The sequence below is a fragment of the uncultured Veillonella sp. genome (assembly GCF_934230905.1).
In the GTDB taxonomy this organism is placed as follows: domain Bacteria; phylum Bacillota; class Negativicutes; order Veillonellales; family Veillonellaceae; genus Veillonella.
Window position 1 is genome coordinate 1 of record NZ_CAKQFJ010000005.1, and the last position, 97,933, is coordinate 97,933.

Annotated in this window: 85 protein-coding genes, 2 tRNA genes, 4 pseudogenes and 1 riboswitch; of the genes and pseudogenes, 18 read left to right on the forward strand and 73 right to left on the reverse strand. The window is 39.2% G+C overall.

All coding sequences use genetic code 11. The features are described from left to right. The 4 genes from Q0E20_RS01930 to crcB form a co-directional block, all read right to left on the reverse strand. The coding region (locus Q0E20_RS01930; RefSeq protein ID WP_295995485.1) for a filamentous hemagglutinin N-terminal domain-containing protein at positions 1 to 1,412 on the reverse strand (1,412 nt) is incomplete at its 3' end. A gap of 70 nt (positions 1,413 to 1,482) precedes the next feature. Continuing rightward, a complete protein-coding gene (locus tag Q0E20_RS01935) occupies positions 1,483 to 3,180 on the reverse strand; it encodes a ShlB/FhaC/HecB family hemolysin secretion/activation protein (protein WP_295995487.1) in 1,698 nt (565 codons plus the stop codon). A 318-nt stretch (positions 3,181 to 3,498) separates the two neighbouring features. After that, positions 3,499 to 4,473, reverse strand: a complete 975-nt coding sequence (locus Q0E20_RS01940; protein ID WP_295995490.1) for a molybdopterin-binding protein — start codon at positions 4,471 to 4,473, stop codon at positions 3,499 to 3,501. 96 nt (positions 4,474 to 4,569) lie between these two features. Continuing rightward, a complete protein-coding gene (gene crcB, locus Q0E20_RS01945; protein ID WP_295995493.1) occupies positions 4,570 to 4,947 on the reverse strand; it encodes a fluoride efflux transporter CrcB in 378 nt (125 codons plus the stop codon). Positions 4,948 to 5,081: 134 nt separating this feature from the next. On the opposite strand from crcB, the gene Q0E20_RS01950 reads away from it, so the two are divergent. After that, positions 5,082 to 5,465, forward strand: a complete 384-nt coding sequence (locus Q0E20_RS01950) for a helix-turn-helix domain-containing protein (RefSeq protein WP_295995496.1) — start codon at positions 5,082 to 5,084, stop codon at positions 5,463 to 5,465. A 217-nt stretch (positions 5,466 to 5,682) separates the two neighbouring features. Here the strand turns inward: Q0E20_RS01950 and Q0E20_RS01955 are convergent, their stop codons facing one another. Further along, entirely contained in the window at positions 5,683 to 6,405 is a 723-nt protein-coding gene (locus Q0E20_RS01955; protein ID WP_295995499.1) for a GntR family transcriptional regulator, read from the reverse strand. Positions 6,406 to 6,603: 198 nt separating this feature from the next. On the opposite strand from Q0E20_RS01955, the gene Q0E20_RS01960 reads away from it, so the two are divergent. Next, positions 6,604 to 7,524 (forward strand): diacylglycerol kinase family protein, encoded by a 921-nt coding sequence (locus Q0E20_RS01960; RefSeq protein ID WP_295995502.1) that lies wholly within the window; start codon positions 6,604 to 6,606, stop codon positions 7,522 to 7,524. Between the two features lie 120 nt (positions 7,525 to 7,644). Here Q0E20_RS01960 and addA read toward each other — a convergent pair whose 3' ends face one another. Continuing rightward, positions 7,645 to 11,466, reverse strand: coding sequence for a helicase-exonuclease AddAB subunit AddA (addA, locus tag Q0E20_RS01965; protein ID WP_295995506.1), 3,822 nt, complete (start codon positions 11,464 to 11,466; stop codon positions 7,645 to 7,647). Then, entirely contained in the window at positions 11,456 to 15,022 is a 3,567-nt protein-coding gene (locus Q0E20_RS01970) for a PD-(D/E)XK nuclease family protein (RefSeq protein ID WP_295995508.1), read from the reverse strand. Before Q0E20_RS01970 ends, addA begins: the two co-directional genes overlap by 11 nt. Positions 15,023 to 15,297: 275 nt before the next feature. On the opposite strand from Q0E20_RS01970, the gene Q0E20_RS01975 reads away from it, so the two are divergent. Beyond that, positions 15,298 to 16,296, forward strand: coding sequence for a hypothetical protein (locus tag Q0E20_RS01975; RefSeq protein ID WP_295995511.1), 999 nt, complete (start codon positions 15,298 to 15,300; stop codon positions 16,294 to 16,296). Between the two features lie 87 nt (positions 16,297 to 16,383). Here Q0E20_RS01975 and Q0E20_RS01980 read toward each other — a convergent pair whose 3' ends face one another. After that, a complete protein-coding gene (locus Q0E20_RS01980) occupies positions 16,384 to 16,932 on the reverse strand; it encodes a GDSL-type esterase/lipase family protein (protein WP_295995516.1) in 549 nt (182 codons plus the stop codon). Between the two features lie 130 nt (positions 16,933 to 17,062). Here Q0E20_RS01980 and Q0E20_RS01985 point away from each other — a divergent pair, with 130 nt between their 5' ends. After that, entirely contained in the window at positions 17,063 to 18,037 is a 975-nt protein-coding gene (locus Q0E20_RS01985; RefSeq protein WP_295995519.1) for a hypothetical protein, read from the forward strand. Positions 18,038 to 18,123: 86 nt separating this feature from the next. Here Q0E20_RS01985 and Q0E20_RS01990 read toward each other — a convergent pair whose 3' ends face one another. Beyond that, on the reverse strand, positions 18,124 to 19,350 hold the full coding sequence (locus Q0E20_RS01990) for an MFS transporter (RefSeq protein WP_295995522.1): 1,227 nt from the start codon (positions 19,348 to 19,350) through the stop codon (positions 18,124 to 18,126). A gap of 1,085 nt (positions 19,351 to 20,435) precedes the next feature. Here Q0E20_RS01990 and Q0E20_RS01995 point away from each other — a divergent pair. Next, positions 20,436 to 20,729, forward strand: a pseudogene (locus tag Q0E20_RS01995) (IS3 family transposase); the annotation flags it as partial. 127 nt (positions 20,730 to 20,856) lie between these two features. Here the strand turns inward: Q0E20_RS01995 and Q0E20_RS02000 are convergent. After that, positions 20,857 to 21,018, reverse strand: a pseudogene (locus tag Q0E20_RS02000) (IS630 transposase-related protein); the annotation flags it as partial. A gap of 86 nt (positions 21,019 to 21,104) precedes the next feature. Then, positions 21,105 to 21,977, reverse strand: coding sequence for a carboxylating nicotinate-nucleotide diphosphorylase (gene nadC, locus Q0E20_RS02005; RefSeq protein ID WP_295995525.1), 873 nt, complete (start codon positions 21,975 to 21,977; stop codon positions 21,105 to 21,107). A 334-nt stretch (positions 21,978 to 22,311) separates the two neighbouring features. Here nadC and Q0E20_RS02010 point away from each other — a divergent pair, with 334 nt between their 5' ends. Beyond that, positions 22,312 to 22,548, forward strand: coding sequence for a hypothetical protein (locus Q0E20_RS02010; RefSeq protein WP_295995528.1), 237 nt, complete (start codon positions 22,312 to 22,314; stop codon positions 22,546 to 22,548). A gap of 551 nt (positions 22,549 to 23,099) precedes the next feature. Here the strand turns inward: Q0E20_RS02010 and Q0E20_RS02015 are convergent. The 20 genes from Q0E20_RS02015 to Q0E20_RS02110 all read right to left on the reverse strand — a co-directional run bounded on the left by Q0E20_RS02015 (position 23,100) and on the right by Q0E20_RS02110 (position 46,967). Next, positions 23,100 to 23,188 (reverse strand) — tRNA-Ser (locus Q0E20_RS02015). Between the two features lie 142 nt (positions 23,189 to 23,330). Next, complete coding sequence (locus tag Q0E20_RS02020) at positions 23,331 to 24,284, reverse strand: magnesium transporter CorA family protein (protein WP_295260298.1); 954 nt, start codon at positions 24,282 to 24,284, stop codon at positions 23,331 to 23,333. A 152-nt stretch (positions 24,285 to 24,436) separates the two neighbouring features. After that, positions 24,437 to 26,566: a heavy metal translocating P-type ATPase gene (locus Q0E20_RS02025; protein ID WP_295995534.1), complete on the reverse strand. Its 2,130-nt coding sequence runs from the start codon at positions 26,564 to 26,566 to the stop codon at positions 24,437 to 24,439. A gap of 229 nt (positions 26,567 to 26,795) precedes the next feature. Then, positions 26,796 to 27,119, reverse strand: a complete 324-nt coding sequence (locus Q0E20_RS02030; RefSeq protein ID WP_295995537.1) for a YolD-like family protein — start codon at positions 27,117 to 27,119, stop codon at positions 26,796 to 26,798. 47 nt (positions 27,120 to 27,166) lie between these two features. Further along, positions 27,167 to 28,450, reverse strand: a complete 1,284-nt coding sequence (locus Q0E20_RS02035) for a DNA repair protein (RefSeq protein WP_295995540.1) — start codon at positions 28,448 to 28,450, stop codon at positions 27,167 to 27,169. A 256-nt stretch (positions 28,451 to 28,706) separates the two neighbouring features. Further along, complete coding sequence (gene dnaB, locus Q0E20_RS02040; protein ID WP_295995544.1) at positions 28,707 to 30,068, reverse strand: replicative DNA helicase; 1,362 nt, start codon at positions 30,066 to 30,068, stop codon at positions 28,707 to 28,709. A gap of 111 nt (positions 30,069 to 30,179) precedes the next feature. After that, the gene (gene rplI, locus Q0E20_RS02045; protein WP_295995549.1) at positions 30,180 to 30,626 is read right to left on the reverse strand and encodes a 50S ribosomal protein L9; all 447 of its coding nucleotides are present in this window, start codon (positions 30,624 to 30,626) and stop codon (positions 30,180 to 30,182) included. Continuing rightward, positions 30,623 to 32,650 carry a DHH family phosphoesterase gene (locus tag Q0E20_RS02050; RefSeq protein WP_295995554.1) on the reverse strand — a complete coding sequence of 676 codons (2,028 nt, stop codon included), beginning with the start codon at positions 32,648 to 32,650 and terminating at the stop codon, positions 30,623 to 30,625. Before Q0E20_RS02050 ends, rplI begins: the two co-directional genes overlap by 4 nt. Before the next feature lie 19 nt (positions 32,651 to 32,669). Beyond that, positions 32,670 to 33,626, reverse strand: a complete 957-nt coding sequence (locus Q0E20_RS02055; protein ID WP_295995556.1) for a DUF2232 domain-containing protein — start codon at positions 33,624 to 33,626, stop codon at positions 32,670 to 32,672. Between the two features lie 195 nt (positions 33,627 to 33,821). After that, positions 33,822 to 36,002 carry a ribonuclease J gene (locus Q0E20_RS02060; protein ID WP_295995559.1) on the reverse strand — a complete coding sequence of 727 codons (2,181 nt, stop codon included), beginning with the start codon at positions 36,000 to 36,002 and terminating at the stop codon, positions 33,822 to 33,824. A gap of 367 nt (positions 36,003 to 36,369) precedes the next feature. Then, a complete protein-coding gene (locus Q0E20_RS02065) occupies positions 36,370 to 37,164 on the reverse strand; it encodes a uracil-DNA glycosylase (protein ID WP_295995561.1) in 795 nt (264 codons plus the stop codon). Between the two features lie 138 nt (positions 37,165 to 37,302). Beyond that, on the reverse strand, positions 37,303 to 38,076 hold the full coding sequence (locus tag Q0E20_RS02070) for an ABC transporter ATP-binding protein (RefSeq protein ID WP_295995564.1): 774 nt from the start codon (positions 38,074 to 38,076) through the stop codon (positions 37,303 to 37,305). Positions 38,077 to 38,087: 11 nt separating this feature from the next. Beyond that, complete coding sequence (locus Q0E20_RS02075; RefSeq protein ID WP_295995567.1) at positions 38,088 to 38,840, reverse strand: ABC transporter permease; 753 nt, start codon at positions 38,838 to 38,840, stop codon at positions 38,088 to 38,090. Between the two features lie 10 nt (positions 38,841 to 38,850). Then, the gene (locus tag Q0E20_RS02080; protein ID WP_295995571.1) at positions 38,851 to 39,804 is read right to left on the reverse strand and encodes an ABC transporter substrate-binding protein; all 954 of its coding nucleotides are present in this window, start codon (positions 39,802 to 39,804) and stop codon (positions 38,851 to 38,853) included. A gap of 251 nt (positions 39,805 to 40,055) precedes the next feature. Next, positions 40,056 to 41,693 (reverse strand): glycosyltransferase family 39 protein, encoded by a 1,638-nt coding sequence (locus Q0E20_RS02085; RefSeq protein WP_295995574.1) that lies wholly within the window; start codon positions 41,691 to 41,693, stop codon positions 40,056 to 40,058. Positions 41,694 to 41,703: 10 nt separating this feature from the next. Beyond that, a complete protein-coding gene (locus Q0E20_RS02090) occupies positions 41,704 to 42,297 on the reverse strand; it encodes a DedA family protein (protein WP_295995577.1) in 594 nt (197 codons plus the stop codon). A gap of 198 nt (positions 42,298 to 42,495) precedes the next feature. Then, the gene (locus Q0E20_RS02095; protein ID WP_295995580.1) at positions 42,496 to 43,242 is read right to left on the reverse strand and encodes a hypothetical protein; all 747 of its coding nucleotides are present in this window, start codon (positions 43,240 to 43,242) and stop codon (positions 42,496 to 42,498) included. 167 nt (positions 43,243 to 43,409) lie between these two features. Further along, positions 43,410 to 44,285 carry a CoB--CoM heterodisulfide reductase iron-sulfur subunit B family protein gene (locus tag Q0E20_RS02100; RefSeq protein ID WP_005378080.1) on the reverse strand — a complete coding sequence of 292 codons (876 nt, stop codon included), beginning with the start codon at positions 44,283 to 44,285 and terminating at the stop codon, positions 43,410 to 43,412. Continuing rightward, a complete protein-coding gene (locus Q0E20_RS02105) occupies positions 44,285 to 45,247 on the reverse strand; it encodes a succinate dehydrogenase/fumarate reductase iron-sulfur subunit (protein ID WP_295995585.1) in 963 nt (320 codons plus the stop codon). Before Q0E20_RS02105 ends, Q0E20_RS02100 begins: the two co-directional genes overlap by 1 nt. Before the next feature lies 1 nt (position 45,248). Then, positions 45,249 to 46,967 (reverse strand): FAD-binding protein, encoded by a 1,719-nt coding sequence (locus Q0E20_RS02110; protein WP_295995588.1) that lies wholly within the window; start codon positions 46,965 to 46,967, stop codon positions 45,249 to 45,251. An 888-nt stretch (positions 46,968 to 47,855) separates the two neighbouring features. Between Q0E20_RS02110 and Q0E20_RS02115 the strand changes: the two genes are divergently transcribed. Together Q0E20_RS02115 and Q0E20_RS02120 are read left to right on the forward strand one after the other, a co-directional pair. Then, positions 47,856 to 48,530, forward strand: a complete 675-nt coding sequence (locus tag Q0E20_RS02115; RefSeq protein WP_059364265.1) for a response regulator transcription factor — start codon at positions 47,856 to 47,858, stop codon at positions 48,528 to 48,530. Continuing rightward, positions 48,508 to 49,911: a HAMP domain-containing sensor histidine kinase gene (locus Q0E20_RS02120; RefSeq protein ID WP_295995591.1), complete on the forward strand. Its 1,404-nt coding sequence runs from the start codon at positions 48,508 to 48,510 to the stop codon at positions 49,909 to 49,911. The genes Q0E20_RS02115 and Q0E20_RS02120 overlap by 23 nt, the downstream gene beginning before the upstream one ends. A 123-nt stretch (positions 49,912 to 50,034) precedes the next feature. Here the strand turns inward: Q0E20_RS02120 and Q0E20_RS02125 are convergent, their stop codons facing one another. The 4 genes from Q0E20_RS02125 to Q0E20_RS02140 all read right to left on the reverse strand — a co-directional run bounded on the left by Q0E20_RS02125 (position 50,035) and on the right by Q0E20_RS02140 (position 53,998). Next, complete coding sequence (locus Q0E20_RS02125; RefSeq protein WP_295995593.1) at positions 50,035 to 51,345, reverse strand: DUF445 domain-containing protein; 1,311 nt, start codon at positions 51,343 to 51,345, stop codon at positions 50,035 to 50,037. Then, positions 51,342 to 52,577 (reverse strand): DUF445 domain-containing protein, encoded by a 1,236-nt coding sequence (locus tag Q0E20_RS02130; RefSeq protein WP_295995595.1) that lies wholly within the window; start codon positions 52,575 to 52,577, stop codon positions 51,342 to 51,344. The genes Q0E20_RS02125 and Q0E20_RS02130 overlap by 4 nt, the downstream gene beginning before the upstream one ends. A gap of 104 nt (positions 52,578 to 52,681) precedes the next feature. Next, positions 52,682 to 53,383, reverse strand: coding sequence for an MBL fold metallo-hydrolase (locus tag Q0E20_RS02135; RefSeq protein ID WP_295995598.1), 702 nt, complete (start codon positions 53,381 to 53,383; stop codon positions 52,682 to 52,684). A 258-nt stretch (positions 53,384 to 53,641) separates the two neighbouring features. Beyond that, complete coding sequence (locus Q0E20_RS02140) at positions 53,642 to 53,998, reverse strand: helix-turn-helix domain-containing protein (RefSeq protein WP_295995601.1); 357 nt, start codon at positions 53,996 to 53,998, stop codon at positions 53,642 to 53,644. A 353-nt stretch (positions 53,999 to 54,351) separates the two neighbouring features. Between Q0E20_RS02140 and Q0E20_RS02145 the strand changes: the two genes are divergently transcribed. After that, positions 54,352 to 54,981: an NAD(P)-dependent oxidoreductase gene (locus Q0E20_RS02145; protein ID WP_295995604.1), complete on the forward strand. Its 630-nt coding sequence runs from the start codon at positions 54,352 to 54,354 to the stop codon at positions 54,979 to 54,981. 114 nt (positions 54,982 to 55,095) lie between these two features. Next, positions 55,096 to 55,890: a 4,5-DOPA dioxygenase extradiol gene (ygiD, locus tag Q0E20_RS02150; RefSeq protein WP_295995606.1), complete on the forward strand. Its 795-nt coding sequence runs from the start codon at positions 55,096 to 55,098 to the stop codon at positions 55,888 to 55,890. A 211-nt stretch (positions 55,891 to 56,101) separates the two neighbouring features. On the opposite strand, the gene Q0E20_RS02155 is transcribed toward ygiD, so the two are convergent. The 3 genes and pseudogenes from Q0E20_RS02155 to Q0E20_RS02165 form a co-directional block, all read right to left on the reverse strand. Further along, on the reverse strand, positions 56,102 to 56,896 hold the full coding sequence (locus Q0E20_RS02155; protein WP_295995609.1) for an HAD hydrolase family protein: 795 nt from the start codon (positions 56,894 to 56,896) through the stop codon (positions 56,102 to 56,104). A 167-nt stretch (positions 56,897 to 57,063) separates the two neighbouring features. Beyond that, positions 57,064 to 58,062 (reverse strand): phosphate acetyltransferase, encoded by a 999-nt coding sequence (gene pta, locus Q0E20_RS02160; protein WP_295995613.1) that lies wholly within the window; start codon positions 58,060 to 58,062, stop codon positions 57,064 to 57,066. 57 nt (positions 58,063 to 58,119) lie between these two features. After that, positions 58,120 to 58,272, reverse strand: a pseudogene (locus Q0E20_RS02165) (ATPase); the annotation flags it as partial. A 307-nt stretch (positions 58,273 to 58,579) separates the two neighbouring features. On the opposite strand from Q0E20_RS02165, the gene Q0E20_RS02170 reads away from it, so the two are divergent. Then, the gene (locus tag Q0E20_RS02170) at positions 58,580 to 59,257 is read left to right on the forward strand and encodes a lactate utilization protein (RefSeq protein ID WP_295995615.1); all 678 of its coding nucleotides are present in this window, start codon (positions 58,580 to 58,582) and stop codon (positions 59,255 to 59,257) included. A 3-nt stretch (positions 59,258 to 59,260) separates the two neighbouring features. Here the strand turns inward: Q0E20_RS02170 and Q0E20_RS02175 are convergent, their stop codons facing one another. Continuing rightward, positions 59,261 to 59,563: a helix-turn-helix domain-containing protein gene (locus Q0E20_RS02175; RefSeq protein ID WP_295995617.1), complete on the reverse strand. Its 303-nt coding sequence runs from the start codon at positions 59,561 to 59,563 to the stop codon at positions 59,261 to 59,263. Positions 59,564 to 59,772: 209 nt separating this feature from the next. Then, positions 59,773 to 61,131, reverse strand: a complete 1,359-nt coding sequence (locus Q0E20_RS02180; RefSeq protein ID WP_295995620.1) for an NAD(P)-dependent oxidoreductase — start codon at positions 61,129 to 61,131, stop codon at positions 59,773 to 59,775. Between the two features lie 293 nt (positions 61,132 to 61,424). Here Q0E20_RS02180 and Q0E20_RS02185 point away from each other — a divergent pair, with 293 nt between their 5' ends. Further along, the gene (locus tag Q0E20_RS02185) at positions 61,425 to 62,618 is read left to right on the forward strand and encodes a MalY/PatB family protein (protein WP_295995623.1); all 1,194 of its coding nucleotides are present in this window, start codon (positions 61,425 to 61,427) and stop codon (positions 62,616 to 62,618) included. Between the two features lie 95 nt (positions 62,619 to 62,713). Here Q0E20_RS02185 and Q0E20_RS02190 read toward each other — a convergent pair whose 3' ends face one another. The 5 genes and pseudogenes from Q0E20_RS02190 to Q0E20_RS02205 all read right to left on the reverse strand — a co-directional run bounded on the left by Q0E20_RS02190 (position 62,714) and on the right by Q0E20_RS02205 (position 66,063). Then, complete coding sequence (locus Q0E20_RS02190) at positions 62,714 to 64,288, reverse strand: DUF438 domain-containing protein (protein WP_295995626.1); 1,575 nt, start codon at positions 64,286 to 64,288, stop codon at positions 62,714 to 62,716. A gap of 118 nt (positions 64,289 to 64,406) precedes the next feature. Next, the gene (locus Q0E20_RS02195) at positions 64,407 to 64,943 is read right to left on the reverse strand and encodes a cysteine hydrolase family protein (protein WP_295995629.1); all 537 of its coding nucleotides are present in this window, start codon (positions 64,941 to 64,943) and stop codon (positions 64,407 to 64,409) included. Between the two features lie 3 nt (positions 64,944 to 64,946). Further along, the gene (locus Q0E20_RS02200; RefSeq protein ID WP_295995633.1) at positions 64,947 to 65,459 is read right to left on the reverse strand and encodes a phosphatidylglycerophosphatase A; all 513 of its coding nucleotides are present in this window, start codon (positions 65,457 to 65,459) and stop codon (positions 64,947 to 64,949) included. A gap of 79 nt (positions 65,460 to 65,538) precedes the next feature. Beyond that, positions 65,539 to 65,703 (reverse strand): annotated as a pseudogene (locus tag Q0E20_RS09435) (alkylphosphonate utilization protein); the annotation flags it as partial. Continuing rightward, positions 65,704 to 66,063, reverse strand: a complete 360-nt coding sequence (locus Q0E20_RS02205; RefSeq protein ID WP_295995637.1) for a MerR family transcriptional regulator — start codon at positions 66,061 to 66,063, stop codon at positions 65,704 to 65,706. It abuts the pseudogene before it with no gap. Positions 66,064 to 66,129: 66 nt separating this feature from the next. On the opposite strand from Q0E20_RS02205, the gene Q0E20_RS02210 reads away from it, so the two are divergent. Continuing rightward, on the forward strand, positions 66,130 to 66,507 hold the full coding sequence (locus Q0E20_RS02210; RefSeq protein ID WP_295995640.1) for a carboxymuconolactone decarboxylase family protein: 378 nt from the start codon (positions 66,130 to 66,132) through the stop codon (positions 66,505 to 66,507). 105 nt (positions 66,508 to 66,612) lie between these two features. Here the strand turns inward: Q0E20_RS02210 and Q0E20_RS02215 are convergent, their stop codons facing one another. Both Q0E20_RS02215 and Q0E20_RS02220 read right to left on the reverse strand, forming a co-directional pair. Beyond that, positions 66,613 to 66,894: a type II toxin-antitoxin system Phd/YefM family antitoxin gene (locus Q0E20_RS02215; protein WP_119208752.1), complete on the reverse strand. Its 282-nt coding sequence runs from the start codon at positions 66,892 to 66,894 to the stop codon at positions 66,613 to 66,615. Positions 66,895 to 66,956: 62 nt separating this feature from the next. Next, positions 66,957 to 67,454 (reverse strand): ECF transporter S component, encoded by a 498-nt coding sequence (locus Q0E20_RS02220; protein ID WP_295995643.1) that lies wholly within the window; start codon positions 67,452 to 67,454, stop codon positions 66,957 to 66,959. A gap of 233 nt (positions 67,455 to 67,687) precedes the next feature. On the opposite strand from Q0E20_RS02220, the gene Q0E20_RS02225 reads away from it, so the two are divergent. Beyond that, positions 67,688 to 68,254 (forward strand): NAD(P)H-dependent oxidoreductase, encoded by a 567-nt coding sequence (locus tag Q0E20_RS02225; protein WP_118353888.1) that lies wholly within the window; start codon positions 67,688 to 67,690, stop codon positions 68,252 to 68,254. Between the two features lie 137 nt (positions 68,255 to 68,391). Here Q0E20_RS02225 and Q0E20_RS02230 read toward each other — a convergent pair whose 3' ends face one another. From Q0E20_RS02230 to Q0E20_RS02270, 9 genes are all read right to left on the reverse strand, one after another. Continuing rightward, positions 68,392 to 68,679: a DUF2695 domain-containing protein gene (locus Q0E20_RS02230; protein WP_295995648.1), complete on the reverse strand. Its 288-nt coding sequence runs from the start codon at positions 68,677 to 68,679 to the stop codon at positions 68,392 to 68,394. A gap of 57 nt (positions 68,680 to 68,736) precedes the next feature. Next, entirely contained in the window at positions 68,737 to 69,501 is a 765-nt protein-coding gene (locus tag Q0E20_RS02235) for a leucine-rich repeat domain-containing protein (RefSeq protein WP_295995651.1), read from the reverse strand. 78 nt (positions 69,502 to 69,579) lie between these two features. Further along, positions 69,580 to 70,086, reverse strand: coding sequence for a YfbM family protein (locus Q0E20_RS02240; RefSeq protein WP_295995653.1), 507 nt, complete (start codon positions 70,084 to 70,086; stop codon positions 69,580 to 69,582). A 31-nt stretch (positions 70,087 to 70,117) separates the two neighbouring features. Beyond that, a complete protein-coding gene (locus Q0E20_RS02245) occupies positions 70,118 to 70,660 on the reverse strand; it encodes a hypothetical protein (protein WP_295995655.1) in 543 nt (180 codons plus the stop codon). A 12-nt stretch (positions 70,661 to 70,672) separates the two neighbouring features. Beyond that, positions 70,673 to 71,221: a hypothetical protein gene (locus Q0E20_RS02250; RefSeq protein ID WP_295995658.1), complete on the reverse strand. Its 549-nt coding sequence runs from the start codon at positions 71,219 to 71,221 to the stop codon at positions 70,673 to 70,675. Between the two features lie 20 nt (positions 71,222 to 71,241). Beyond that, complete coding sequence (locus Q0E20_RS02255; protein WP_295995660.1) at positions 71,242 to 72,057, reverse strand: DUF2262 domain-containing protein; 816 nt, start codon at positions 72,055 to 72,057, stop codon at positions 71,242 to 71,244. A 51-nt stretch (positions 72,058 to 72,108) separates the two neighbouring features. Beyond that, on the reverse strand, positions 72,109 to 72,939 hold the full coding sequence (locus tag Q0E20_RS02260; RefSeq protein WP_295995664.1) for a DUF6630 family protein: 831 nt from the start codon (positions 72,937 to 72,939) through the stop codon (positions 72,109 to 72,111). A 137-nt stretch (positions 72,940 to 73,076) separates the two neighbouring features. Continuing rightward, on the reverse strand, positions 73,077 to 74,288 hold the full coding sequence (locus tag Q0E20_RS02265; protein ID WP_295995667.1) for an ATP-binding protein: 1,212 nt from the start codon (positions 74,286 to 74,288) through the stop codon (positions 73,077 to 73,079). Between the two features lie 203 nt (positions 74,289 to 74,491). Further along, positions 74,492 to 74,568 (reverse strand) — tRNA-Arg (locus tag Q0E20_RS02270). Positions 74,569 to 74,672: 104 nt separating this feature from the next. Between Q0E20_RS02270 and Q0E20_RS02275 the strand changes: the two genes are divergently transcribed. Continuing rightward, positions 74,673 to 75,557, forward strand: a complete 885-nt coding sequence (locus Q0E20_RS02275) for a hypothetical protein (RefSeq protein WP_295995670.1) — start codon at positions 74,673 to 74,675, stop codon at positions 75,555 to 75,557. Positions 75,558 to 75,670: 113 nt separating this feature from the next. On the opposite strand, the gene Q0E20_RS02280 is transcribed toward Q0E20_RS02275, so the two are convergent. The 10 genes from Q0E20_RS02280 to purB form a co-directional block, all read right to left on the reverse strand. Next, positions 75,671 to 77,134: a catalase gene (locus Q0E20_RS02280; RefSeq protein ID WP_295995674.1), complete on the reverse strand. Its 1,464-nt coding sequence runs from the start codon at positions 77,132 to 77,134 to the stop codon at positions 75,671 to 75,673. A 276-nt stretch (positions 77,135 to 77,410) separates the two neighbouring features. After that, complete coding sequence (locus Q0E20_RS02285) at positions 77,411 to 78,682, reverse strand: polysaccharide lyase family 1 protein (RefSeq protein WP_295995678.1); 1,272 nt, start codon at positions 78,680 to 78,682, stop codon at positions 77,411 to 77,413. A 120-nt stretch (positions 78,683 to 78,802) separates the two neighbouring features. Beyond that, complete coding sequence (locus tag Q0E20_RS02290) at positions 78,803 to 79,087, reverse strand: hypothetical protein (protein ID WP_295995681.1); 285 nt, start codon at positions 79,085 to 79,087, stop codon at positions 78,803 to 78,805. Positions 79,088 to 79,164: 77 nt separating this feature from the next. After that, on the reverse strand, positions 79,165 to 80,463 hold the full coding sequence (dinB, locus tag Q0E20_RS02295; protein WP_295995684.1) for a DNA polymerase IV: 1,299 nt from the start codon (positions 80,461 to 80,463) through the stop codon (positions 79,165 to 79,167). Between the two features lie 2 nt (positions 80,464 to 80,465). Further along, positions 80,466 to 80,810 carry a helix-turn-helix transcriptional regulator gene (locus tag Q0E20_RS02300; RefSeq protein WP_156931794.1) on the reverse strand — a complete coding sequence of 115 codons (345 nt, stop codon included), beginning with the start codon at positions 80,808 to 80,810 and terminating at the stop codon, positions 80,466 to 80,468. Positions 80,811 to 81,053: 243 nt separating this feature from the next. Beyond that, positions 81,054 to 82,337 (reverse strand): adenylosuccinate synthase, encoded by a 1,284-nt coding sequence (locus Q0E20_RS02305; RefSeq protein ID WP_295995687.1) that lies wholly within the window; start codon positions 82,335 to 82,337, stop codon positions 81,054 to 81,056. 85 nt (positions 82,338 to 82,422) lie between these two features. After that, positions 82,423 to 82,695, reverse strand: a complete 273-nt coding sequence (locus Q0E20_RS02310) for a helix-turn-helix domain-containing protein (RefSeq protein WP_295995690.1) — start codon at positions 82,693 to 82,695, stop codon at positions 82,423 to 82,425. Between the two features lies 1 nt (position 82,696). Further along, positions 82,697 to 83,047 (reverse strand): type II toxin-antitoxin system RelE/ParE family toxin, encoded by a 351-nt coding sequence (locus Q0E20_RS02315; RefSeq protein WP_295995694.1) that lies wholly within the window; start codon positions 83,045 to 83,047, stop codon positions 82,697 to 82,699. Between the two features lie 369 nt (positions 83,048 to 83,416). Next, positions 83,417 to 84,568, reverse strand: coding sequence for an MFS transporter (locus Q0E20_RS02320; RefSeq protein ID WP_295995697.1), 1,152 nt, complete (start codon positions 84,566 to 84,568; stop codon positions 83,417 to 83,419). A gap of 563 nt (positions 84,569 to 85,131) precedes the next feature. Further along, positions 85,132 to 86,427: an adenylosuccinate lyase gene (purB, locus tag Q0E20_RS02325; RefSeq protein ID WP_295995700.1), complete on the reverse strand. Its 1,296-nt coding sequence runs from the start codon at positions 86,425 to 86,427 to the stop codon at positions 85,132 to 85,134. Between the two features lie 303 nt (positions 86,428 to 86,730). On the opposite strand from purB, the gene Q0E20_RS02330 reads away from it, so the two are divergent. Continuing rightward, positions 86,731 to 87,135: a CAAX protease gene (locus Q0E20_RS02330; RefSeq protein WP_295995703.1), complete on the forward strand. Its 405-nt coding sequence runs from the start codon at positions 86,731 to 86,733 to the stop codon at positions 87,133 to 87,135. Positions 87,136 to 87,274: 139 nt separating this feature from the next. Here Q0E20_RS02330 and Q0E20_RS02335 read toward each other — a convergent pair whose 3' ends face one another. The 7 genes from Q0E20_RS02335 to Q0E20_RS02365 form a co-directional block, all read right to left on the reverse strand. Continuing rightward, positions 87,275 to 88,030: a hypothetical protein gene (locus tag Q0E20_RS02335; RefSeq protein WP_295995706.1), complete on the reverse strand. Its 756-nt coding sequence runs from the start codon at positions 88,028 to 88,030 to the stop codon at positions 87,275 to 87,277. Positions 88,031 to 88,091: 61 nt separating this feature from the next. Further along, positions 88,092 to 88,496: a biopolymer transporter ExbD gene (locus tag Q0E20_RS02340; RefSeq protein ID WP_295995709.1), complete on the reverse strand. Its 405-nt coding sequence runs from the start codon at positions 88,494 to 88,496 to the stop codon at positions 88,092 to 88,094. Continuing rightward, entirely contained in the window at positions 88,493 to 89,098 is a 606-nt protein-coding gene (locus Q0E20_RS02345) for a MotA/TolQ/ExbB proton channel family protein (RefSeq protein ID WP_295995712.1), read from the reverse strand. The genes Q0E20_RS02340 and Q0E20_RS02345 overlap by 4 nt, the downstream gene beginning before the upstream one ends. A gap of 316 nt (positions 89,099 to 89,414) precedes the next feature. Then, positions 89,415 to 90,305, reverse strand: coding sequence for a DUF3829 domain-containing protein (locus Q0E20_RS02350; protein ID WP_295995715.1), 891 nt, complete (start codon positions 90,303 to 90,305; stop codon positions 89,415 to 89,417). A 250-nt stretch (positions 90,306 to 90,555) separates the two neighbouring features. Then, complete coding sequence (gene meaB / locus Q0E20_RS02355; protein ID WP_295995718.1) at positions 90,556 to 91,698, reverse strand: methylmalonyl Co-A mutase-associated GTPase MeaB; 1,143 nt, start codon at positions 91,696 to 91,698, stop codon at positions 90,556 to 90,558. Further along, a complete protein-coding gene (scpA, locus tag Q0E20_RS02360) occupies positions 91,691 to 93,883 on the reverse strand; it encodes a methylmalonyl-CoA mutase (protein WP_295995721.1) in 2,193 nt (730 codons plus the stop codon). Before scpA ends, meaB begins: the two co-directional genes overlap by 8 nt. Before the next feature lie 4 nt (positions 93,884 to 93,887). After that, positions 93,888 to 96,050 (reverse strand): methylmalonyl-CoA mutase family protein, encoded by a 2,163-nt coding sequence (locus Q0E20_RS02365; protein WP_295995724.1) that lies wholly within the window; start codon positions 96,048 to 96,050, stop codon positions 93,888 to 93,890. A gap of 192 nt (positions 96,051 to 96,242) precedes the next feature. Continuing rightward, positions 96,243 to 96,419: riboswitch (cobalamin riboswitch) on the reverse strand. A 202-nt stretch (positions 96,420 to 96,621) separates the two neighbouring features. Here Q0E20_RS02365 and rarD point away from each other — a divergent pair. Together rarD and Q0E20_RS02375 are read left to right on the forward strand one after the other, a co-directional pair. Beyond that, the gene (gene rarD / locus Q0E20_RS02370) at positions 96,622 to 97,518 is read left to right on the forward strand and encodes an EamA family transporter RarD (RefSeq protein WP_295995727.1); all 897 of its coding nucleotides are present in this window, start codon (positions 96,622 to 96,624) and stop codon (positions 97,516 to 97,518) included. Positions 97,519 to 97,736: 218 nt separating this feature from the next. Beyond that, the gene (locus Q0E20_RS02375) at positions 97,737 to 97,898 is read left to right on the forward strand and encodes a type II toxin-antitoxin system HicA family toxin (protein ID WP_295995731.1); all 162 of its coding nucleotides are present in this window, start codon (positions 97,737 to 97,739) and stop codon (positions 97,896 to 97,898) included. The last annotated feature ends 35 nt before the right edge of the window (positions 97,899 to 97,933 follow it).

Consider the following 97,933-nt stretch of genomic DNA (forward strand, 5'->3'; position numbering starts at 1 on the left):
CCATTTATAGAAAGTTGAAGATTCTCACGAGTATGAATAACAACCTTATCTTTTGGAATTTGCTCATGATCTAAATAGATTCGTTCTTCCGATAATTGGTATCGCTTAATGCTACCAGATGGTGCTACTTCGTTTTTAATATGCTCTTTTCCACCTACCGCTACACGTTTAAGGGTAATCCCACCATTTTTATTGTCTACAGATTTAGCATATAATGCACCACCTTGACCAAATTCAATGGTAGATGCTGTATTTACAATACGATCTATCTTACCAGACACAGTTCCTGTAGAATCCATCGTTTTACCAAGTTGTAGTTTTCCTTCGGCTTTAATCACACTACCATCTGTATTGACAATCGAATTGGTTGCTATAGATAAATCTTTTTGGGCAATCATAACAGGGGCATCTTTAGTCTCTGTGTTCCCCTTTTGAATGACAGAATCAGTGTTAATCTTAGCTGTATCCACATACAATTTACCACGATTCATCTGTTCGAAACTTTTTGTAGTAACATCTGCATCTGTAGCAGCGATAGTACCTGTATTTTGCAATTTGCCAGTACTATCTATGGTTAACTTATTTTGTGCAGATAATACGCCTTGGTTATTCACACCAAAACCATCATTGGTGCCAACTAAATACATACTATTGGCATACATGCCACCAATAGTCGCCACATCAAGACCAACTTGACTAGATTCACCAGTTTTATGAGCATTCGTAACTTTACCAGAAGAATCTACGGAAATGTCATTCTTACCCGTTACAACTTGAGAATCTTGTGCCCAAACTTTACCATTAAGCTGAACAGCCTCAGCTAACATATCTGTACGTGCTGTTTTCGATGCATTAAGGCCTTTTTCACCTACTGTGATACTACCTCGTTGGACTTGATAGCCTGTAACACTACCGTTATTAATAATTGGATTCCCCGTTGTTAATGTAGCACTATTAGCATTGATAAAGGTTCCATTATTAACAGAAATCCCATTCGGGTTGGCAATAATAACATGGGCCTTATTGCCGGCCACTTCAAGGGCACCATTCATAGATGTTGCACCCGTACCCGTTACTTCATTTAAAATTGTATTCGCTGTAGGTCCGACTAGATTCGGATTTCCCATAATATAACCTGCCAGCTCCGTATTCACAGGACGATTGGCATTATTTAAAATAAGCCCTTTAGTATCTACATTAAATGCATCATATTGGTTATGGGATAGTCCTTTATCATTAGGCGTATTGATATTGACTACAGTCATACCATTACGCGCCTCTTCTGTTTTAGGCCCCAATGCACCTTGAGCAGGTACAACAGGATTGGCTAACGCCATCGGAATCCATGGCGCAGAATTTGTGGCAAGCAACGCAGCAAAGATTGCCATTGTCGTATGTTTTCTAATATTCATATTACGTATCTCTCCTAAGTATATAAAACAATATGTATTATGTATCTATATCACTCTCTATGTACAACACTTAAAACTGATAACTCCCTCTAAACGCCCAAACACGGTTATCTGTATTAAAGCCTTCTGGTTTCTTAATTGGCGTCCCTAGTGATACATCATAATTAACAGCTTCACCAACAGTGCCTCGTACACCAATGACACCGCCAATCAAGGTAGTACCTAGTTGAGTTTCTGTAGATGGTCCCCATACATGACCAATATCTATTCCTATATAAGGTGTAATCTGTTGTTTTCTAAATGGTAATGACCATTCACTTTGTACATAGTACCCAGAATCACCTCGTAGTGTTTCTTCCCCACTAAATCCACGTACCGAATACCGTCCACCAATACTAAACTGGTCCGTAGTAAATAAGCGCTGATTCGTAAATTGACTTCTAAAGCGCATCGAGAATATACCTTGCTTATGACCGATTCGTACTCCCGTTTGAATCTGTCCTTCAACCCCAGCCATTTTATATAGTGTAGTTGGATTATCTGCTAAACCTTCCCAACTTCGTACCTTAGCACCTAATCCTTTAATACCTTGACGATAAAATACATACATATCACTCACTGTATTGCCTCTATATTGGCGATGAGATAATCCTAATTCTACCGATGTGGTATGTTGTTCTTGAACACCGATTTCTACATCATCCAGATAATTATGACGAGACTTATGATTAACTTTAGCAACAACTGATGTTTTCGAACGACTAGTCCTATTTAGAACCTGCTCTACTGATACCTCTGTACCTTGTGTGGTACCAGCCGAACGAAATGCATTTGGCATAAATACCAATTGATTATAGCTATACTTATACGTAGATAATCTATACGTACGATTGCCATCGGGAATTGTATAATTAACCGCATATTGCTTTGATCCATGACCATCATCATGGCGGCTTATATCTTTAGTGAAATTAGCTGTAAACGTATCATTAAGGCCCAGCAATTGACTAAATGATAAAAATACAGTGCCTTGATACTCTCCTGTAGCTTTATATCCAGAATTATCTAAGATAAATGAGCCATGCACAAATCCTTTTTGTTCTACCGTAAGCTTAACGATAGAGTGTAACGGCTTGGTACCTGGTTCAATGGTCATCTTTATATCTTGACCAGGTACGCTACGCATCTGATCAATCCCTTGTTCTAACGCTTGACGTCGTAATACATAGCCAGGTCGTACAGGGAATACACTCCGCCAATTTGTTCGTGCATTTGGATTTGTAAGAACAACATCTTCAACATAACCCGGTAAAATCTCAAAGGTTAATGACCCTGAATGTAAATCTTGATTGGGTACAACTACTTGGCTTGTTACATATCCATCTGCTAATAATTGTTCTTGTAATTGCTTTTGAAGGAATGTGACCCCATCCGACCCGATTCGATTATGCTCATACGCCTCTAACCGGTTCTTATATTTACGAAATACGGGCTCTGTCGATGTAATAACAATATGATCTATAGGAAATGAAATCGCTTCCTTTGGTAATGCCTTCATAGGAGCACTACTAAGACCAACATAGGCTGATTCTGAACGCAACGAAGCGGCCCCAGTCATTGGTGCTTCTGCGCGTTGACGCAACGAAGCATCGGCTCGGGCCGCTTCTTGTTGTATAAAAGGGGTAGATACATCGGCTGCCATGCTAGGCAATGTGCCACATGTGGTCAGCAAGCCAATACAACTTGCTGCAATACGTACAACTCTCATAAATTCCTCTCCTTTCTCTATGTAAATTATATATTAAACTTAACTTTTTTTTGCAACAAAATATTAAATATTATTTATTATTTTTTTAAATATTATATCTATATTAGATAACTTAACCTTGCAAAAATCTTCTACGTTTTATAATTCTCAGAAACACTATATATAATAAAATTAAGAAATTGTATAATAACACAAAAGGACTGTAGCGAAATACGGTTTTACCGCATTTCGCTACAGTCCCTATTTTAGGTATATTTCTTATTTTATTTAGGTATACACACTTCTATTACATAGATAAGATATATCTTTAAATCTATCTTATCCCAAGAATCCACCATGACCTAGTGCAATACAATCTTCTTTTGTAATCTCATCGTCTGCGATGAGGCGTGGCACGATTTCATCAAAGGCTGTTGGTTTGCTAAACAATACACCGCCTGGTACACCTAGAATTGGCGTGCCATCAGCACAGTACGCAATGCACACCATGGAACCTGGCAAGACAGGAAGGCCATAGGTTACAACGCGGTCAGCGTAGCGTTTAATGGCGCCTGGTGTCAAATCATCTGGATCTACGCTCATGCCGCCGGTACAGAATATGATGTCTGCGCCCGCCTCTTTCACCTTGTTGATAGCTGCCACAATATCGTCTGTGTTATCTGTGACGATTTCATGGGCGATTTTTTTGACCCCAAATTCTGCGCAACGCTCTTCAATGATAGGGGTGAAAGCATCTTTAATGCGCCCTTCAAATACTTCGGAACCTGTTGTAACGATGCCCATTGTTTTGCGTACAAATGGTTTTATGTTTAAAATAGGACCACCAATTTTTTGAGCCTCTGTTATTTGTTGTTCTTCTAGCAATAATGGAATACAACGCATACCAGCAATTTTATCGCCCGCTTTCACAGGCGTATTATTCAATTTTGTAACGATAGTCAATTCACCGATGCTATTGATAGCGTATAGTTTATCTACATCGACCTTGAGTAAGCCATCAACATCGGCAATAGCCTCAATTTTACCTTGTGCCATGGGACCCTCATGCATATAGTTTCCCTTAGCAATAGCATACAAAGCTCTTGCCACATCTTCTTCGTGTAAGAACCCTTCATCTTCTGGTTCCATTACATAAATATGTTCTTTTCCTAAATCGAGCAGTTTAGGAATGTCCTCTTCTGTAATTACATGACCGCGGCGGAATGGTGTATCTTTTACCTCACCGATGACGATGCGTACAATATCGTGTACCAAGGCATGTCCTACGGCATCTTGCACTCTTATGTCTTTCATAATCTAACCTTTCAACATATATATTCCATGTATATCAACCGTAATATGTAGCAATATATTTACTATATCATATGAATGATAGCGATTAATATGCAATTATGCACATACGAGTTTAGCAATCCACATACCGATGGCACAAAGAGCTAGACCACCAAGAATTTGTACCACCCCATAGAATAGAACATCAGTAAAATCACCCGCTGTCAACAGCTGCAATAGTTCAAAAGCAAATGTGGAGAACGTCGTAAAAGCCCCAAGTCCACCAACAACTAAAAAGAACCGAACCCATTGAGGCCAATCCGGTCTACACACATAGGCTCCTAAAATAATGCCTATGATCAAACAACCGATTAAATTGACCGTTATCGTACCAAAAGGATAAGGCCCCAATCGTGCCATTACCCATTCACCTACCACCGTTCGCGCTAGTGCGCCTAAAGCACCGCCACAGGCGATAGCTATATATTTTTCCATAAAAGGCCTCCATAAAATTAACATTTCGTGTAATTATCATATATACATAATAATTATCATATATTACGTATTAGTCAACACTGTATTTACTAAGTATACTAAAAGCACAAGGTAGGAATCAGAAAGGAGGTCCTATGAAAGATCCTACTCTTACAATGCCTGCCTACCGGCGGAATCATTATCAGGACCCAAAATTTCAGCAACAGTATATGTGCTTGGGTCACAAAATATCTACGCTACGAACGTCGATGGGCATTTCACAACGACAACTGGCCGATGTCGTAGGCATTAGTCGTAGCTATTTAAGTAAATTAGAATGTGGACACGGTATTTCAGGCGCGTCCATCGAGGTGGTTTTTAAAATCGCCTATTGCCTCAATATTTCTACAAGTCAATTGCTACATCTTCGTATGCAAGACTATAAATCCTGTAATAAGCATCTTTCAAAACACTATGAAAGAGCGAAAATGTCCCAACTAGCACATCAGCGCTTTTTGGAATTAAAAAAACATCTCTAATTCATAAGACGAGTATATGAATAGAGATAATACTAAATGTTAATCATTTTACTATGCATCAAAATAACCTTTTTTATAAAATGAAGTAATAAAATTATAGTAATTCCTACTAACACATACGACATATATAAAATATAACCCCTTACAATATCTTATATATGACTTTGCAAAACAAAGGACCCTAAATAGGGTCCTTTTTATATATCTATGTAGTTTATTATACTTCATTTAAATTCTTATCTTGTAACTCTGCATTGGCACGTTTAAAGATAAATGCATTATTGATGTGTTGACGCATTGCATTTTCTGCGGCTACTTCGTCATGACGTTCAATGGCATCTACGATATGATCATGTTCATCGTCACAATCGTGCGTACGCACCTCATTGAAAGAACTTAAATACATATCGCGATTTACCCGTTCACGGAAATCAGCTAAGTAATCAACAACACGATCATTGCCAGAGAATCGAGCAATCATACTATGGAATCGGCTATTAACCTCTACACGTGCCGTTGCATCTTCGATTGCATGCATTTCACGACATAAGGACTTAAGCTCTTCCACTTGTTCTGCTGTGGCATGACGAGCACATAAACGGGCTCCCAACCCTTCCATAACCTCACGACATTGATAAAGTGCCACAATTTCTTCCGGTGTATCCGCCTTAACGGTAACACCTTTCCACGGCACAATAACAACAAGATTATCTTTTGCTAATTTTCTGAAAGCTTCGCGAACTGGCGTTGCACTAACTTTAAGCTGTTCTGCAATTTTAACTTCATTTAATTTTTCTTGTGGTAATAACTCGCCTGTTAAAATAGCCTGCTTCAAAGTTACATAAACTTGTTCACTTAGTGGCAATCGTTCAATTGAATCTACAGCGGAAAAATGATACACATCTTTCGGTTCTTTTGTACCCTTCACGTCTTTTGTCATACTTTTAGCCTAGGTCCCCTCTAACGTTTACATACTTTCATACTTTCAATGAACGTTTAAAATGAGTATAATAGAATGTAAGTATCTTTATATACGAATATATGTATATAATAGTTATATTCACTATAATTATAAGTCCCGCACATATGACTGTCAATTTCCAGATAGTCTCAGTTTGAAAGTAAGGAAGTTACCCCTATGAGTCGTTGTTTGGTTATCATTAACCCTATATCTGGCGGTGGTGCCGCACGCCGATACGCACTTGATTTACAGTGGAAATTAAGCACTTTTTTTGACACAATCGAAGTAAAATTTACAACAGGCGCTAATGATGCAACCCGTTTTGCAAAAGCCGCTTGTGAAGATGGTTTCGATGCTGTTTTTTGCATGGGTGGCGACGGCACTGTCAATGAAACTGTCAATGGTATCGCTCAAGGTGGTTTTAAAGTAACCTTTGGTTTTATCCCCGTAGGGACGGTCAATGATATGTCTCGTGCTTTAGGTATTCCTCAAAGACCATTAGAGGCAATTCGTCGACTCGATATCAACCAAGTTCGTTCCATCGATATTGGTCGCTGTAATGAAAAATACTTCTGTAATAATATAGCGGCTGGCGTCATTCCAAAGGTTATCGAAGAAGTGACACCAAAAGAAAAATGCATCCTAGGTCCACTAGCCTACTTCTTACGTGCTGGTCAAGCTCTATTTACTACAAAAGACTATACATATCGTATTCAAACAGAAGAGGATGATTTCATTTGCAAATCACCACTTGTATTGGCCCTACTCACCAACGTGGTATCTAGCTTTGAACGTTTTATGCCAGAAGCTTCCGTAGATGACGGCTATATGCGTCTCGTCATCTTTAAAGAATACTTTATTCTTGATATCTTCAAGGTGTTACCGCTCATCTTAAGTGGTGCTATCTACAACTCTAGCAATACCACTACATTGACAGTCAAGAAAGCTCATATTGAATTATTGAGCAATACAGATAATCTACCAACCAACATGGATGGTGATGCAGGTCCTTACATGCCTGTAGACCTCGAAGTATTACCTCGCATCCTAAAGGTATTTGCACCTACCAAACACAAAAAGAAAAAACCACTTCTTTAAATCATAAGAAGCCCCTTTACCGATACTCCAGTATGATATGTACCCCCTTTACTGGACAACCAGTAAAGGGGCTTTTTCATGATTCTAAACGACTATATCTTACTAAGCAGCTTTTTTCTGTTATAACAGAACGGCTTCATGTAAGTAGAAACTATAAATATAACTTGCTTTAACAGGCATATTAGTTAATGTCTCTAGAGCCTCCTTATAAAGGTCCATTTGTATTTTATATCGTCGAATAAGCTCATCGCCACTCTTAACGCGATCTGTCTTATAGTCTACAAGAACCCATTGATCATCTTCTACAAAGGCCGTATCAATAATACCTTGTAAAAATAATCGTTCTCCAGATTCTACATCAGGATATACCCGATTGCCATCAAAGAGCATACTAAATGGCAATTCCCGTTCTATCCGTTTTGATGTAATGAGACGCTTACCAATATCCGAATTAAAAAATGTATATAAGCTTCGATCACTTAAGACACTACGCTCATCATCGCTAAACTTACCTTCTGCTTGCAAAGAATCGAGCATATCTGTCATGGATTGTTGTGTATACGTTTTCACTGGCAACCACTGCATCGCTTCATGCATCAATGTCCCCCATTGCGCACCCGTTACAATTTCCTCTGCATCAGCAATGGCCATAGGTTTACGGCCAAATACGGAGTCGGCTATCTCTGTTTCACTAATAGCAGGAATTCTGCTATCTACTATGGCAGCCTCATCAGTAGTATCATCAGCGATCCCACAGGATGGTACCGGTTTCTGCTGTATTGATACATCTGTAGCCGACACTGCCTCCGCATCACGTTCAGCAAATCGCCGTTTCAACTCGCTAACAGAAATCTTAGCCGTCGTCTTGGCGGCTACAAGATTTGGATAAGTGAAAGCAAAGCGCTGTACGATTTCCTCTGGCAATGCTACATCATTCACCTTACCTAAGGCACGTACAGTATTAATAGTTGTTTCATCCACATCAGCCTTATAGTCTAAATCTCCATAAAGAGATCCATCATGAATTTCTACCTTCACCTGACATTGACGGTCTAACAAATCAAAATTTGTAGCGCCCTCAAGCTCAATGATATTGCGGAGTGGGGCTCCTCCAGTTAAATGACGGGAGAAGGCAATAAGTAGCCAATGTAAATATGAATTACCGGCTTTAATTAGATCGGCACCTAATGCTTGGGTCTGCGTCAAGGCCGCATGTTTTATATGAGCGCCAACGCCCTTTTCCTTTTTGATTTCCTTGTTAATATATCCGGTCAAGAATAGTTTATCCCGTGCCCGTGTCAATGCAACGTAAAGGATACGCTGTTCTTCGGCTTTCATGGCATCTGATTTGATGGATTTACAATAGAGCCACGGCATGGAGGGATAGGATACACGAATGTCTGGGTAATAGCCCTTTAATCCGATACCGCCATTTTTATCGACTAATAACGGAGAATTAAAGTCCATAGTATTGAATTTCTTTTGTACGCCAGACAAGAATACAACAGGGAATTCAAGGCCTTTACTCTTGTGAATAGTCATAAGGCGCACCACGTCATCTGCTTCGGTAACTACATTGGCAACGGCCATGTCTTGGTTGCTATCGCGTAAACTTTCCACAAAACGAAGGAATCTAAAGAGACCTCGGAACCCAGAGGATTCAAAGCCCTTAGCCCGTTCATAGAGGGCCATTACATTGGCGCGTCGCACGAGGCCATTCGGCATGGCGCCAACGTAGTTCACGTAGTCCAAGGTTTCGTAAATATCCCACAACAGATCTGCTACACCATGACGGCGAGACAATGTACGCCAATGCTCGATACGAGCGATGAATTGAAGCAATCGTTCATCTTGCGCCTGATTTGCGTAGAGAGGCATAACAGACCACAAAGAGCCATCACCGGTAAGGCGCAATACCCCTAGTTCATTTGCATCGAGACCTACAAGTCCTGAATGCAATACGGCGGCCATCGGCAAATCCTGCTCAGGATTGTCGATAATTTGTAACAAGGACAAGAGCAATTGGATTTCTTGTGCCTCAAAGTAGCCATCTCGTTCATTCACAACGGCCGGAATACCTGCTTGACGCATGGCCGCAACAGCTCGCGTGCCCCATCCTGCGAGAGAACGGCGCAATACGGCAAAGTCACGCCATTGAATGTGACGGAACGAGCCATCCGCATTTTGCACCTGTTTCTTTGAGGCGTGCAATTCCTTGATTTTTTGAATGATGAAATCTAGTTCTCGTTCATTATTCTCCGGTTCATCGCCTACTGCTTCGGAATCACTATCTGTTTCGTCAGAATGATTTGTATCACTCGTGTCCAACAGATGTAATTCTACAGCACCACCCACCCAATCGGAAGGTGCATCTTCTACGATACGGCCCGGTATAAGCGATTCTTTTTCACCATAATCAAGCTCTGCGGCCTCTTGGGTCATGATTTGGTAGAAAATAAAATTCGTTGTGGTCAAAATATTTTCGTGAGACCGGAAATTCTTTGCCAAATCGATACGGCGCTCTACGGCGTCATTCATGAGCCCGTATGTATTATACTTATTCATAAATAACGAACTATCCGCCATACGGAAACTATAAATCGCTTGTTTCACATCACCTACATAAAAGCGATTATCTTTTTTAGAAATTAGGTTGATAATGGTTTCTTGTACACCATTCGTGTCTTGATATTCGTCCACCATGATTTCTTTGAACGTATCTTGTAACTCAAGGGCTACTTCGGATGGTTTTGGATCATCTTCGGTACTAGGTTCCACAAGGAGTGCCAAACAAAGATGTTCCAAATCGCTAAAATCCATAATACCTTGCTCTTTTTTAGCCTCGTCATAAGCTTTGTGAAAGGCGATAGTCAATTCTACAAGATTATGAATGAGCGGATATTGGTCTTTAAATTGCTGTTGCAAAACGGATTCATCAATATGGAATAGACCGTTTTTCATACCCTTTAAGCTATCCTTGTTTTGAGAGCCTAGCGATTTAAATTCGTCTGCTAACGCACCATCGACTTCGCCCTTTTCTAAGGCTTTGCCAAGGCTTGTAAAACTTGCTTTTGTAAAGGTATCTAAGTTACGGCATACGTCGACCATATCGGACCAGGTCTGCGCCCCTTTTAATTGGGCTAATGCGGCTAATTGTTCTTGGTACACCTTGTCCCATTTCTTAGGGCCTACAGGGCTTTCAAGCAAAGGTTCCATCAATTCGATACGGTCTGCAATGCGATTGATTTCAGCCTGTTGATCATCCCACATAGCCCTTCCCCATAAGGTATCTCGTAAATCTTGCTGTTGAGCAGCCTCATACGGTTCTACGGCATAGCGCATCCATCCATCAGGATTCGATTGAGACATAGCGAATTCATAGAGACTGAGCACCTTATCTTGCAATCCTGCATCTGATTTATCATCGCTAAAGAAATCGGATAAATCAAAGATGCCATACGCATTATGTTCATAAGCCTCTTTCAACAGATTCTCTAATACCTCTTGTTTTAAAAGGGCCATTTCCGCTTCATTGCCGATGCGGGCCGTCGGAGGTATATCGAGTTTATAAAAATAAGAGCGAATCACCCACTGACAGAAGGAGTGCAATGTCGAAATATGCGCCGACGGCAATAAATTGAGTTGTCGCTCTAGGCGCGCTTGCAACACTTTGTCATCGGTAGACTCCATAGCTTTAGCCAAGGCCACACCAATACGAGCACTCATTTCAGCAGCAGCTGCTTTTGTAAAGGTAACAACCATCAACTCTTGTACAGACAAAGGGTTTTCCATATCTTTTAACCGCGTAATAATGCGTTCTACAAGAACTGCCGTTTTACCAGAACCAGCAGCAGCGGCAACGAGCAATGTTTGAGCCCCTAAATTGCTATCTTTTGGAGACATAATGGCAGATTCCTGCTCCGATGTCCATTTAACGCCCATTGTCGTCACCTCCACTTATAGAACTATCCTTATTAACACTTTCACCTAGCAACTGAGCATCACTCGTCACCATAGATTTAGAAGTAGCATTCGATGCTACATTTTCAGAGGTGCCATTAAGAACTTCATGCATCTTTTCCAGTGCAGTTACCTCATTTAGAGAACTTAAATAATTGTATTGATTACGTTCATTATCAAAGCGACACACTGTCTTATAATCACAGTATGAACACGGAATCGCCTTATTCAACTGATAGGGAGCAATAGGGAATTGGCCTTTGCCGATGGCAGAACCGGTGTCCGCCATAATTGATTCGGTATAACGACACATGATATCAAAATCTCCGGCGGATTTAACAATTTTCATATCCCCAGAATGAATGGTTCCTTTTCCGGTAATGCGAACAGGCACATATGGCCCCTTGCTCTTATAGGTAAGCAATTTTTCATCCATTTTTTCTAGCATATCAATATCATCTGTAAAATAGCCTTTATTGTTAAGGGCCCCATTTATATCTGCTAAAGCCTTAGCTTCATCATAGGACACAGGTTCGCTGGCTGGGGTTCGTGGATTTTTCACATACGTGTACACAACGGCTGCAGGTATCATCGGCTGATTATGATGTTTTTTATAAGCTGATTCCAATGCCAATAAATAGGTCATTAACTGTAATTTCAAACCATAATAAATTTCCTGTGCATTCACCGATGTACTACCCGATTTATAGTCGATAACCATGCCGTACGTATGACCATCACGTTTGTATTCATCAATGCGGTCAATTTGCCCGACTAGCCGTAAATAGCGGTCATCTCCAAGGGATACCTTAATGGAGTCCCATCCATTGGGGCGTCCAAAATCTTGTTCTAAATACATCGTATCAAAGGATGATCGACTAGACCAATCTACAAGGCGCGATACCGTTTTCTGCAACGTTCTAACAATACGCTCTTCAATAGCCTTATCATAGGCAGTTTTTTCATCCTCATCATAGCGATTTTCTTCTAATATATCCGATGCTACACGAGCACATAATTCATGTTGTGCTGTTTCGTCTAAATCACGCCATTGCTTATGCTCGGATAATAATTGTGTTCCTAAGCGCTCCAAATTGGCATGTAAAAAGGTACCAATTTCAGGCGCTCCAAAGGAACGAACCTTTCTTGGTTCTAATTGTAATCCATATTGTGCATAAAACTTGAATGGACATTGACGATATTTTTCAAGGCGCGTTACGGATCCAGACATATACCCCTTCTTTAAGAATAGACCATTCACTAAGTCCGGAGAAATAATAGGAACATCATTATTATCTCGAATACCACGGCTCACAGCCTCTAAACGAGGTCTATAAGCTACATCATTACGAGCCCAGTTATAAAGGCCCCACCATAATGGTGATACCGCTACGCCGCTAAATAAGGCCCCCCAACGCTCAGATAAAAGGGATAGACTTTGGTATGGACGCCATAGGTATTCGTCCTCTGTGCCCTCTTGAATGGTGAAAGGAACCTCTATAGGTGCCGTACAGAAACCGAGAGATTGTAATCGTTTAATGACGAGGGAACTTTCAAGTCCTTCCCCTTCATCATTAGAACCCGCATAAGATATGGTTAAATGCTGCTCGGCCCGCGTCATCGCTAAATAGAGAAGGAAATTCTCATTAAAAGCCTTTGGCAAAGCACCTTCTGCAAGAACGATGCCAGCCTCAGCAAGGGCCTCCCGTTCTCTATCCTTGATTAAACCTTCATCACCCATATTTTGTGGGAATACGCCTTGATTAAGCCCCATCACATAAACCCGAGGCCAAGATTGGCTATACGCCCGTTCTATGGTTGTAATCGCTACATGATCAAGGGATGGAGGAATCATAGAATAATGCACATTATCAAGAGCCTCTTCTAAGAGGGCTATCATTTCATCCAACGTCAAGGTTTCTGTATCAGTGAGGATCATCATCTCATCAAGGAATCCGATGACAGCATTATACATTTGCTCATGACTAGCCTTAGACTCTAAATCACCATCTCGCTCAGCCTCTAATGACCATTCATAGAGACGCTTAGGCACTTGTAATTTATCAAGAACTGCATAGATGTGTTGACACCACTCTGCACCTGTATGAGCTTCGCTAGACGTAGCAAAATCGAACCATGGTATAAAAATATCCATAATGGTCTGTCTCGATGCATTCACACGCTCACGTCTCGATGCATCCGGTTGTTCCTCTTCTGAAAGCCCCGCTACACGGCGCATATAGGACCAAGTATCCCGTTCCCACTGTAAATGATCGATACCAAATTCGAGCACGTAGTTTTCTAATTCATCCACGGCCTCGCGAGTAAGAGGTGTTAAATCCGTTTTCAATAAACGGAACATGATGTCACGACTATAACTATGCTTAACAATACCAAGCAATTCCGTCATCAATTCTCCGAGCGGATGATTGTTCATAGGTCGTTGACGGTCTCCAAAATGAGGAATCCCATAGCGGGTAAATACCTTCTCTAATGTGTCCCCATAGGTCTCCGACTCACGGAGCATAATACATACATCGCGGTAACGTGCATTAGGACTACTTTCAATATAAGAAAGAATATCACGAGCCACCCAATCGGCTTCACGTTCCCGATTATAGGCACTCACAAGAGGTATATATGCATCTGTAGTATTTTGTTTGCCATGAAAGAAATGCTCCTCTAAGCATTGCAATACAGGAGTCCCTCTGTGCCCATTAAAGCACTGAAAGGATAGTTTTGAACCATATTCTTTATATAGATTTTCTAAAATTTCAACGGAGCGATTAAAGATACCATGATGTCCTGTATTAGCAACCAATATACGTTTTGGATCAGCTGGCAAATCAACGGTGATGACCGATTCCACAGCAAGATCAAATAGCATGTATAATAGTTCAAAATGAACCGGTGTAAACCAGTGGAACCCATCTACAAAGACATGACAATTTTGCATCAATGGAGATTGTGGTAGTGCATGAACTAAATCCATAATAGGATCTCCATCAATTTGGCCATGAAGCTGCAATTCCTCTTCATAGGCAGACATACATAGTGCTAATTCTCGTAGTTTTTTCTGTAATACCCCATTCGATACGTGTTGTGCACCTGATTCTAATTCATCAGGGCCAATGCGGAATGAACGAAACTCGGAAAATAAGCTTTGCAAAACCGATGAAAATTCTGGTCGTTTGGCAGCTTGTGATAATAGACCTAATTCAGCGCCCTTTCGCTTCATTACAAGACTCAATAGCATAGAGCGTCCCAATTGGGATATACTCTGTTGCTGTGCCTTTATGTTACCTATCGATTGATATACCTGATAGGCTAAACGACCAAAACCGACAACTCGAACTGCTGTAAAACCTCCTTGGGGCATAAATTCTGCAAGTTCTCGCTCAACACGATAGGTGGCTGGCTCTGGTACTAACAAAATAATGGTATCACCAGGACATTCGGTTATGACCTGCTGAATACGCTCATATACAGCACGAGTTTTTCCCGATCCAGCGCGACCATAATACATGGTAATGCTCATACTACCTCCCATAATTGCGTCTGTATTTAGTCATCCCTAGGACCAAATATATAGCAGTATTAACTTAATTTCATATAAATTATAGATATATATACTATTGTACACTATGAAAAATTAAAATTGTATTTTACAAATTTTGATTTTTCCCTTATTCTGTTTACAAAAATTAAAAAAGTTAAATTTATTTATATTTTATTTACAAATTAACACTTATCATGTATAATGAAACTTAAATGAAGTGTTATTTGTAAAATGTAAGTTTAGGAGTCTTTATTATGAATAAAAAACAAATTGCAACGGCATTTGCCGTATTGGCAACAACAACATTATCTTTTTCTGCTTTTGCAGCATCTATGGACGCTAATGCACGTGCTTATGAACGCGCTGCCGCAGAACAATCACAATATCAATATGCACCTGTAAACAGTGCACCTGTTCCACAAGCAAGTTATGTGGCAATGCCTCCACGTCCTAACTATACCCCATTACCAGCTGTTCCTTATACTGCAGGTGATATGAGTCAACAAATGCCTGTTTCTAAAGAATTAGGTGACCCAGTTTTTGTGGCTCCTCAAACAACAGCTGTAGGTATGCAAATTATGGATCCAATTCCAAGTCCTAATGCTCCTCTACAACAACCTGTAGATGCTCCTGCTACTCTTACTTTCAGCAAAAGTGGTAGTGGCTATATATCCTCTTACAGAAATAACCAATTAAATGCATTTGATGTGTTATTAAATGGCCATTCTTACACATTTGATTTACCAGCTTATACAAATGGTTACCAAGTAAAAACTGCAAGTTCTTATAACCGTGCAGGCAATGGTCTTGCCAATGTATTTACAACAAATGTAATTACGGAAGCAATCGTAAACAACACATCTTTACGTGTCACTGTTAACATGACACAACCTACATCCGTAGCAGCTTCTAAATTACGTGCCATGCAACAATCTGGTCAAATCTCTGTAGGCGAAGTTTCTACATTGTTTGCTTATAATGAAAGCTATGATGGTGTAAAACAAGCTGCTAATTACGATGTATACAACAATAATGGTCGTTTCATCGTTGTAAAATCTGGTGCAGTAACAGTGCCAAATGGTGCACAACACCCATATGCAACAGCTATGTTTGCAATTACTGATGATACAGTAGCCGCTGTAACCGTTTCCGGTAATAGCAGTGAAACTTATGAACTTGTTAAAGGCACTGCTTACGCTATCGCTGCTTCTGCAAGATCTGCTAACGACAAAGTATCTAGACAAAGTAAATAATTGACCTCCAGTGTATGACGACTATTAAATAGTATGTCAAGCACTCTATATAATAAAAGGCACTTTCATGATGAAAGTGCTTTTTTATTATAATCGTGTAAATGTTTCTAATGCTTTATATGCCATCAAACGATAGCCTCGTTCATTAGGATGAACTTCACCAGCAAATACAATTTGACCGATTTGATCAGCTTCATTAAGAACAGAGTAAAAATCAATGGTTTTTAAATTATACTCTGTAGCATAGGCTTGTAAACGACGGTTTACGTCTACTACAACGTGATTAAGGCCATCCATTTCACTATCAATTTGTGTCTCAAGGCCAATGATAACATGACCCTTCTCACTAGCTATTATAATTGCTTTTATAAGCTTACTATATACATAATCACTATCTCTATTTTGCAAAATATCATTCGTGCCACACATAATGCATATATAACGATCATCTTGATAGAGCTTATCGATACACCAAGTTTCTAAATAGTTAATCAAACCTTGTACCGATAATCCATCTATACCGTGATTTTCCATGTGATACGTAGGTAATGCAGCATGACAGAGTTCAACCCAGCCAAGGCCTTGTCGTACATCATACCCACGGGTGATACTATCACCAAAACATATTATTTCCATCAATTCCTCCCTGTACATTAATTCATCTACATTGTAAAATATATATGTATAAAGTACAATATGTTACTTATTTTCATGTATTCTTAAGTACACTATGGTACACTTTCTTCACATGGAGAGGAGAATTATAATGAAATATTTATTAGCTCTCGTGGGAACCCTATTGTGTACCTCGCAATTGGGCTTCGCCATATCACAATACGAAATAGAGCAAAAACCAAATCAATATCAATTAGCTTATTCTAGTGACACAGAACGTATGTATATTGACCTTAGCTCAATTCATACAAAACAAACTGCTTCCAATTATAAAACGGTACAAGCACGTCTATTGAGTGTATACCAAAAAAATAATGTAATTGCAGACTACGATACGAGTTTTACATTTTATAGCCAACAGCCTAATGCACCAGTAACAATGACCGCTTGGAAAATCTCAAAGCCTGCATTCTATGCTGAGAATGGTTATCCTATCGATACATTTCCACAACAACGCTTAGCCAAGGATTATGGCCAACATGTGGCAGCACCTAATAGTCCTTCACAACGAATTGGGGAATATATTTATAACACATCCAAAGAAATGGAAAAAATTACCTATACTTACGACAACCCATATATTCCACCTCAAGTATTTCCACCTGTAGTTGATCAACAAATACAGACCGCATTATTTGGTCTTATGCCACCTACAGAGGCTGTTATATCTACACCTATGGATCGTGTTATCCCTGCACCTCCATCACCTCCAACAAGAATGCAACCTAGCTTACAACCGGGACATGTAGGAGGCCCAGAACTTGATAGTTTAGGTGATCGCGGACGTTTTTCACCTAAATTTAATGCATTCCAACCTAACAAATTCCAACAAGTTCACACTATCGCACTATCTGATAAGCAAAGTGCCCCTACACCACAGGGATTTAGAGACAATAAAAATCGTGATATTAAAAATCGTAACAGCAATAGTCAAACGGGCATCAGTCGTGATAAATATTCTTCAAATGGAATGAATCACGATAGTGGTAATCGTACTGGTGGCAGTCGTAATAACGGCGGTCATGGTAATGGAAACCATGGTGGCAATGGTCAAGGACCTCATTAATGTCAATTTGATAAAAACTTCTAACGTACAAAAATCCTCCTCATCTATAACGATGAGGAGGATTTTTTGACTTTCATAAAGGCAATTTATTTTTTTAGTCTTACAAAAAATAAAGCAATAGAACCGATAACAGGAGCAATAGCCAATGTCATCAATGCCGATTGGTAACTACCTGTTGCTGTTAGCATACTACCTAAAATCATAGGTGCTAACATAACACCAATTTGATTAAATAGATTTACAAATCCTGCAGTAGTACCTCTCAAATGAGGTTCTGCAGATTGCACAACTAGAGCATTCGTCAGCGCACTGTGCATAAATGCACCAATGCCAAGAATTGGACCTGTAATAAAGAGCATATCAGGATTTGTCGTACTAGCAAATAGTAATAATGCCGGTGCAAATAAGAACATAACTAGCGCCGTTAAATGATTTTTCTTAATTGGCAAGATATCAGATAAAATACCGATAGTCGGCTTCGCAATAAGTGCTGCTAATCCAAATGCAGACATAACATGCCCCGCATAAATCGCATTAACACCAAGTTGTTTAACCATGTACAAGTTTGACCATTGAGCCACCGCCCATGTAGCACCGGTAGCGAAGAAGCCGGCAAACGCAAGGCAGCGAATATTGCGATTTTTTAATACATGAATCAAGTTTTCCTTTAAAGATGGTTTTTCCCCCTCAGGAATCGCGTCGACATGTGCTTCTGCTTCACGTTGAGCTAAGATTTCAGCACTTGGCTTACGAACTGTAAAGTAGCTAAGTATAAAGATAAGAACTGGCAACATAGCAGTTAAGAGGAATGCATTTTGCCAACCATAATTCGTTGCTACATAAGGGGCATATAAATTTACAGTCGCCACCCCAAGCGATGTACAAGACATAAAAATACCGACTGCTGCACCACGTTGATTAGGACCAAAATAGTCTCCAATCGCACTCAAACAAGATGCTTGCACCGGACCAGATACAAGGCCTAATAAAAAACGTAATACCCATCCATAGGTGTAATTATCAATGGTACTCATCAAAGCAGTAATGATAGCCATTGCTAGCAAGCTCACCAAGATGGTATACCGATATCCAATACGGTCTGCTAAAATACCACCTGGTAATACCATGATGGCATAGCCCATATAAAAAGCAGACAAATAAGCGGTCCCCATTTGAGGGGTAAAGTGTAATGCTTCATTAACAATAGGCATCAAAGATGCCCAAGATAATCGCATAACAAAACTGATCAAAAATGTTAGCCATACGCTAACAAGAATTAAAATCTGAGTTCGTGAGAAACCAATTCTACTCATACGAGCTCCTTTCTATGAAAAACAACATATAAAGCTATCATACTATAAATAGAAAGTTTTTTCCAAACACAAGGTATAAAAGATATCACAACACAAAAAGCCATCTAGAAATGATTATATGATTATCACTTCCACTAAGGATATGTTATCGGAAGTAATTATTTTCCTATAACTGAAAAGCATAAACCATCAATGAGAATGAGTGAACAACGAACACTTTACAAAACTATTGATAAGCTGTAATATAATATATGACTAAAGAAAGAAATAATTTGCATCGCTTAATGCAAAAGAAAAAAGACGGTACTGCGAATACCGCCTTTTTTATATGTGCTAGTTACTTGCTAAAGTATCTATCTAGCCACTTACAAAGGAAGTAACACTCATAATATAGCATAGAAATAAGTCCCCCATTCTAAAAAAATGGGGGATTTTTATATATTAGATGCTTTCAACAAAACACAATATTTCAGATACCTTAAAAACTAAGAAACCGAATATCCTAAAAAAGGGCTAAAGAAAACTAAGGTTTACTATTAATAGAATGTAATAGCGTTACAAACCTGTTACATCAATGTTACATTACTGTTACATCAAAACATACCGCATTAAGCGGTTAAGAAAAGTTAAGGTTATCTATTAATAAAGCATACAAAAAAGCAGTACTACTAACGTTAAGGCACAGAGTGGCAATAGCCAAGCGGCCAGTCATACGTCTAGTAGTACTGCTTTTGATACTATAAGTATAAAAGACATCGTAAACATCGTCAATAATAGAACCTATAGCTAAATTCATACAAAGCTATTAAACATATATTGACATTTGTTAACATACTCTAATATATAATAAGAACCCTCTACCGATTAGATAAAGGGTTCTCTATAGTACTATACAAGGCACGGGCTCCAATTGCCTTACCAAGTATAGTAATATATCAAAAGAAACGAGCAACAGGCAACAAATGGCCCAACCGGTCTCTAAAGATTTATATTATACAAATAGTATAGCACAAATACGAGATTAAAGCTATTTACTCTTTCATATTCTTTAATAGTCATTGAAATTCATAAAATTGAATGGCATTAAAGGACGGATTGCACCTAATCGCATTAAGCGTAGATTCCATTGTAGTCAACCACATCAAAAAATTACTACAGATACAACTGAATTTAAGTATTATGAACTAGATGCAAATGGTGCTTTGAAAGTCAGAAAACTATACTTAGATCCATTTATGGATTTATATAATCTTGAAATTATCAGTTTTAGTATAAGTCCTACACCACCAGCTGAGTCCATACTTTCAGCACAACAACAGGCGATTGAAAACTATATTATGTATTACAATACTAAACGAATTAAGGAACGATTGAACTAGCTAAGTCCAATTGACTATCGTTTAGTTACTACTGCAGCATAAAAAATTCCGAGTAACCAGTTTAGGTTACTCGGAAATAAAAGTCTAACTTTTTGGGGTCACTACATCTTGTTCATAGTAGATGTGGTTCTTTTCTTCGAGTGTAGCCTATAGCTTTGAACGCATAGTGGATGGCAGTTGGATAACAGCCAGAGTCAGAAGCTATTTCAGTCAAATAAGCATCTGGATTGTCAGTAAGATAGTTTTTAAGTCTATCTCTATCAACTTTTCTTGGTTTTGTTCCTTTTACTATATTTGAAGAGGCGTTTAAACTATCTGACATAAAACTCGTTCTAGAGGAAAGACATCCTTTAAAAAGTTAGTTTATTTTGCAACTTAGACATCAAGGTAGGTTAACCCCTTCATGGAAAAATCAAGACTCTTAGCACTATGGGTTAAACTACCACTTGAGACGTAATCAATCGCTAAACCACGAAAACGGCTAATAGTGGTTATATCAATATTTCCAGAACATTCAATCCGAGAACGTCCTGCAATTAGGGTAATGGCCTGTTCAATCTCTTCCAATGACATATTATCCAACATGATAATATCAGCACCCGCCACCGCAGCTTCTTCGGCAGCAGCAAGGCTTTCCACTTCCACCTCGACCATTTTCACAAAAGGGGCATAGGCACGCGCTTGAGCAATTGCCTTTTGAACACTACCTACTGCCGCAATGTGATTGTCTTTTAGCATGATAGCATCTGATAAATTAAAGCGATGATTATAGCCACCGCCAACTCTCACGGCATATTTCTCAAAAAGACGTAAATTAGGAGTAGTTTTTCGAGTATCAAATACCTTAATGCAATCATCGCCTAAGGCTTCTACATAAGCAGCTGTCATCGAAGCAATCCCTGATAAATGTTGTAAAAAATTCAAGGCAACGCGTTCACATGTTAAGAGACTTCTCACCGAGCCTATGATTTCTAAAACCAAATCGCCACTAGTCAAACGATCCCCATCCTTAAATTGATGAGGATTCTGGAAGGTCACCTCGGCATCAAATAGGGTAAAAACCCTTTGAAAAACGGTTAGTCCCGCTAAAACACCAGCTTCCTTGGCAAAAAGCGACACCTTGGCTTGGCCATGATGATCAAAAATGGCATTAGTACTGTAATCTTCGGAATGAATATCTTCTCGCAAGGCTGCTTTCAATGTATCATCTATTTGAAAAGGGGTTAAATCAGTTGAAATAATTGACATCACTAAGTCCTCTATTTTTAATATCACTTGTAAGTACTAGAGGCAATTACTATTAACTTCCATAGGAAATCACAAACCTGAATACCTCATTTTTAATTCTAACAAGTGTCAATACAATTATCAAAACAATTGTATTTTTTTTGTGCATAATAGTCAAGTACCAATAGTTAAGCTAGCTGTGGTAGAGTCATACTTAACTAGTAAATTATCGTATCGGCAAATTGCATTACAATACGGGATGAATAATCCTTCATTAATAGCTCACTGGAAATCGGAGTTTATGAAATATGGGGCCAATGCTTTTGTCGAGCGACCGAAAGGACGAATACCTACCATGAGTCGAACAGATGAAAAAGCAAAGATTACCACACATACTAAATCTCGTAACCAAAAGAAGAAGAAAGAATTAACACCAGAGCAAGCTCGTATTTTAGAATTGGAAAAACAATTACGTTATGCTCAAATAGAGAATGCCTATTTAAAAGAATTGAGGAGATTGCGCCTCGAGGACGCTCGAAAAATGAAAGAGCAGCAAGAATCATTAGCAGTCTCCGAAGAGAATTCAAACTAACTGAGATTCTTGCTGCCTTACATTTTCCAAAAGCAACATATATGTACTGGCAACAGCGCTTTGACCGAGTAGATCCAGATCTACAAATACGAATAGCTATTAAAGCTATTCGTAAAGACCATCCTAACTATGGATATAGAAGGTTGTTACCCTTGTTACAATCACGAGGTATTAATTACTACAGATACAACTGAATTTAAGTATTATGAGATTGAACTGGCTAAGTCCAATTGACTATCGTTTAGCTACTACTGCAGCATAAAAAATTCCGAGCAACCAGTTTAGGTTACTCGGAAATAAAAGTCTAACTTTTTGGGGTCACTACAATAACCCAAAGGGTTTTAGAGATGATTATGTGATTTTGAAAACATTATATTTACTGCTTTCCCCTCTATTCTACCACATAAATTTTAGGGGGCAAAAAAGGGGGCAAATTATACTTAACTTATAGACTACTTATGAATATCTAAGAGTATCAATAAAGCAGTTATTATCTAGCTTTATTTACTCTTTCATATTCTTTGATAGTCATTGAAATTCATAAAATCGAATGGCGGAGAGGGTGGGATTCGAACCCACGGCCCCTTGCGGAGTCACTGGTTTTCAAGACCAGCTCCTTAAACCACTCGGACACCTCTCCATATTGATATATTATAGCAGATTTTTATTAGAATATGCAACAATTGGATATCAACAGCTTAAGATATCTCAGTATCAAAACTATAACACAGCAAAAAGCTGGCTATGTGCCAGCTCTTATTATATGTATTTCAATATAAATATCAAAAAAGATCTTTTTTCCACATACCAATAATAGCCACAACAGAACAGACTAATGCTACAATAACTACTTCATAGAACCCATTCGGATCCTCTTGGAACGGCAATGGTACATTTGTCCCCCACAAACTAAATACGATAGTTGGTACTGCCATAGCAATTGTTAGTGTGGCTAGCATCTTCATAACCATATTAAGATTGTTAGAAATGATAGATGTGAAGGCATTCATCATATTCATTAAGATATTAGAATACATTTCAACCATCTCAATGGCCTGTTTATTCTCAATAATTACGTCTTCTAACAAATCTTCATCTTCTTCATACATCTTAAGAAGATGTTTATAAGAGCTGTGTCCACGCAAACGTAATAACCGTTCCATAACCGTTCCATTAGTACGCAAAGCAGATGTAAAGTATGTCATAGATTTCTGTAATTCCAACAATTGGAAGAAATCTTTGTTCTTTGTTGTATGACGCAATTGAATTTCGATATCATCTGTACGACGGTTGATTTGTTGCAAATAGCGCAAAAACATGGTCGCTGTGCGATATAAAATTTGGAACAAAAACCGTGTTTTTTTGAAGGTATAAAAAGTTGAAATTTGATTGGAAATAAACGGATATAGTACTTCAGATTCTTCAAGACATACAGTAATAAAGAAATCTGGCGTCAAAAAGATACCAAGTGGTACCGTATCATACATATCATTACCACGAACAACTGGAATATTAATAACAATAAAGATATAATTGTCCTCTAACTCCACGTGAGAACGTTCTTCCATATCGAGGGCGGTCTTTAATACATCAGTAGGAATTTCCGTTAATATATTAATAAGGGATAACTCATCGGGGTCTGGGTTCACCAAATTTACCCATGAACCTTTTGTGGCATCTGATACCGTGTAATCGGCTACTAATTCTTCTTCTATGTGCTTGTACACTGTAATCATGCTATCCCTCCTTCCGAACAGTAAACTTTATCTCATCTTTAAAATTATATACTATTTAGGTGCACTATTCAATTCTCTTGTGAAAGTTTTCCATAGAAAAACTGCTCCTCATTGCCTAATACAATGTAGGAGCAGTTTATTATCTATCAGTATTATTTTCTACTCAAGATGCGGACAGAGTTTAAGATACAAAGGATAGATACGCCTGTATCGCCAAATACAGCCCACCACATGGATGCATAGCCTAAGATGCCAAGCAACATGATAAGGATTTTAACAGCAATGGCGAATACAACGTTTTGCCAAGCCACGCGCAATGTTGATTTGGACAAATCAAGAATATGTGCAATAGCAGTCAAAGATGGACGCATGAACACAACGTCGGCCGCTTCGATAGCCGCATCAGCACCGCTACCCATCGCACCACCTACGTCAGCACCAGCAAGAACTGGCGCATCATTGATGCCATCGCCTACGAACATAGTAGGACCATATTCAGAGCGAATATCTTGAACAACGGACAATTTATCTTGAGGCAATAGTTGAGCACGTACTGCACTTACACCGGTTTCTTTGGCGATATAGTTAGCGCTTGCTTCAGCATCACCCGTAAGCATAACAGTTTTAATATCTTGACGATTAAGATCAGCAATCGCTTCAGCAGAATCTGGACGAGCTTCATCGGCGATGATAATACGGCCAAGGTATGTATTACCTTCGGCTACAAGAACTTCTGTACCGTATTCAGCAGGTTCTGTTGGATAGCCTTGTACATCATAGCGTTCCATAAGACGACGGTTACCAACAAGTATTTGTTTATCTTCCGTCGTGCCTACCATACCTTCACCAGCCAATTCTTGAACAAAATCGGAAGGTTCTACTGTAAGGCCTTGATTCTTTGCTTCAGCAACGATACTTGTTGCAATTGGATGATTAGATACGGCTTCGATAGTTGCCGCCATGGATAACAATTGAGCACTACTTACATTAGACGCTAGAGTTTCAACATTGTGTACTTTAAATTCACCAGATGTAATAGTACCTGTTTTATCAAGAGCTACTGCTTTCACATTAGCCAATGCTTCGATAACACGACCACCTTTAAGCAAGATGCCATGTTTAGATGCGTTACCAATACCGGAGAAGAACGCAAGTGGCACGCTTAGTACCAATGCACATGGACAAGAAATAACAAGGAATGTTAAGGCTGTATAAATCCATTTATGCCATTCGCCAGTAATGAGGGATGGAATAATCGCAACAGCAAGGGCAAGAGCTACTACGATTGGAGTATATACACGAGCAAAGCGCGTAATGAATTTATCGATTTTAGGTTTCGATGCAGCCGCATTTTCAACAGCATCAAGAATTTTAGTAACCATGGATTCTTCTAGAACCTTATCGACGCGCATCGTAATACGGCCAGTTTCATTGATGCAGCCAGACATCAATTGTGTACCTGGTTCTGCGCGAATAGGTACTGGTTCGCCGGTTACAGGAGCCGTATTGACGCGAGTTTCACCTTCAAGAATCGTACCGTCTAGAGGAATCAAATCGCCAGGACGAACTTCAATAGTCCAGCCCACCTCAACCTTTTCAGGAGCCATAACTACGATTTCGCCACCGCCGCATGTATCTACAACGCGTACCTCTTGAGGACGCATATCAACAGCGTTCATGATTTCTGTACGGCTACGTTCTGTTGCTTTTTCTTCGAAGAATTCACCGATACGGTAGAATAAAATAACACCAACCGCTTCAGGCAATGCATCGATAGCAATGGCACCTAATGTAGCAATAGACATCAAGAAGTTTTCATCAAATACTTCACCCTTTAAGATATTACGCGCTGCTGTACGCAATACAGGGAATGCAAGGAGTACATAAGCAACGTAGTAAATTGGAGTTTCAATGCTCTCTGGCAATCCGATGGATGGTACAAAGGAAGTCAATGCTTCATAGATCATAAATAATAGACCTACTACGATAACTGCAATTGTTACAGCGTCATTGTCCTGATTGTTATCACGGCCATCATCCACAGCCGCTTTAGATTTACGTTCGTAATCAGCTACTGTTACGCCCTCTTCGATAGCATCACAGATGTCTTGAATGTCACGCTTAAGAGCCTCACGGTCCTCCCAAGAACCAGTTAATTTCAATTGATGAGTAGCAAGTGTAAAATTGGCTGTCTCTACCACATCCATTTTACGGATGCGATCTTCGATTTTGGCTGCACAATTAGCACAGTTTAAATCTTTTAGAAGTAATATTTCTTCCATGATATCTCCTTTATCTATATGTTACATCTTACCTATACGTATCCGATTTCAGATTGTATTAAAACAAACATATGAATATCTGTTCATATGTCTATTTTAATAAAACACATCAATTATGTCAATAATATTTATCAAAATACATTTACTAAAATAGCATAGCAAAATAGCCTATGCTTACCATAATAAGCACAGGCTATTCTTGTATATACCTTATACATGTCAATAATTTTCATTTATATACATTGATTTCCTTTATATCTTTAAAATAAATCATAACACTCTCTATGCATAAACTATACGTAGTCTTACTCATCGTCTCGATAATACCTACCAACTCCGTATAACAATGACCTGTATAATATACAACTCGTACAAAGTCCCCTTCTGTCAACGATTGGATTATACGATTTAATTCCTCTAGTTGATCCTCAGACAACTCTACTCGAGACTCCTTGGACCGCGCTACGGCTGCCAACAATGTTTCAAATCCCTTTAACGCCGCAAAGGGCATAAACTGTTTAGCCCGTTGCAACCGCGACATCCGATGTTTCATAAATCCATACCTTCCCCCACGCAATATATCAGCTCGTATAACAAAATTTACTCTCCATTATGGCCACCTACCAATGTATTTCTAAACTGCATAGTTCCTTCCTCTTGTAAACTAGATGCACGAAGAATCGCATTCTTACCAAAGCGCCCCTTAATATGTAACATGGTTTTCTGTATATGAGCTTCTTGTTGTTCTGCCTCTACTAATGCATTACTAAACAGGTCCATTTCCGTCGGTACAGCAGATTTATTAACCAACTCTTCAAAACTAATGGCAATACGTCGTATTAACTCTTGTGGCCGTTTATATTTATCAAACAAGGCTAGTACAGCAGGACATAATTCTTGAAACGAATCCGTATAATGAGCTAAGGTACGAGAACCACCAGTCGACTTCAAATCCTCCGCTGCATAACCAATATGAACATGTATACATTTCGTAACAGCCTTAATTTGTAATAATTCTAGGACTAATGATTCCACCATTTCACGCATAGGCAATCGAGCCTCATCAGCCGTATAATTGCGCAATAGAATTTGACTTTGTGAAAGGGAGTGCTTGGATGGTCTATACGCATGAATATCCGCAATAGTACAGCTTTCACGCCCCCATGCATGATCGATTAACAGCTCCGCATTCACACCAAATTCCTTATACAATTTATGTTCCGGTACTTGGGTGATACCATGCAAATCAAAGGCGCCAAATTTACGCAAACGATTGGCGATACCGCTGCCGATTTGCCAAATATCTGTAATCGGCTGATGATGCCAAATTTGTTCCTTAAAAAGGCTTTCATCAAGATAGCCTATAAAATCAGGTGCATGCTTAGCTAATATATCAAGGGCAATTTTTGCAAGAAACAAATTCGTTCCAATGCCAACTGTAGCGTAAATATGAGTGGCTGCAAGCACCGCATCAAGCAAGAGTTGAGCCAACTGACGAGGCGTTTTCTTGTACAAATTCGCGTATGGCGTGATGTCTATAAAATATTCATCAATAGAATACACATGAATATCCTCAGGGGATATGTAATTTAGCAGCGTCCCATAAATCTGTGCTGATACCTGCATATAGCGTTTCATATGAGGCTTAACCGTGATATATTCAATATGTGATGGAATCTGAAACAAACGAGTCCTATTTTTAACGCCTAACTTCTTAAGGGCTGGCGAAATTGCTAATGTAATAGCACCCTTACCACGAGAATTATCTGCTACTACCAAAGGCGTTGTAAAAGGATTCACACCTAAATCAGCACATTCTACAGAGGCGTAAAAACTCTTCAAATCAATACACATATACATCCGTTCTGTGTCAATTGAACCCATATACAAACACCTCCTTATAGCCCTAATGCACTAACTTTCATACGAGTGACTACTATTGTAATTTCTATCATTAGTATAACAAAAACTATTAATTATTTCAAACGTATGTTTGTTTTAAAAAGTAATATTAACTAACCAAAATAAAAAAGAGTATCTACTATTAGATGTCTTATCTATTAGTAGATACTCTTATATAGTTAATTAAAAGACAGCCATATGCCTAAGCCTATCGATGTATGGTAAGGATAGATTCTATTTATTGTTCTGGTCCCACCCTATCGTCATCAACTGTATCTCGGAACCGTGTTAATTCGCCAATAAATAGAAGTTTTACACTACCGACTGCACCATTACGGTGTTTACGAATCAGAACCTCTGCCTTATCGCCCATCTCGGAGTTTTCATCGTAATATTTATCGCGATACAAGAAAATAACAATATCCGCATCTTGTTCAAGAGAGCCAGATTCACGAAGGTCAGATAATACTGGTCGCTTGTCCGGACGACTTTCAACACTACGAGATAACTGGGAGAGTGCAATGACAGGCACATTAAATTCACGAGCAATAAGCTTTAGGTTACGAGAAATTTCAGATACTTCTTGTTGTCGATTTTCACTGCCCTTACCAGAATTACGACCTTGCATAAGCTGAATATAATCGACAATAACAAGATCAAGACCATGTTCCACCTTGAGGCGACGCAATTTAGCACGCATATCCTGTACCGTAAGACCTGGCGTATCATCAATAAATAAGTTAGCTTGGCTCATCTCATCAGCTGCCGCCATGACTCTAGACCAATCATTTGGATCCATATCCGCTTTGCGCAACTTATCTGATTCAATACCTGCCACAGATGATAAAATACGGCCTACTAACTGTTCCTTGGACATTTCCAGAGAAAAGAAAGCTACGGTTCTCTTAATCCCCATCGCCACATTTTGAGCAATATTCAAGGTAAAAGCCGTTTTCCCCATCGCAGGACGAGCGGCGACAAGAATAAGATCTGATCGTTGCAAACCGTTTAACATAAAGTCTAAATCTCTAAATCCAGTCGGTACACCTGTAATAGAGCCCTTATGTTGTTGTAATTTATTAAGTCTTTCAATATTCGTAAGAACCACGTCACCGATTGGCGAAAATGTTGACTCTGATTGTGTTTGACCACCTACATCTAACACGAGTTCTTCCGCCTTATTCATAATTACAGATGGTTCATCTTCACCAGCATAGGTCATGCCTACAATCTTATTACCAGCATCAATAAGACGACGCATTTGCGCTTTTTCTGCAATAATGCGTGCATGTTCTTCAATATTATAGCCCGTTGCTTCATTCGCAAGGGATGTAATATAAGCGATGCCACCTACCGTATCTAATTTTTTACGTCGTTCTAGCTCTTCACTTAATGTAATGAAATCTATCGTCTTATTACTTTTTACAAGGCTTAAAATAGCATCATAAATGATACGATGCGTATCACGATAAAAGTCATCACGATCTACGATACTTGTTACCAGATCAACGGCTTCGCCAGATGATGACCCATCTGTTAGCAATGCTCCTAATACGGCCTTCTCCGCATCCTCATTATGCGGTGGTATGCGTACGTCCATGTTCGTCTCCCCTTAACTAGATTATGAATATCTTCCCTACAAAAGAGTACATCACGCCTCTTCTACGCGCAAAAAGAATCACCACACTCTGTGAGCATGGTGATTCGAAAATTATTCAGCTACTACGTTAACCTTAATAGTGCTCGTAATTTCTGGATGTACACGAACCACTACATCATGAACACCTAATGTTTTTAACGGTTCTTTAATTTCAATTTTCTTTTTGTCAATATCTACCTTGTATTGAGCTTTCGCTGCATCAGCAATATCCTTAGCAGTAACAGAACCAAATACACGACCTTCTTCACCCATACGCACCTTAACAGTAACTTCTACTTTTGTAAGTTGTGCTGCTAAAATTTTAGCTTCGTCATTAGCAACAGCCTTATTATGAGCAATAGATTCTTGTTTTTGACGTGCATTATTAACATTTGTAGCTGTGCCTTCAAGGCCAAGGCCTTTTTTGATCAATACATTACGACCATATGCATCACTTACTTCAACGATTTCGCCTTTTTTGCCAACTTTTTTTACATCTTCTAACAATACTACTTTCATTGTTGTTCCTCCTCTTTTTCAGCGGAATGAAGCGCTTCTAATGCTTTATCTAGAATAGCAGCCTTCGCTTCCTCTATCGTCATACCTTGCAATTGAGCACCAGCCACAGTTCTATGACCACCACCGCCCAAAGCTTCCATTACAACCTGTACATTTACCTTGCCTTTGGATCGAGCACTAACACCGATGCCACCATCATTTAAGGAATACAGTACAAAAGCTGCTTCAATATCTTCATTACTAATGAGCATATCCGCACTTTGTGCCGCTAATGCCATCATATCCTTCAAACCATTAGGGGCTACAGAAATAGCAATTCCTTCTGTACGACTAGCTTCAAATACCATTTTAGCACGCAATTGAATAGAATCGAAGGTTTCAATAAATAATTGTTTAACCTTATCAATATCTGCTCCTGCTCGGCGTAAAAAAGCGGCCGCTTCAAAAGTACGCGCTCCAGTTTGCTGATAAAAATTCTTCGTATCCAATACGATACCTGCATAAATACCTGTGGCTTCCGCTTTTGAAAGCTTTACAGGAACGCCTGCATATTGAACTAACTCTGTAACTAGCTCACTTGTAGATGAGGCAGCAGGTTCTAAATATGTAAGCAATGGATTTTCAACAAAATCTGCAGCTCGACGATGATGATCGATAACAATGCGTCGTTCAGATACCTCGAGAGCCTCTAGGGCTGCCACCATTGGCATTCTATGCGTATCACAAACGATAGCCAATGTATTCGCATCGGCCCACAATTTAGCTTCTGCAGGCGTTAAAATATGAGTCTTCCAAAACTCATCTTCCACAAGAACATGGACCATTTTATCGATGGCATTTGTTTCTTTTGAAAGCACGAGTCTTACTTCTTTCCCTAGAGCACGTGCAATCGATACAACACCGATAGCACCGCCCAATGCATCATAATCTTCACGTTGATGCCCCATAACAAGAATTTTATCAGAATCAATCATTAACTCATGAATAGCTTGGCTCACTACACGAGCACGAACACGAGTGTTCTTTTCAACACCTGCTGTATTACCGCCAAAGAACCGAGTACTTTCACCATCCATAATACAAACTTGATCGCCACCACGTCCTAATGCAATATCAAGAGCTGCTCTAGCACGTTCAGATACATCCTTAACAGAACCAGTATTTTCACCAATCCCAATACTAATCGTAGCAGGTACTTGACGAGGAGACGGTAATTTACGAATACGTTCAAGCACACTAAAACCATCGTTTTCCATGTCTTGCAAAGCACCGCGTGAAATGGCAAATGTATACATATCATCTTGGAAGTTTCGGATGAACCCTTCGTGTTTATCGATTTCGTCAACCACGATATTATTGATTTCAGCCCATAGATTTGTATATTCTCTATCGCTGAGGCCTTTCGTTAATTCTTCAATATTATCGATTTGAATCATGCCCCATACAGGCTGTTCTTCTTGAGCCTTAATACGTTCCTTCTCAATGGCTGTAATATCCTTGAAATACAAGGCCATAACGGCATGTTCCGTCAATTCATCATTAGGATCTGCGTCAGGTCTTGCATCTCGAGGATCAATGAACTTGTACACCACTTGGAAATAGCGGTCCCCGTATTGCTCTTTTAAAAACCCCGATTTCCCCCAAATTTTATCAATTCTAAATCCAGGAATCAAAGTAGACATTTTTTGTAATTTATTCCAATCTACTGGAACCCAATCGGCAAATACGCTATTATTCCATACTAAGGTACCTTGCTTATTTACCAGTACAATAGCAGTTGGTAAATTCTGCAATGCAAAATTAGCAGCCTGTGTCACATTTTTCATCATAGCACTAAATTGCTCACGTGCTAGGCGACGACGATTATGAATCGTATTGTAATTAATCAAGTATACGGCAACCACCACGATGGCCGATAATATGGCTAACAACCAATTTAAATAAGCGATGATTAAAATCAATAGAACGATGACGCCTATAATGGTCCATTCCATTGCTTCCCATCTTCGTTGAAAGGATTTCATAGTAACCTCCTTTCCATTATCAATCTCGTCGACTAAAACGAGATCGTAAATCTAAAAACATATCTATAATCCCAAATATAGCTAATGCTTGAGAAAAGAATAAGGCATATGCAAAAACCAAGCCCCATTTTATCTTAGGTGCTACTCGATAGCGAGTCATAATATCTGCCAATGCAGCAAAACCATGAATAGAACAAATAAAATTACCAAGCAAAACTAAATTTTTACTAATAGCAATAACCCATGGCGTATCTAAATGTACATATGCACTGCCATGTACACCTATGATACCAAGAGCAAAAATACCAGCACCCCATATTGGCATCTTCCACTGTTCAATTGGTAAGAAGTTTGGTATAGAAATTCGCAATCGACGACCCAGCCATAAAGATATCTGTATTGTAATATACGTATATACTATTGCCCCTACGGCTATAGCCATACAAAATACATCTCCCAATGTATCAAAATTCTTTTGTACATTGTCAACAAACTGATCTGCTTGTTCTTGTGTAATAGCTGGATTTGTCGCCATAGCATCATGAGCCATCATCTGAGCTTGCTCTACAACCATAGGGCCTATAGTTGATACATCAACACCAGACATAGAATACGATACGATAATGACAAAAAATATAGCCAAAAACATCAATACACTTGGAACTAACAAACGCTTTATAGTAGGCCATGAGAACCGATTCCCAGCACCTACACCAATGCCTACCAAGGCAAATAATCCTACAACGAATGAGTTAACGATTCCAAATAACATGGTGGATAGAAAAAAGATAACAATTGTTCCTACAGCACTATACTTAAATCCCCATTTGGTGCCAATTATTCCAACAGCGGCAGGAGTAACTAAAAATGACAAAAATCCAAATATAGGTAAGTATACACTAATGGCGGTAAGCACAACTCCAATAGCGCTAACAAATGCCGTTTCCACCATTGCTCTTGTATTTGTTTGTTTCATAATACTCCATTCAACTCTAAAAGGATACCAATTATCTTTTAATTATAACAGTTTAAAGAGGTAACTTCAAATACCCTATATAGTATACAATAACCGTAACCATGCTACTTATAGTGTCTTAAAAGAACAAATAAATCCCTCTTAAGATCTTCGCCTTTTATAATATGGCACTTGCACTTAAGAGGGATATATTAATTAGTGTACATCTTGAATGATTGGTAAAATCATAGGTCTACGACGTGTTTTATCATAGAAGAATTTCCCCAATGCATCGCGAACGTTTTGTTTAATTGTAGTCCAGTCCTTAATACGTTGTACTTCGCAATCATTTAATACTTGATGAACGCGACGTTCTGCTTCAAGCATAAGTTCTTCCGCATCACGTACATACACAAAGCCACGAGATACAAGATCTGGTCCTGCAATAATAGTACCCGAAGCAGTATCCATAGCCATGACAACGATAACCATACCTTCTTGTGCTAATTGTTGACGATCGCGAATAACGATATTACCAACATCACCAACACCAAGACCATCAACAAAGATAGCACCAGCTTGTACGCGGCCGCCTTTACGACCACCATCTTTATCAAATTCAAAGATTTGACCATTGTCGCCGATAAGTACTTTCTTAGGGTCTACGCCCATAGCGACCCCAAGTTCGCCATGGCGACGTAACATACGGTACTCACCATGAACTGGGATGAAATACTCTGGACGCACAAGGTTAAGCATTGTCTTAAGCTCTTCTTGACTCGCATGACCAGATACGTGAATACCACGATCTTTACCATATACTACATGACAGCCTAGACGAAGCAAGTTATCAATGGTTCTACCCACAGCACCTTCATTGCCTGGAATTGGTGTAGCAGAAATGATAACAGTATCATTCGGTGCTAATTCTACAGTACGGTGGTTACTGGTAGCCATACGAGACAAGCCAGCCATCGGCTCACCTTGAGAACCAGTTGTTAAAATCATAATTTGGTCATCTGTATAGTTGTGCATTACATCTACATCAATAATTGTATTTGGTGGAATATTCAAATAGCCACGCTCCTGAGCGATTTCTGTAACATTTACCATGCTACGGCCCATAACGACAACCTTGCGATTGAACATAACCGCTGCATCAATAGCTTGTTGAATACGGGATACGTTAGATGCGAATGTAGCCAATACAACGCGACCTTTTGCTTCACCCACCGCTTGTTTAATAGCAGGTCCTACGGAGCTTTCAGAACCTGTAAAGCCCGGTTTTTCTACGTTCGTAGAATCGGACATCAATGCCAATACGCCTTTGTTTCCCAGTTCTGCAAATTTGTGCATATCCATCAAACGACCATCCACTGGCGTTTGATCAATTTTAAAGTCCCCTGTATGAAGCACAGTACCAATTGGTGTATCAAAGTACACAGCACAAGAGTCAGGAATGGAGTGATTTGTTTGGATAAAACCAACCTTTACTTGACCAATTTGAACCTCATCACCGGCGGCAACTGTACGAAGACATTTTGGAGACACCTTATGCTCTTTAAACTTACCTTCAATCAAACCACAAACTAGGTTTGTTGCATATACTGGACAGTCAATTTCTTTCATAAGGTATGCCAAAGAACCAATATGGTCTTCGTGACCATGGGTAATAACGACTGCTTTCACGCGATCTCTATTCTCAATAATATAGCTCATATCAGGAATAACGATATCTACGCCTAACATATCTTCACTAGGGAACGCAAGACCAGCATCGAGAACGATGATTTCGTCTTCGTATTGGAAGATCGTCATATTTTTACCAATTTCACCAAGGCCCCCAAGAGGGATGATTTGGAATTTCCCCTTATTAGAGCCCGCTGGTTGACGACCAATTAAATCAGATTGAACCTCTTGGTTGCGGTCATGATTACGAGCCATTGGACGATTATTAGTACGCGTACGACGGTTGTTAGTATTTTCATTGCGTCCATCATTCGCATTACGTGTACGCGTAGCATTACGGCCAGTTCTTGTATTACGCGTATTCTCACCATTTCTCTCCGTTCGGCGTGTATTTTCACCATTACGAGGGGTGCGAGTTTGACGAGACTTACGTTCTGTACCTTGTTGTTCGCCTTGCTCACCTACTGGTCGTTGACGACGTGTATTCGTTCTTGGATGAGTCGCACGTCGTTGGCGACCTTCGCCACTTTGATTCGCTTCACCTGTATGGCGACGTTCACTCGTACGACGGCCTTCTGTATTACGATGCTCTCCAGCAGGTCGACGCGTATTAGTGCGACGACGAATGGTTTTTTGCTCACCCTGAGCAGACGGCGCCGTCTCTACTGCAGTCACTTGTGCAGCATGTTGATTATCTGTTGTGTTCACAGTTCCTCCTAAAATTTTATTCATTAATTTGTTTAACATATATTTTCACCTATCATTAAAATTTGATCTTTACAGAGGAGGAGACAAACGAAAAAGGCGCTATCCAGCAGCGTCTTTCAAATGAGCGCAAAAATAGCGCAACTCAATTGTTACCGTTCAAGTCCTTTTGTCCATTCGCCTCTTGCAAATGAATATAGTGTACCATTAAACGCGTCAGCCGCGACGTTACGTTCTCTTCGTTACCGTTTAATGTTCATTATAATCCGATCGTTCTGATGAAAGTCTTACTTTCATACGTTATTATTATTGTAACATAAAAATAGCGTTAACAAAAGAGGACCCTTATGTTAACGCTATGTCATTAAGATTATACGATTTTATGTTTAATAACAGCCTCAGCAAACCCTTGTCGATAGAGATTAACTCCGCCGTTTGCAGGGTGGCGTAATCCAATAGCAGATAGACCAAATTTTCCCATCGTATCGGCAGACTTTTGTCCTACAGCCAGTAGAAGAGGTTCATCGCCACCCATTTCATGATGTAATTCTAATAACCGTTTTGTATATTCCCATCCTTGCTCTTGCTCAGCCTCTGTAGGTGTACGATTCGTCAATGGATTTCCATTCTTATGAGGATGGAAAGGGAATATATTCCACAACAAGGTATCATACGGATCGATGCCTTTTTCTACGATAGCACTCCACACTACAGTATCGGTAGGTTCGTTAAAACCATCTTTCTGCTGTGTTCCGTTTAATAAAGAGCTAGTAGGCGAACTAGTCCGTTCTAATCGAATCGACGTTACATCCTTCGCACGAATGGTTTTGTGCTTATCTAATAGCATTCTTTCACAAGTAATGGCAATGCCACTGAAACGCCCACCCTGATATCCTACTGCCTCTGCCACTACAAATACCTTAGCTCGACCTAAGCGTGGCAACAAATAGGCTAGCAAATTATCTCGACGCACCTGGGCCGCATCAAAGCCTTCTGTGACAATCTCTAAATCAGGATTTACCTCACCCCAAGGATTATGAACGAGGCTGCCACGATACTGACCTAGCCACTCTACAAATCCACGCACCTTCTCTACTCGCTCCGCATCAAAGGATGCTATATATTCATCAAAAGACATGCTCTTCTCTAACGCAAATAAAGACATACAGCCTCCCATTTAACTTTTATAAGTAATAACTAATATATATCTACTATACATGATAATGACACAAATTACATAAGAAATATAAAAACCACCCAAGGATGTCAAAATACTTGGGTGATTCTTTTGAGGCATATACAACTAAATATAGAACTCGATTTTGTCTTCTTTTGCTAATTGGAATTGTTCGAAGATATGATTCCGTATAGTAACAAAGGCTGCCGATGTACGGTCGGTTCTGTTAATAATGTTTACAGGGATTATGGTTTGTACGCGACCTGGATTAGCCGCCAGTACTACTACACGGTCTGCTAAGACCACAGCCTCTTCAATATCGTGAGTAACGAATACAACGGTTTTACCCTCTTCTCGGCAGATGCGAGAGATTTCGTCTTGTAAGTTGATACGTGTTAATGCATCGAGAGCGCCTAGTGGCTCGTCCATGAAGATAATATCTGGATCAACAGCTAGTGCACGAGCAATAGATACACGTTGTTGCATGCCCCCAGATAGTTCTGCAGGATAGCGGTTACGTGCATGATCAAGGCCTACCATTTTCACATATTTATCAATGATAGCAGGGCGCTCTTCTTTAGGTACCTTTTTACTTTCAAGGCCTAATGCGATATTACTTTCCACTGTACGCCATGGCAATAAACCGTAGTTTTGAAAAACCGTTACATATCTGAGTTGAGGTGCTTTCACCTCTTCACCATCTATGGTAATAGAACCAGATGTAACGAGCTCAAAGCCCGCCATAGCATTCAATAAAGTACTTTTACCAGAACCAGAAGGGCCTAAGAGACAAATAAACTCCCCCTTTTCAATATCTAAATTTATATTTTCAAGAATGGTGAGTGGTTCCCCATCTTTCATAAATTCCTTATGTGCATTACGCACCGAAATGTAACCCATGAGGCCACCTCCTATTTCTCAATACCCCAACGCTTGTAAATCCATTTTTCGATGAGGGATACGCCCCAATCGAGTAAAAGCCCAACAAAACCGATGGTCAAAATAGCCACCATAAGAAGATCATTGCGCAAGTTGTTTCTCATATCGATAATAAGGAAGCCAAGGCCCGTTTGAGAACCGACCATTTCACCTGTTACAAGGAAAATCCACGCTGTACCAAGAGCGATGTGAAGACCTGATGCAATGCCAGGGAATACAGCGGGCAACACGATTTTAAACAAGAGTTCTGGTTGTTTAATACCAAAGTTACGTGCCACCTTGATATATACAGGGTCGATATTTTGAATAGCAGACACCGTGGATAACAACACAGGGAAGAACGAGGCAATGAAAATAATAACAATAGCTGGTGCTTGACCAATACCAAAGAATAAAACAATAAATGGCAACCACGCTACTGGTGAGATTGGTCGAATAACTTGAACAATAGGGTTAATATAATTCCAAATTCCCTTGTACCAACCTAGGATAAGGCCTAGAAATACGCCTGCTCCAACGGAAATAATATAACCGATAAAGAAACGCACTAAACTATCTGCAATATCTTTAAAAAGAACACCGTCGCCTATAAGTTCTCCAAATCCAAGTAATACCTTATATGGCGTTGGAAATAAGGCTTCGTTAAATCCTCCAAGGCGAACAATCAATTCCCAAATCAGCCAAGCCGCAATAAATGCCCCCGGCACATATGTATATTTCTTCATAGCCGCCCTCCTATGGTAACAATGATGTATCTACAAACTCTGAATAGCTCGGCACTTTTTTAATCAAATCAATGTGCGTCATATGATGCGCGAGCGCATTATAACGATCTTCTGTAAGGGCTAAATCTCCAAACCTAATCACTTGTAAAGAACGTTCAATAACAGGATCCTTAAATTTCATATATTTTAAGGAAATCTCTTTTTGTGCTTCTGGATGCTCATCTAAATATTTACCTGCATCAAGATAAGCCTTGGTAAAAGCTTTTGCTAACTCATGATGCTCATCAACGAACTGTCCATTAAACACAAGGGCACAACAAATGTTGTCATGCCATAAATGATCCGGATCTTCAAAAACTTTACCTTTTCCCATTTCTAATGCAAGAGACCCAAATGGTTCAGCTACACTATACCCAGCAATTTGTCCTACCGCTAACGCTGATGGCATTTCAGGAGGACTCATTTCAACGACTTGCACATCTTTTTCACTTAGACCAGCATTCTCAAGCATGCAATCCACGAGAATTTTTTGAGTTGATTGTTTATGAGGAATAGCAAAGGATTTGCCTTTTAAGTCTTGTACAGAATTAATATCATTATTGACGATAATGATATTACCTTCTGTATGACCCAATGCAGCAGCACGAACATCAATACCTTGTTCACGAGCCTTTACAGCAAGCTCAACGAGAACGGCCGCAGCATCTACCTTACCGGTATTGAGTGCATCCATAAGCTCTGGCCAAGACCCATACTTAACAAGTTCTACATGAACAGGACCATCTGCTGTTTCTAATTCTTTTGTAGCAAATACTGGCAATGCATGGGTAAGTGGTAAATACGCTACGCGTACAGTTTTTAATTCTTGGGCCGTCTTTGGTGTATGGTATTCATGATAGCCATAGGCTATCCCACCGATAACTAAGAGGACCACTCCGATAATTAGATACCAAGTCTTCTTCATAACTTCCCCTCTTTCTACCTCATAACAAGGGGCGTTTTTGACACATGTCATTTTCGCACATTTCTAAACCTTAGATGAAATAAGGGATTAGAACACCTCGTCCTATAAAATTATATAACCTACTATATCAATATGTTTTTATTCTGTCAATAATACATATTTATAGAATAGGGTTTGAAAAGCACAAAAAAGCATCAACCGCTAATGCGGTTGATGCTACTTTCACAAATCATGTAAACTATAACAATATATCATTCTTCAATATAAGTTTGACGTTTATTCAAAATATAAATCTCTGAACTGCCAGCTTCACTATATTCACCAACATAAGGAGCAATACTAGACTGTTTAAAATGACTAATCTCTCCTTTGGGAACAATAACCATGATCTGCTTACCTTCAACCAAGCGCTTAATAAACTCATCTTCGGTCACTTGTTCCATGAGATATTTTTTATCCCACTCAGTACTACGATATTTTAGTTTATCTTTATCATCCCAACGACTACTATCACCTTTAATACGAATCACCTTATGACCAGTGTAATATACAACAGATGTGCTATATCCATTGTAATAATACACATCACCATTATATTTTTCTACAACAGGGATCAGATTAATAGAGCTACGTTGTTTTACAAGCGGCACTAAACCTTCAAGGACCACAATCGATGAAACAAGCATGGTACCAATCACAATGGTGCTCAATAAACGATACCGTTGACGCGTCCACCAAAACCAGAAAAGTCCTAATAGGGATACTCCTGCAAAAACATAGAGCAAACCATAATAGCCCCACGGAGCAAAGAAGGATGCCACTACATATGCAATCCATAATAAGAGTGTAGGACCTACAACAATCCACGGTACATAACGCGGCCTCCCTGGTCGCAGAGCTTTCAACGCCCCTAATGTACCTAAAATACTAAATGGTACGAGACTAATAAATGTATATAAAGGATATTTAGTAGCCATTAAAGAATAAAATAGAATGGTACCAACACCCCAACACATGCAATATAAATACCACTTATGTCGCTGTTTAAAGCCCGTTATCATACCATAAATAACGGCCCCGGTCCACGGTAAAGAGGCACCTAAGAAAATGGCAATGTAATACCACCATACATTATCTTCTGGATGTTCAGATTGCGTGGCACGAGTTACATTATTGAGGCCTAAAAAACCATCTACAAAAGCTTGTCCATGGGCACTATACATATAAACATACCATGGCATTGCGACAATAAGGAATGCTAAAATTCCCTTCCAATCAAAAAGGCGAAATAGCATTTGTTTTGAACGAGAAATCGCTGTATAAACAAGCAAAATAAGCCCTGGTAAAACGAGAGCTACCGGCCCCTTTGTTAAAACGCCCAGTCCGGAAAATACATAAGCTACAATCATAGCCGTACTAGAATTTTCGTTCAATCCTTTGTACGCATACATCATAACCATCAAAGTCGTATACAACAACACCATATCGGTTATAACACCATGAGCTACAGCCCAGAACATAAGAGATGTACCAAGGATTGAAGAACCTACCAAGCCAACAAGCCAACGTCTGCTAAAGGTCCTTAACGATTGAAACATAGTCGCTACTGACAAGGCACCGAATATAGCACTTGGCAAACGCACTACCCAATCTGCAAAACCAAACACTTTAAACGCTAAAGCAATAAGCCAATAAATCATAATAGGCTTATCATACCAAAATGTCCCATAAATCTGTGGTGACAACCAGTTACCAGATAATACCATTTCTTTGGCAGTTAACGCATAATTCGATTCTACTGGATCCGTTACCGGTAGCATATTATTGGCAACCATAAAGAATACCAGCCAAACAACAAACAACACAGGCGTCAAACGAGACAATTTCATTATGTTCTCCTTATGATTTACGGCGATTCTTGTAGTATTTATAACCGATTACGACAGCCACAATAGCAAAGACAACAATCATAATAACCAAAAACTCATGATTATACTCTATGAGGTCTTTCCAATTTTCTCCAAGAACTTTACCTAAGTATACAAGTAAAATGGTCCAAGGAATCGTTCCTAATATGGTCCACACGATAAAATGCCATAACGGATACCGTGCCATTCCAGCAGGAAATGAAATAAATGTACGAACACCAGGCAATAAGCGACCAAAAAATATGGCTGCACCACCATATTTATTAAACATTTTTTCAGCCAGTTCAAATTTATGCTCATTAAAAAATACATATTTACCGTATTTTAATAATAAAGGGCGCCCGCCATATTCGCCCATCCAGTATGACAATATAGATCCCACTATACCTGCCAATATACCGACAACCATAGTTGTATGAAGTTCAAATATACCTTGAGCAATCAAATACCCTGCAAATCCAAGAACAATTTCACTGGGAATTGGCACATTTGCATTTTCTAATATCATTGCCATAAACATGGCTGCATAGCCATATGTTTCCATAAACGAAATAATATATTCCACTTGTTATACCTCTTCATAACTCCCCTATCATGGACTTATGATATGTTACTATTAACAACGATATGCTGGTGAAAATTTCACCATGTATACAATCTATTTTACCATAATAAAATGACCCTCACCATAAGGCAGGGCCATTTACAATACTAATCATATGTAATCATATGTAATTTACGATGATTATTAATCATTCTATAGTCACTCTGTTTTAAGACCTTGTATAAAATCATAGGCATGTACAGCCGCTTCTGTATCGACAAAATGAAATGGTTCCAATAGGCGACAGAATTTAAATAGATAGTCACGTTTGCGTAAGACCTCTTGCACGTGGAGAACGGTATCCCGTGCACAGCGTGCAGAACTATAGCCATTCATAGCCGCATATAAGTAAGCATTCGGTAAATCACCTTCACGAATAAAGCTATGAATAAAAATCAGTAAATCCCATCCAGCAGGCGTGAACTCAGGCCAACGACGTGCGTTTTCCCAATCGAGAAACATCACTGCATCCTCGTCTGGATTATATACAATATCTCGTAATGCAGGGCGACCATGGGCAATCCCATAGTCATGAAGCATGCCAAGAGCTTTACCAAAGGCATAAAAAATATGAACAGCCATATCTTCTAGAGATGTATCTTCTGGATGTTCCTGTGGTAAATGTCCATAATAGGTCAAGCTTTTGCCATAATTAGGTGTCACAAAATAATTTTCTCGAAAGCCTACAATTTCTGGCGCTAATGGTAATTGGGTACGCACAAAATTCATCATATAAAACTCATGATCAAAAGATGCACGAGGCGATGGTTTAATCCATGATGACCGGTTATTACCTACAGCGCGTTTTACAAAAAACTCATTGCCTTGAAAAGTAACTAAGAATACGCGTCCCAATTCTTCTTCATTCAATTTACGGTCTATATATTCTAATAAGGCTTCGTTCATGAGACCTCCTTATGTCATCAATGCTTACCTATCTATTATATAATAAACACCATATATGTATCAAATAAAGACCCCCTAGCCATAGCCAGGGGGTCTTTACGGTAATTATGATAATAGGTTTAATTTAGGTTTTATAAGCCAACTGAGGCACTCTAAATTAAAACGAATTAACCTACAAATTTTGTCACTGCTGCAGTATCAGTTAAGTGACGTTTAGGCATGCCCATTTCTTCAGGAGTGATGCCAAGAGCAAGACCTACTAATTGGGACATATGCAAGATTGGCATATCTTTGCCACCGCCAACAACTTCTTTTGCTTCTTTTTGGAACATATCAAGTTGCATTTGGCAAAGTGGGCAAGGAGTTACTACGCAATCAGCACCTTCTGTAGCCGCATCTTTGTTGATGGAGCCAGTCATTTGCATTACGGAGTCATGTGCAGGGTATACAGCATGGAAACCGCAGCAATCAAGTTTACGAGAGAAGTCGATTGGTGTAGCACCGATAGCAGAAATCAAATCTGCTAAAGATGTAGGCATTTGATAATCTTCGAAGCCCATTTCAGTTTGAGGACGAAGAATATGGCAACCATAATATTCAGCTACACGTAAACCAGTTAAAGGTTTAACAACTTTTTCTTTCAATTTATCCAAACCGTAATCGCGGATCAATACCCATAAGAAATGAGTGATATCAGTTGTACCGCGGTATTGTTTACCGATTTGAGCTAATTTTTTATTCACTTCTTCTTTTTCTTTTTCGTTATTGTCTAATTCGTTTTTAGCTTCACGAAGCATCAAAGTACAAGTGTTACATACAGTTAAAAGGTTCAAACCTTTTTCTTCTGCCAATGCAATGTTGCGTGCATTTGTAGCTAATGTAATTTCTGGAGCGATATCTTGAACGTGGGATGCGCCGCAGCAAGTCCAACCGTCAAGTTCTTCTAGTTCGATGCCGAGTTTTTTAGCTACTGCAACAGTTGCCATGTAATCTTCTTTGGCAGCGCTTTCAAGAACGCAACCTGGGAAAAATGCGTATTTCATTATTTGCTTACCTCCTCAGCTGCTTTCATAAGTCTGCGAACACCATCAATACCATTAACTGGTTTTTGAGGTACTACAAGTTCGAAAGGATTAATTTTGCTGTGTTTCCACAAACGTAATGCATAGAATGCTTGTTTAGCGGAATCTACAACACCGTCAGATTTCAAGCTCATAGAAACTTCTTTCAAGCGACCAGTTTTGTAAAGATCTTCTTTGAAAGCAACTGCATGGCGAACGCCTTTACTATTTGTAAGACCAGCTTTAGTAGCTTCTTTACGCATGTTGGAAATATCTTGAGCAGGTTTTAAGTGTTTAGGACAACGGGAGATACAGTTCATGCAGTGAACGCATTTCCAAAGACCATTGTCAAATGCAGGTTGAATGTGAGCCATAGGTGCATCATCACGGCTATCCAATACGAAACGGTTAGCTTTAGTGAATACATATGGTTCCAAGAAATCGTCTTGACGTGCAGTCAATTTGTTACATTCAGATGCGCAGCAACCGCAAAGGATACATTCTGTACCAGCAACGAATTTTTTGAAATCAGCTGGAGTTTGACGAACGATTTTGTCGCCTTCGTTGAATTCTGCTTTAAGGAAAATCCAAGGAGCAACTGTTTTCAAACGATCAACTTTAGATTCCCAATCAACAACTAAGTCGCGGATTACACGGAAGTTACCGATAGGAGCGATAGTTAATTCATCTGTACCATAACGTTCTGTCAATTCATCAATTTTAGATTCACAACCAAGCATTGCTTCGCCATTTACGCGAATGGAGCAAGCGCCGCAAACTGCGGAACGACAAGCTGCCAAGAATGTTAATGTTGGATCTTGAGTATCTTTAATTTTTTGAAGGCCCCAAAGAATTGTACGGTCAGGTTCGTAATCGAATTTGAAAGTTTGTACAAACGCGCGACCTTGTTGGTAACGGTGGATATGATAGGTGATTTGTCTCATCTTAGTACTTCCTTTCTTGTGGTTCGTATTTAGTGAACACTACGTCACGTTCAGTTAATTCGTATTGACCGTCTGCACCTAATTTGATCAAAGAATGTTTTAAGTATCTTTCATCATTACGTTTAGGATGGTCTTCACGGATATGAGCGCCACGGGATTCACGACGGTGTAAAGCGCCCATTGCAATAGCTTTTGCTACTGTTAACATAGAACCGATTTCACAGTAGTTTACGAATGCCATGTTATAAGTACGTTCAGGGTCACCTACATAACAAGTTTTATAATCTTCGATCAATTGATCGATTTCTTTTAATGCTTCAGTAATACCATCTTCATTACGGAAGATACCTACTTTATTCCACATTGCATCAGCCAATGCATCGCGGATTTCTACAACTGGGCGACCGCCTTCACGAGTTGTTACTTCAGTGAATTTTTCTTCCCAGTGTTTAGCAGCTGCAGCCAATTCTGCATCTACATTTGGTTGTTCATGTACTTCAGCATAGTCAGCTGCACCAGCACCGGATACTTTACCGAAAACTACGCCGTCAGCCAAAGAGTTACCACCTAAGCGGTTAGCACCATGGATGGAGATACAAGAAGCTTCGCCAGAAGCGAACAAACCAGGCAATTCACATGCACAAGTTTTGTAGTCTACTACGTCGATACCGCCCATTGTATAGTGACATGTAGGACGAATAGGTACTGGTTGAGTCAATGGATCGCAGTGTTCGAAGCACATTGCCAAGTCACGGATACCATGAAGTTTTTCGATGATAACTTCAGGTCCTAAGTGACGAAGGTCAGCTACTACGTATGCGTTAAGACCAGAACCGAAACCACGACCTGCAGCGATTTCATCTTCGATTGCTTTCGCTACAACGTCACGGGATGCCAATTCCATTTTATTTGGCGCATATTTTTTCATGAAACGTTCGCCTTCAGAGTTAAGAAGGTAACCACCTTCACCACGAACCGCTTCGGACATCAAGATACCAGTACGACCAAGACCAGTTGGATGGAATTGAATCATTTCCATATCTTTCAAGCCATTACCAGCACGGAAAGCTGCTGCCATACCATCGCCTGTGGAAAGGAATGGGTTTGTAGTACGAGTCCAGAAGATACGACCTGCACCACCAGTGGACAAGATGATTGCTTTCGCTTTAATTTGTTCTACGCGACCTTCTTTCATGTTCCAAACTACAGCGCCACCAACATGACCTTCTGCAGATTTAACAAGATCTAAAAGGTACCATTCTTGTAAGAAGTGTACGCCTTCTTTCAAGCATTGTTCGTAAGTTGTGTGCAAAATTACGTGACCAGTTTTATCCGCAGAGTAGCAAGTACGTGGATAGGATTGACCGCCGAAATTACGTTGCGCAATTTTATTTTCTTCTGTACGAGAGAATGGAGCACCCATATGGTCCATTTCAAGTACGCCTTCTGGACAACGAGAGCAGAAGAATTCGATTGCATCTTGGTCACCAAGATAGTCAGAACCTTTTACTGTATCGAAAGTATGTGTTTCAACTGTATCTTCAGCTGCTACATTGTTCAAACATGCATTGACACCACCTTGTGCCATTGCTGTTGCTGAACGGGTTGGGAAAATTTTAGTAATAAGTGCTACACTTAAGCCTTTGCGACGACCAACTTCAAGAGCCGCACGCATACCAGCGCCACCGCTACCTACTACTAGAACATCAAACTGTTCCATAATGACCTCCTCATAACTACCTATAAAAAGAAAATTTCTTAGACTATCTAGATTCAAAAACCTTATAAAAATTTTTGATAACCTAATCATTTTTCCTTAAAGAAAAGCCCCACACTTGTGTGATTTTTCTTATAGCTTTACATATAATTATAGAGAGCATTGACGAGTATGTCTAAACCTTATTATGCATAATTAATTTTAATAGCTCTAATTGATACTCTATATCAATTCATGTTTTTTATGATGAATATTGAACATTTTAATTATGTAAAAAGTAAATTCTATTTATTTTTATGTATATCATTTATATTGATTCGGTTCCGAATTTTTTACTACGTTGATATCTATACAAGTCCAATAAATACTATGATTTACCGACTATATCACGTAAAGAATACCATTTACTCTTATTAATATTTTTGAATTCCTACCAAAAATACACGGATTTTATTGCTCTTGTATATATTAAAACCTCTCGATTTTAGTCTACTTTTTATTTATGATAATTATTATCATAAGATTTTATTGTGATTTTCTTTACATCTTTCAAATTTAGTAAAATCGCCCTTATCTATGCATATACGGCAATCTTCGATATACTTTATTTTATAAAATCAAATATTTCTAGATAAAACTTATGTAGTCATGCAAAAGGTCTATTTATATATGAATATATAAGGATTTTAGCATTTATTACATTCATTTTTCACTCATTCCATTTGTATAAGGTATGATAATAGATAAATTAGTTATATAATATAGCTTAAATATGTTAATATTAATTTAAATACTAATGTGTTGCAATTTTGATTTACGAAAATTGATTAGTATTTAAATAGTATTAAAAGAGAGTTATATAATTTAATCATACATAAGGAGAACAAACATATGAAGATCTTACTTGTAGAAGACGAAGAAATGCTGAATGGTATTACAGCCAAATATTTACGTGCCGAAAATATGACTGTCGATACATGCTTCAATGGTCAACAAGCTATCGATTATGTTAACACATCTAGCTATGACGTAATTGTTATGGATATTATGATGCCTGTTTTAGACGGCATTAGTGCATTGGCACAAATTCGTAACGAAGGTAATACAACACCGGTTTTATTATTAACAGCAAAAGACTCTTTACAAGATAAAGTTACTGGCCTTAATACAGGCGCTGATGACTATCTTGTAAAACCATTTGATCTTGAAGAATTAACAGCTCGTATTTATGCGTTAGCACGCCGTAATGCGCGTCATGCACAAAATGATATTAAAGTAGGTCCTTTGACAATCAATGTTCCTCAACGTACTGTAAAACGCGATGGCGAAGCTATCACATTAACAGCCAAAGAATTTGATTTATTGTACTATTTAGCAAGCAATGAAAATATTGTTTTATCTCGACAACAAATTCTTGATCACGTTTGGGAATACGATTACGAAAGCTACTCTAATCTAATTGATGTATATATTAAGGATTTACGTAAAAAGATTGACACGGATGAAAATGTGAAATTGATTCAAACCGTTCGTGGAGTAGGATATGTCCTCAAAACAGAAAACTAAGGAACAAGGTCACGACCTTAATTCTATGTCAGGTGCCTTCAAGCACCTTTGGAATCGCATTCCACTAACATTTAAAATTATGTTGTGGTACACATTATTTTTGAGTACCCTTCTAATTTCTATGTCCATTTTTTACTATAACTATATAGGAACAGCACATAGCACAGAAATTCGGGATCGATTACAACAACAAACGCTTATTATGTCTACAGACATTCGCAAGTTTAAACCTTATGAGGATGGCACATTTTATCTTGTTTACACGCAAGATGGATTAATTACAAAAGGCTATTTACCGGATGGATTTCCAAACCAATCGAATTTATCGCTTGGACAGGTCGGTGAAATCGAAGCCAATGGTATGACATTTTACTATTACGATGTGCCTATCAATGCACCAAATTACCGCGGATTCTTACGAGCTATTACGAGTCAAAAGATTACCGATAAAAATGGTGATACTTTATATGGTTTATTACTTATTAATATCGTAGCTTTACTAGTATCTTCCATTGGTGGTTATCTATTTATAAAACAAGGCCTAAAACCACTGCGAAAACTAACACATACAGCAAAGGTTATCGGGAAAAACAACGACTTAAGTCGCCGTATTGAATTACCCGAAATTGCCAAAGATGAAGTCTATGAATTGACTACAACATTTAACCGCATGTTGTCTGGTCTTGAGGATTCCTCCAATCGGGAGAAGCAATTCAGTTCTGACGTATCTCATGAATTGCGCACTCCAATCGCCGTTATCCAAGCTGAAAGTGAGTACGCCATCAAATATGCACGAACTCCAGAGGAAATGCAGGAAGGTTTGACACACATCTTAGAGCAAGCTAAGTTTATGTCTTCCCTTGTATCGCAATTATTAGACGTAGCACGATTAGAAAACAACTACGAGATGAATGTGGCACCTGTTGACGTAAGCACTATGTTAAAGAATATGGTCCATGATTACACTCGATTATGTACTGAAAAAGATATTATAATCAACGCAGATATTGATAACGATCTAGTTATTACAGGTCATGAAGTATCTTTACGTCGTGCTGTCACTAATCTTATTGATAACGCTATTAAATTTACAAAATCAACAATCAATATTACAGCGAAACGCAACAATTTATACTTAATTATTGAAGTTACAGACAACGGAATTGGTATTGAGCCAGATAATCTGTCACAAATTTTTAACCGTATGTATCAAACAGAGCAATCAAGAAACAAAAAATCTAATCACGGTATTGGCTTAGGCCTTTACTTTGTAGATAAAGTTGTTCATTTACATCACGGCACAATTACAGCCAAAAGCGAGTTAGGAGTATTTACTACCTTCGCCATTACCCTTCCTTTGTCAGAGGCATTAATAGAATAATACAATACGCTGTACAAAAAACACCCTTCCAAATGACCGTTCTCCCAAAGAGAACATCCTATCATTTAGAAGGGTGTTTTTATTTTTACCCAATCAAAGGTAATTTTAAAAAATATAAACCATTCAACCTAATAAGGCTAATAATGGCGTATACACGTACTCTAAAAAACTCCATACAACAAGACCCGCCACAGCACCTACAATGGCTCCATTAATACGAATCCAGCTAAGATCATCCTCCACCTTAGATTCGATAAAATAAATAAATTTATCAGTACTAAGTCCACCAAGTACTTGGCGTATAATCGTTTCGATAAGATCATAACCTTGTTCTAGCACATAGCGTGCAATATCATGTAATGTACTTTCAATACGATTTCGTAAATCTTGAGACTGACCATACACAGACCATAATTCCAAGGTGATATTCACGAGGACTTGAGCTGGTGTTTCACCATTCTCATCACCTACTAGCAGCAATTCCTCAACATATGGACATAAATGATGTTCGATGATATCTTCCCAATCTTGTTCATGGATCCATCGTGCCCACGCCTCATCAAGAGCATTACAAACCTCATGATTATTCTCTATATGGCGAATAGGATCTACCCACTGACGAAGCCACGCAGTTCGTTCTGGGCTATTAGGACGTTTCCAGTTTTCAAGCATAGCATACGACTCTTTAACGATAGCCTCAGCCATTTCATGATAATTGACAACATCAGTAGCCTCTGACAAAGAAATCAAAAAATCTGCAAAGAACCCTTTACGTTTTCTCTTATGAGCCTCTTCTGCAACAACAGCAGTCAGCCACGTAACCATAGCAGGGTGATTGATGCGCTCTTGAATCACATTCAAAACCTGTACAACCATACCTTCATAACGATTATGTTCACATAAATCTAGTAATACGTGTTTCAATACAGGTACAAGCGAATGTTTTTGTAACAATGCACGAATGCGCTTAGCACCCCATTGTGCCCACTCCTCATTTGTTTGAGATTTCCATAGCAAATGCAATCCCTGATGAATAATAAGCCTTACTGTTCGTTGACCTTCCGGAGATAGTAGGAATTTTTCAAATATAGGTACAAATTGCACGTTAGCTAGCAATGCTTGGCACCGCTCTCGTGTAAGCATTTTAGTTTCCACTAACTTAATCACGCCATTGATAAGTCGTTCTTTATTACGTGGAATCAACGCTGTGTGATACGGAAACCCTAATGGTTTTCGGAACAGTGCAGTAACAGCAAACCAGTCTGCCACACTTCCGATGAGAGCTGATTGCACCGCCCAATACAACGGTTGGTACCAACTTTCACTACCAAAGAAGAACTGGCCTACAAAAACAGCACAGTAAAGCACTGCCATCAAGCCCAAAATACCATTGGCCCGCTGTTTCAAAGTCCATGATGTAATGTAACGAATCATCCAATCACCCCCTTAATAAGGAGGGTAATGACATAGAATAATCCGCCGAGAACAGCTCCCACAAGAGAACCGTTAATACGAACCATTTGCAAATCATAATACATTTTACCACGTATAATACGGGTAATCTCATCTGGCGAGTAACGTGATAATTCTTCTCCCACCACACGATCGATGAGCGGATTCAATTTTTGTAACCACGGAATGCTACGCAACAAGAAGAATCGTTCAAACGGTGCCTGCTTCTCAGGATTTAGGAGAATTTCACGGCCAAGTTTATTTAATCGCTCAAGCACAATATCCATGAGACGTACCCAATCGAGTGTATCCCCATCAATTAGTTTTCCTTCCCATTCTTCAAGCACCATCTTTACCCATTGATTCTTATGCTCTTCAATGAAAGCCTGCCATTCAGTATTCGTTTCCAAATTATTAAAAAATCTGATGGCTTGCCCCCATATATAACGACCCAATGGTGAGTCAATATCTTCATTTTCTTGTAAAAATTGAACTGCTTTTTTCTGTACCGTATCAACTAATCGTTCTGGTGAAAGTCCATCACCACCAAAGGCAATGGCTAACTCACGCATAAATGAATCCTTAGTATAGGTTTTCATAATATCTAGCATGACGCGATATAAATAGGGATATACTTGATTGGATGCAATAACACGCTGACAGGTCCGATTAAAATAAAGCCAAAATACCCCAGCCGTATGACGTTCGAGCATACAGCGTCCGAATAGGATAACGAGCGGTGTAGCCTTCCAATTAGACACACCTTTATATACAGCTTTATTAATCTCTTTACGCATCGGCTCAATATCCATATGAGATAATACCTGATTACCAACACCATATAAGAGCTCTTTTACCTGTTTTTGCCCTACATCACTCATACCATATTCGATGATACGCATCATAACGCGTTCCCGTTTAATAGCATAGTACATTTGCGGTACGCGAAGCAATTCCTCACTGAGCATGGTACGGCCGATTTGTATCAATCGCTCTTTACTACGTGGTAAGATGGCCGTTTTAAAAGGTATACCTAAAGGCTTAGTAAAAAGTGCTGTCACCGCATACCAATCTGCAAGACCTCCAATCATAGCAGCCCCAGAGACATGCATAATAAAGGCCCATAATGCATCGTGCCTGTGTGGATATGAAATTAAAAATATAATAGCCATGACAATCAAAAGAGTGGTTGCCACTGGTTTCGTTTTCATCATCACTTGACCCTAACTTACTTAATTACGTATATAGACTCTCCCCATATAACGTAGTGACCATATAGGCCACGAACTTTCACAAACTACAAACTGTGAAAGTAGATTTAGAATGTACATTCATCTCCTTCCTTTTGAGGTTCCCAAATTGGCACATCCCCAAAAAGGGCTTTGAAATATACGGACGGGGTCCATAATGGACCATTTAAATGCATTGGAATAAATGCTTTTTTTACCTGTACGAGGCGTAAAAACTCAATAGCCCCCCATTCCATCGCCGCTTCTAAACGATTATCTACAGGGAACATCGCCACATCTACAGCTAGATTTTCTAACTCCTTAAATTCACGCCATGCCATACGCTTTGCATCCGCATTATTTTCTGGCGTATCACCAAGCCAATGCCACCAATTAAGGTCGCCTGCGTGGAAAATAGAATCAGAGTCAATATTAGCAGTATTTGTTTTTACATAGAAAGAACCACCTTCATCAGTGCTACCATACATATGAATACCGACATCATCAAGGTTAGCATCTTGCCCTGGGCGCATGGTAATACACTTTTTTACCTTCCCCTCTAATGGCACATCTTGATGGCAAATGTAACGCGTTTGAGGGCCATCAAACTCCGTAATAGATGGGTTAAAATGATCAGCATGAATATGGCTCACAAAAAACCAAAGTTCACGGCCACGTTTCGCTAATTGCCAAACAATATTATTAGGATCTTTATAATAATCAAACACATAGCAACGCTTACCATCATCCACAAGGAAACCGCTGTGTGCGAGAAAAGTTACATCTAACATAATTATCAATACCTTTGCACTAATGAGAATTTATATCATTCGTATTCTTTATTATACCATATTTTTCTATATACGTGGTTGAAGATGTAGTAAAGCGTGCCCGGCCAAAACCGACACGCTACTGCGCTTCGCGGAGCCCGAAGTCGTTTTTGTCCAGGCACGCTTTACCTCAACTCAGTATATTAGAGACATTTAGGTATAATAAAGAATACGAATTAGTTTACATGGAATAGAGATAAGAAATGCCGCTGGCAGTTCTTAGATGTGGCCAGCGGCTTTCATATACTCAATGTATTGGTTCCCCCATTGTTCGAGGGATGCTAAAACGGTTTTAAATCCGGCACCTACTTCTGTAAGGCTATACTCCACCTTTGGCGGAATGGTACCATATACTTCACGATGTACTAACCCATCATCTTCCATTTGGCGCAATGCTCTAGTAAGGGTGGCTTGTGTAATTGGATATAAACGACGTTCTAATTCACGGAATCGAACCGGCCCTTCAGCTAATTCATGCATAATCAATAAAGACCATTTGCCGGCTAATAACTTTTGACTCGTTGCAAAGGGGCATCTACCCACTAAATCATGAATATTTACGAGTTGTTCTGCCATTGTAATCCTCCTGCTCTGTTTATATTACGTTATTCAAATCATATCACAAAATTTTAGTATTACAAGCATTTTATAGTATCTTTTTTGAAGGTACAATACTTTTTGAAAAAATTTTAATCAGTAATTATCATAATTCTATCATTTTTGAAAGTACCTATCCAAAATGATTCTACTATTCAAAATATTTGCACCTCTATATAATGAGGTCATCAGCTGAACACATATTCACTAATCATATTTTAGAGAAGTGACAAACAATTAATTCTAAACGACTTTGCCTAGGCCATAGGCCGTTAAGGCGGTGGAGGCTTAGAATTGATTGTCTGTCACTTTATATAAAAAGGAGAAACAACATGAATATTTTAGTAATCGGTGCAAATGGTAACGCGGGTCGTCGTATTGTAGAAAAAGCTCTCAAAGCAGGTCATCAAGTAACAGGCGTTGTTCGCCGCGAAGGTGCTATTGAAGGCATCCCAACCATCGTAAAAGACGCGTTACAATTAACAAAGCAAGAATTAACTCAATTTGATGTAGTAGTCAATGCTACAAGTGCTTTCACACCAGATACGTATTATTTACAAACAGATTTAACATTGTTATTGGTGAAAGCATTGACTAACACAAATACGCGCCTTATCGTTGTAGGTGGTGCAGGTAGCCTCTATGTAGACGAAGAGCATACAGTACAACTATACGATACACCAGACTTCCCTGAAGAATATTTAGGCCTTGCAAAAGCTCAAGGTAATGCTATCGACATCTTGCGCAAATTCAGCAATGTAGATTGGACATTCTTTAGCCCAGCACCAATCTTTGATGCAGAAGGTGCAGAATCTAACGATTACGTTATCGGCAACGAAACTGTTATCTTGAATAAAGAAGGCCAACCATATATTTCCTACGAAACATATGCTCAAATCTTAGTAGACGAAATCAACAACCACAAATTTAGCCGCCAACGCTTTACAGCAGTACAAAACTAAGCTATACATTTAGATACACGTTTGTATAGTAGCTATACCTTATAGGTTTACAAGCTACTATATAAACTGTATCTTTTTTACTACGATATATTTTTTATCAGATCAGGTGACACTATGAAACGCATGCCAACATTATTCGTCGGCCACGGTAGTCCTATGATGGTCTTAGAATCTACAGAAACTACAAATACCTTTCAAACTATAGGCAAAAACATAATCAATAGTTACGGCAAACCCAAAGCTATCTTAGCGATTTCTGCTCACTGGTATACAGATGGGACCTACATTCAAAGCGCAGAGAATCCAAAACAAATTTATGATATGTATGGTTTTCCACAAGAGCTGTACGAAGTGGTGTATCCCGCAAAGGGCGATATCAGCTTAACTAAAGAAGTGCAACAAGTACTGGGCGATGCCGTTTCTATAAATGACACGTGGGGCATTGATCACGGCATGTGGACTGTTTTAGTTCACATGTTCCCTGATGCATCAATTCCCGTAGTACAACTATCAATCAACAAGTACTTAAGCCCAAAAGAAGCCTATCAATTAGGCGAAAAGTTGCAATCATTGCGTGATAAGGGCTATCTCATCATGGGCAGTGGTAATATCGTTCACAATTTAAGACGCTTGGAATGGGAAAATCCATTGGGCTCCCCTGCTACGATTGAATTTGACCAATATATTGCCAACGCTGTATTAGAAAACGATATAAATACTGTCATCAATTACTCCGAGCATCCTCAAGCAAGCTACGCAGTGCCAACACCAGATCACTATCTCCCATTAATTTATATTATGGGCGCTAGCACAGGGTCCAAACCTACCATCTTTAATCAAAGCTATAATACTGGATCCCTATCTATGACAGGCTTTATCTTTGAAGATGAGTCTTCAAATAGTATATAAACCTAGATATATAGAAATTTCCTAAAGAAATTCACGCGTCCTATTCACATCAAACCGTGTATGGTTTGATAGATGAATATCCCCCATACACGAAAGAACCGCTAGTACAAACCAGCGGTTCTTTTTGTGTTTTATTTCATATTTACTGTATTAATAATACAGCCTTTTACACTACATAGATCCTTAACAAAAGTCTCTATGTTAGCGAATTTTATCCCAATAATGTTTTCACATCATAGCCAAATTTAGCTGTTGCTTCAGCTGCAGTTTTTTGCCATTCTGTAGGTGCTGTACCATCCTTTTCAAGGAAGAAGCCAGAATCAAGATAACGAATGATGATATAGTTCGAATTTTTTTGATCAAAACCGTTACCGCGACTAAAGTCAATACCATGGCCTGTATTGCGTGTTACAATAGCTTCCAATAATGGTAACGTAATGGCGTTCAACGTGATTTTCATATCAGGAGAGTCAAACATCTTTTTAAAGAATGAACTAGGTTTTTCTTCTTTATATACTAACAATTTACTAATCGTGCCATTAGATGCACATACTACGCGACGGATATCTTTAATAGGAATATCTACCTTACCATTAGAAATAACGCCGTTTTTAATGGTAATTTCTCGTTTACCCATAAAGGAAGAGTCTAATGGCAATTGAAGAGTATCTAAGTTCGCAGGAAAATCTGCGGTCAATTTATTTCGAGCAAAGGCTGTAAGAATCGCTTTTGTTTCACGAATGTTGTGACCAGTATTAGATTCTCTGCGGTCCGTATCTAAATCTTGGCCTTCCATATTTTTCCAGTTGTGATCTCTAAAAAGAATAGAATAATTACCGTTTGAATTTAAATATCTCATAAGATATAGCTCATTTACATCTTCAAAATCAATGTCTGTTAGAACTTGTCCATTTGCATCTTTGCAAAGTACACCATTGTAACTAATTGTTAAAGTACGATCATTACTTTCAAAAACAACAGGATTTGTGTCGAATACAGAAATCATAGTTCTCTCCTTTTCATGACTTCAAAAAACACACTAATATATCTATTTTAATAATATACTATTTATATATCGTTGTACAAATGCTATATAGTAATAAAAAAAGCTGATTCCGAAGAATCAGCTTTTAGTGTTTCATTGAACCATTTCAAATGGAGTTGTAATTGAAATTAGATGCTTTCAACAGCAGCAATAGCCGCAACGTCTACAACGTCTTGAGCGGAGCAACCACGAGAAAGGTCATGAACTGGTTTAGCTAAACCTTGAATCAATGGGCCAAGAGCGTCAGCACCGGAGAAACGTTGTACCAATTTGTAACCAATGTTAGCAGCTTGAAGATCAGGGAAAATCAAGATGTTAGCTTTACCAGCTACATTAGAGCCAGGAGCTTTCTTTTCTGCTACGGAAGGAACGATGGAAGCGTCCAATTGTAATTCGCCATCAAATTTGAAGTCAACATTACGTTCTTTCAAGATGTTAACAGCTTCAACCACTTTATCTACTTCTGGAGTGGAAGCGGAACCTTTAGTGGAGAAGGATAACATGGATACACGAGGATCAGCCATACCAACAACTTTGCGAGCTTTTTCTACAGTAGATTCTGCAATATCAGCTAATTGTTCGCTAGTTGGGTTAGGCAATACGCCGCAATCGGAGAATACTAGCATACCATCATCACCATATTCTTTTTTGCTTGTGAACATGAACATGGAGGAAGATACAGTTTTAAGACCTGGTTTAGTACCTACTACTTGTAATGCAGCACGCAATACATTAGCAGTTGGGCAACCGGAACCTGCAACCATGCCATCTACAGCGCCAAGACGAACAAGCATAGCACCGAAGAACAAGCAATCACCTTTCATAGTTGCGTCAGCTTTTTCAGGAGTCATACCTTTTTTAGCACGCAATTCTACGAATGTATCAACCATTTCTTGGTAACGATCGTAGTTAGCTGGATCGATGATTTCAGCACCTTCTACAGATACACCAGCAGCTTTAGCAGCCGTAGCGATTTCAGCAGGGTTACCAACAAGAACAGGTGTTACGAAACCTTCTTTCAAAATTGTTTCAGTTGCTTTCAATACACGTTCATCTTTGTATTCTGGCAACACGATTTTTTTACCTAATGGTTTTACTTGGTCTTTTAATTTTTGAATTAAGTCCACGATTTTTGCCTCCTTAACATTGGCTTTATGCCATATCAATACTATTATTATAACAATTTAATAGCTCTCTAACAACCATTCTAAAACATTTCGTTGTTGAATTCCGTCATAATTTGCATTTTTATTTAATTCATCCAATGTGAGCAAAAACTTTGGATATTGGTCTTGTACAGCCTTAAGAGGTGCGAGCTCACGATGTAGCGTATAAGGGAATGAGCTTTCACGAAGATAGGACTCATAGGCAGGAATTAAAGAATAAAGTTGGATTTCATTCCAAAGTTTTACTATTTAGCACTTAAATATGGATTCTATTCCAATGTTTTACATTAAAAATGATCTATACTATCGTATCATCCTTTTACCTAAAAACATGATTTCCTTATGTTGAATAACCACCACATAAAACAGTACAATACTAGTAATAGAAATACTGTATTACTTAGAAAATAATCTTTACCTTACATTACTTCGAAAATACTGTTTATCTCACTAGTTTATATGAAATCTAGGAGGACTCATGGCCAATACAGAAACAACAATCAACGCAGTTATCAATCCTCAAATCAACGATACCCCCATCGATATAGAGAAAACCATCAAAGCCTTAGAACGCAATAAGTTTGTAGTCCATTACTTTGAGACCGGTGATGATGCGGTGGCCTATTTACAGTCTCGCATTCAACATAAACGAGTGGCTATCGGTGATTCACGCACCTTATTGGAGCTCAAGGTTCATGATGCTTTATCCAAGGTCAATGATGACATCACGGATATTCAGCGTCCTCTTCCGGATGAAAGCTTCCGCGATACCGCATTACGCACCATGGGCCGCGATGTATTTTTAACCTCTGTTAACGCCTTGGCACAAACAGGCGAAATGGTCAATATTGATGGCACTGGCAACCGTGTAGCAGCATCCCTATTTGGATCACAAGAGGTATTCTTTGTGCTAGGCCGCAATAAAATTACCCCTGACTTGGCCTCTGCCATCTATCGAGCACGCAATGTGGCAGCACCACTGAACAGTAAAAAGAACAAGAAAAGCTCGCTCAATCCTTGTGCCAAATTAGAAGAAAAATGTTATGACTGTGGTTCACCCGATAGAATTTGCAATGCCTTAACCATTTACTACAAGAAAATGCGTAACATGCAAACTATGGAGGTTATTATTATCAACGAAGATTTAGGGTTTTAATCCTTAATGAAAATCTATATGTCTTGGTTCTATGGCGTGAAAGTCGATAACCCCTATATCCGGTCCTTCAAAAAAGGTATCCAGTGACATATGTTCAAATCCACTGACTATCCTACACAGTGTAGATAAACGGGGATCAATATTCCCCTTCTCCAGCCCGCTAATATATGACTGTAATAATCCGGTTCGTTTTGCTAAGTCTTGCTGAGTCATCTGAAAATGGCGGCGCCATAAGAGAATGAGAACGCCTAAGTGCTGGATAGCCTTTTCTGACTGTGCTTCACTACATACGATTTCAAACGTCATAGAAACCTCACTTTCTACTCTTTACAACAGCAACTCTTTACCTTCACAATACGCCAACTAAACATGCGGGACCATAATGACTTGATTACTGATGACATATAATAGAAAATCCCTTGCGGTATATTCATATCGCAAGGGATTTTTATACATATTATGTTATAAAATTATATTTACATACATATACATGTACGTTCTTGTACATTACATTCTTATTTATGCTCTTCTGCAATAGCCATAGCACGTTTGATTTCCATGTACTTAACCATACCATCAACAGCTTTTTTAGCTTCGCGCATAGCGAGTACTACAGTCGCTGGTTTATGAACTACGTCACCACCAGCGAATACACCTTCACGGCTTGTCATGCCATAAGGTTCTTCAGATGTAATGATGTAACCTTTTTCATCTACACGAAGGTTATTACCTTCACCAACAAGACGTGCATTTGGTTTATGACCAGCAGCGATGATGATTTTATCAACAGGCATTACTTGGTATTTGCCTGTACCATGGATACCCGCACCATCATCGTTGAGGGCCATTACTTCGTATTTAAAGCCTTCTACTTTATCTTTACCCTCTACGCCTACTGGAGAAGCGAACCATTGGAATTGAACACCTTCAGCACGTGCTTCTTCATATTCAGATAACAATGCAGGCATTTGTTCTTGGCTACGACGATATGCTACAGTTACAGATTCGCAACCTAAACGCACGCACGTACGAGCCGCATCCATAGCTACGTTACCACCACCAATGATAATAACGCGATCACCTTTTCTTACAGGGATTTGCGCTTCATCAAGTTCACCATTGTCTACTAGTTGTACATTTGTCAACAAATACATCGCTTGGAATACACCATGAATTTCATCATTATCCATGCGTACCGCTTGAGGAATGTGTGTACCTGTACCGATAAAGATAGAATCAAATCCTTCTGCAAACAATTCATCTAATGTCTTATCTTGACCAATAAATGTATTACATACGAATTTAACGCCTAACCCTTCTAACCGTGCAATTTCACGGCGTACAACAGATTTAGATAAACGGAACTCAGGAATACCGAATAACAATACACCGCCTGGTTCAGATTGCCCTTCAAATACAGTGACATCATAACCAAGCTTCGCTACGTCACCGGCAACAGACAAACCTGCAGGGCCAGAACCAACAACGGCTACCTTGCCAAGATCTTGTTTAATTTTCTTAGGTTTACGTAATTCATTGATGCTTTCAAAATCGGCAGCAAAGCGTTCCAATTTACCGATATTGATAGGTGGTTTCTTAGCCTTGTTCATAATGCAGTTACCTTCGCATTGATTTTCACGAGGGCATACACGACCGCAAATAGCTGGCAAATTTGTACGTTCTGCCAAAATATCATTAGCTAACCCAAAGTTACCGTGTGCAATAGCTTGGATAAAACGAGGGATTTCGTTTTCAATAGGACACCCCATGCGGCACAAAGGTTTTGGACAATTTAGACAACGTTTCGCCTCAGCGAGTGCCTCCTCCATCGTGTAATCCGCATCAAAATGAAGGGGTTTCAATTCATTACTCATGGCACATGCCTCCTCAACAGGATCCAGTACTATACTTATATTAGCCTTCCTATATAGCGGCTTAGTTCGATGAAGCATCCTCACATATGAACATTGCCTACTATATACGGCCAAGAATTTATCATTTGTAACCATTCGATACGAGTGTGGTCACTGGTGAGACACACACTATTCTATAGTACATTTTAAATTGTGAAAGCGAGCTCCGTCAAGGAGTGAAGCTATAATATGCTTATTTTATATACATTTATTGCTATAATACATACATACAATACAACAAATGAGGTATCACCATGAATACAACAGACTTTACCAAAACATACTATATAGACCGACGAGGTACGCATTCCCGCAAATGGAATGGTGAACACTTAAAATTTAGTCGCACCGACCTATTACCACTGTGGGTGGCAGACATGGATTTCATGACTCCACCATGCCTACAAGAGGCGATTTCAAACTATGTAAAGACCAACCCACTTGGCTATACCATGACAAATCCCAATTATATTCAGGCCGTCATCCACTGGTATAAGCGTCGTCACAACTGCAGTATTGAACAACATTGGCTCGCTAGTGCCCCCAATGTCATTACCGGTATCATGTGGTGTATTGGGACTTTCACCAAACCAAACGATGCCATAGCAGTTCTTACGCCCGTGTACGGAGCCTTCGATGCCCGTGCCAATGATGCAAATAGACGCATCGTTGCGGTGCCGCTACATCGCACGATAACCAATGGATACACTGTTGATTATGACGCATTCGAGTCTGCCATTAGTCAAAACGATGTGAAGGTTTTCATCCACTGCAATCCGCATAACCCTGTAGGCCACGTATGGACCGAAGAAGAAATGGACCGATTATTTAGCATCTGTAAGCAACACAATGTGCTCATCATTAGCGACGAAATCCATCAAGACCTCATCACAGGTTCAACAGCATTTACATCCGCCTTATCTGTATCTAATGGCATATACAAGGACGATATCATTGCAATGTCGTCTGTGTCTAAGTCGTTCAATATGGCTAGCTTGCATCACGCAGAGATTATTATCCCTAACGAAAGATTGCGAAGCCAGTACAATGCCTATAAAGCTCATGTATACCATACAGACTCGGACGTTATTGCCGAAACAGCCATCACAGAAGCCTACACACACCTGGAGGCGGAAGCATGGCTTACAGATGTGCTAGCTGTCATTCGTGAAAACTACGAATATCTGTGTCGAGAGCTCGGTACAGCACTACCCAAAATCCGCATCAGCCCCATGAACGGCACCTATTTAGCGTGGATAGATTTTGGCGCCTATGTAAGGGCCGAAGATATGCACGACCTATTCGAGAATCAATGCCGCATCGCCCCTAGCTTTGGTGAATGGTTTGGCGGTGAAAGCTACGCCACCTTTGTGCGATTAAACTTGGCAACCAGACTAGCTAATATCAAGGCTGCTACGCACAGTATCATAAATCATATACGGCCTTAAGCCTATATATTCTTTACTACATAACACCAAAAGAGGCTGCTCTAGCATCACTACTAGAACAGCCTCTTTATCATATATTATTAATATAGATTGTATTACTTAACTCTTGCAAAATGTTCCTTTGCAAATTGCATATCTTGTACAAGCTCTAATGTACCAAGATATTTCTTGTTTTTGTCGCGAACAGCCATATAATTTACATAGAATGGGCGGCCTTGTTTTTCAAGCCATACAGCCACATTATCGCGGTCCCCTTTGCGGAAGGAGTCGATGATACCACGCACGATTGGTTCTACCTTTGGTGGATGGCACGAGAACACATCGCGACCGATTGCCGTAGTAGGGCGTTTAAAGACCTTTTCGCCGTCGTTAAAGTAACGGTTAATGTCTTCATGGTCAACAAAGGTTACTTCCATCGGCATTGTGTTGAGCATCGCTTCCAATTGGTCAAGGGTGAAAGTACCACCAATGAGGGCAATCGTATTATCTGCCGAACTAGCCGATGCAGGGCTTTCAGCTAATGCATGCTCAGCCTCTGTCCAAACAAGGCGTTTTACACCAAAGATTTCCTCATATTGTGCAGTATCCTTATAGATTTGGTACCAGTCTTGAGTCGAAAAATTTTCCGCACAGATTGGGAACAAGATATTTTGTTCCTTGTAAATCATTTCTTGCGCACGTGTAAGAAGTTCATCAAACCGACGATACCAATCATCTACACTTTGGCTAGATTTTGTTAGGTCGCCTAATTGGTCTCGAATATCACCATCAACAGTCCACATCACCATAGATGGGCCACCAATAGCATAATCCACCTTTAATTTCGGATATAATAAATCCCCTTTTTTGGCATAATGAACAGATAGTTGGCGCACGCTGTTTACATCATCAATAGTTGCCGTTTTATCTGCCACCTTAGGGCGAATTTCTTCAATAAGATCATTAAGAGCCTTATTTTCCTCTGTCAGTTGGTTAAGTGGATGGCCTACCGTTTCTACAAGCGTTGTAACCGTTTGCTTCTTGTCTTGTGCTTCTAAGGCAGCCTCAACCTTTGCATGTTCCTCTTCCATTTGTTCATGAATGGTAGAACCGTGGAACAAGGCAGAGTGAAGGTCGCACAATTGTTGTACCTCTTCAAGAGGTGTGCCTTCGCGCATTAAGCCTTGTTCAGCCTTCATAATTTCACTAGCTTCTACATGCTTAAATTGACTGGCAAAATCTTTGCGCACATTGCCAAGAGCCTCGCCTGTACCTAACCGTTTTAAGAATCCCTTTAATTGCTCTACCCGTTCACTGTCTGGCACGGTGTTATCCGCTTTTGCATCGGGATTGATTGCTGCTGTAGATTCTTCTTTTATAGATTCTGCTGAAGGAGTAGATGCTACGTTTGCAGTTTCTGCTGGAATCGTTGCATTTGCTTCGTCACCATGTAAATTTGGCATATCACCTTCTAATGTAAAGCCAGCTTTCATAAAAGCACCTACGATATCTATCATAGAAATGCCCTTCATCTTAGCCCCTTTAGGGATGGTCATAATTTTACCAACAGAATGGAGCATCACCTTATTGGTAATTTCAGTGAACCCCAATCCTTTCATGATATCTATAACCTCTGGATATTCTTGTACCAAATCATAAACGGATTTGGACATATCTAATTTCTTTTCCATGTACATTACCTCGTATTATCAATCTTTATTACATAGTAATTATTTCTGATGTATGTCTTACTTATATATCTATGATAAACGATATCGATTAGAAAATCTGTATCCATGGCTATATTTTTTAATCAATAATACATTGGCACATTTTCATAGTAGTTAAGGCAGCCTCATGCGACTCTGGTGTCACACCAGCACAACACTTGGCATCTATGTGAACAGGTACCTCTGGCAAGCCAGTCTTTAATAATACTGCATTCGATACAACACAAATATCTGTACAAAGGCCCACTAAGGTTATACTTTCAATAGGCTCTGCTGTATTCATACCTTGTAAGCGCGTTACTAATTCAGAGGATCCGAAGTTAGGCTTATCAATAATAAAAGACGGATGAATGGTGCTGCGTTTTTCTGCCGTTTCTAAAAGTCCCTCTACTATTTGCCAACCATCTGTATCTTTTACACAATGTACAACAGGTAAATGTTGACCTTCTTGGCTTTCAAGATACTCGCCATCATGAGTATCCCGTGTAAAAATAATAGGTCCGTCAAAGGATGCGATTTTTTGACGGACATTCTCTACAATAGCTTGAGCCTGCGGAGAACCAAGCGAACCATCCACAAAATCATGTTGCATATCAATTACGACTAATACGTTCATGTTCTATCCCTCCACAATAACATGGTGCACCCGATTCGGCATGTTATGCGCAATTCGGCCTGCTGCTGCAGCTGCCACGGCACCAACCAAATCATCAAGAAATGTATTGCAATGACTATCCACTTTACTATCAAGATGTCTAATAATACCAGGTTTTACTTTATCAATATAACCATAGTTCGTAAATCCAATGGATCCATACAAATTTACAATGGATAAAGCAAGAATCTCATCAATCCCAAACAAAGCCTCATCGCGAGTCATAATGCTTTGTAATGGCTCAGATAATGCTTTCTGCTCAGCCAACTTATCCAATTCAATTCCCGTAATGATGGCATTTTGCGTTTCTCGCTTTTCAAGCACGGACTGTACACTTTCTATACATTCATCCATGGTTAAATCCGGTATATAAGGTTGCTGAATTATCATCACAATGTCTGCAATAGATTGAACGGTAATCCCCCGTTCTTTTAATAAATTATACGTACACGTTTTTAATTCCTCTTGAGATATCATAATGGCTCCTCAAATTATATAGGCCTACGTAACACATTACACTTAGATTATAGCACGAAAAAATCCCTACTGACTTGTCATCAGCTAATTCGTTGCCATTAGCATCACGAATAATGCTGACTTCAGCTGCAGCCGCAGCATCGGAAGCTGTCCATTCATGACCACACATAGGACAGATGTACATATGACCATCTTCGTATGTATATTCGTCGCCACACTTAGGTCAGTTAGGTAAATTTGCCATTTAGATCTCCTTTTTCTTTATTACAGTTTCATACAACTTCAATTTATCTTCTAGATTATTCTTATAACCTTCCAATCGTTTGATTTCGGCCTCAATAAACCGATAATGGTCTTGTAGTAATGTCATTCTTTCATGGACCGTATGAGATCCAGCATACCGTAAATCCGCATATCGCTTGATATTCACAAGCGGCATTCCCATATCTTTCAATCGTTTAATAAACTGCACAAACCCCACATCCTCCGCATGGTAATTACGAATACCGTTCTGTCGCTCGATGTGAAGAAACCCTTGCTCCTCGTAATATCGCAATGTAGAAATAGACAGTCCCACCAATTTTGAAAATTCACCGATTTTCATACTTTCACCACCTTGACCTCAAGTATACTCGAGCATATATCATACGTCTAGACGGAGGTAATAATTATGAAAGAAACACGTTTTAACATCGGTATGAACACATTGAAACAAATTGACGGGCTGCACGGCGAGGAGGTGTATAACACGATTCAAGAGATTTCACCGGCTATAGCCGATTTATTGGTCGAGTTGTTCGGCGACATCTACACGCGCCCCAACCTAGATTTCAAGGAACGAGAACTGATTACGCTCGCGTCCCTTTTAACGCTGGGCGGTTGTGAAGCACAGCTGAAAGTACACACCAATGCGGCACTCAACGTCGGTATCGCGCCAGAGCAAATCGTAGAGGTCTGTACCCACTGCATCCCCTATGCGGGATTTCCACGCGTGCTGAACGCACTGTTTACGGTGAAAGCGATCTTTGAAGAACGCAACATACTGTAATTAAGGAACGACCGCAACAAAAAATCTATTACTAAATATTAGTCTATTTATAACTAACAAAGGGAGACTCAGAACGGAGCCTCCCTTTATTCATCTATACCATAACTATTCGGCCTCAGCTAACAACTGTTCTATGCTGATAAAAGTATCCTCAATAGGACCCATTCTACCTTTTCGTTCGTCTTCCTCAGCCAATGCAATAGCCTCTAATAATTCTATCTGTGCTTTCAATTTATTATAGGTTTCATATCCCATACATACCGTATCACCACGACCATTCACCGTCATAATACAAGCTTCATCCCTTGTTTTCAAAACTGTAGAGATTTCATTATATTTATTTCTTAAATCCGACGATGGTCGGATACTTTCACGTAATAACCCCATAAAAGCACCTCCTCATATACAAATTACATCATAATTTGTATATGAATTGTGAATCAGTAATCCTATCCCAATCGTTTACGCAAAATCGCATAGAGTATCATGCTCACGATAACGCTCATAACGGCTTGAATGGTGTTAGTTAAAATACCGGCAATGGCTACGCCTGGATCAAATACGAAGTATTCGGCGATGAAGTAGCCTGCTACGATAATAATACCACCTACGACAGTTGCTACCAACGCAGAGGTAGTTGTCTTATTGTTATAGACAGTCCCGACAAGATAGCCTTCAATGCCTTTCACCACAAAGGTGATTGGTACAAAAACTGCGTAGCCAAGGAACAAATCAGCTAGCGCTGGGCCAATAGCACCGATATAGGCACCATATTTTCGACCTAATAATAAAGCGGATGTCATGATAACGACATCTCCAACATTGAAATAGCCGCGTATGCCAGGTACTGGAATTTTCGTATACATTGTAAGCAATGTAGCGAGGGCAATCAATACGGCTGTGAGTACTAACGCGGATGTAGTACTGCGGGTTTGAACGTGTTGCATAGCGTCCTCCTTATAAAGAAAATAGGCATGTGAATAATTACATCACATGCCTATACTATAAACCTTTATGGTAACACTTGCAAATACAAGGAATTAACAATACATCCTCAGCAAATTCTATCGTCATTTACTTTCAGAATAAATGTTCTTCACTAGACTTTAACTTAATATAGATACCATTTTATTATACAGATTCTCTCAAGCAACGATAATTAATCAGAAAGGAACTAGCCATGAACATTTTAATCATTTACACCTATCCTAATCATCAAAGTTTTAATAGTGCTATTCTGAAAGTAGTGCAGCAGAATCTTTCAAAAGACCACAATGTAAAAACCTTGGATCTATATGAGGAGCAATTCGATCCTGTATTGCGATTTGATGACACGCACAAACGTCGAGATTTAAGCACTGTGCCGGACATGGAAAAGTATCGTAATTTGATTACTTGGGCGGACCATATCATCTTTATCTACCCTATTTGGTGGGGCGGCATGCCAGCTATACTCAAAGGCTTTATCGATCGCGTATTTACAGCGGGCTTTGCCTATTCATATGGTAAAAGAGGCCTTATAGGTCATTTACAAGGAAAATCCGCTTGGATCATCACCACCCACAACACGCCATCCTTTGTAACGCTATTTATACAAGACTACGGCAAAGTCATGAAAGATCAAGTACTAAAATCCTGCGGTTTCAAACCGGTTACACATACCCAGTTAGCGGGCACAGAAAACAGCTCAGATGAAAAACGCCGGCGCTTCTTAGACAAAATCGCTAACATCGCCGGAAGTATATAAAGTTTCTAGTATACTATGATTTTTTACCAAAGATTACTTGGTTGCCAAAATCACAAATAAATTTACATTAGACTGCTTACAGTTTGCTCTAAATCAAAAACAAGCTGTATACGAAGATCTCCCCAATTACATAGATATTACTCTTCAAATCTCTCTTCTACATTGTAGAGAACCTCGCAATCACAACCGCCACCTTCGTTGATAATCCAGTCTAGTACACTTTCAACATCTACCTTTTGTTTTTCTAAAAACTCTCTTGTGAAAGTCAGACTATGATCGCAACCGTCATTGGTCTCTAATTTCTCGTCTACATAATCAAATAATTGCCAAAATAACTCTTCATCCATAGGTAAACTATCTTTAAACGATTGCCTTTGCTCGTCTGCATAAGCTTTTAATAATTCCTTTTTACGCGCTTTATCCATTATGATTACTCCCTTTTATGGCTTATAAGTTATAGCTCATGACTTATATTTCAAGCCTTATTTCTCATATAATTCTGGTCGTTCTAAAACTGTACCATATTTTAATTTTGGCAGTTTAACGAATTGAGGATACAACTGCTTAACCTCTTTACAAGACTTTAATGTAAGATATTCTAAATTATTAAGTTCTAAAATGGGAGAGTAGTCTTTATCTATCACCTTTGCCGTTAAAAAGCTAAAAAAGCGCAACTGTTTCATATGGCGTAAAAAGTCTAAGGATTGAACCTTAAGAATTTTAGGAGCCGCGAAATCTCCTTCTAGAGCAAGACTTTCAAGGTGCTTCAAATGCGCTAATGGCGTATAATCATCAATCTGTTGAAAGTTCTCAATCGACAGAGCCACTAATTTTTCTAATTTTGATATAGGCTCTAAACTCGATACACTTCTACCGGATCCAATGTGTAAATATTCTAGTTCTTGTAAGTTCTCTAATTTTGAAATATCTGGATAGACGCCCCATTTTATATGTAATTTTTTGAGTTTCCGTTGGGTACATACCGCATCAAATAAATTCTGGGGCATTCTTGTGCAAAACATAAGCTCTGTAAAAGCATCCGGATTCTCTAGTAAAAAACTACACCACTCCTGTAAAATACGTTTCTTATCTTTAGCAGAATAGTTTTCATCTAGCTGTGTACAATTGATCATCAGCTTGTCTTCACCATCATATTGAGAGACCTCTACCACAGATTTAGGTCGTGCGTCATCCTTATGATAGTAGTCAAACCCATATTTAATTTGCTTTTCCGTTAACACTGCCATGTTACAATTCCTCTTCTTCGCCAGTCGCATAATCAGTTTGGCCATAACTAGATCCATAGCCAACAAATTTTAACGAACTTAACAAATCGATACAAGCACATGCCCATTAGCTTCGAGCACTTGTTTATAGAATCGTTTCATTTGCTCGAAATCATGAAGAAGTTCGTCTTTGATTTCTTCCTCTTCCTCATCGTAGTCCCAGATATTTGGATATAATTCCGCCTCTTTGCACGCTGCCATATCAAAAGATTCCAGAGCGTTTTCAATATCAAACTGTTCTAAGGCCGCCACGATATTAGCTAAATGATTGTGTTCTGTATATGCTACATAGTCTGATATATCCTCAATAGCCATTACGCCTAGTACAGCTTGGCTAAGAGGATTTTTATCATCTTTATGGTCAGTGCCCACACCAGTTAGAACAAAGTGAAGTACATCCCACATCTTGTCGATATCGAGCAATAATTCATCATCGTCATTCCACTCTTCAACGCTTTCAAGAATTTCCTCTTCTTCTGAGCCCATGGCCTTAAGCTCTTTTAAATTCGCATCGCTTAAACAGCTATAAGTTGCAATTAGTCCCATAATTAAATCCTTTCACAAATCCTTCTACACACTAGAAAAATAGATGTTCTGATTCCGTAATGCCCCCATCATCTTCATGAAAATAGCAAGTATATACAGGTTCACGATGTGCCGCATCATAGAATTTCTGTAAAACAGGTGAAAATTTCATGTCTATGGGCATATGCAAAGCTTTCACAATGGGTTCCCAAAGTTCCATCGGCGAGTATGAGATAATATCCAACTGCTTATTCCGACCATATTCTTCAAGCGTTGCCACATCAGTATACTTACTTGAGTCACAGTAATCATGCCAACAAATACTAAACACGATCAAATGAAACAAATCGTCCATACTTTCAGCTAAACGACCCGCAGCACCCTCACTACTCCAATAACCTATAGATCCATCCTCCAATAAATGATATTCACCGCCAGCACCATCTACAGCAAATGCCATCCCCGGCACAGAGAACGTACAACGACCTTCAGCGGTATCACGTTCCTCCAGCGCATCTAGCAAGCGAAAATCAAATAGTGTATCAAAATCTTCAGCTAACTTGGCATCATTTCGTAATATATCTAAGTAGTCCATATTAATTACCTCTTATAGCATTTCACCATGAGTTCCTACAAATTCCGTATTAACGCCTTCACTGTTTTCACGTAACGCAAGTAACGTAGAGACTTCGTCCATGTCGAGATTAAATATGTCGCTTTCAAGGTCGATAGGTTCAAAATAATAACGAACTGTATCTATACCAAATTCATCTTCTAAATTGGCCCATTCTGCCCCTGAAAGCACGGTAAAGCCGAGTGTATCATTTCCAAGGCTTTCAGCAAACCAACGCACCTCATAATCAGGCTTAACAAAGTCATTGAAATATTTGATGGTCACATCCCGATCTTGTTCATCACCGTAAGGAATTTGTAGCTCTTTGTCGCCATTTTTCAATACAATATCGTCACCATAAGCCTTGCCATTACTAACCGTTTTAATATCGATAGGCTCATCTATCATATCATTGAAATAGTTCACCACATCTTCGTCATCCTCGCGCCAGTCAATCCAGATGATAGCTTCGGAGTCAAATAAATCATTTAGATCCATATCATTGGCAAAAAAGCTTCTTAATTCTTTATACAGATTTTCCATCGTCTCTCTCCGCTAAAATATTATCCTGCAATATCCGCACTAACAGGGTTCCCATCCGTATCAATATTAGCTATGATGCAGTGTCCCCAGAAAATATCATCGTCATCATAATAGACCTCTATGGTTCCATCATTACGAAACGCCAATTCGCCCATAGTAATACGCTTAGCAAATATTTCTGCCGTAATTGGGTCTTGGTCGTCATTGTCGAGCCAATCATTAGCGAGATCTAACAATGTTTCACTAATGTATGCGCTAATTCGTTGTTCAAAATCTTTGAAATTTTCAATCTTATTAAAAGCAGCTAACGCAACAGTACAGCTTTCATCAGAGCCCTCGTCTACATCAAGGATGAATGCATAATCGTCGATTCTCACTGTGTAATACTGATACTCTCGATTTAACAGAAAATCACCCCTGTCAGTATGAAGGTATTTAGGGGTTTTCAGATAAGCCGACAACGCCTCTAATTCGCTATGTTTAGCGTGCTCCTCTAATATCTCAAGCACATAATAGCGATTATTCCAAGAGGGACGCATATAGCCTATATCCTCTATGGGCTTAGCTTTCTTAACTAACAATTTATAGACACCGTGTGGCTCAAAAGAATAGCCCCATCTATCGTCAAGGCCCTCAATAATCCAAGTCAAAATACCTTCGCTACGATCAAGCACACCAGTTCGAGTATCTAGAATAGCATCGGTGAACACTAATGGTCTATGGTACTTATCTAAATAAGGACTAGCCCCATGCGCATCGCTACGCGGTAATGCATAGATTTCAAATACTTCAGATTCAAACTCGGCTTCATATTCTGGTAGACGTACAATACTCATATGACTCTCTCCTACATTATAATCACGCTACTCATCATAATTTCTGTTATATCATGAGCGTTCAGCTACATCGATTCTATGTAATAGCTCTTTTGCTAACTCTTGGGCTGTTTTGAATTCCTCATTTGAAAGCACTATGAGCACAAAGCTATCTGTTCCTATGTCCATATCTACTAACTTATAGTTTTTCCAAGTGGAATTAAGATCAGCACACCAGTCCATAATAACTTGATCTTCATCTAACGCTGATGGGACAATAGTTAGACCTTCACTAGTATCTAAAGACTTGTTACGTATTAACTTCTGTACATAATAAATAAAATCCTCTAATTCAATTTTTGAAGATAGCTCTACAGCGCGACCTTTAGACTGTAGTTTCTCATAGAGGTTCCACCAGCTATCTTCTAATTCTTCCATGGAACGCAACTTAGCCTTGGTCATAAACGATGTAGCTTGTTTAGCATCGCCTAGCAATAGCGTTGCCAGCTCTGTAAATGTCGATTTCATCTGCTCTATATCTAGATACGCTACTTCTACACACAAACTACAATCAGGTACTCTGCGCTTCTTTACAAAAGCCCGCATCATCTTTACTGCGTCAGGATAACTTACATCAGCCATACGATAGGTCTTGCCATCTATATCTAAGAATAAATCTACTGCATCCTGCGTTTTACCTACACGTGCTTTCATGGCTGTACATCCATCGATGGCATGAAGTGGGTATACCTCCACGTACATAGAAAATCCATCATGCATGGCCTGTAAGGTATTATCTATTCCTACTATGTTAAAACCGTTCCGATTATAATCAGGGCACTTCATGCGCCATTCTTCGTAATTGTCGAATAATTTTTCTTGAATCCAATTGGAAAAACTCATAAGGATGCACCTTTACTTAACAACTGTATACAAATATCCTATTTTATCTTATTATATCATTATTTATAAATTAAATGGCATGATTTATAAGTATGTTAAATAACAACATATAGATACAAAAATAGGGATGTGAATTATCACATCCCTAATAACCAGTCTAATACATTACATTGCTGAATTCCATTATAATTATGAGATTTATAGAGCTCATCCATAGTGAGTAAAAATTTAGGATACTGATCTTTAACCGCTTCTAATGGTGCTAACTCTCTGTCTCTAGTAGTTGGATCCAATACACTTTCTGATACTTGGTAGTACTCTAATATGCCACCAGGCTTTTGAGCAACGAAATCTATTTCGCCCTTTGTTAATTGTCCAACATATACTGTATATCCTCGACGCCGTAACTCAAGGTATACAACATTTTCTAATACATGACCCCTATCACGGTTAATATCAGGTAGTAATAGTTGCTTAAAAGCCATATCCACTACATAATACTTAGGACGTAACCTTAATAATTCTTTGCCACGCACATCAAATCGTTCTGTATTATATAACAGTAAACTATCTTCTAAGCCCCTAAGATAACGTTCTACAGTTTTGTTATCTACCTTTCGACCTGCGCTTGTTAATGAATTCGCAATCTTTGTGGGATTAATCAAGCTACCAATATTGGCGAAAACATATCTCACAATACTTTCAAGTAATTTAATATCTGCAATTTTTAATCGATCAACAATATCTTTTAAAACAACGGTATTAAATAAACCTTGTAAATAATCCTGCCGACCTTGCCAATTTTCCGACATATGTAAAAGCCCTGGGAATGAGCCTTCACTTACATATTTTTCATATAAGACCATTCGTGAAAGCCCACTTTCACTATAGGCATCAACATATTCCTTATAAGACAAGGGAAGCATCTCAATTTGTACATAGCGACCTGTGAGAAGTGTAGCCATATCAGAGGACATAAAATAAGCATTAGAACCTGTAATATATATATCAATATTATCTTGTACAAAGAAGTTATCTACTACACGCTCAAATGATGGAACATGCTGAATTTCATCGAGGAATAGATACATTTTTTTACTTGGAATAATCCGTTCATTAATGTATTCATATAAAGCCCGATAATCTCTTAGTTTATCATACTTCATCAACTCAAAATTAATATCAATAATTTGTTCAGCTGTTACATTATCGGCTAATAACTCATCTTGAAATAGCTTAAACAACGTAGATTTACCACAACGCCGTATACCAGAAACAACTTTAATGATAGGTCTATCTTTATGTCTTCGAAGAAAATCTAAATAATATGGTCGCGATACTAATGACATGCACACACCTCCTTGAAAATGGGTTTTAAAACCCAATTCTATATCTATTATATCACTTCAAGGTTTTAAAACCTAATTTTTATGTTTTCATGCTATAATTTAGGCTTTAAAACCTAAATTTAATTATATCGCCATGGAACAATTTTTATAATAATAAAAATGGGTATAAGGTCTAGCAAACCCTTATACCCATTCGCTTATACTGGTGCGCCTAACCGGAATCGAACCAGTGACACGCAGTTTAGGAAACTGCTGCTCTATCCTACTGAGCTATAGACGCATGTATACTTTATTATAGCGTTTTTAAATCTATCTATGCAAGAACTATGCTATAATACAGCTGTTAATGGTATTAGAGAGTTCTTATAAAAAGAGGTATATATAATGAGACTATGTAAACGATCGATTATCACCGGTTCATTATTAGCTGTATTGGCTATATCATCTGCTTACGGTGCCACACCAGTTCAACCAGCAGAAAGTACAGAGAGTCCAACTGTTACTATGGATTACTCCACTATTCCAGAGCTGAAAGCATCTGTAGAAAACGCAGCTCCAGCTATAGTACAGGCTTCAATCAATACTTCTGAGGAAAAACCTACTAACGGTAAGCCAGTCTATTCAACAGTCACTATGTCTGGTAACCGTGTTGTAGGTGTAAAAACTTATAAATCAAAAGAAGAACAAGAAAAGGCCATGTTAAAAGAACGCAAACGTCTAGACAAGGTCACTGCAGAACGTCAAGCTAAACGGAAAAACGAAACTCGCACGGATATGTTAAAAGGGTTAACGCCAATCCCGTTCTATCCACCTGTTAGCGAAACACGCGAATTACAAAGCGAAATGTTTTCTCGACCATTTGGCAGACAGCTCGATTTGCGTTTGGTAGAGGCCTATACACAAGATTATGATAAGGCCAAACCTGGCGATATTTACGTCTATGCCGATTATGTAGACTACACATCTAAACAGCTCTTAGGTGAAAAAGATGGTACTACTGCTATTTCGGCTATGATTCTTCGTACAATCATGAGAAAGGACGAAAATAAAGCTTTCAGCATCGATGTAAATGCGTACTTTATAAACCCAACAACTCATACTATTTCCATAAGTCGTTCTGAAGATGCAAAGGGCATCGATATTAAGAAGAACGAAAGAGCTGAGGCTGTATTTAAACTACCTTCACACCAATTACAAACTGGTGATCCACAATATGAAATTGCTAAGCTTATGTATCAGGACCTAACGAATAAAAAATTTGATGAGTAACAATTAGAAATAATAAATCCCCTCCTTACTATGCTCTACATAGCAAGGAGGGGATTTCTGTTAGTTTAAGGAAGTTCTTTAATTGTTTGTAATGTTAGGAGGGTATAATTTTTTTATTTTACATCACTAAAGTCGATGTTCAGGCCCAAGGCTTTAGCTACACCTTTACCATATGCAGGGTCACATTGGTAACAATGTTTTGCATGGCGTTCTTTAATGAAATCAGGTACTCCATCCATAGCCGCCGCTGTATTTTCAAATAAGATTTGTTGTTTTTCAGGGCTCATGAGGCGGAATAATTTACCTGGTTGTGTATAAAAATCAGAATCGTCTTCGTAGAAGTCGTATTGATATGCTGCACCAGATACGTCTAGGCCAGGGTTTTTGAATTGAGGTTGTTCAGCCCATTCACCGAAGCTATTAGGTGCATAGCCAATAGTGGAGCCATGGTTACCATCTACACGACCTTGTCCATCGCGATGGTAACTGTTTACAGGGCATTTAGGTGCATTAACAGGGATTTGATGGTAATTAGCACCTAAGCGATACCGCTGTGCATCGGCATAGGAGAACAAACGACCTTGCAACATTCTATCAGGAGAAAAAGATATACCAGGAACGATAGTAGATGGTGCGAATGCAGATTGTTCCACATCTTGGAAATAGTTTTCAGGGTTGCGATTAAGCTCCATGACACCAACTTCAATTAATGGGAATTCATCGTGGTACCATACTTTTGTTAAATCAAATGGGTTGTACGGCATGTTGTTAGCTTGTTCTTCTGTCATCACTTGGATGCATAATTTCCATTTTGGGAAATCACCGCGTTCGATAGCATCAAATAGATCGCGTTGGTGACTTTCACGATCATTTGCCACAAGCTCAGCTGCCTCAGCATCAGAAAGGTTTTCAATCGGTTGTTGGCAAACCCAGTGGAATTTAACCCATACGCGTTCATCGTTTTCATTAATCAAGCTGTATGTATGGCTACCAAACCCATGCATTGTGCGGTAGGATTTAGGAATACCACGGTCACTCATTACGATTGTTACTTGGTGGATTGCTTCTGGCAAGCTGGTCCAGAAATCCCAGTTCGCTGTCGCATCGCGAAGGTTTGTCTTAGGATTGCGTTTTACAGCACGGTTCAAATCAGGGAATTGCAATGGATCGCGGATGAAGAATACCGGTGTATTGTTACCTACAAGATCCCAGTTGCCTTCTTCAGTATAAAATTTTACAGCGAAACCACGGATATCACGTTCCGCATCAGCGGCCCCACGTTCACCCGCAACGGTAGAGAAACGTACAAATAATGGTGTTTGTTTACCTATTTCAGAGAAAATTTTTGCTTTTGTATATTTAGTAATGTCATTCGTTACTGTGAAAGTACCGAATGCACCAGAACCTTTAGCATGCATGCGGCGTTCAGGAATGACTTCACGCGCAAAATGACCTAATTTCTCCATCAACCAAACGTCTTGCATCAAAACAGGACCACGTTTACCTGCTGTTGCAGAGTTACGATTATCCGGTACAGGAGCGCCAAAGGCTGTTGTTAATTTCTTTTCTTCACTCATGTTACAAACTCCTACTTAGAAATAAAATATATTATAAGTTCACTACTCAAAAACCTTTTGAGTGTAGTATTACATCAGAACAAATAATTATCATTAATAGATAATCATTATTCTTAATGTTGAATAAATCTTAACACATGTCGGTACGAATCTCAACCCAAAATTAAAATACACCGTGTATACATGCTCTCATTTATAACTTATATATGAGAAAAGCCTATAGGAAATCAATCCTATAGGCTTATTACATCGCTATTACACATAAATACTAACATCTTATTGATGAATCTTATTTGCACCTGCATGATTCAAAACCGTTTCTTTTACTTCATTCACAGGATCTATTGTAGTAAATAGTTCCGGTTTCCAATCTACCGGTGTCAATGTATTGTTAAATGTATCTATATTTTGTCCATTAAACACATTATTAACAGTAGTAAGTTGTTTTCCGTTAAATACTTTCACAAATGATGTATAATCTTTGCCTCCTATATCCGCTACATTATTTTCTGCATAGATTTGCGAGTCCTTTCCAACCCCTAGTGAGTACGCATAAGCATATTCGCTATTTGAAGCAGCATCTGATGCAAAGTAATTATTATACACATGAACCTGACCAAATCGTACTCTTGGTGTACGTTGCACTACATTATGGAAGTAATTATGATGCAAGGTGACATGTAATTTACCTTCATCTGCTATCTTTGAATCACTACTACCAATCAACATGGCTTTATTGTGGTTTTCAAACGTAGAATAGGAGATAGTAATATAATCTGCTTGATTGGTAATATCTACCAATCCATCTCTATGCTCGTATTTACGGCCAAAGTATGTTTCTACTGTTTCAGGTCCATCTTGGAATGAACTATGATCAATCCAAATGTGAGTACCACCTTTTATAGAGATACTATCATACTGAGAATTCCAGTTTCCTTCTGGTCCATCCTTAGGGTCCCAAGCAGGGAAATAGTCATAAGGCGATTCAAATTGAATATTTCGTATGATGATATTATCTGCATCAAGCACCAAGTTTACACCCTTTAATTTTGCATTGTCCATGCCAATGATGCTTGTATTAGCCGGTACATGAACAGTAATAGACTGACTTTGGTTCTTTTGTGACGCCTTGCGCTTTGCTTCCTGCTCATCTTTTACACTTTTAAGTGCTGTGCTATTAGGTTTATGAGTTTCTAAATATTGTTGAAAGTCATAGCCATCAACCATGTAATCTTTCATAGTTAATGGTTTCCCATTATCATCAGTATCGAAATCTATGGTTCCATACACTAACACAATCTTAGGAGTCGTATTTTTTCTATTCTTAAGGGCCGCTACAAATTCTTTTTTATTCGTTACTTTAAATACATTCTGCTCTGTAGCATTAGCGCCACCTGTAGTACCATTGCCTACGGAAGCAAACCCGTCCTGTTTCGGTAAGACTTCACGCATAAAGGTAGGGCTCTCAGCAGAGCCTCGTGAAAAGGTCATCATTGCACCAGCGATTAATGCAACAAGCACCACTATGGATAACATTATCTTCTTCATATGTCTAACTCCTTAATCTCTACCATATCATATTATAATAGTATTCTCACAAAAACAATAGCCACAATAAAAGACCCCCCTTCATAGCGATAATCTGGCTACAAAGGGGTATCATTTACATTACGCTGGGCGGCTCCAATCGACTTGTACGTCGATAGCACCCCACATGCGTGTAAGAGCTAGTTTGAAGTTTTCCAAGGATTCTAGAGGTTGTACTTGTACCCGTTCATACGTATCAAGGCCTGTTGCATGCTCAATGGTATGTTCTTCATTTAAGTATGCACGGACCTTATCAATCCATTCTTGTTCAGGTAAATCTATCGTTACGATTTTTGTATCCGTATCGTAAGATAATATCCCATTGCTATTTACGCCATAATGAATGGCCACACGAAATATACTCATATTTATACCTCTCTTGCAGATAGTTTCTTGCGTATACACAGTTCTATACATATATATTGTATCATGAATGTTTCTATTCATGAAAGATTTTTATTGTCATCGTCTACATCAATTTCAGTCTTTAATTCCGACCGTTTTCTTCGTTCTCCACCATCGCCATGGGCGCGACGCCAAAGTGCGCCACTCATAATAGCACCTTCGCCAAATTTAGACGCTAACGAATCTAGCACGGTTGAAAGTTTCTCTTCCTTTTCATCCGCTTCGATGGTGAACAAATCCTCTTGAACCATCCCTTCCGTTGAAAGTCCACTAACCGTAACACCTAAGAGGCGAATCGGCTTGACAGGCATATCTAGAATAGATGTATGCACCTGAACAAAAGGAACCCCCGTCCTTTCCCGCATCAACTTATTCCACAATAACACGGAGGTATCATAAATGATACGTTCTTGGTCCGTAGCAGAATCAAGGCGTTTTTGACGAGATACAGTTTTAAAGTCATTGTATCGCACCTTAATCGATACAGTATGGCCCATCAGGCCATATTTACGCAATCGTTTGGCTACACGATTGGCAAAATAATGAAGTTCCAAATCGATAACAGCCGGGTCCTCTACATCACTTTCATAGGTTTCCTCATTGCCGACAGACTGGATTTGACGATCCGGTTCTACAGGTCGTTCGTCAATGCCTCGTGCCAGTTCCCAAATACGACGAGCTTGATTGCCTACATAAGGTACTAACGGTTTCTCATCTGATAATGCTTGAATATCCTTAATCAACAAGAATCCACCATGTTTGAGTCTCCGTTCCGTACTAGGTCCGACGCCCCAAATACGTTTGATAGGCAAGTTGGCTAAACTTTCACATTCCTTACCATAAGGAATGACAACCAAGCCATCTGGTTTATCCAAATCGGATGCCAGTTTGGCAAGAAACTTATTCGGCGCCAAACCAGCTGAAATGATGAGCCCTGTTTCCTCAAACACACGATTCTTAATAGCACGTCCTAAAGCTTTAGGTCCTGTGAATTTATGGGTAATACCCGTAACGTCTAAAAAGGCCTCATCCAATGACAACGGCTCAATAAGAGGCGTAAATTCCTCCATCACCTTATGAATGACATGAGAAATCTCCTTGTACCGAGCCATATTGGGATACACAAAAATACCTTGTGGACATAGCTTTTTAGCCCGTGAAATAGGCATTGCTGAATGGACGCCAAATTTTCGAGCCTCATAAGATGCCGTAGCAACAACGCCACGTGAAGAAAGACCACCCACGATAACGGGGTGGCCTTTATACTCAGGATGATCCAGTTGTTCAACGGATGCAAAAAAAGCATCCATGTCAACATGCATAATCCAGCGTCTCATGATTATGCGTCTTTTTCGTGTTCATCAAGACGGCAGTATTTAATTTGTGCACAAATACATTCATCTTTTGTTTTGTACAATTGTGGAATAATTTCCAAAATGTCACCAAATGTTTCTTCATTGATGGAATAGCGAGTCCAAAGGCCATTACGTTGGGAATTTACAACGCCAGCATCAATTAAGATTTTCATGTGGTAGCTCAATGTGGATTGAGATAAATTAAAACTTGCCAAAATATCTGCTGCACACAACTCATTACAGGATAACATATCTATAATATGTAATCTTGTTTCATCACTGAGCGCTTTAAAAATCGTTGCTAAACGTTCATAAGAAACTTCAACCATAAGAAAACTCCTCAACATACATCAAAAATTATCAATTTACTTTTATACTATTATATACTATTTTAATAACTAAATCTATTTTTTTCTTTTTATTCTCATTAAAACATTTTAATTGACTAATCAAAATGTTTTATGAGGCATTTTGTACGCATAAAAGCGGAGATTCTTAAATGAGAATCTCCGCTTTTGATTTTTATAATAATAGGCTAGTACTACTACCGCTTACAATCTATTATAAATAGATTAAAATACATTAACAAGGTCGATTGTTTGATTACGGTTAGGACCAACGGATACGATACCCAAAGGCACGCCTGTTACTTCTGCAATACGTTCTACGTATTTACGAGCATTTTCTGGCAATTCATCATAAGAACGAATACCGGAAATATCTGTTTCCCAACCTGGCAATGTTTCATATACAGGTTCACATGCTTCAAGATCTTTCAAGCTAGCAGGGAACCCTTCCACGTTTTTGCCATTCAATTTGTAACCTACACAGATTTTTAACTCTTTGAAAGTATCAAGGATATCCAAACGTGTAATGGCTAAATAATCAAGGCTGCTAAGACCTGCTGCGTATTTTACAACCATAAGGTCCAACCAACCTGTACGGCGCGGACGACCTGTTACAGTACCGAATTCATGACCTAGTTCGCGAAGATTATCACCAGTTTCATTTAAAAGTTCTGTAGGGAATGGACCTGCACCAACGCGTGTAGCATATGCTTTCACAACGCCGAAAATATTTTTCAAATAGTTAGGACCTACACCAGCACCTGTGGAAGCACCACCAGCGATTGGATGAGAGGATGTTACGAATGGGTATGTACCATGATCAAGGTCGAGCATAGTGGCTTGTGCCCCTTCGAACAATACCTTTTTATCCTCTTTAATAGCTTTCAACACAGCATTATTTGTGTCTGTTACATAAGGTTTTAAAGCCTCTGCATATTTGATGTAATCCGCTAAGATTTCATCGTAATTAACAGGTTCAGCATCGTATACCTTCGTAAGCATTTTGTTTTTAAATTCAACATTGTACGCCAATTTTTGTTTGAATGTTTCCATGTCGTACAAATCGCAGATGCGGATACCGATACGGTTTACCTTATCAGCGTAGCAAGGACCGATACCATTTTTAGTTGTACCGATTTTAGCGTCCCCTTTGGATGCTTCTTCGGCCATGTCAAGAGCAATATGATAAGGCATAATAACATGAGCACGGTCAGAAATATGAAGAGTTTTTGCAGATTTACCTTGTTTTTCAAGGCCTTCGATTTCTTGTAATAAAACCTTAGGATCAATAACAACGCCTGTACCAACGATATTTTGTTTATTATCGTACAAAATACCACTTGGCAATAAACGAAGTGCAAATGCTTTGTCATCCACCACAACGGTGTGACCTGCATTGTTACCGCCTTGGCTGCGCACTACAACGTCTGCACGTTCTGCAATCCAGTCAACGATTTTACCTTTACCTTCGTCACCCCATTGAGTGCCGATAACCATACTTGTTGCCATATCTATGTCCTCCAATTGTGAAAGTCAAAATAATCCATAGTTATTATACAACATTATAGCAAAGCGCGAAAAGGTTAAATAAAAATTACACAAATTCAATTTTTAACTTCTTACCAAATGCATGTGCAATCTTTTTTAATGTTTTTAATGATGGATTTCCATTACCATTTTCAATTTTACTTATATCTGATTGTGTAATACCTGTAATTTCAGATAATTGAGTCTGTGTCATATGCGCTTCAATACGTGCTTTAACTATATTTTCAATAATTTGATACTCATCTTCTAACTCATCCCACTCTTCTTTAAATTTAGGATTTTTTAATTGATCAGCTAAATATTGATCTAATGTTTCCATATTATGTATACCTTTCAATATAATCTTGTTTATACTTCAATGCCAATTCAATCGCATTCTTTGGTGTTTTCATAGACTTTTTCACAAAACCATTGGTCAAAACTATACGTTTGCCAACAAAGAAAAAATATAAAATTCTAGAAATATTGGAACCTTGTTTGGTTCTAAGTTCATAAATTCCAGACTCTAAAAATTTTGAAGTCGGTTCCCTTAATTTGTTACCACAAGTTTCAAGCAATTTTAAATCCCTAATAGTTTTAGCCCGTTGCTTCTCTGAAAGTTCGTTTAAAAATAGCTTTGCTGGTTGTTCTCCACTAGGCTTTTCATAAAAAATTACAGAAAATACTTCCATCAAATTCCTCCTATTCACTAGAAGAAATCTTTATCTTAATTATATGTTAAAACATATAAATGGTAAAGATATAAAAAAAGTAGGCACTTTATATTTTCAATATAATCCACCGTAAACCATAAGTAAACCAAAAGGGGGTGACCAATAGTCACCCCCTATCCATTGACATTTCAACATATTAAATTAATAAATTATAATCCATAAAATCAAATAATTTTAAATATCCTTATTAATTAGTAGGCATCTATACCAAATTAACCGTACCTATTTATGTGATTCTAAAAATTAGAACAGGCCTGTTCTAATTATAAAAACGTGTATTATGCGTCTCTACACATTAGCACAAGCCTGTACTGTATAACAATTATTTTATTTAGGTTCTTTCAACCAGAAGCTCATCAATAATCCAATCGCACCAACAGGTATCAAGGTCATTAATGCTGTTTGCACATCGTAAATATCTGCTAAATGTCCAATATATGGTGCTACTAGGCCACCTAATGTAATGCCAAGCCCCAATGTAATGCCTGATGCAAAACCTGCATTTTTAGCAAGGTATTTTTGACCTAGAACGGTAATAGGACCATATTGCGAGAACACACCGAAGGCCATCGGTATCATGGCGCCAAAGAATCCCCATGCATTTGGCACGAAGATAAACACTAATACGGATGGTAAAAATATAATATTACCTAAACGCACCGTTTTTAGAAAACCTAACTTATCAGATAGGGCACCGCCCATATAAGTAAGTACTGCACCCATCGCAAAATACATAGTAAGCGCTAAACTAGACGCACTCGCTTCGCCATTGATAACAGTAATGTACAAGATAGGTATAAAAATAGATAATACAGAGAATAAAATCGAGCGAGAGGCTATCACAAAGAACAACTTACAGAAACTCACCCAATCATTTATCCCTGTATTTGTACCTTTAATTTGTCTTTCACATTCACAAGCATCCCCAACCTCAATAGTATTGCCTGTGAAAGCATATAGATACAGCAACACACCGATCAAGGCAATGGCTGTAAATACCCAAAGAAATTGAGCGTCAAAAACATAAACACCACCAGCAATGAGAGGGCCCAATGCAAATCCAGCGCTGCCACCAACCGCAAATCGTCCCATGGCATTACCAATCTCATGCGATTGCGTACGATTCACAAGAAGAGCCGCCTCTGGATGAAATAGAGCAGCCCCCACCCCAGATATAAGAGCCAAGGCCAAAATCATTTCATAACTCGTCGCTAGTGCAATGGTACTAATCGCTACAAGCGTCACCATAAAACCAACAGGAATAAACCACGGCACACGCCACCGATCAGCCACATACCCAAGCACAGGCTGTGCAATAGAGGCCACAATGGTATTACAAAAAATAATCGCCGCCGATTGATAATAATTAAGATTAAAATTAGCAATAAAAAACGGTATCAGCGCTGCTAACGAACCTTGACCGAAATCGTTAATACAGTGAAAGATAGGAGGTGCGTATTTTCTTATGGTGTTTTTCATGTATCCTCCTTTTATTGGGATAAATCAACAACTATAGGTTATGGATGATGAGGCTCCAAAAAAATCCACCGGCCGGGTCTGACTTCGCCCTATCGGGCTTCGCAGGGCCAAAGTCATTTTTTGAACCCTCATCATCCATCATTCAAAACCTTTTCGCTCTTATACCAATAGTAAGCATGCAAAACGAAAAACGCCATAACAAAATACACACTAGGGCAAAAAAAGTCATGTTTTTACCGGCACCACCACTCCCCTATGTATGTTAACTAATAAAAGCACCGTAAGAAAATACGGTACTCACGATAAACAAAAAAAGGACGAACACCCTTCTCAAAACGACTTTGCCTGTTTCTCCTCTAGCTCGTTTTCGGCGTAGAAGCATTTAATGAAAAGTGGGATGGTTCGTCCAGAAAACGACTTTACCTGTGTTTCCTCTGACTCGTTTCGGTAAATAACTTATAAGCGAAAAGGACGGATACCTTCCTCAAAACGACTTCGGGTCCCGCTTTAGCGCGATAGCGTGTCGGCTTTGAGGAAGGTATCCGTCCTACCAAAGCTAAATGTTATAGGCCGAAACGAGCCATTATTGTATCTACGTGTTTCAATAGTTTATATGGATCGAAACATGCATCAATTTCTTCATCAGTCATGTATTTTTTGATGTTTTCATCAGATTTTAGACCTGTAGCAAAGTCTTTACCTTCGAGCCAACGTTCCATTGCGTGTTTTTGTACCCAACGGTATGCTTCATCACGTACAGCCCCTTTGTCTACAAGGTGTGTCAAGATGGTTTGACTGAATACAAGGCCACCTGTAAGGTTAAGGTTTTTAAGCATGTTTTCAGGATATACCAACAATTTATCAATTGTACGAATTGTTAAGTGAAGCATGTAATTCAATGCGATGGTTGCATCTGGCAAGATGACGCGTTCTACAGAACTATGAGAGATATCACGTTCATGCCACAAAGCTTGATCTTCATACGCAGATTGTGCGTAACCGCGCAACAAACGAGCCATGCCGCAAATTCTTTCACACGTAATAGGATTCCGTTTATGAGGCATTGCAGAGGACCCTTTTTGTTTAGGGCTGAAATATTCTTCGGCTTCGCGTACTTCAGTACGTTGCAAGTGACGAATTTCTAATGCAATTTTATCCAATGTGCCACCTACAACAGCGATAGTAGACAATAATTCAGCATGACGGTCACGTTGTACAACTTGTGTAGCGATTTTAACAGGTTCAAGACCTAATTTTTCGCAAACATATTGTTCTACAAATGGATCAATATTGGAATATGTGCCAACAGCACCAGATAATTTACCGACTGCAACGCTTTTCCGAGCATGTTCCATGCGTTCAATATCGCGTTCTACTTCTGCCATCCAAAGGCAAATTTTTAAACCAAATGTAGTAGGCTCGCCATGAATACCATGTGTACGACCAATCATTGGCGTATGTTTAAATTCTGCCGCACGACGGCGCAATACTTCGTGTAATTTCTTCAAATCTTCGATTAGTATATCGCAAGATTGTTTCATCATATAACCAAGAGCAGTGTCTTTAACATCAGTAGATGTCAAGCCAAGATGGATATATTTAGCTGCTTCAGGGCCTACATATTCACCCACAGCAGTAACAAAGGAAATGATGTCATGATTTGTTTCACGTTCGATTTCGTGAATTCTTTCAACATCAAAATTACCCTTTTCCCGAATGATTTTAGCTGCTTCTTTCGGAATAACGCCAAGCTCAGCTTGTGCTTCAGATGCCAATGTTTCAACCAATAACATTGTGTCGAACTCATTGCGTTCGCTCCAAATATGGCCCATTTCTTCTCGTGTATAACGTGGTATCATGATGTCTCCTTTGCATGATAAAAGCTAGATTTTTTATATAATAATTGTACCATATGTAAAAGCTTGGTTCAATAAACCTCACGCAATATCCCGAATAATATATATATTATTTTTTCTTAATGTTCGGTATTTTGTTGTAGTGACAACATATTATAATTCATTCATATATAGATATGTTATTTACATATAGATTGATTATAATTTTACGACTATAATAGTAACATACCAATTAGATATACCACGAATTATCGATAATACAAACGTATCCTAAACGTAAGGTTTACAGTGTATAGGAGAGTCATAATGGCAAAGAAACAACAAAAAGAACGTGTACAACAATCTAAAGAATCTCAGACAGCGGGCACATTGATGAAATTCTTTTTTCTCATTAGTTTTATCGTCCTCGCTCTATTAGTGTTTAACGATTTTTCTATCAACTGGATTTTAGCTGTATATGTAGTAGATATTCTAGTATCTCTCATCTATGTAGCTTTTAATAAAGACCGTCTCACCACATCAAACATAGTACATACGAATGTACGCCGCATTGTATCATTTTTAATTATGCTCATTACCATGTTTTTTTACGCCTTTGCATTATGGCGCGTTGATCAATATACAACACAAATGCAAGTGACCTTGTTCATCGGTGGTATCATTATTTACTATGCCGTATTCAACAGTACAAAAACGGTACTAAAAAAATAACCTATACAGTACTAACAACACAACAATGATACGTGAAAAAATAGCGTTCTCAAAACAGAGTGCCCTAAAACAACTAGAATACTACACATAACAAAAGAGGCGTATCTTACATACAACCTTGTATGTGAGATATGCCTCTTTATTGTCCTAGCACAACAGGAATGGCTAATGATACAACTTGTCCTCGTTTATTAACAATACTACCACTCGTCTTAATAATACGTATTGCTTCGTCTCTTACATCAGGTGGAACCGAATCCTCTACGATACGAGGTGTATTCACACCAACGATAACATTGCCGCCCGCATCAAAGTTAACACGCACAACGGCTTCGCCATGTACTGATGACGCTTTTCCTTGCTCTCGCACTTGGCGCAAATATTCTGTAGGATTAATATCCGATTCTTCAAGCCACGCCCGTTGGCCTGGCGTCAGCAAATTGAGTGCATCCGCAAAAAACGATAGGTCTTTGTCTGTATCATCGCGACCATTGCCTTGTGCATTGGGATCCGTCGATACGTCATTGCCGACTAATTTCTTTTGTTGTTCCTGTTTTTGATGTGTCACAACGCCCGTCTCACCGCCAGTGGCCTCAGATTCTATGGCCTTTGGAACAGCCCATTCACGTTTCGTCGCCGGTGCTGGTTGTTCTGTATCTATAGTTTTCTGTGGTTCTACGGTGTTTACAGGCGGTTTAGTTTCTTGTTTCTGGGCTACCGACGCAGGTGCATCTGTAGGCGGTTTTGCCGCCTCTGGTGGCGGTGTCACTGTTGGATGCTCATCTACATCTTCACTTTCACCGGCATCAGACAGATCAAAACTAATTTCAGCAGCCTCTTGCCCAGCACCTGTACCACTCATGCCTCTTAATGAAAGACCCATCCCGGTGATCATAAGGATACTGATAAACAGGGATATCAAAAACGGTCGAAAATAATGAGATTCAAACATAGAATCACTTCCGATCCGTAGCGACACTAATATACTTAGCACCGTTTACTTTCAGCATATCGAGAAGAGCGATGACCTCGTTGTAATACACATCCTTAGATGCACGGATAACGAATGCTTGACGTGGCGTGGTCCGCACAATATCTTGTACCTCTTGAGACAAATTATCCGCCGAAACTTCTCGATTATCGATATAGAGTTTATGCGATGTGGTAAGAGTAATGATAATTGGTTCAATGGATTTAGCCGTTGAAGACGATGTGGATGGTAGATTTAACGGAATTTGTTGTTCCGTATTCATATATAGGGTACCGACCATAAAGAATACCAATAGGAAAAATACGATATCAATCATAGGGATGATCATGATGGTCGGTTCTTTTTTTACACCTAATGTACGACGTCTCATAGGTCATGTTCCTCATTGTACGCATCGAGGATGCTACCACATTCATGTTCCAAAATAACCACAAAGTCATTCACCTTTGCAGCACAGTAACTATGGAAACCAAGGGCAATAATGGCAACGGTAAGGCCTGTAGCGGTTGCTACCAATGCTTCAGATACACCACCTGTAATAATAGTAGGCGCTCCAATATCGCCACCTACAACGGCAAAGGCGCGAATCATACCAAGAACAGTACCAAGCAAACCAAGCAATGGAGCCATCGTAACAATCATACTAAGCCAACCAAGACCACGTTTCAAACGTTCATCTGTATAGCCTACCAAATCTTGTAGACGGTTTTCTAAACCATTATAATTTTTAGCATTTCGCAAAGCCTTTGCAAAGAGAGTACCTAAATTTTTCGTATCTCGTTCTAGCACGGTAGGTAGCATAACCCACCCTGGATGATTGTTTAGAACAGCCGTAAATTGACGCATATCTTTACGAAATTTACGATATAGAAAAAAGCGTTCAATCCCAATCATTAGTGTAAGAACGAGAAAAATAACTAGTGGATACATAACAAAACCACCAGCTACAAATAAATGTGTAATACTACTCATACTAACCTCCAAAAACCCACACCCATTTAGGTTCTTATTTTATAATTATACCACGTTTTTATACATCAAAACATATGTGGCTCACGATAGATGGGTAAAAATATACTAGTCGCTGTATAGGAATCAATAAAGGCCAAAACTATTATAAGAAAACACACAAAAAGGGCTACATCAATAGATATGCTGCTTGATGTAGCCCTTAAAGGTACATTCATTATGTATCTTTGTATGAAATTTTTATATCTACAGTTGAGTACTCACTGTGAGGTATGGACTTTCACAAGTAATACACACATTATTCGTATATAGCTGGATATTATTTATCAAGTTTGTCCATATCCAAACGATTCATACTGCCAATGAAACGATTGTAAGATTCAATCATATCATTGTAATGATCAGCTGATTGGTCACCTAAGAATGTACGAATTCTACCAATAGCTGAATTTAATGAAGACTTAGTACTGTTATATTCCGAACTAGTAATGCTATTGGATACATCCATGATTCCTTGTAACTCTTGGTTAGCTGCATTTACATCGATCTGTTTACCCTCTTCAAAGCCATCCAATAAAGCAGTTAAACGTAAATGAATTTCTTGAGCTGCCGCTGCATTTTTCTTGCCAGAATCTTTAAGTTCTTTTAAGTGCGCTTGTTGATTTTCCGTATTGTGTTTATGGATTACTTCATCTAATTGATTATACGCTGCATAGAACTGATCATATAATTGAACGTATTTAGGTCCTAATTGTTGTTCTTTAGCATAATTATCTGCTTTATATGTATTAGTTTCGTAGTAAGTATCTAAGTCACTCGCTACTGGCACAATCTCTTTCAATGCAGCTAATACCTTATCAAGAGGTTCTTTCATATCATCATATGGCACACCAGCATCTTTAGCAGCTTGTAATTTCTCTTGTAAAGAATCAAAATGTGGGGCCATAAAGCTTGTTAAATGTTGACCTTCTCTTAGTTTTTGAATATCTGGACCGATAGCATAGCCAAAGCGCACTGTATGACTGTTAAAATCACCGACAGCTTTAATGTAGTTGTTAAACACTGTAACGTCTTCTTGTGATGCCTTTTGAGTACCTTGTTGCACACCATTGGCAATCTTAGAAACACTACATCCTGTCAAAAATACTGGCGCTGTAAGGGTAGACGCACACAATACTGCCGTTATCAATCTCTTTACTAATGGTTTCAAAATAACTCTCTCCTTTTTAATCACACACTAACGACCATCTATGATTAAATTATATATCATAGATGATTTTTATGAAAGCATTAAGTATTCACATTATGAACTTTATCTCATGAATATGCTTCCCTAATCACATAAAAAGGCATAGCATCTATGATAATCTATCGATTAAATGACCGATATCAAAATAGATACTATGCCTTTTATATAATCATTTATTGGTTTAATCAAAGAGGTATTATATTACTGTCATTTATTTCAATGACTTATCGAAAACGCCAATTAATTCTTCAACGGCTTGTGATTCACTCATAGCACCATCTAAAACTGCTTCTTCAACTTCACCCATACGACCTTGAATAACGACATTATTAAAGAACAGGTTGTGCAAGTGTTCGTCAATCATATCACGTACCCAACGAAGGGATTGTTCTTGACGGCGTTTTAAGAATACGCCATTTTCTTTACCTTGTTCAGCAAATTCTTGGATCACATCCCATAGTTCGTCGAGACCATCCTTCGTAACAGCTGAACAGGTATAGGCTTGAGTTTTCCATTTTTCCGTAGCCGGACGAATGTAGTGCAACATTCGATCATAATCACTACGAGCAATGAGAGCTCGTTTGAGGTTATCCCCATCGGCCTTGTTAACCACAATAGCATCCGCAAGCTCCATAACGCCTTTTTTGATGCCTTGCAATTCATCACCTGCACCAGTTAATACGATGAGCATAAAGAAGTCTACCATAGAACGTACGGTAACTTCACTTTGTCCAACACCAACAGTTTCAACAAGGATAATATCGTACCCAGCAGCTTCGCAAAGTAGCATGGTCTCTCTACTTTTACGCGCTACACCGCCTAGTGTACCACCAGCTGGCGATGGCCGAATATACGCTTCTGGATGTTTTGTCAACGTTTCCATCCGCGTTTTATCACCTAAAATACTGCCCTTTGTGACTTGGCTTGTAGGGTCTACAGCAAGTACGGCCACCTTGTAACCTGCTTCAATGAGCATATTCCCAAAGGCTTCAATAAATGTACTTTTACCGGCCCCAGGCACACCAGTAATACCGATGCGCAACGCCTTGCCTGTACGAGGTAATATAGCTTGCAATACTTGTTGAGCTAATTTAAAGTGTTCCTTATTATTACTTTCTACTAATGTGATAGCCCGTGAAAGTATAACGCGGTCCCCCTGCTCGATGCCGCGTACATAATCAGCGACAGTTAACTTCTTGCGCCGCTGTACGGGACGTACCGACGGAGCCAGATGAGCGGAGCTAGATAAAAGACCATCGTGCATTTCTTTAACGCCTTTCATTACGCGGCACGCATAAGTATCATCTTTCTTAGCTTCTTCTGGCACCCAATCGGGACGGTAAGTATCAGTCATTAAACTCTTCGTCTTGAATGTGACTAATCAATGTTTCTAGTAATTTCTTAGCCGCTACAGGCAAGACTGTACCAGGGCCAAAGATAGCCACTGCGCCATGTTCGCGTAGGAATTCATAATCCTGAGCAGGGATTACGCCACCGATGGCAACCAAAATATCTCCACGACCACGTTTCTTGAGTTCTTCTACAAGTTGAGGTAACAATGTTTTGTGACCTGCTGCAAGAGAACTGAAGCCAACGATATGAACGTCATTATCCACAGCATCTTGTGCTGTTTCCTCTGGAGTTTGGAACAAAGGTCCGATATCCACGTCAAAGCCCATATCCGCGAAGGATGTTGCAATTACTTTAGCGCCACGGTCATGACCATCTTGGCCCATCTTAGCAATCATGATACGAGGACGACGACCTTCAAGTTCTTCAAAGTCATCTGCCATTCGACGTACTTCTTTGATGACATCATCATCTTCAAATTCGCTAGAGTATACACCAGAAATAGAACGAATAACGGCTTTATGACGGCCACAAACTTTTTCAACCGCAAAGGAAATTTCGCCCAAAGATGCACGAGCACGAGCAGCTTCGAGGGCAAGAGCAAGCAAGTTGCCTTCACCGGATTCTGTTGCATTTGTAATCGCTTCAAGACAGGATTGAACCTTATCTTCATCACGGTTAGCACGCAATTGTTCCAAACGACGAATTTGCGCTTCCCGTACAGCTGTATTATCTACGTCAAGGATATCCAATGGATCTTCTTTATCTAGACGATACTTATTAATACCGATGATAGCTTCACGGCCAGAATCAATACGAGCTTGACGACGAGCTGCCGCTTCTTCGATACGCATCTTAGGAAGGCCCGTATCAATTGCTTTCGCCATACCACCAAGGGATTCGATTTCTTGAATATGGCCCCAAGCACGACGAATCAATTCATCAGTTAATGCTTCTACATAGTAGGAACCGCCCCATGGGTCGATAACCTTACAAACTTTAGTTTCGTCTTGGATGTAAAGCTGAGTATTACGAGCAATACGAGCAGAGAAGTCTGTAGGCAATGCGATAGCTTCGTCCAGTGCATTAGTATGTAGAGATTGCGTATGACCTAATGCGGCACCCATCGCTTCCATACATGTACGAGCCACGTTGTTGAATGGATCTTGTTCTGTTAAAGACCAACCAGATGTTTGGCTATGTGTACGAAGAGCCATGGATTTAGGATTTTCAGAACCGAAGCTCTTGATAATCTTAGCCCACAACATACGAGCGGCACGCATTTTAGCCACTTCCATGAAGTAGTTTTTACCGATAGCCCAGAAGAAGGACAAACGTGGTGCGAATTGGTCAACGTGAAGGCCTGCATTGACACCGGTACGGATGTATTCAAGACCATCGGCTAATGTGTAACCTAATTCGATATCCGCTGTAGCACCTGCTTCTTGCATATGGTACCCAGAAATGGAAATACTGTTGAATTTAGGCATGTACTGGGATGTATATGCAAAGATATCACCGATGATACGCATGGACGTAGCTGGAGGGTAAATATAGGTATTACGTACCATGAACTCTTTCAAGATATCATTTTGGATAGTACCAGCCATAACCTTTTTATCAACCCCTTGTTCTTCACCAGCGAGGATGTAGAAGGCCATAACAGGCAATACGGCACCGTTCATTGTCATAGATACGGACATTTGGTCAAGAGGGATCCCGGAGAATAGAATTTCCATATCGAGGATGGAGTCTACTGCAACACCGGCCTTACCAACATCACCGACTACACGAGGATGGTCAGAGTCATAGCCACGGTGTGTAGCAAGGTCAAAGGCAATCGACAAGCCTTTTTGACCAGCGGCCAAGTTACGACGGTAAAACGCATTGGATTCTTCAGCGGTGGAGAAACCAGCGTACTGACGAACTGTCCAAGGACGGGTTACGTACATGGTAGAATAAGGTCCCCGTAGGAATGGAGGTATGCCAGCCATATACTCAAGGTGTGTCATTCCTTCATAATCCATCTCTGTATAGAGTGGTTTTAATTGGATTTGCTCCATTGTAGTATTATATAGCTCTTCAAAATTTTTCCCTGTTTCTTTTTTTAGTTCAGCAAGCCATGCATCACGAGATGTGGCAGTCTGAGATCCTAAGCCAAGAGAGGAGAAGTCTGGATTTTTAAACATAAGCTCACATCCCTTTCTTATCTTGTAACGCATTTAGAATATCGTAACAATTTGCACGAACAGAAATGAATTCATCTACACCGGCTTCACGGTATACAGGTTCTAGTTCTTTAGAAGGTGCCCCTGCCAAAACGACCGTTACATTCGGCATAGTAGCTTTCAATTCTTTAGCAAGTGGTGGTACTAATTCAGGATATGTAGCATCTGTAGAACAAATAACAACTACATCCGCACCACTTTCACGAGCCGCTTTTGCCGCATCAGCTGTTGTTTCATGACCATCATTTTTGATAACTTCAAAGGCGCCTACTTCAAAGAAACCAGTGGAGAAGTCCGCCCGAGGTTTATGTTGAGGAATAGGACCCATATTGGCCAAGAATACCTTAACATTATCTTTTGTACGTTGTTTATAGTCCTCAGTACGCATCCGAAGAGCTTCAAATCGTTCAGTCCAACGATGTGCTGTAATTGGTTCAATAGTTTCAGACGCAATATCACCAGCATCTAAGGATTTACGAATTTGACGCATTGTCAATTTATGTAAAGCCCCAAGTTCAATAAGACCGATCAAAGCACCTGGCTCTGTAGTACCAGCCTCTAAAGTAGCCTGTGCTTTAATGACCGCATCATCCTCTGCACCAGCTAAGTACTCATCAATTTGAGACATTCGTTTTTGACGCAAGGTTTCTTGATTTTCAGGTTTAGGATCTAGTAACTCTTCAGTCATATTCGCATACATGTTGTTACCAACAGCTACATCCTTACGGAACGCAAGATTTTTGAACCGTTCTTCAAGAATTTTCTTAACTTGCGCTTGTGGATACCCTTCTTTTAATGCAGCAATGATGCCACCTTTACCTTCAATAGTTTGGAACTCCTTCCAAATTTTTTCACATAACTCTGCAGCCAATGTTTCTACATACCAAGAACCGCCTACAGGGTCAACTGGTTGACGCAATTCAAATTCAGTTTGCAACATAACTTGAAGGTTACGAGCAATACGACGAGAAAAATCATCGGACTTACGAATTGGTTGATCAAATGGAGATACTTCCAAACTATTCAAACCACCTACTACGCCAGAAAATGCTTGTGTCGTATTACGCAATAAGTTTACATATGGATCATATACAGTTTTTGTGAAAGCAGATGTTCTGCCATGTACATGAACGGCACGGTCGCTTTCATCAGCACCAAACTCTTCCATAATGCGGGACCAAATTACGCGTAAAGCCCGCAATTTAGCAATTTCCATAAAGAAATTAGCACCTAGTGAGAAAGTAAACATCAAACTATTGGCAATCGTATGGATGTCAATATTACGTTGTGCTAATTGACGTACATAGCAAACAGCTGTAGACAAAGCATACGCTATTTCTTGTACATCATTAGAACCACCATTAGCATAGGCATCACCAGATACGAGCACAGTTTTTAACTCTGGTGCTTGTTCTTTAGCCCAAACAACAGTATGTGCCATTTCATCAAAAGCAGTGTCTAGCGAGATATGTAAGGCGCCATCTTTGGCCCACACACCGATAGGATCTGCACCAATAAGACCTTTTAAATCAGATGTTTTCTTTTTAGAAGCTTTCACAGTAGCCGCCAACATACCGAGTAAAATAGCCGCAGATGCACCTGTTTCAATATATAAAGGATTTTCTTTAAGATTAAATCGTTCAATTAATTGGCTGCAATCATCCATCGTGGACAAGGATGTACCACCGACGCCAACAGACGCACCTACTTGTACATCTTGATCATGACGTGTTGCCTCATCAAGGCGAATATTGTGAATGGTAGCACCTTTCACAATTTCATATAAACTTGCATGATTAGCATCCTTAGGTAAGGATTCATCAACATATTGGGCTACACCCCAAGGCTCCTTGATATAGCCACTTGCTTTTGTACCACGTAGGAACTGTCCAGCACCAGGATAAACACCCTTCGGAATTTTCTCTGCATGCAACGCAGGTGTGTAAATCGGTTGAAGCGTAATTCCTTCATACGTTTTAGTGTACATCTTCTTATTGAAGTCGCCACCTTTTAGTGCCTTTTCAACCTCAGCCTGCCATCGTTCATACGTAGGTTTCTCAAACTCATCAAAGGATACAGGCGCCAGTAAATCGCGTTCAGCGTCCTTTGAAGTCTTTTTGTCAGACATATATATGCCTCCTTTTCAACTTGAAACCATACAGGAGAACAGCGCACCGTACCGGTGAGAAATAACCCCTCTAGCGTGGCAAATAAAAAACGTGCCACCTGAGAGTGACACGTTAGGTTTCTTATTGAAAGGTACACTAAATACACTGTAGCCAGCATACCTCAATCCCCTTCCTATCGCTCGTAGGTACATAGCGGTGATTATCAAATAGGCAGTTCTCCTGGCTTGGAGTCATCACCTCGCTTTCGCCTTCCCAGATTGCTCCAGTGACATTTATGAAAGCAGGCTCTTCCTTACAGTGGCGGGACCGCATCGGCTTGTACCGATTTCTCTATTAAGTCTTGCGACACCTATTCTCTATATTCGTTGTTCTAAGACCAATATAGTGTAAGATTATGCACAAAGTCAATAAACATGACAGTTAATCATAAGTAGTAAATTTTAAGTTATAACCACAATATATATATAATGATAAAAACTCATAGTCTTAGTTTTACGCTATAGAAAAAGTGATGTTAACTAACCCCTCTCTTATCATGATATAATAATACTAATACGAGGAGGTCTCATCATGAACGAAATAAACAAAAAGGGGCTTAGCACTACCTTACTGTGCTGTTTAATTTGGGGCTTACTCCCCCTATACTGGGCCCTACTCAACCAAGTATCCTCCTTTTCTGTATTGGCCCATCGCATCATCTGGTCTGGCATTTGGATGTTCTTTCTTATCGTCATCACAGGTCGTCAACAACTACGCATCGATATACACTATTTACGTGACAACCTTACACAATTAGGTCTATTAGTACTTGCGGCTGTGCTGATTAGCATTAATTGGTTCACCTACATTTGGGCCGTTACAAACCAACACGTACTCGATACTAGCCTTGGCTACTACATCAACCCATTGGTCAACGTATTACTTGGCATCATAATCTACAAAGAAACTTTGCTGTGGCCTCAAAAATTGAGTATCGCCATTGCCCTGTTGGGTATCACTCTGATGACCTATGAACTCGGTACCTTACCGATTGTCTCAATTGTCTTAGCCTTATCATTTGGTCTCTACGGGGCTGTCAAAAAACGACTCACCATCCATCCATTTTCTAGCATCGCTTTTGAAGCATGGTTGGTCACACCTATAGCCCTATGGTATGTACTAACAGTAGATACCACATCATGGGCTTTTATCGAACACATCACTCCTACCGGACTACTGCTCGTCGGTGCAGGCCTTACTACATCCGTGCCACTTATCCTTTTTTCATATGGGGCTCGTTTATTGCCACTTAACGTACTAGGTTTTTTACAATACCTATCTCCAACTATGGGCTTCTTCTTAGCTATCTTCTATTTTGGTGAAAGCTTTGGTGTGGCACAGCTCATTGCCTTCGGCTGTATCTGGGTTGCACTCATATTGTTCTCTCTATCTAATCAAATTACGACGCGTATTAAGATAAAAAAATAGAATAAATTGCAAAAAGCTGTATTAAATGAAATCCTCAGTTAATACAGCTTTTTATACATTCTTTTACATATATCTATTTTGTCAAGTAACTAATAGAGTCAGGGGTGAACAATAGTCACCCCTATTTTCCTTTATATACTGGTAAACTACAACTAAGAAAGAATAACTCCTGGCAATTGTTTTATACGTATACACGTGTTATCATAAAAGGAAAGAATATGAAGGATAAAGATTTACTTAAATTATTACTAAAAAATGGTTGGAAAGATGTACGTCAACGTGGTAGCCACCATCGTTTGAAAAAAGATAATCAAGTTGAAATGATTGCCGTGCATGGAAAAGATGTACCTACAGGTTTATTAAATACTATTTTGAAATGAACAGGACTTAAATAAGGAGGACCTATGAAATTTAT

Bases quoted from the DNA above. Each gene is read 5' to 3' on its own strand.
- Q0E20_RS01935 (WP_295995487.1), bottom strand. From the start codon at position 3,180: ATGAGAGTTGTACGTATTGCAGCAAGTTGTATTGGCTTGCTGACCACA.
- Q0E20_RS01940 (WP_295995490.1), bottom strand. From the start codon at position 4,473: ATGAAAGACATAAGAGTGCAAGATGCCGTAGGACATGCCTTGGTACAC.
- crcB (WP_295995493.1), bottom strand. From the start codon at position 4,947: ATGGAAAAATATATAGCTATCGCCTGTGGCGGTGCTTTAGGCGCACTA.
- Q0E20_RS01950 (WP_295995496.1), top strand. From the start codon at position 5,082: ATGAAAGATCCTACTCTTACAATGCCTGCCTACCGGCGGAATCATTAT.
- Q0E20_RS01955 (WP_295995499.1), bottom strand. From the start codon at position 6,405: ATGACAAAAGACGTGAAGGGTACAAAAGAACCGAAAGATGTGTATCAT.
- Q0E20_RS01960 (WP_295995502.1), top strand. From the start codon at position 6,604: ATGAGTCGTTGTTTGGTTATCATTAACCCTATATCTGGCGGTGGTGCC.
- addA (WP_295995506.1), bottom strand. From the start codon at position 11,466: ATGGGCGTTAAATGGACATCGGAGCAGGAATCTGCCATTATGTCTCCA.
- Q0E20_RS01970 (WP_295995508.1), bottom strand. From the start codon at position 15,022: ATGAGCATTACCATGTATTATGGTCGCGCTGGATCGGGAAAAACTCGT.
- Q0E20_RS01975 (WP_295995511.1), top strand. From the start codon at position 15,298: ATGAATAAAAAACAAATTGCAACGGCATTTGCCGTATTGGCAACAACA.
- Q0E20_RS01980 (WP_295995516.1), bottom strand. From the start codon at position 16,932: ATGGAAATAATATGTTTTGGTGATAGTATCACCCGTGGGTATGATGTA.
- Q0E20_RS01985 (WP_295995519.1), top strand. From the start codon at position 17,063: ATGAAATATTTATTAGCTCTCGTGGGAACCCTATTGTGTACCTCGCAA.
- Q0E20_RS01990 (WP_295995522.1), bottom strand. From the start codon at position 19,350: ATGAGTAGAATTGGTTTCTCACGAACTCAGATTTTAATTCTTGTTAGC.
- nadC (WP_295995525.1), bottom strand. From the start codon at position 21,977: ATGTCAATTATTTCAACTGATTTAACCCCTTTTCAAATAGATGATACA.
- Q0E20_RS02010 (WP_295995528.1), top strand. From the start codon at position 22,312: ATGAGTCGAACAGATGAAAAAGCAAAGATTACCACACATACTAAATCT.
- Q0E20_RS02020 (WP_295260298.1), bottom strand. From the start codon at position 24,284: ATGATTACAGTGTACAAGCACATAGAAGAAGAATTAGTAGCCGATTAC.
- Q0E20_RS02025 (WP_295995534.1), bottom strand. From the start codon at position 26,566: ATGGAAGAAATATTACTTCTAAAAGATTTAAACTGTGCTAATTGTGCA.
- Q0E20_RS02030 (WP_295995537.1), bottom strand. From the start codon at position 27,119: ATGAAACATCGGATGTCGCGGTTGCAACGGGCTAAACAGTTTATGCCC.
- Q0E20_RS02035 (WP_295995540.1), bottom strand. From the start codon at position 28,450: ATGGGTTCAATTGACACAGAACGGATGTATATGTGTATTGATTTGAAG.
- dnaB (WP_295995544.1), bottom strand. From the start codon at position 30,068: ATGGACGTACGCATACCACCGCATAATGAGGATGCGGAGAAGGCCGTA.
- rplI (WP_295995549.1), bottom strand. From the start codon at position 30,626: ATGAAAGTAGTATTGTTAGAAGATGTAAAAAAAGTTGGCAAAAAAGGC.
- Q0E20_RS02050 (WP_295995554.1), bottom strand. From the start codon at position 32,650: ATGAAATCCTTTCAACGAAGATGGGAAGCAATGGAATGGACCATTATA.
- Q0E20_RS02055 (WP_295995556.1), bottom strand. From the start codon at position 33,626: ATGAAACAAACAAATACAAGAGCAATGGTGGAAACGGCATTTGTTAGC.
- Q0E20_RS02065 (WP_295995561.1), bottom strand. From the start codon at position 37,164: ATGTCTTTATTTGCGTTAGAGAAGAGCATGTCTTTTGATGAATATATA.
- Q0E20_RS02070 (WP_295995564.1), bottom strand. From the start codon at position 38,076: ATGGGTTACATTTCGGTGCGTAATGCACATAAGGAATTTATGAAAGAT.
- Q0E20_RS02075 (WP_295995567.1), bottom strand. From the start codon at position 38,840: ATGAAGAAATATACATATGTGCCGGGGGCATTTATTGCGGCTTGGCTG.
- Q0E20_RS02080 (WP_295995571.1), bottom strand. From the start codon at position 39,804: ATGAAGAAGACTTGGTATCTAATTATCGGAGTGGTCCTCTTAGTTATC.
- Q0E20_RS02085 (WP_295995574.1), bottom strand. From the start codon at position 41,693: ATGAAATTGTCTCGTTTGACGCCTGTGTTGTTTGTTGTTTGGCTGGTA.
- Q0E20_RS02095 (WP_295995580.1), bottom strand. From the start codon at position 43,242: ATGAACGAAGCCTTATTAGAATATATAGACCGTAAATTGAATGAAGAA.
- Q0E20_RS02100 (WP_005378080.1), bottom strand. From the start codon at position 44,285: ATGAAATACGCATTTTTCCCAGGTTGCGTTCTTGAAAGCGCTGCCAAA.
- Q0E20_RS02105 (WP_295995585.1), bottom strand. From the start codon at position 45,247: ATGAGACAAATCACCTATCATATCCACCGTTACCAACAAGGTCGCGCG.
- Q0E20_RS02110 (WP_295995588.1), bottom strand. From the start codon at position 46,967: ATGGAACAGTTTGATGTTCTAGTAGTAGGTAGCGGTGGCGCTGGTATG.
- Q0E20_RS02115 (WP_059364265.1), top strand. From the start codon at position 47,856: ATGAAGATCTTACTTGTAGAAGACGAAGAAATGCTGAATGGTATTACA.
- Q0E20_RS02120 (WP_295995591.1), top strand. From the start codon at position 48,508: ATGTCCTCAAAACAGAAAACTAAGGAACAAGGTCACGACCTTAATTCT.
- Q0E20_RS02125 (WP_295995593.1), bottom strand. From the start codon at position 51,345: ATGATTCGTTACATTACATCATGGACTTTGAAACAGCGGGCCAATGGT.
- Q0E20_RS02130 (WP_295995595.1), bottom strand. From the start codon at position 52,577: ATGATGAAAACGAAACCAGTGGCAACCACTCTTTTGATTGTCATGGCT.
- Q0E20_RS02135 (WP_295995598.1), bottom strand. From the start codon at position 53,383: ATGTTAGATGTAACTTTTCTCGCACACAGCGGTTTCCTTGTGGATGAT.
- Q0E20_RS02140 (WP_295995601.1), bottom strand. From the start codon at position 53,998: ATGGCAGAACAACTCGTAAATATTCATGATTTAGTGGGTAGATGCCCC.
- Q0E20_RS02145 (WP_295995604.1), top strand. From the start codon at position 54,352: ATGAATATTTTAGTAATCGGTGCAAATGGTAACGCGGGTCGTCGTATT.
- ygiD (WP_295995606.1), top strand. From the start codon at position 55,096: ATGAAACGCATGCCAACATTATTCGTCGGCCACGGTAGTCCTATGATG.
- Q0E20_RS02155 (WP_295995609.1), bottom strand. From the start codon at position 56,896: ATGATTTCTGTATTCGACACAAATCCTGTTGTTTTTGAAAGTAATGAT.
- Q0E20_RS02170 (WP_295995615.1), top strand. From the start codon at position 58,580: ATGGCCAATACAGAAACAACAATCAACGCAGTTATCAATCCTCAAATC.
- Q0E20_RS02175 (WP_295995617.1), bottom strand. From the start codon at position 59,563: ATGACGTTTGAAATCGTATGTAGTGAAGCACAGTCAGAAAAGGCTATC.
- Q0E20_RS02180 (WP_295995620.1), bottom strand. From the start codon at position 61,131: ATGAGTAATGAATTGAAACCCCTTCATTTTGATGCGGATTACACGATG.
- Q0E20_RS02185 (WP_295995623.1), top strand. From the start codon at position 61,425: ATGAATACAACAGACTTTACCAAAACATACTATATAGACCGACGAGGT.
- Q0E20_RS02190 (WP_295995626.1), bottom strand. From the start codon at position 64,288: ATGGAAAAGAAATTAGATATGTCCAAATCCGTTTATGATTTGGTACAA.
- Q0E20_RS02195 (WP_295995629.1), bottom strand. From the start codon at position 64,943: ATGAACGTATTAGTCGTAATTGATATGCAACATGATTTTGTGGATGGT.
- Q0E20_RS02200 (WP_295995633.1), bottom strand. From the start codon at position 65,459: ATGATATCTCAAGAGGAATTAAAAACGTGTACGTATAATTTATTAAAA.
- Q0E20_RS02205 (WP_295995637.1), bottom strand. From the start codon at position 66,063: ATGAAAATCGGTGAATTTTCAAAATTGGTGGGACTGTCTATTTCTACA.
- Q0E20_RS02210 (WP_295995640.1), top strand. From the start codon at position 66,130: ATGAAAGAAACACGTTTTAACATCGGTATGAACACATTGAAACAAATT.
- Q0E20_RS02215 (WP_119208752.1), bottom strand. From the start codon at position 66,894: ATGGGGTTATTACGTGAAAGTATCCGACCATCGTCGGATTTAAGAAAT.
- Q0E20_RS02220 (WP_295995643.1), bottom strand. From the start codon at position 67,454: ATGCAACACGTTCAAACCCGCAGTACTACATCCGCGTTAGTACTCACA.
- Q0E20_RS02225 (WP_118353888.1), top strand. From the start codon at position 67,688: ATGAACATTTTAATCATTTACACCTATCCTAATCATCAAAGTTTTAAT.
- Q0E20_RS02230 (WP_295995648.1), bottom strand. From the start codon at position 68,679: ATGGATAAAGCGCGTAAAAAGGAATTATTAAAAGCTTATGCAGACGAG.
- Q0E20_RS02235 (WP_295995651.1), bottom strand. From the start codon at position 69,501: ATGGCAGTGTTAACGGAAAAGCAAATTAAATATGGGTTTGACTACTAT.
- Q0E20_RS02240 (WP_295995653.1), bottom strand. From the start codon at position 70,086: ATGGGACTAATTGCAACTTATAGCTGTTTAAGCGATGCGAATTTAAAA.
- Q0E20_RS02245 (WP_295995655.1), bottom strand. From the start codon at position 70,660: ATGGACTACTTAGATATATTACGAAATGATGCCAAGTTAGCTGAAGAT.
- Q0E20_RS02250 (WP_295995658.1), bottom strand. From the start codon at position 71,221: ATGGAAAATCTGTATAAAGAATTAAGAAGCTTTTTTGCCAATGATATG.
- Q0E20_RS02255 (WP_295995660.1), bottom strand. From the start codon at position 72,057: ATGAGTATTGTACGTCTACCAGAATATGAAGCCGAGTTTGAATCTGAA.
- Q0E20_RS02260 (WP_295995664.1), bottom strand. From the start codon at position 72,939: ATGAGTTTTTCCAATTGGATTCAAGAAAAATTATTCGACAATTACGAA.
- Q0E20_RS02265 (WP_295995667.1), bottom strand. From the start codon at position 74,288: ATGTCATTAGTATCGCGACCATATTATTTAGATTTTCTTCGAAGACAT.
- Q0E20_RS02275 (WP_295995670.1), top strand. From the start codon at position 74,673: ATGAGACTATGTAAACGATCGATTATCACCGGTTCATTATTAGCTGTA.
- Q0E20_RS02280 (WP_295995674.1), bottom strand. From the start codon at position 77,134: ATGAGTGAAGAAAAGAAATTAACAACAGCCTTTGGCGCTCCTGTACCG.
- Q0E20_RS02285 (WP_295995678.1), bottom strand. From the start codon at position 78,682: ATGAAGAAGATAATGTTATCCATAGTGGTGCTTGTTGCATTAATCGCT.
- Q0E20_RS02290 (WP_295995681.1), bottom strand. From the start codon at position 79,087: ATGAGTATATTTCGTGTGGCCATTCATTATGGCGTAAATAGCAATGGG.
- dinB (WP_295995684.1), bottom strand. From the start codon at position 80,463: ATGAGACGCTGGATTATGCATGTTGACATGGATGCTTTTTTTGCATCC.
- Q0E20_RS02300 (WP_156931794.1), bottom strand. From the start codon at position 80,810: ATGGTTGAAGTTTCTTATGAACGTTTAGCAACGATTTTTAAAGCGCTC.
- Q0E20_RS02305 (WP_295995687.1), bottom strand. From the start codon at position 82,337: ATGGCAACAAGTATGGTTATCGGCACTCAATGGGGTGACGAAGGTAAA.
- Q0E20_RS02310 (WP_295995690.1), bottom strand. From the start codon at position 82,695: ATGGAAACATTAGATCAATATTTAGCTGATCAATTAAAAAATCCTAAA.
- Q0E20_RS02315 (WP_295995694.1), bottom strand. From the start codon at position 83,047: ATGGAAGTATTTTCTGTAATTTTTTATGAAAAGCCTAGTGGAGAACAA.
- Q0E20_RS02320 (WP_295995697.1), bottom strand. From the start codon at position 84,568: ATGAAAAACACCATAAGAAAATACGCACCTCCTATCTTTCACTGTATT.
- purB (WP_295995700.1), bottom strand. From the start codon at position 86,427: ATGATACCACGTTATACACGAGAAGAAATGGGCCATATTTGGAGCGAA.
- Q0E20_RS02330 (WP_295995703.1), top strand. From the start codon at position 86,731: ATGGCAAAGAAACAACAAAAAGAACGTGTACAACAATCTAAAGAATCT.
- Q0E20_RS02335 (WP_295995706.1), bottom strand. From the start codon at position 88,030: ATGATCACCGGGATGGGTCTTTCATTAAGAGGCATGAGTGGTACAGGT.
- Q0E20_RS02340 (WP_295995709.1), bottom strand. From the start codon at position 88,496: ATGAGACGTCGTACATTAGGTGTAAAAAAAGAACCGACCATCATGATC.
- Q0E20_RS02345 (WP_295995712.1), bottom strand. From the start codon at position 89,098: ATGAGTAGTATTACACATTTATTTGTAGCTGGTGGTTTTGTTATGTAT.
- meaB (WP_295995718.1), bottom strand. From the start codon at position 91,698: ATGACTGATACTTACCGTCCCGATTGGGTGCCAGAAGAAGCTAAGAAA.
- scpA (WP_295995721.1), bottom strand. From the start codon at position 93,883: ATGTTTAAAAATCCAGACTTCTCCTCTCTTGGCTTAGGATCTCAGACT.
- Q0E20_RS02365 (WP_295995724.1), bottom strand. From the start codon at position 96,050: ATGTCTGACAAAAAGACTTCAAAGGACGCTGAACGCGATTTACTGGCG.
- rarD (WP_295995727.1), top strand. From the start codon at position 96,622: ATGAACGAAATAAACAAAAAGGGGCTTAGCACTACCTTACTGTGCTGT.
- Q0E20_RS02375 (WP_295995731.1), top strand. From the start codon at position 97,737: ATGAAGGATAAAGATTTACTTAAATTATTACTAAAAAATGGTTGGAAA.